The sequence below is a fragment of the Paucisalibacillus algeriensis genome (assembly GCF_000577245.1).
GTDB lineage: Bacteria > Bacillota > Bacilli > Bacillales > Amphibacillaceae > Ornithinibacillus.
In genome coordinates this window covers 57,672-173,014 of sequence record NZ_CBYO010000011.1, presented here as the reverse complement: position 1 = coordinate 173,014, position 115,343 = coordinate 57,672, and the positions used below count along the sequence as shown (strand labels likewise).

Genomic DNA, 115,343 nt, shown 5'->3' with positions numbered 1-115,343 from the left:
TGGAAGTGGGAAAAGTAATATAACTGATGCAATCCGTTGGGTGTTGGGTGAACAATCAGCAAAATCACTTCGTGGTACGAAAATGGAGGATATTATTTTCCAAGGTAGTGATAGTAGAAAAGCTCTTAATGTCGCTGAAGTCACACTTGTATTAGACAATAATGATCAAGCCCTACCATTAGACTATGATGAAGTTAGTGTAACTAGAAGGGTATATCGTTCAGGTGAAAGTGAATTTTACATTAACAAACAATCCTGCCGATTAAAAGATATAGTCGATTTGTTTCTAGATTCTGGCCTAGGAAAAGAAGCTTTTTCCATCATCAGTCAAGGTAAAGTAGAAGAAATTTTAAGTTCTAAGGCCGAAGAAAGACGTACAATATTTGAGGAAGCAGCAGGAGTTTTAAAATATAAAGGACGAAAAAAGAAAGCCGAATATAAGCTTGCGGAAACGCAAGAAAATTTAAACCGTGTAGAAGATATTATCTATGAAATCGAGACTCAACTAGAGCCTTTACAAGCACAAGCGGAAAAAGCTAAAGAATATTTAAAACAAAAAGACTTATTGAAGAATCAAGAAATATCGTTGCTTATTACCGAGATTGAGTTACTTCACAATGAATGGCAAGGGTTGTTAAGTGATATTGAGTCGGAGAAAATGGATGAAATCGCGTTAAAGACTTTGATTCATAAGAAAGAAGCCCAATTAGCTAACGAGCGTCAGGAAATCGAAAGAATTGACGAAACGATTAATGATCTACAAGAACGCTTATTGACAACAACCCAGCAACTTGAAAAATATGAGGGTAAAAAGCAAGTATTCCACGAAAGATCAAAGCATTTTACTGAGAATAAAGAAAAGCTTGAAACACAAAAACAAGAAACGGAAGAAAGAATTACCGTAATTAAATCGGAGCTTTTAGAGGAAACAAATAAATTAAATGAACTAATTGAAATAAGACGTAATACAAAAAGATTAGTAGAAGAGCTCAAAAGAAAGCTTACTATAGATCAAGATAATATAGCAGAACAAATAGAAGATCTTAAATCAGAGTACATTGAATTCTTAAATAAACAAGCTGCTAAACGTAATGAACGCCAGTCTATTTCCGGCCAAGTGCAACAAATAAATGCCAAAAAAGGAAAACAAGCAGAGAAATTTCAGGATTTGCTTGAATTACGTGAAGACTACACAAAGAAATTACAAGATGCTGAAGATTTAATGAAGTCAGCTGATAAAAAGTATCTTGAAAAAGAAGTATCTATAAGGGAAATTAAGAGAGATATTGAACAGAAGCGTCACCATTATCAAGATTCCCAAACTAAACTTTACCAAGGCTATCAATACATTGAAAAATTGAAGTCTAAAAAAGAAATGTTGGAAGAAATGAAAGAGGATTTTCAAGGATTCTTCCAAGGAGTTAAGTCAGTACTAAAAGCAAGAGAAAATGGTAAATTATTATCTATCCATGGAGCAGTTATTGAATTAATTGATGTTCCTAAATCTTATATTACTGCTATTGAGACTGTTCTTGGTGGTCAAGCACAGCATATTGTTGTGGAAAATGATGAAGCCGCGAGACTTGCAATAGCTTGGTTGAAGCAAACAAGTAGTGGACGAGCTACATTTTTACCATTAAAGTCAATCCAACCAAGATTTATTCCTCAAGATGTTTTGAACCAAGTGGAAGGTCATCCTGGTTTCATTGGAGTAGCTGGAAAGCTCGTAACTACAGATCCTTCATTTCAAAAAGCAGTTGATCATTTAATGGGGCATGTCGTAATAGCAAAGACATTAAAGGACGCTAATGATATTGCAAGACTAGTGATGCGTAAATATCGTATTGTTACACTTGATGGAGACGTGGTTAATCCTGGTGGTTCCATGTCCGGTGGGGCTCAAAAGAAGACTAATCAATCGCTTTTCACTAGAGAAAAGGATTTGCAAGAGTTATCTGAAAAACTAGAAGACTATACTGTTAAAGCACATGGTTTTGAAAAAAAGGTCCAAAAAGAGAAAAATCTATTAGCGGAATTAGAACTGAAATTACAAGAGCTTGAGTCAAGCTTTGCTAAAAATCAATTACAGCTCCAAGATGCTAAATCAAACCACAAAGAAATTGAATTAAAATTACTATCCTTACAAGAAAACTTATCTGTATATGATCAAGATAAGCAACAATTTGAACGTGATTCTAACGTTCTGGATAAGCGAGACCAAGAGCTGGAGCTTGAACTAAAGGATATTGAACATAAATTGCAAGTTTTGCAGGAGCAGATTGATAAGTTTACGAAGCAAGAACTTGAGTTTAAAGAAAACCAAGATCAGCTTCAACAGGATTATCATAACTATCAGGTTCAACTTGCAGAACAAGAAGAAAGGGTTAAAAACCAACAAGAAAAAACAAGTTCTTTACGACAAAGGTTAACCGAGCATACGAATCAGTATGAGTCGTTTGTTCAAGAATTGGATGAACTTATTGCAATAACGCATTCGGATGAAACAGAAGAAGAAATTAATGAGAAGCTTCACGAGAAAAGCGAAGAAAAAGAAACAATTACAACATCTATTCAAAAACTTCGCTCGGACAGATTGTTACGTACTCAAAATATGCAGGATGAAGAACGAGAACAGAAAGAGGAAAACAAAAAACATCAAGTTCTAATGCAAAGAATTCAACAAAAAGAAGTAAAAGCTAACCGTGTCGATGTAGAACTTGAGAATCGTCTTACTGTATTGCAGACAGAATATACCATTACATTTGAGCGAGCAAAACAAGAATATGAGAAAGTCGAAAATATAGAACAGGCTAAAAATAACGTCTCAGAAGTTAAAGCAAGTATTTCACGCCTAGGTAATGTGAACCTAGGTGCAATTGATGAATATGACCGTATTTCTGAACGTTATACATTCTTAACAGAACAAAGAAATGATCTTGTTCAAGCAAAAGAAACGCTTTTTGCTGTCATAAAAGAAATGGACGAAGAAATGGAACACTTATTTGGCACAACGTTCGCTCAAATTAAAGATGAGTTTGCTGTTGTGTTTAAGGAATTATTTGGTGGTGGTCATGCAGAGCTAAAGCTAACAGAACCAGGGAATTTGCTAGATACAGGTGTTGATATTATCGCTCAACCACCAGGTAAAAAGTTACAAAATTTAGGGCTTCTGTCAGGTGGAGAACGAGCTCTGACTGCAATTGCATTGTTATTTTCAATTTTAAGGGTAAGACCGGTTCCATTCTGTGTGTTAGACGAAGTCGAAGCTGCCCTTGATGAAGCGAATGTTGCAAGATTTGCTAAGTATGTAAAGCACTATAGTGAGGATACTCAATTTATTGTCATTACCCATCGTCAAGGTACGATGGAACAGGCAGATGTTCTATATGGAGTAACCATGCAGGAATCTGGTGTTTCACGTCTGGTTTCTGTTCGTTTGGAAGAGACGAAAGAGCTTATTCAATCATAAAGGAGTGTTTCAAGTTCATGAGCTTTATTCAAAAACTAAAGAATAAATTCAAACAAGAAAATGAAGAGGAAGTATCGGCTAAATATAAAGAAGGTATGGAAAAAACAAGAACATCCTTCTCTGGGAAAATTAATGATCTAATAGCGCGTTACCGTAAAGTGGATGAAGACTTCTTTGAGGAATTAGAAGAAGTGCTCATTTCTGCAGATGTTGGTGTGATGACTGTAATGGATTTAATTGATGAATTGAAATTTGAGGTTCAACGTCGCAAAATTAAAGAAACAAAAGAAGTTAAAGAAGTAATTTCTGAAAAACTGGTTGACATCTATTACGGTGACGATGACGAAGAAATCGAAACATTAAATGTGCTAGAAGATGGTTTAACGATTATTCTTGTGGTAGGTGTGAATGGTGTTGGAAAAACAACATCAATTGGTAAATTAGCACATCGATTAAAGGAAGAAGGTAAATCTGTTATGTTAGCCGCAGGGGATACGTTCCGTGCGGGTGCAATAGAACAATTAGAAGTATGGGGTGAACGTGCCGGTGTTGAAGTCATTAAACAAAGCGCTGGAAGTGACCCGGCAGCTGTTATCTTTGATGCAATTAAAGCTGCAAAATCTCGTGAAGTCGATGTATTGCTCTGTGATACGGCAGGAAGATTACAAAATAAAGTTAACCTTATGAATGAGTTATCAAAGGTGAAACGAGTTATTGAAAGAGAAGTTCCTGGCGCTCCACATGAAGTACTACTGGTATTAGATGCAACTACTGGTCAAAATGCCCTTAGTCAGGCAAAAACCTTCTCAGAATCTACCGATGTCACTGGAATCGTGTTAACGAAGCTAGATGGTACTGCGAAAGGTGGTATTGTCCTAGCGATTCGCCATGAATTAAATATTCCTGTAAAGTTTGTTGGTTTAGGTGAAAAAGCAGAAGATATGCAGAAATTTGACGCGAACGCGTTTGTTTATGGATTATTTGCTGATATGTTAGAAGAACCAATGGAAGAATAGGTAACTTATACTTGCAAAACAATATTTCGTTCGTTAAGATAAAATGTAAAGGATTTTCACTTAACAAGGGGTGGTATTATGCTAGATAAAACGACTAGAATGAATTATTTATTAGATTTTTACCAAGCATTATTAACCCCAAAGCAGCGTAATTATATGGAGATGTACTATCTTGAGGACTATTCTTTAGGGGAAATATCGGAAGAAGCAAATGTATCCAGGCAAGCTGTCTACGACAATATTAAAAGAACGGAAACAATGTTAGAATCCTATGAAAAGAAATTACATCTATATGATAAGTTTGAGAAACGAATGAAATTAATTCAAAAGATTGAGGAGCAAATCTCAGACTCAGAAAATCAACAGTTTACAACATATATAAACCAACTAAAAGAATTAGATTAGGGGGACACCTTTTATGGCGTTTGAGGGACTAGCTGATCGCCTGCAAAATACGATTAAAAAAATCACAGGTAAAGGGAAAGTTTCAGAACAAGATGTAAAAGAAATGACCCGGGAAATTCGTTTAGCATTACTTGAGGCTGATGTTAACTTTAAAGTGGTTAAAGATTTAATCAAGCGTATTAAAGAACGAGCAATTGGTCAAGAGGTAATGGAAAGCCTTACACCCGGTCAACAGGTAATCAAGGTTGTAAAAGAAGAACTGACAGAACTAATGGGTGGGGAGCAAAGTAAGATTGCTGTAAGTGATCGCCCCCCTACAGTTATTATGATGGTAGGATTACAAGGTGCCGGTAAAACAACTACAACTGGTAAACTGGCGAACCTTCTTAGGAAGAAGTATAATCGCTCACCTCTACTAGTTGCATGTGATGTTTATCGACCTGCTGCTATTAAACAATTAGAGACACTTGGTTCTCAATTAAATATGCCTGTATTTTCTATGGGTACGGAAGCAAATCCAGTTGATATCGCCAAGAATGCTATTGCGAAAGCAAAAGAGGAACATTATGATTATGTGCTAATTGATACTGCTGGTAGACTACATGTTGACACAGATTTAATGGAAGAATTAGCTCAGATAAAAGCAACAGTTAAACCGGACGAAATCTTCCTTGTGGTTGATGCAATGACAGGGCAAGATGCTGTTAATGTTGCGGAAAGTTTTAATGAGCAATTAGATATTTCTGGTGTTGTTTTAACGAAGCTTGACGGTGATACACGTGGCGGAGCTGCTTTATCAATTAAGGCAGTTACCGGTAAATCCATAAAGTTCGCTGGTATGGGTGAGAAACTTGACCAATTAGAGGCGTTTCACCCAGAACGTATGGCATCCCGAATATTAGGGATGGGTGATGTATTAACGCTAATTGAAAAGGCTCAGGCATCAGTCGATGAGAAGCAAGCTAAGGATTTAGAAGAGAAAATGCGAAATGCAAGCTTTACCTTCGATGACTTTTTAGAGCAAATGAGTCAAGTTAAAAAAATGGGACCTTTAGAAGATTTATTGGCTATGATACCAGGTGCTAATAAAATGAAAGGGTTAAAAAACGTTCAATTTGATGAAAAACAACTTGTTCATGTAGAAGCCATCATTCAATCAATGACCAAACAGGAACGTCAAGATCCAAGCATTATGAATGCAAATCGCAAAAAGCGAATTGCCAAAGGTTCTGGAACGTCCGTGTCTCAAGTGAATCGCTTGCTAAAACAATTTGAAGAAATGAAAAAAATGATGAAACAAATGACCAATATGCAAAAAGGCAAAAAAGGAAAAGGCTTCAAAATGCCATTCAACCCTTTTTAAGTAATAAGTAGAGGGCTTGTAAGGGAAATGAAAAGTTGGGAAAATAGAATAAGTATATTGAAAAAACAACATGTAATGTAAAAACACTTTACAGACCAAAAACTTTCTGTTAAAATCAATTCTTGTGAGAACAAAATAATGGAGGTGCAAGTAATGGCAGTAAAAATTCGTTTAAAACGTATGGGTTCTAAAAGAAATCCTTTCTATCGTATTGTTGTAGCAGATTCACGTTCTCCTCGTGACGGACGTTCTATTGAACAAATTGGAACTTATAATCCAGTAGTTGATCCAGTTGAAGTTAAAATAGATGAGGCAAAAGCACTTGATTGGATGACAAAAGGTGCTAAGCCAAGTGATACAGTACGTAACTTATTCTCAAAAGAAGGCATCATGAAGAAATTCCACGAACAAAAAACTAATAAGTAAAGTGGTGTGATATCATGAAAGCCCTAATTGAATCGATTGTAACACCATTGGTAGATTATCCTGAAGATGTCACTGTAACAGAAAGAGAAGAAGATACAAAAATTGTATACCATCTTACTGTTAATCAACAAGATGTTGGTAAGGTAATTGGAAAAAATGGACGTATTGCAAAAGCGATTCGTACAGTTGTTTATGCAGCAAAGTCAGATGCTAATAAACGAATCTATTTAGATATCATGTAAAGGGAAAGGGAAACCTTTCCCTTTTTCCACATTTACAGAGGTTGCTTTTAGATAAGAAATAAAACTTTTTAATGCTCTGAGCTACCCGGATAAACGGTAAATTCCGCGGGTTAATTAAATAATTCCATCTCACATTGAGAATGGTCCGAGAGCGAGGAATACACATGAAAATAATAAAAAAGGTTGTTATTAAGCAAGTTATTTCCGAAAAAAGTAAATCTGTATTACAAGAAAAATTTAATAAACACATAATGCGACTTGAACAAGAGTGTCAACAGCTGTTATTCGAACAACGAAAATTACAAAATAAAAAAAGTATTTCCAAACAAGAACTCCATGATCGTTTCCAACAAGAAATTAAAAATCGCAAAGAAAAAGTTAAGTTAGCAGCTTTTAAAATAGAACAATTGGAAATGCTAGAAATTGGAAGCGAAATTGTTGAAAGTGAAGTTGAAGCTCTTGTTGAGGTAAAAGAGGGAACGCATTGGAATGAGATTATGGAACAAACAGCTATCATCATTAAAGATGGAGTTGTTGTTCGGATTGATAACTAGTAGGTGAGAGAAAATGAAAGAAAAAATGTTTACTGTTGGGAAAATTATAAATACACATGGAATTCGCGGAGATGTTAAGGTTCTTCGAGTAAGTGATTTTGAAGAGCGGTTTGATCTTGGAAACACACTTTATCTTGTTACGGCTGATAAGGTTGTTACGGAACTAATTATTGATGGACATAGAATCCATAAAGGATTTGATTTAGTACATTTTAAGGGTTTAAATAATATAAATGATGTGGAGCATTTTAAGGGCTCAAGCTTGAAAATACCAGAATCACAGCTTTCAGAGCTAGGAGAAAACGAATACTATTATCATGAAATCATAGGTTGTGAAGTATTTACGAGTGATGGTAATTCTTTAGGGCTTGTAAAAGAAATACTATCACCCGGTGCTAACGATGTATGGGTAGTGAAACCATCTAAAGGTAAAGATATATTAGTTCCTTATATTGAAGATGTTGTAATTGATATTAATGTAGAAGGAAAGCGTATTATTATAGAACCTATGGAAGGGCTGCTAGAATAATGCAAATTGACATCCTAACATTGTTCCCAGAAATGATTGAAAGTGTTTTTAATACTTCTATCTTAAAAAAAGCCCAAGATAAAAATAAGTTTCAATATAATTTAATAAATTTCCGAGAATACACAGAAAATAAACATAATAAAGTGGATGACTATCCATATGGTGGGGGAGCTGGTATGGTATTATCTCCCCAACCTATATTTGATGCGGTTGAATCGATTACGAAAGAAAAAGATTCAGTACCCCGTGTTGTGTTAATGTGTCCGCAGGGTGAACGTTACACACAGAAAAAAGCAGAAGAATTAGCTAAAGAGGATCATCTTATTATTATTTGTGGTCATTATGAAGGCTATGATGAACGAATCCGTGAGCATCTTGTGACGGACGAAATCTCAATCGGTGACTATGTGTTAACTGGAGGGGAACTAGGTGCAATGGTAGTGGCTGATAGTGTTGTTAGACTATTACCTGATGTACTTGGAAACGAAGAATCTGCACCACAAGATTCATTTTCAACTGGCTTATTGGAACATCCACATTACACAAGGCCAGCTAATTTCAGAGGTATGAAAGTCCCAGAGGTTCTAACATCAGGTGACCACGCAAAAATTGAGACCTGGCGTCGCCAAGAATCTCTAAGAAGAACCTACCAACGCCGAAAAGACTTGTTAGAGTACTACCCTCTAACAGAACAAGATAAGAAGATTTTAAAAGAAATAGATAGTAAAGAAGTAAAATAATAACTATATAGGAAGAATATTTGCTAATAGTTACACTGAGCGGCTGGAATACATGGAAAGTGGAGTGTTTCCAAGCTGCGATTTGATTGAAATCCTAAAGGTGATTTTAAGGATATTTTTTTAATAACTAGTTGAAGTCTACCACTACTTATGATATATTATTTATTGTGCTAAAAGAAGATTAAGCGCATATAAACGATGTTCCGCTGTTACCATCATGTATTAAGAGCATTGGTTTGGAAGGAGTGAAGCAGGATGCAAAAATTAATCGAAGAAATCACAAAAGATCAACTTCGTACTGATCATCCTGATTTCCGCCCAGGAGATACTGTAAAAGTTCACGTTAAAGTTGTTGAAGGAACTCGTGAACGTATTCAGATATTCGAAGGTGTCGTTATTAAACGTCAAAACGGTGGAATCAGCGAGACATTTACTGTAAGAAAAATTTCTTATGGTGTAGGTGTTGAACGTACTTTCCCAGTGCATTCACCTCGTCTTGATAAAATCGAAGTAACTCGCCGTGGTATTGTTCGTCGTGCGAAATTATACTATCTTCGTAACCTACGCGGAAAAGCAGCACGTATCAAAGAACGTCGATAAGACTGTAAAACGAAATGTATTATTTGTAAGGAGCTTGGTATTTTGTTCAAGCTCCTTTTTACATAAAATAATAGGTTCAAGTATTTGAATAAGATACTTAGTAGGTTTCGGAGGTTAGAGTATGGCGAAAGGAAAGAGTGAATGGTTAGATTGGGCAAAGGCTCTTTTAATTGCATTTGGATTAGCCTTTCTAGTTAGAACCTTTCTATTTACACCAATTATTGTTGATGGTCCTTCCATGCAACCAACACTTCAAGATCGAGATCAAATGATTGTTAACAAGTTTACGTATAGGTTCGATGAGCCAGAACGATTTGATATAGTAGTGTTTCATGTAAACGATCAAAAAGATTTTATTAAACGTGTTATAGGCTTACCTGGAGAACATGTTGCATATAAGGATAATATTTTATACATAAATGGTCAGCCTATAGAAGAAAAGTTTTTTACCGAGAATCAAATGGATATTCATACGAATGATTTTACTTTAGAAGAAATTAAAGGTAATTATTCTACAGTGCCAGAAGGACATGTCTTTGTTTTAGGTGATAATAGGACAAATTCAACTGATAGCAGGTTGCTTGGGCCAATACCTATTGATCAGATTGTTGGAAAAGCAAGTGTCATCTACTGGCCATTTGACCGATTTGAGTTTATAGGAGAGTAAATGGTATGACAATACAATGGTTTCCAGGCCATATGGCAAAAGCGAGACGAGAAATTGAAGAGAAGCTTAAACTTGTTGATTTTGTGATGGAACTGGTGGATGCGCGTGCGCCTTTGTCATCCCAAAATCCCATGCTACGACAAGTACTACAAAATAAATCGAAAATGGTCTTATTAATGAAACGAGATTTAGCGGATCCAAAAGTTACAAATGAATGGATTGAATATTATAAAGAAAACGATATTCCGGCAATAGCGGTAAATGTAAATGATAAAACTGATATAAGTCGTGTCATCCAGCAAGCTAAAGAATTAGGACAAATAAAGCTAGAAAAATTAATGAAAAAGGGAATAAAACCTAGGCCTGCACGGGCAATGATTGTTGGTATTCCAAATGTTGGAAAGTCTACATTAATAAATCGATTAGCAAATAAGAAAGTAGCAAAAGTGGGAGATCGCCCTGGTGTGACAAAGCAACAACTTTGGATAAAGGTAAAGAAGGAATTTGATTTACTCGATACACCTGGTATTCTTTGGCCAAAGTTTGAGGACCAAAAGGTGGCTTACCGTTTGGCCGCAATTGGGACAATAAAGGATCAATTACTCTCCTTACAAGATATAGTTGTATTTGTCATCAATTATCTTAAAGAGTATTATCCAAATCAGCTAGAGGAACGTTATCAAATTGAATCACATGAAGAAGACATGTTGGACATTTTTGTTAAAATAGGAAAGCTAAGGGGTGCACTGGAAAGTGGTGGGACTGTTAACCTTGATAAAGTATCAGACCTTATACTCCGCGATTTGAGAACGGGTCGATTAGGAAATATTACCTTAGAAAGACCAACAGATGGACAATAAAGACATACGTCAAATACGATGGATGTCTTTTCTTTTTGGAATTTTCGCTTGTAAACAAGTAGTAATCCACATTGATTGCTACCCTGTATTTTTAGAAGTAAATAAAAAATTTACGTATTTAATATTATGCCGATATAAAAGAGAGAGATAGGTGCTTACGTGACGAAACAGTCAATTACTGAAATAAGAACGTTACTTCGTGAAGACAACTTAACAGAAACAGATATTGCCTTATTTAAACAAGATACGCGAAAAGGTGTACAACAGTTGATAGCAACTTATGAGAAAAATAAGCTTAAAAAGCAGGCGCTCGAAAAGGATTTTTACGAAATGTGTACATACGAGCGAAATTGTCGATTAGCAGGCAAGCAATTGATTGCTGGTATTGACGAAGCAGGGAGAGGCCCACTTGCTGGACCTGTAGTTGCTGCAGCAGTTATTTTACCTGATAATTTTAAGCTACTAGGTTTAAATGATTCTAAGCAGATTAGCGTATCAAAACGAAATGAATTTTTTGACATTATTAAAGAAAGTGCTATTAGTTATGGAATATCAATAATAGATAGTCGGATGATAGATAAGGTCAATATTTTTGAAGCAACTAAACTTGCAATGAAAGAAGCGTTGTTACAATTAAATCCACCAGCTGACCATGTGCTCATCGATGCGGTAAAGTTAGATAACCTTCCATGTACATCTGAACATATCATAAAGGGAGATTCTAAGAGTATTTCTATTGCTGCAGCAAGTATATTAGCAAAAGTTACCCGTGATAGGTTAATGAATGAGATCCATGAAGAGTATCCTATGTATGATTTCAAATCTAACATGGGATATGGTACAAAGTATCACATGGAAAAATTAAAAGAGTATGGTATTTCACCATATCATCGCAAATCATTTGCCCCAGTTAGAGAGAATATCTAGAAGTGAGTGATCTAGTTGAGTATTCAAAAAGTGTTAGGAAGTCAATTGCCAATGCTACAAGAAACTGGTCAAACCCTCAGGACAGGTCAAATTATTCAAGGGAGAATAGTAAAGCTATACCCAAATAATAAAGCGAATATCCAGCTTGGGACAAATAAATTAATAGCTCAGCTAGAAGCCTCACTTGCGGTTGGAGAAAATTACCATTTCCAAGTTCAATCCTCAGAAGATATGATCCATTTAAGGGTATTGGGCGATGCTTTAACTTACAAAAACCAAGCTAATCTTCTGGAATTACTTCAGCATTTAGGGATTAAAGCGACAAAAGTAAACCAGGACTTTGTGCGTTCTCTTCTAGAGAAAAAAATTCCCTTTGATAAAAGCCAATTACACCGTGCAATAGTATTGTTAGAAGGAGCTTCTGATAGAGGACAGGCCCAGAACGTTTTACATGACATGATGGTGAGACGATTTCCAATCAAAACTTCAATATTCCTGGCTCTACAGGAAAGATTATCAAGTAGCTTTTCAGAGAGAATTGGAGCATTAAATCATGATGCCATATCCTCTTCATCGTCACAGAACCATCTTCAGTCAAGATTATTAGAGCAGCTTCATAGGTTACTAAGTCCAGATAAAATTGTACCAAACCTAAAAGCTATTGCCGAAAATCAGGAGTTATTCCATTTGATGAAGTCCGTCCAAATAATTGATCAGGATTCGCGGTTTATGGATTGGGGTAATCGGGTAAAAAATGCTTTGAGTGGAAATTTATCTGAAATAAACCAGCTAGTAAATCTGGATAAGTTACAGAACCTATATACTATCGATTCAATCCGCAAAAATGTCGTATCCATCCTAAACAGATTTGGGGAGGCTCTACAATCCAGTATAGCGAAGAAGATACCTTTGGCCCCGGAAGTATTCGCCAGTTTAATAAAAGAAGTTGATCAAAAAGTCTTTCAACCGTTGCAAAATAAAAACAATCTTATCGTTAATAATCCACAGCAATTACACTACTTACTTCGGGAGTTAGAGATATTAGTTAATAGTCAAGGTCTCGATCGTTTTACACATCAATTTATTAAGGACATATTTGCTAAACAGGCAAGAAATGTATTACAAAATGTTGGATTGCAATATGAAAAAGCTATTTTGCATGACGAAAATAATCCGGCTACTTCATTAAAGGCGATACTATTGTCATTGGTTCAATCAAGTGATGGATTTATACAGGATCAAGCCAATAAGTTGTTACATTTTGTCAACGGAATGCAGTTACAATCCGTACAGGAGACGGATAAATTTATTCAAGCTAATCTACTAGTCCCTGCAATCAAATTAGGGTTAAAAAGTGATGTAGAACTGAATTTTGAAGGAAAGAAAAACGATAATGGAGTGATTGACCCCAATTTTTGTCGAGTTATATTTTATCTAGATCTTGCAACAATTAAAAAGACTGTAGTGGATATGCATGTACAAAAACGGGCAATATCATTAACCATTTTAAATGATAATCCATTAGAAAATATTATGAAACCCTTACAATCTTTGTTGAAGGAAGGATTAGAAAAAATAAATTATCATTTGTCGAGTGTCAGCCATAGACCGTTAAAAAGCCAAGAATTAGATCATTCAAAGAATAAGTTTATCTATCATAATCAGTATTCCACTTACCAGGGAGTTGACCTGCGAATATGAATGAAAATAGACAAAAAGCAGTTGCGTTAAGCTACGATCAAGAAAAAGAATTTACACCACGTGTCAGCGCAAAAGGTAAGGGACTTGTTGCTGATAATATCATAAATAAAGCAAAAGAAAATCAAATTCCAATCATAGAAGATAAGACCCTTATTGAATTGCTTTCCGAACTGGATATTAATGAGAAAATTCCAGAAGATTTGTATCAGGCAGTGGCAGAGGTGTTTGCATTTATCTATCAAACGGACAAAAAAATCGAACTAAGGAATAAGTATTAGATAAATTACGACAAAAAATTTCTCTTTTCTTGTACAATTATATGTTTTTTAATACAATGAAAATGCAGTGATTTTTGATGGGAGGACAAAGAATGAATATTCATGAGTACCAAGGGAAAGAAATTTTACGCAAATATGGTGTAAAGGTTCCTAATGGATATGTTGCATATACAGTAGATGAAGCTGTAGAGGCAGCTGATAAGTTAGGTACATCAGTAACTGTAGTTAAAGCACAAATTCATGCTGGTGGACGCGGTAAAGCTGGTGGTGTAAAAGTAGCTAAGAATTTAGATGAAGTTCGTACATATGCTAATGAAATTCTTGGTAAAACACTTGTTACACATCAAACTGGCCCAGAAGGTAAAGAAGTTAAGCGTTTACTAATTGAAGAGGGCTGTGATATTCAGAAAGAATATTACGTTGGGGTAGTCCTTGATCGTGCTACTTCTCGTGTTGTCATGATGGCATCTGAAGAAGGCGGAACTGAAATTGAAGAAGTTGCAGCAGAAACACCTGAAAAGATTTTCAAAGAAATAATTGATCCTGTTGTTGGATTATTACCTTATCAAGCTCGTAGACTAGCTTTTAATATTAATATTCCTGATGAATTAAATGGTAAAGCAGTTAAGTTCATGATGGGCTTATACCAAGCATTTGTTGATAAGGACTGTTCTATTGCTGAAATAAACCCGCTAGTAACAACTGGAGATGGTGAAGTATTAGCATTAGATGCCAAAATGAACTTTGATGATAATGCGTTATACCGTCAAAAAGATGTAATCGAATACCGTGATTTAGATGAAGAAGATGAAAAAGAAATTGAAGCTTCTAAATATGACCTAAGCTACGTAGCTCTAGATGGTAACATCGGTTGTATGGTTAATGGTGCCGGCCTTGCAATGTCTACTATGGACATCATCAAGCATTATGGCGGTGAACCCGCTAACTTCCTTGATGTTGGGGGCGGTGCTACTGCTGAAAAGGTTACAGAAGCATTCAAGATTATTTTGTCCGATAAGAATGTAAAAGGAATTTTTGTTAACATTTTCGGTGGAATTATGAAATGTGATGTTATTGCTGAAGGTGTAGTAGCAGCTACTAAAGAAGTCGGATTAAATCTACCATTAGTAGTTCGCTTAGAGGGTACTAATGTTGATTTAGGAAAGAAAATTTTAAATGAATCTGGATTAAATATAATTCCTGCTGATTCGATGGCGGATGGTGCAGAGAAGATTGTTTCCTTAGTCAAAGAGGCTTAGGTGGAATTGGCAGATAGGAAAGTAAAAAATCTTTCCCGACTGCATAAGAAAAACTAACATAGAAAGTTCTCGTCGCAAGAATCAGGTGGAGGTGTACTCCTCGCGAGAGCTACAAGAATTATTATCGAGAAGCTTCTCATGGAGTAACACCAGTAGCTGGTTTGCTAGTGGCGAGTGAATGTGAGTTTTTCTAAAAATCTTGTATATTAACAGACTAGATTTTGGAAAGGACGGACGTAAATGAGTGTATATGTTAATAAAGATACAAAAGTAATTGTCCAAGGGATTACTGGCGGAACAGCTAGATTCCATACGAAACAAATGCTTGAATATGGTACGAAGATTGTTGGCGGAGTAACACCTAAAAAAGGTGGTACAGAAGTAGAAGGAGTGCCTGTATTTAATACAGTAAAAGATGCAGTTGATACTACCGGTGCTACTGCATCTGTAATCTATGTTCCTGCACCTTTTGCAGCAGATGCGATTGTCGAAGCTGTTGATGCTGAATTAGATTTAGTTATCTGTATAACAGAACATATTCCTGTACTTGATATGGTAAAAGTTAAGCGTTATATGGAAGGTAAAAAGACACGTTTAATTGGACCAAACTGTCCTGGAGTAATTTCTCCAGATGAGTGTAAAATTGGTATCATGCCAGGATATATTCATACAAAAGGACATATTGGTGTCGTTTCACGTTCTGGAACATTAACATATGAAGCTGTACATCAACTTTCACAGGCTGGTTATGGTCAAACTTCAGCTGTTGGTATTGGTGGAGACCCAGTGAATGGCACTAACTTTATTGATGTATTAAAAGCATTTAACGAAGATCCTGAGACTTATGCAGTTGTTATGATTGGTGAGATCGGTGGAACTGCTGAAGAGGAAGCGGCTGAATGGGTTAAAGCTAATATGAAAAAACCTGTAGTAGGATTTATTGGTGGAGCTACTGCACCTCCAGGTAAACGTATGGGTCATGCTGGAGCTATTATCTCTGGTGGTAAAGGAACTGCTGAAGAAAAAATCCGTGTCATGAATGAATGTGGAATTGCTGTTGCAGAAACTCCTTCAGTTATCGGAGAGACAATGATTCGTGTTCTGGAAGAAAAAGGGTTAGCTGAAAAGTGTAAAACTCACTAAAATTAATAAAAGGCTGGGACATAACTAAATTGTTCGTTTCTTCTTGGTAACAAAAAAGTTATGTCCTAGCCATTTAACTTCAGTAGTTTGGAGAGTTATAATGCTTTCCAACTGCAGCTAAGTTTGGGCTTACTCATTCGCCAAGAGCTTTTAATTAATAGGAAGGAAGTGTTCATTTGCAGAAAAATATCAGGGACAGACTCATACATCTTCACAGATGTCGTGGATTAACAAGGAATAAACTTCGAAGACTACTCCATATAGACCCCTCTTTATCACAACTCTACTTTTTATCTTCTTCCCAAATAAGCAACTATCTATCAATAAACAAAAAAAATGCCGAAGTCCTTTATCAGGATATACATAGTCAAATGATAGTAGAAGAAATTCATAGGGACCTATTATTTTATAAGATTATCACAATCATTGACGAAAAGTACCCCGCTATGTTAAAAACAATTAAAGATGCACCACTAGTTTTATATGCTTCAGGAGATACTTCCTTATTATTTGATGCTCCCGCGATCAGTGTTATAGGAACTAGAAATCCCTCTGAAGCTGCTTTTCTGAAAACAAAATTTGTTATCGATCCTTTAATCAGAGAAAATTGGGTTGTTGTTAGTGGCATGGCCAAGGGTATTGATAGTCTTGCACATAAGTTAACATTAAATGAAAATGGCAAAACTATTGCTGTATTAGGTAATGGATTTCACCATATTTACCCAAGAGACAATAAAAGGTTATTCTATCAAATTGAACAAAATGGATTGGCTATTTCCGAATACCCACCCAATGTACCGCCTAAAAAGTATCACTTCCCAGAAAGAAACCGAATAATCAGTGGCTTAAGCTTTGCGACTTTAGTTATAGAGGCAACGGAGAAAAGTGGTACCATGATTACGGTAGACCAGGCATTAGACCAAGGAAGGGAAGTATATGCAGTACCAGGATCTCCACATGTGCCACAAACAAAAGGTTGTCTCAAACTAATTCAAGAAGGAGCTAAACTAGTCATAACCCACGAAGATATCCAAAAAGATTGGGAAACGCAAGGGTTATATTGGTATAAATGTATGTAAACTGTTAATAGGAATTATTTGTATGTTTGACAAATAAACCGTATATATTTAATATAGGTGAGGATTTAATAATCGAAATTTTATTAGAGTAGAAAATTTGGAGCTAAAATCTGAAAATGTTGACATTTTTATCATCTATTCTTACATTTAGATGTATAGTTATTTAAGGACACGAATGATTTAGGAGATAAATGTACTAGATTTTCGTTACCTCAGTTAAGGAGGAAAAGGATGGCAGACTATCTCGTAATTGTAGAATCACCTGCAAAAGCGAAAACGATTGAACGATATTTAGGTAAAAAATATAAAGTAAAAGCATCTATGGGACATGTTATTGATTTGCCAAAAAGTCAAATGGGTGTTGATGTAGAAGAAGGTTACAAGCTCAAGTATATTACAATTCGTGGTAAAGGTGATATTTTAAAGGATTTAAAAAAATCTGCAAAGAAAGCAAAAAAAATATATCTAGCAGCCGACCCTGATCGTGAAGGGGAAGCAATAGCTTGGCATTTAGCACATGCATTAAATGTAGACGAAAATTCTAAATGTCGTGTTGTATTTAATGAAATTACCAAAGATGCGATTAAAGAGTCATTTAAAAATCCACGTTCTATTGATACTGATTTAGTAGATGCACAGCAGGCTAGAAGGGTACTCGATCGATTAGTTGGTTATAACATTAGTCCATTACTTTGGAAAAAAGTAAAAAAAGGTTTAAGTGCTGGTCGTGTGCAATCAGTAGCACTAAAAATGATAATTGATCGTGAAAATGAAATTAATAGTTTTAAGCCAGAAGAGTATTGGTCAATAGAAGCGAATTTTCAAAAAGATAAAGAATTATTTGAAGGATCATTTTATGGTATTGATGGGAAGAAGTTGGAGTTATCTTCTGAGTCAGAAGTAAAAGAAGTTTTAAGTAAACTGGTAGATAAAAAGTTTACGATAGATAAAGTGACGAAAAAAGAAAGACGTCGTAACCCTGCGAAACCTTTTACTACATCATCCCTGCAACAGGAAGCAGCAAGAAAATTAAATTTCCGAGCAAGGAAAACAATGATGATTGCACAACAATTATATGAAGGTATTGATCTTGGTAAATCTGCTGGGGGTATTACTGGTCTTATAACATACATGCGTACAGATTCCACACGAATCTCTAATACAGCAAAAGACGAGTCAAAAGGGTATATTGAGGATAAATACGGAAGTGAATATTTAGGGATAAATAAAACTGAAAAGGTCAATGAAAAAGCGCAGGATGCTCATGAGGCAATTCGACCAACATCTGTACTAAGAGAACCAAATTCACTTAAATCTGTGTTATCCAGAGACCAACTAAGGTTGTATAAGCTTATATGGGAACGCTTTTTAGCGAGTCAGATGGCTCCTGCTGTGTTGGATACGATGACGGTTACACTAACTAATAACAATGTGGAATTCCGTTCTACTGGCTCTAAAGTTAAGTTCAAAGGGTTTATGAAAGTATATGTGGAGGGAACTGATGATAATAAAAAGCAAGAGGATAAATTCCTTCCAAATTTAGAAGAAGGTATGACAATTGATGCCAAAGAGATTAATCCCAATCAACACTTTACACAGCCACCACCACGTTTTACAGAAGCCAGATTAGTAAAAACAATGGAGGAATTAGGAATAGGTAGACCATCAACCTATGCCCCTACATTGGATACCATTCAACGCCGTGGTTATGTGACCTTGGATAATAAACGATTTATTCCGTCTGAACTCGGTACAATTGTTGTAGATCTATTAAAAGAGTTCTTCCCGGAAATAATTGATGTGGAATTTACAGCAAAAATGGAAAATGATTTAGATGCTATTGAAGAAGGCGAAGTTGAGTGGGTTAATATTATTGATGATTTTTACCATGGATTTCAGAAACGGTTAAGTGTAGCTGAGGAAGAAATGGATAAAGTAGAGATTAAAGATGAACCTGCCGGTATTGATTGTGAAAACTGTGGACATGAAATGGTTTACAAGATGGGACGTTATGGAAAATTCTTAGCTTGTTCTAATTTCCCTGATTGTCGCAATACCAAACCAATCTTGAAAGAAATTGGTGTTACTTGTCCGAAGTGTAAGGAAGGTAATGTTGTAGAACGTAAGTCGAAGAAACGTCGAGTTTTCTATGGGTGTGATCGTTTTCCGGAGTGTGACTTTGTGTCATGGGATAAGCCAATTTCCAGACCGTGCCCTAAATGTGATTCTTTACTAGTTGAAAAGAAAAACAAGAAGGATACCCAAATCGTTTGTACAAACTGTGATTATAAAGAGAATAGTCAAGCATAAAAGAGTCGCTCATACCCTGAGCGACTTTTATTTAGGTCTGTATGTTTTACATATATTAAAAAGGGTAAAGAATAATAATTGTTTTAGATTATAATTTTTGAACAATTGGTAAAAATGGTAGATAGGTGATTAATTCTAAATATTTATAGGTATCGAATAATGTCGAAAAATGAGGAGTTCTTTGTTGACTATTAATTCTTGAATCGCTATAATTATCCAGTGGTAAGAGAATCTACTTGACAGTATTACCTATGATTGGAAAAGGTTTGGACTTAATATGTTTAGTGTTGCGTTCAATTCAGAATTTTGTTACAATTTTGTTAAGTTCATTGCAAAAACTAATTCATATGTGATATATTATTAGGTGGCTGTTAGGTTGAGGTGAGTATTTGGAAAATTTTGTACAGTTTCAAAAGCTTTTTAGAGAATATCTGCAAATAGAAAAAAATGCTTCACCGTACACAGTTGAGTACTACAATCATGACTTGGATGAATTCTTTTCCTTTTTACATCAAGAAGGAATCGGTACATTTCAGGAAGTTGATCTCCCGTGTATTCGTTTGTTTCTAACTACTCTCTTTGATAAGAAGCTATCGAGAAGGTCTGTTTCAAGAAAAATATCAAGTCTGCGTACTTTCTTTAAGTTTTTGGAAAGAGAAGAAATTATTGAAACGAATGCCTTTTTACTCATTACTTTACCAAAAGCATCTAAGCCCATTCCGGGATTTTTGTATGAAGAAGAAATGGTAAAGCTATTTGAAAGTAATGATGCTCGGGACCCATTGGGCCAAAGAAATTTAGCACTGTTAGAAACACTCTATGGTACTGGTATTCGTGTAAGTGAATGTCAACACTTGCGTCTAAGGGATATTGACTTTTCGATAGGGACAATGCTGGTTAAAGGAAAAGGAAATAAAGAAAGATATGTCCCTTTCGGTAGTTTTGCTGAAAAAGCCCTACAATTATACATACATAATGGTAGAAATCAACTACTCGAAAAGTCGGAAACAAATTCAGAATCGGTATTCCTTAACGCTAGAGGTAATCCAATTACAACTCGAGGGATAAGATTAATACTTAAACAAATGGTAGAAAAAGCAGCACTTACAAATAATATCCATCCACATAAGTTAAGACATACCTTTGCTACCCATATGTTAAATGAAGGTGCAGATTTAAGGACCGTACAAGAACTCTTGGGACATGAAAGCTTATCGTCTACTCAAATTTATACACATGTCACAAAAGATCATTTGCGTAATATCTATTTAAATAGCCACCCTAGAGCAAAAAGTCAGGAATAACGGATGAGGTGATTTTTGTTGGCACATCAAATACATGCCACCACAATATTTGCCGTTCAGCATAACGGACAGTGTGCAATGAGTGGTGATGGTCAGGTTACTCTGGGAAATTCCGTTGTTATGAAACATAAAGCTAAAAAGGTTAGAAGATTATACAAAGGCCAAGTTTTAGCGGGATTTGCTGGTTCTGTTGCAGATGCTTTTACCCTATTTGAGAAATTTGAAGGGAAACTAGAGGCATTTAATGGTAATTTAACCAGAGCGGCAGTTGAATTAGCACAAGAATGGCGCAGTGATAAGGTTCTGCGAAAGTTAGAGGCAATGCTTATCGTGATGAATAAGGAAAGTATGTTGCTAATATCTGGAACTGGAGAGGTAATTGAGCCTGATGATGGTATCCTTGCAATTGGTTCAGGTGGGAACTATGCACTTAGTGCTGGTAGGGCTCTTGTGAACTATTCAGAAGATATGTCAGCAAAGGAAATTGCACTTGCTGCAATGAAAATTGCTGGAGAAATCTGTGTGTTTACAAATGATCAAATTACACTAGAAGTACTTGATTAAAGAGGAGGCCTTCGCAAATATGGGGATAGACTATACTCCGAGACAAATTGTTAGCCAACTTGACAATTACATCATTGGTCAACAAAATGCAAAAAAGTCGGTTGCTGTTGCCCTTAGAAATAGGTATCGTAGATCTTTGTTAGATGAAAAACTTAAGGATGAAATTGTTCCGAAAAATATTCTTATGATTGGGCCAACAGGTGTTGGTAAAACCGAAATAGCTAGACGCTTAGCAAAGCTGGTGGGTGCACCTTTTGTAAAGCTAGAAGCGACAAAGTTTACAGAGGTTGGCTATGTGGGACGCGATGTTGAATCGATGGTTCGTGATTTAGTGGAAATGTCTTTACGTATGGTAAAGGAAGAAAAAATGAACGAAGTATTGGATAAAGCAAAGGAAGAGGCAGAGAAGAAACTCGTAAAACTTCTAGTTCCACAAGTGAAAAAACAGTCAACCATTTCTAATCCTTTTGAAATGCTATTTTCAGGCCAAGGTACTCAACATGATACCGATGACGCGGAAAAAGATGAGGAAATTAAGAGTAAACGTAGTAGAGTTGCTCATCAACTTGCAATGGGTGAATTAGAAGACCATATAGTATCAATTGAGATAGAGGAAATTCCGCCATCTATGTTTGATATGCTACAAGGTTCTGGGATGGAACAGATGGGTATGAATATGCAAGATGCGTTAGGACAATTCATGCCGAAGAAAAAGAAAAAACGGAAGCTTCCTGTTTCTGAAGCTAGAAAAGTTCTTACGCAACAAGAGGCGCAAAAACTTGTTGATATGGAAGAGGTCTCTCAGGAAGCAATAAGTAGAGCTGAACAATCAGGTATTATTTTTATTGATGAAATTGATAAAATTGCAGGTAAACATGATAACTCACCCAATGTATCACGCGAAGGTGTACAACGTGATATCCTACCAATTGTAGAAGGATCTACGGTTGTAACAAAGCATGGTCCTGTTAAAACAGACCATATGCTTTTTATTGCAGCGGGGGCATTTCATATGGCAAAACCATCTGATTTAATACCTGAGTTACAAGGAAGATTTCCGATTAGGGTAGAGCTAGAGAAACTTTCTGTGGATGACTTTGTCCGAATTCTGAATGAGCCATCTAATGCCCTGTTAAAACAGTACCAAGCTCTACTTAAAACAGAAGGTATAAATGTAGTTTTTACCGACAAAGCTGTAAATAGAATTGCGGAAATCGCTTATCAAGTAAATCAAGACACAGATAACATTGGTGCTAGAAGACTTCATACCATCCTAGAAAAATTACTAGAGGATTTATCATTTGAAGCGCCAGACGTTTCCATGGAAAAGGTAGAAATAACTCCGGAATATGTCGATCAAAAACTTAGCACGATTGTTAAAAATAAAGACTTAAGTCAATTCATATTGTAAATATTAATTAAAAAAATGGAGGATTACACGAAATGGAACTATTAAATCGCGCAAGAAAAATCAACTCAATGTTGCAAAAAGCAACAGGTAAATCAGTAAACTTCAACGATATGGCTGGATCACTTACAGACGTAATCAAAGGAAATGTGTTCATCTTAAGTAGAAGAGGCAAGCTTCTTGGTTATGCTATTAATCAAGAAATCGAAAACGAGCGTATGAAATCTATGCTAGAAGAAAGACAATTCCCAGAGGAATATACAGAAGGTTTATTCCACATCCATGAAACTACAGCGAACTTAGATATTAACAGCCAATATACTGTATTCCCAGTGGAAAACAAAGACTTATTCCAAAGTGGCTTAACTACAATCGTTCCAATTATTGGTGGGGGAGAGCGTCTTGGAACGCTGATCATCGGAAGATTGAAAGAGACTTTTAATGATGATGACTTATTATTAGCTGAATATGGGGCTACAGTAGTTGGTATGGAAATTCTACATGAAAAGACAGAAGAAATTGAAATGGAAGCTAGAAGTAAAGCTGTTGTTCAAATGGCAATCAGTTCCCTTTCTTACAGCGAACTAGAAGCAATTGACCATATCTTTGAAGAACTTAATGGTAACGAAGGTCTTCTTGTAGCAAGTAAAATTGCAGACCGTGTAGGTATTACAAGATCTGTTATCGTAAATGCACTAAGAAAATTAGAGAGTGCTGGTGTAATTGAGTCACGTTCACTGGGTATGAAAGGAACATATATCAAAGTTCTAAATGACAAGTTTCTAGTGGAATTAGAAAAATTACGTTCTAGATAAATAAAAAAAGAATTCATAGAAAATCTATGAATTCTTTTTTTACTTCCAATATAAAAATAATAAGGCTAGCGTAATCCCAATGTGTTGTGGAGATGCTAGCTTTTTTGTAGAAATGATGATAATTGAAAATGAGAAAATAGATAAATAGTACTAATTATTAGTTTCAATGTCATGTTTTTTTTCCATATATCTACATTTATTTACTTCAAAAATAGTAATATGCAAAATATATTATTGTTATATAGTGAAATATACCTAGTATTAAGCTCCCGTTTTCGCGAAACCATTAGAAATCTGTCGAATTTTGATAGACTTTATCCCAGATATAAATTACAATATTCGTATAGAATTAATTATTTCTGTCCGTTTTGATTAATATTTTTTGAAAAGGAGGGCTATAAATGAATCTGTTTAGTGGAACGATTAATACTTTGCAACAGTCGCTAAATTATTCTTCTATTAAAAATCAGACGATTGCTTCGAATATTGCTAATGTAGATACTCCTAATTACAAGGCGAAGGATGTCGTTTTTAAAGACATACTTCAAAACGAGTTATCTAGCTCATTAGCTGCTAAGAAAACAAACCCCAGACATTTACCTTTTGACCAAGAACATCGATCATCCTATCAAATAGTTCAAAGGAATAATACAACATTTAATCATAATGGAAACAATGTGGATATCGATAAGGAAATGGCAGAATTAGCCCAAAACCAAATCTATTATCAAAGTTTAGTAGATCGAATAAATGGTAAGTTTAATAGTTTGCAAACGGTAATTAAAGGAGGAAGGTAAGGATGTCCATTTTTAATGCATTTAATGCAAGTAGCAGTGCTCTTACTGCACAGCGATTGCGTATGGATGTAATTTCATCTAATATCGCGAATGCTAATACAACTAGAGCGACAGTTAATGAAAATGGTGAGTACGAACCTTATCGTAGAAAAATGGTCCAAATTGAGCCAACGGACAAAAGTTTTCGGACATTCCTTCAAAAAGCAGCCAATACCACAGACAACAAAGCCTCTGGTGTCAAGGTAGCAGGAATTGTAGAAGATGAAGAGCCTTTTAAACTTGTCTATAATCCATCACACCCAGATGCGGATGAGGCAGGATATGTTCAGATGCCTAATGTAGACCCACTAAAAGAAATGGTAGATTTAATGAGCGCTACAAGGTCATACGAGGCAAATATTACAGCTCTAAATGCTAGCAAAAGCATGTTAATGAAGGCACTAGAAATTGGTAAGTAAGGAGAAGACTAATGAATCTAACTGTAAATGGTATAAATAGTCCAGTTACCTTGATAAATCCACAGAAGACTACACCTGGACAAGCACAAGCTAACTTTGCGAATGTACTTAAAAATGCAATTAGTAATGTAAATGACTTACAGGTCTTATCTGATAAGAAAACAGAAGCCCTTGCATTGGGGAAAATCGATGACTTGCATGATGTTATGATAACAGCTCAAAAAGCTAGCGTGACGTTACAGGCAACAGTTGAAGTGCAACGTAAAGCGATTGATGCTTATAACGAGATTATGAGAATGCAAGTATAGCCTTCTATTATTTATATCGGATACTTTCACTAGGGTTTAAATAGATTTATCCAAATTTATAACCTCGGTATTCAAGAAAAGTAATACGAAGGTTTTTATAATATTGTTTGGAATTTGGCGGGGGAGTACATGAATAACGATAAAATAATGAAATTAAAGGAAACAGCAAGAACTTTTTGGTCCAAACGGTCGAAAAGTCAAAAAGGTTTACTTATTGGTTCGATCGTAGCGGTTATTGCTTTAGTAGCAGTTATTTCATTATTTACGACGAATACAAAATATGTGCCATTATACAATAATTTATCCTTGCAGGAAGTTGGCCAAATAAAGGCAGAACTAGAGACGAGAGGAATTCCCTTCGAGCTAGATAAGGGTGGAACAACGATAATGGTTCCTAGTGAGCAGGCAGACGGACTACTAGTTGATTTAGCGGGACTTGGGATTCCGAACAGTGGCAATATTGATTATTCTTTTTTTAGTGAAAACTCTTCATGGGGAATCACTGATAATGAATTTAACATCATGAAGCTTGATGCAATGCAATCAGAACTTGCTAACCTTATCAAGAGTATTGAAGGAATCAATGATGCTACGGTTATGATTAATATGCCAAAGGAACCGGTTTTCGTAAATGAGGCAACTCAGCCTACTAGTGCATCGATTGTGATTGAAACCGCACCTGGATATCGATTTGAGGGTAATCAAATAAATTCACTTTATCAATTGGTATCAAAAGCAGTTCCCAATCTTCAACCAGAGAATATTACCATTATGAACCAGTATTTTGAATACTATGACCAAAATTCACAAAATTCACCAGGATTCCAAGATGCATACACTTATCAACAGACAGTGAAAAAAGATATTGAACGTGATCTTCAACGAAGAGTGCAACAAATGCTGGGAACAATGGTTGGTATGGATAATGTCATAGTTTCTGTTACTGCAGACATTGACTTCACTCAAGAAAACCGGGTAGAAGAAATTGTTGAACCGGCTGACCAGGAAAATATGGACGGTTTACCCGTTAGTATTGAAACTATTCGTGAGACCTATACTGGCGATGGTGCAAATGTAGGAGGTGTTCCATCTACTGGTGATGGTGATATAGCCAACTACCCTGGCGGTGGAGAAGGCGGAAATGGGGATTACGAGTATATAAAAGAAACGATTAATAACGAATTTAATCGAATCCACAAGGAAATTGTAGAGAGTCCTTATAAAGTACGTGACTTAGGGATACAGGTTGCTGTAGACAATGTCAAAAGCCAAACTGATGATGATACTGAGTACCTATCTCAGCAGGATATGATGGTTGTTGAAGATGGGATTACTTCTATCTTAAATTCCATTATTACAACCTCTATCGATGCAGGATATGGTGAAGTGGTACCAGAAGAAAAAACATCAATTGTATTCCAAGAGTTTAGTGGAAGCAATACTGCTATACAAGATCCTGGATTCAAGATACCTATATGGATGTATATTGTCGGCGGGGTCTTACTATTAGTAATAATTCTATTGATTATTCTATTACTAGTAAGAAAACCTAAAAATCAAGTGGAAGAGATTCGACAGGAAGCATTTGCTAAAGAAACGATCGAAAGTATAACAGAAGTTGCAGAGGAGTCCGAGTCATTACAACGTAAAAAGCAACTAGAAAAAATGGCAAAAGACAAACCAGAAGAATTTGCGAAGTTACTTCGAGGTTGGATTGGGGAAGATTAGGAGGTTTGAATAATGGCTAGGCAACAAACACAATTAACTGGTAGACAAAAAGCTGCAATTCTCTTAATCTCTCTAGGTCCTGACGTCTCGGCACAAGTTTATAAACACCTAACAGAGGAAGAAATTGAAAAGCTTAGCTTAGAAATATCATCTGTCAAGAAAGTTGATTCAACTATGAAGGAAGATGTCCTTGAACAATTCCATCAAATAGCTCTTGCCCAGGATTATATTTCCCAAGGTGGTATCGGTTATGCGAAAACCGTATTAGAAAAGGCTTTTGGCGAGCATGAAGCTAGCAATATCATTAATCGATTAACATCATCTTTACAAGTGAGACCGTTTGATTTTGCGAGAAAAGCAGATCCACAACAGGTATTAAACTTTATTCAAAATGAGCATCCACAAACGATTGCCCTCGTGTTATCGTATTTGGATCCCGAGCAGGCAGGTCAAATACTATCTGCCTTACCGCAAGAATTGCAAGCAGATATAGCTAAACGTATCGCTACTATGGATTCCACATCACCGGAAATTATTAGTCAGGTTGAAGAAGTGCTTGAAAGAAATATTTCTTCTTCATTTGCTGAGGATTATACCCAAACTGGTGGAATTCAAACAGTTGTAGAAGTATTAAATGGAGTTGATCGTAGCACAGAGAGAACAATTCTAGATGCATTGGAGATACAGGATCCGGAATTAGCGGATGAAATTAAGAAACGCATGTTTGTGTTCGAAGATATTGTGATTCTTGATAACCGTGCCATACAACGAGTTATACGTGAAGTGGAAAATGAAGACTTGCGCTTAGCGCTAAAAGTTGCTAGTGAAGAAGTTAAAGAGATTGTCTTTAAGAATATGTCTCAACGAATGGCAGAAACCTTTAAGGATGAAATGGAGTTTATGGGTCCTGTCCGACTTCGTGACGTAGAGGAAGCACAAACTCGAATTGTAGCAATTATAAGAAGGCTTGAGGATATTGGTGAGATTGTAATTGCACGTGGTGGAGGAGACGATATCATTGTCTAATACTCAACCTGAAATCAAAAGGGTTATACAAATAAAGCCAGTTCATAGACCAATAACGGAATATGAAGGAAATTATGAATCCCAATTACAACAGGAATTAATGAAGCTGCAAGAGGCAAAAGAAGAGTTTGAATTAGTTAAGAAACAGCAGGAATCGCTTCTTGTAGAAACAGAAAACCAAATTAAGTTAGCTAGAGATAATTGGGTTGAAGAAAGAAATCAATTGGTAGAAGAAGCAAAAGAAGAAGGCTACCGTGATGGTTTTTCTAAAGGTAGAAATGAAAGTGTAGATCAGTATCAGCATTTAATTGAACAAGCAAATTCCATCATTGCTGCTTCCAAAATAGATTATCAGTCAACTATTGAACGAAGTGAGGAAGCTATACTGATTCTTGGAATTCAAGTAGCAGAGAGAATAATGAAGTTGGAACTCGAAAATAGACCTGAATCATTTGTGCCAATTGTAAAAGAGGCTATTTTAAGTATAAAAGACCAAAGGGAACTGTCCATATTCCTACACCCTGACAATTATGAGTATGTATTAGCACAAAAGAATGAACTGGAAAAAGTGCTAGAATCTAAAGCTGAACTTTCAATTTATGTTAATGAAAGATTAGAAGTGGGAAGCTGTGTGATAGAACACCCATTTGGAAAAATCGATGCAAGTATAGACGCGCAACTAAACCAGATACAACAGGTTTTACACGAAATTATAATGGAGCCAAAAGAATGAATCTATCAAAGTACCTTTCCGCAATTCAAGAGGCAGATCTATATAAGCGTTATGGAAAAGTGCAACGTGTTGTTGGAATTATGATTGAATCTGTTGGACCCGCCGCTAATATTGGAGAAGTATGTTATATTCATCCAACAATAAATCAACAAAGACAACCTGTACTAGCTGAAGTAGTAGGATTCAATAATGAAAAGATTATTTTGATGCCTTACAACGAGGTCTCTGAGATTGGCCCAGGTTGTCTTGTTGAATCTACTGGAAAACCATTAACCGTTAAAGTGGGTAGAAGTTTAATTGGGAATGTGATTGATTCGCTAGGTTTACCATTAGATGGCTCTGAATTACCAAAAGGCTTATCCAATTATTTAACCGAACAATCCCCGCCCAATCCAATGGCACGTCCAACTATATCAGAACCTAATCAAGTTGGAGTTAAAGCAATTGATTCAATACTAACCGTTGGAAAAGGGCAACGTATTGGATTGTTTGCTGGAAGTGGTGTAGGGAAAAGTACATTGCTAGGGATGATTGCTAGAAATAGTAAAGCTGATATTAATGTCATTGCACTAATAGGTGAACGTGGAAGAGAGGTTCGTGAATTTATTGAAAAGGACCTTGGTCAAGAAGGATTAAAAAAATCCATTGTTGTTGTTGCAACTTCCGACCAACCAGCCCTAATGCGGATTAAAGGTGCTTATACCGCTACAGCAATATGTGAGTACTTTCGAGACTTAGGCTACAACGTTAATCTGATGATGGATTCTGTTACACGTGTTGCAATGGCTCAAAGAGAGGTTGGGTTAGCTACAGGCGAACCACCAACAACTAAAGGATATACCCCATCTGTTTTCTCGATATTGCCGAAATTATTGGAACGGACTGGTACAAATAAATACGGGGCAATTACTGCATTTTACACTGTATTGGTTGATGGAGATGATATGAACGAGCCGATTGCTGATACTGTCCGAGGGATATTAGATGGACACTTTGTAATGGACAGAAAACTTGCAGAGCAAGGTCAATATCCCGCAATTAATATATTAAAGTCCATAAGCAGGGTAATGAATCAAATCGTTACGACCGAACATCTAGACTTAGCACAACAAGCTAGATCTCTTCTTGCGAAGTATGAGGAAAATAAAGATTTAATTCAAATCGGTGCTTATAAACGTGGAACCGATCATGAAATTGATAAGGCAATTCTTTATCAACCGAAGTTACAAACCTTCTTAAAGCAAGGTGTTCTAGATAAATTTAGTTTAGAAGAAGCAATAGAACACTTAAAATTGGTACTTAATGGGGGTAGCTAATCTTGGCAGGGACTGCTGTATTAACAAAGATTCTTGATATTCGGGAAAGAGAAAAACAGGATGCACAGATTGCTTATCGTAAATCAGTGGATACATTTGAAGAAGTTGCTACTGAACTTTTCGAATTACTACGAAAAAAAGAAGCTGCTGAAGCGTCCTATGAAAAAGGACTTACATCAAGTATGCATTTGAATTTAATCCAAGATCAACTTGCATATATGGAGACATTAGAAAAAAAAATTGCTGAACTCCAAAGGAGAGTAAGTATCGCTAGAAGCAATATGGAATATAAACAACAAACATTATCAGATGCCCATGTTGAGACGAAAAAGTATGAGAAAATAATAGAGTTTCGCAGAAGTGAAGCAAGAGATAAAGTAAAAAAAGTGGAAGATTCATTTATGAATGAAATATCCATTCAACAGTATCTTAGTCACAAATAATAGGTGAGTGTAATGGCCAAACAAAGATTATTAGATGAAAAAGAGAAAATGAATCCTTTTCTATGGTTCCTTTTTGCCATCGTTATACCAGTTGTTATTGCAATAACACTAACGATAATTGTGTTTACTGTGGCTGGAGTTGATGTGGTTGATTGGGCAAAGAAAACTGGAAATAATATTCCTGTTCTTTCATCCATTATTACAACAGACGATGAAGCAAGTGAAATGGAAAAAGAAGTAAAAGTTCAAGGTAGAATAGATGCGAAAAATGCAGAGATTGAACAACTAAGCCAAGAAAAGTTAAATCTTGAAGGAACTATTGAGAGATTAGAACAACAGATATCAAAACTTGAAAGAGATTTAGATGTAGCTCGACAAAATCCAGAAGAACCAGTACCAGATAAAACCATTAAACAAATATCTAGTTCTTTCACTAAAATGAAAAGTGAGCAAGCTGCATTGATACTAGAACAGCTGGATACAGATGCTGCGTTTATAATTTTAAGTGAAATGTCAAATGATGATCGTGGTCTAGTTATGGAGAGAATGGATCCAGAAAAAGCTGCAAATATTACAAAGCGCTTTATTAATTCAAATTAGCAAAGGTTTAATATTTGAAAGGAGGTGAAAAAATGAACGCGGTAGGAATGATTGTTGCTCCTTCAGTTGTTGGAGAAGGGAATACATCCATGAAGGTAAATTTAAAAATGGGTGAGAAATCTATTCCGTTTTCTCAGATTTTACAACAACAGGGAATTGGAGTAAATGATAGTGCGTTAGGAAATTCAGATAAATTAAATAAACTGCTAGAACTACTTGCAGGGATGAACCTTGACACTGATACCATAGAGAATGCTGGTGAAGAGACGTTAGAATCCAATTTAGAGCAATTGTTTACCGAAGGAATAATGGTTAATTCAAGTATACTATCAGAATTGCAACCGGTTCAGGGTAATAGGCATTTTGATGTAGAATCCTTTGGTAACATGAAACAGCAACTAACGGAAATTTTGTCGAAGTTTGAAAGTCTTCTATCTGAAATAAACAATCAAGCTGAAATACGCAAAGTTGCACCTAGGATTTTAGAGCTTTTAAAATTGTGGACTGGATTAGAAAAGCAGATGGTTCATGCAAGTGTTCTGCAAGAAGGTAGTTTAGAAGCAACGAATGTAAAGGTTAACCAAGCTTGGAATGAGATATTATTATCCTATCAAAATCGTAGTAAATTGACTTCTAGACAACACTATCAAAGTGAATCACAAGTAACGTCTAAGGATGTTGTCAAGTGGATTGAGCATGCATTACAAAATCAACCTAAAACTGACAACACAACATCAGTTCAAGATATAAACTTCCAAAGTAATATGTCAAAGGTAGAACAATATGTTATTTATATTAATCAAAATCAAAGGGCAGGGGCTGCTGAAAGTCAGTTGATTGATCAGTTTCAACAAGTAATGAAATCAAGTAAGTTTTTATCTATGCCTAATGGGATTAACCAATTATCAATTGCTTTAAGACCTGATAATCTTGGAGAAATGATGGTTCGTTTAATTGAAGTAAATGGTGAAATGACAGTGAAAATTGTTGTTACATCACAGGCTGCAAAAGATATGCTCGAATCAAACATCAACCAACTAAGGCATATGTTTTCACCCCAGCAAGTGGTTATTGAAAGACAGGATCTAGGTACCGGTCAAGGACAAAGTCAACCTAAAGAGAGTGATGATCAATCACTACATAGCCAAGACCAAAATCAAAGTCAGTCAGATGAGTCAAGTCACCATGAAAATAAACAAAATGAAAATGATTTTGAAGCCCACTTAGACGAGTTACTTCAAAATGTGAAAGTGTAGGTGATAACAATGCCAACAATTGATCCAACCTTATATCTTAAGAATCAACCTAAAACTAGAGTGCCTAGTAATGAACTTGGGAAAGATGATTTTCTAAAAATCTTAATGACCCAAATACAGCACCAAGATCCTACAAACCCAATGGAAGATCGTGAATTTATTTCGCAGCTAGCTCAATTCTCATCATTAGAACAAATGATGAATATGTCAGACGCAATCAAGGATTTGGTTATTAATCAAAGTATGAATCCAATTATTCAATATAGCCATATGATTGGGAAAATAGTCTCCTATCAAAGTTTTGATGAAGAGACTGGAAAACCACTTGATGTACAAACGAGTGAAGTAGTCTCAGTAACTCAATACGATGGTTATGCAGTTCTTGAATTAGCAAATGGAGAAAGTGTGTATGCGGATTTTATACTAGAGGTGAAAGCGTCTGATGAGAAACAAGCTGGAGAAGATGCTGAAGAAGAGCAAGTAGAAGGAAATACCAGTGAAAATTTGGTAGAAGAAAATACAGGGTCTGAATAAAGGAAGTGAAATGTATGGATCATCGGATTCATCAGGTACCTAGACAACATGCCTTACAGTTCCCTGCAACGCAAAATCCTAAAACTAATAATCCTAGTCTTGATTTTAAAACTATATTACAAGAACAGCAGGAACTAAAGGTTAGTAAACATGCCAGTGAACGATTACAAGAAAGAAATATTCAACTAAATGACCGTCAATGGCAGCTTATTCAAGATAAGGTAACTGAGGCAAAACAAAAGGGTGTTACGGATTCACTAGTTGTAATGAATAATACTGCCTTACTTGTCAGTACAAAGAATAACACTGTTGTGACTGCAATGAATTTAGAGGAAGCATCCAACAGGATTTTTACAAATATTAATGGAACAATTTTAATTAACGAATAGGCTGGACCCTTATGGGAGGCCAAGGTTGTTGACCGATTGATACAGCCAACTTACAACCAAAAAAAGGGGAGAAATAAAACATGCTTCGTTCAATGTACGCAGGAATTTCCGGAATGAAAAACTTCCAAACAAAATTAGATGTTATCGGTAATAATATTGCTAACGTAAATACTTCTGGATTTAAAAAAGGGCGCGTGACTTTTCAGGATATGATGAGTCAAATGACTTCAGGTGCTCAAGCTCCAACTGTTGGATTAAATGGTAACCTCATTCGTGGAGGGGTCAATCCTGCACAAGTTGGTTTAGGTTCTCAGTTAGGATCTATTGATAATATTCATACGCAAGGTTTTCGTCAAACAACCAATAACCCACTTGATTTTGCACTTGAAGGAGATGGAATGTTTGTTCTTGGTAGTGACCTTGTTCCTGGTAATTTGCAAGATTCAAACGTAGCTTATACCCGTGCTGGTAACTTCTATCTAGATCAGGAAGGGAGAATTGTAAACCCACAAGGTTTGTATTTAATGGGTTTTGCTAAAGTTGAGAATAATGCAGAAGAAATCTCTGCGAAAGATGCAGATGGAAATTCGATAACAATAACAACCATTGATGGTAGAAATGCTACAATTCAATACACTAATGCTAATGGTGACCGTGCTGTTGAAAGCAACCTTGTTGCTGATACTACAGTGACTGGTGAAGTATCTTATAGTTTAGCAGATGGAACTACCATAACATTAGATACAACATCAGAACAGGTTACTATTTCTAATAACGGGTCAACAGGAATAAGTTTCACAGGTCCAGTAACCTATTCTGAAAACAACTTGGTAGTAGATGAAATAAATACTGCTGGTACAGTAGGGACAATTCAAATACCTGAAAACGCGCAAAGTTTTAGTGTGCAATCAAATGGTATCGTAAATTATGTTGATGAAAACGGAAATACACGAATCGCTGGTCAAATAGCAATTGCGAATTTTTCGAATCCAGCTGGACTTCAAAAAGCAGGTAGTAATCTATTTTTGAATAGTACCAATGCAGGATATACCGGATTAGTTATTCCTGAATCAGAAGGAGCTTCCATCGTCAGCGGTGCACTAGAAATGTCTAACGTAGACCTTGCTGAAGAATTCACAGAAATGATTACAGCACAACGTGGATTCCAAGCAAATACTAGAATCATCACAACATCAGATGAAATTCTACAGGAACTTGTGAACTTAAAACGATAATAAGGAGGTAGGTTGATGTCTCAGGGCGGTTCCTTCAAGCCATGAGACATCTTCTTCCCATTTATGATTAAACTCAAACGTTTAAATGGTGCATCATTTACTATAAACGCATTTATGATTGAGCAAATACAATCATACCCAGATACTACAATAACACTATTAAATGGTAAAAAAGTAGTTGTCCAAAATTCAGAAGTGGAAGTAGTTGAACTCATAACATCTTTTTATCAGCGAGTAGGTATTGTACATTCACTAAGTGAGGTGGAGAATACAAGTGAATAAATTTTTTAAAACCACGCTTTTATCTTTAGTAATCATAATATTAATAGGCGCTGTCGCAGCAGTAATCATTTTGAATGTTTTAGAAAAGAAGAATAATAACGGGGAACCAACAATTGATGAGATTATCGAGTATTCTTATCAAACACCTGAGGTTACTACTGATTTAAGTGATGGAAGCTTTGTTCGTATTCAGTTTCAAATCGTGACCGATAGTAAAGACGCAAAACAAGAAATTGCGAAACGAGAATTCCAAGTGAAAAATATCCTTATAAAAGAATTAGCAACAATGGATGAAGAAGCTTTTAAGTCTGGGCTTTCTAATGTTGAGGATATCCTTAAAGTAGAACTAAATAAAGTTATGACAGAGGGTTCTATTATTGATGTCTATACAATCAGTAAGATCTTACAGTAAAAAAACATTACTCCTGTTTGGAGGTGAGTAAACTTTGGCAGATGAAGTTCTTTCGCAAAATGAAATCGACGCCCTTTTGTCAGCATTAACAACTGGAGATATGAATGCAGAAGAATTAAAGAAAGAAGAAAATGAAAAAAGGGTTCGTGTTTATGATTTCAAACGAGCTCTCAGGTTTTCAAAAGATCAAATCCGAAGTATCGGTAGAATCCATGAAAATTTTGCGCGGAGTTTAACTACCTTATTTTCTTCACAACTTAGAACCTATGTAAATATTTCGGTTGCATCCGTCGACCAAATTCCATATGAAGAATTTATTAGGTCAATTCCGAAAGTAACGGTGTTAAATATATATAATGTTGCACCATTAGATGGAAAAATAATTATGGAAGTAAATCCGAATATCGCCTATGGTATGCTTGATCGATTACTTGGTGGTAAAGGGGATTCTATTAATAAAATAGATAAATTAACGGAGATAGAAACGATACTAATCTCGCAATTATTTGAAAAAACTACTATCAGTCTGAAAGAGGCCTGGTCCTCCTTGATATCAATTGAGCCAGAGCTAGATGAAATGGAAATCAATCCACAATTTTTACAAATGGTCTCCCCGAATGAGACGGTTGTTGTTGTGTCATTTAATACGGCCATTGGTGAAGTGAGCGGTATGATCAACATTTGTATTCCACATATCGTATTGGAACCTATTATCTCAAGGCTTTCTGTACAATATTGGATGCAAACCTCTGCTAAAAAACGGGATCCAGAGGCTGCTGAAAAGTTAGCAAAAAGTATTGAAAAGGTGCATGTTGATGCGAAAGCAATCCTAGGTGAAACATTCATCAGTATTGAGCAATTTTTAAATTTACATTCTAATGATGTGATTGCCTTAAATCAACCAATTGATGAGCCTTTACAATTAAAAATAAATGATGAACCTAAATTCCATGTACAGCCTGGTAAGTACAAAAATAAACTATCTGTTCAGGTGTTGGAAGAAATAAAGGGAGGAGTTGAACAATGATGAGTGATGGAATGCTTTCCCAGGATGAGATTGATGCTCTATTAAAGATAGGGGCAGATGAGGATTCCGATAACAGTCAAAGTGAAAAAGTAAACGATGCTCTTAGTATGAGTGATTACCTATCAACAATAGAAATTGATACGCTAGGTGAAATTGGAAACATTTCATTTGGAAGTTCTGCAACTACGCTTTCAACACTTCTAAATCAAAAGGTGGAAATTACAACACCAAAAGTTGCGATTATCACCAATTATCAAAAAGAAGAAGTTTTTCAATTTGAACATGTAAGTATTCAAGTGAATTATGTGGAAGGTTTTACCGGTAAAAATGTTCTAATCATCAAAAAAGATGATGCAGCGGTAATTTCGGATATTATGCTAGGTGGTACGGGACAGGGTCCATTCGATGAGTTAAATGAAATCCATCTAAGTGCTGTTCAGGAGGCAATGAATCAAATGATGGGGGCTGCCGCAACAAGCATGTCAACTGTCTTTGAAAAGAGAGTGGATATTTCACCGCCTTCTATCTCGCAATCAGATGCTGTTGATCGTCCTACCAATTCAACGGAAGATATTTTTGTTAAAGTTTCCTTTCAAATAAAAGTTGGTAATTTAATAGATTCTAATATTATGCAATTGATGCCAATTCATTTTGCAAAACAATTAGTTGAAGAGTTAATACATTTAAATCAAGGAAGTCAGATGGAATCTGCTGTAACAGTTGAGCCATTGGAAAAACCTTTCATGTATCAAGAAGAAGTTCAACCTGAGGTTAGTTTGATGGGGCAAACACAGGGTATCCATAATACTCAAAATACAAGTGAACCTCAAATGGTTGGAAGTACAACCTTTCACAATAAAACTAATATACAAGAGGTAGAGTTCTCGAGTTTTAAACCTCAAGAACCGATTACTAGTCAACATAGAAACCTTGATATATTACTTGATATACCACTGAAGGTAACAGTTGAGTTAGGTAGAACAAAGCGCAGTGTAAAAGATATTTTAGACCTGACTTCAGGTTCCATTATTGAATTGGACAAACTTGCAGGGGAACCAGTTGATATATTGGTAAATGAAAAGTTAATTGCTCAAGGTGAGGTAGTTGTAATCGATGAAAATTTTGGAGTTCGAGTGACGGATATTATCAGTCAATCCGATCGACTTTTGAAGCTGAAATAAACATACTAGGAGGAATTAGACATGAGTAAACGCATTTTAATTGTAGATGACGCCGCTTTTATGCGAATGATGATAAAAGACATATTAACAAAAAATGGATTCGAAGTAGTTGGAGAAGCACAAGATGGTATCCAAGCGGTTGAATTATATAAGGAATTGACACCAGATTTAGTAACTATGGATATTACGATGCCTGAGATGGATGGAATTTCTGCTCTTAAGAATATCAGAGGAGTAAATCCAAATGCTAAAGTTATTATGTGTTCTGCAATGGGGCAGCAAGCGATGGTTATTGATGCCATTCAAGCTGGCGCGAAGGATTTTATTGTAAAGCCATTCCAAGCAGACAGAGTAATTGAAGCTATCCAGAAAGCTTTGGATTAAGAAACGAGTGAGAAAGTTGCTTAATAAAAATGTTTTGGGGATGCTTTTTGGTTTCGTACTATTCCTCTTAGTTCCCCCTTTATATGTTCATGCCGACGGAGATACAGTTAAAGACATGTATGAAAATAGTAATAAAGAGGCTGAGCAAAAAGGAAATGTTAGCCCCGAGGATAATGACAGTTTACTACCTACTGAAGAGGTTGAACAAAACTTGTCTGAGGATAAGAATTTAAATAGTAGTTCGTTAGTTTTTAATTTAATTCAGATGGTTTTTGCTTTGTTCTTGATACTTGCACTCATTTATTTATTACTTAAGTTCTTGAATAAACGCAATAAGATATTTAATAAAGTTAGAGCATTAGAAAATCTTGGTGGTATTGCAGTTGGCCCAAGTAAATCTATACAAATTGTTCGTGTAGGAAATAAGTTATATTTAATTGGGGTAGGGGAGAATGTTCAACTTCTTGAAGAATTAGAAGATGAGGATTTGAAAGAGGAGATTATTAAAAGCTATCAAGAACAGCCTGAATTTAAACCTGAGAATATCTTTTCTATATTCCAACGTAAATCCAATCAAGAGGATAGTGAATCTGGTGTAGACTTTAAAAATCTTTTTTCGAACGAACTAGAAAAGTTAAAGCAGAACAGAAAGAATCTTATGAATAAGCATACCGAGAAGGAAGATAAACATGAATGAATTTATCGATATGTTTTCTAGTTCAGATCCTACCAATGTTTCAACATCCATAAAGTTAATATTACTGTTAACCATTTTTTCGTTGGCACCAGGAATTTTAATATTAATGACAAGTTTTACAAGAATTATTATTGTCCTGTCATTTGTTAGAACCTCTCTTGCAACTCAGCAAATGCCACCGAATCAAGTATTAATTGGATTAGCGCTTTTTTTAACGTTTTTTATAATGGCACCAACCTTTAGTGAGGTTTATGAGGAAGGATTACAGCCTTTATTTAATGAAGAGATTTCATTAGATGAAGCATATGACCGGACAAGTGCTCCGATGAAAGAATTTATGGCTGAACATACAAGGCAGAAGGATTTAGCTTTATTTTTGAGTTATGCAGAAATAGAGACACCAGAAAGTATTCAGGATATACCCCTAACTGCATTAGTACCAGCTTTCGCAATAAGTGAATTAAAGACTGCCTTTCAAATGGGATTTATGATCTTCATACCATTTTTAATTATTGATATGGCAGTAGCAAGTATTTTAATGTCGATGGGGATGATGATGTTACCACCTGTAATGATCTCATTACCATTTAAGATACTACTGTTTGTCATGGTAGATGGTTGGTACTTGATTACACACTCATTACTATCAGGTTATTAACCATTAAGAGAGCTAGATAAAAGGAGGGGGTTATGGGTTGAGTAGTGAATTTGTTTTAGCTTTAGCCGAAAAAGGAATTTATACCGTACTTCTTATCACAGGACCACTGCTAATTTTGGCTCTTGCAGTTGGGTTATTAGTAAGTATATTTCAAGCAACCACACAGATTCAGGAACAAACCCTTGCTTTTATTCCCAAAATTGTAGCTGTATTGGTTGGTGTATTATTTTTCGGCCCGTGGATGCTTTCTACTATTGTAGAGTTCACAGCAGATATATTTCAAAACTTGAATCGGTTTGCAGGGTAAACCATGTTTGAGTTAATTAATATCAATAGCTTACCAATCTTTCTGTTGATTTTAGTACGCGTACTAGGGTTCTTTGTTACGATGCCTTTATTTTCTTATCGCACCATTCCATTACCATTTCGAATTGGAATAAGTGTCTTCTTAGCTTTCATTATTTTGTATACAGTTGATTCAACTGCCATTGTCATAGATGAAATGTATTTCTTTATGATTATTAAAGAGCTTCTTGTTGGTGTATTAGTTGGACTTATAGGATATATAATTATTTCTGCTGTACAAGTTGCTGGTGGTTTTATTGATTTCCAAATGGGTTTTGCAATCGCCAATGTGATGGACCCACAGACTGGTGCACAAAGTCCACTTACTGGACAGTACTTCTATATTATTGCGCTTTTATTTTTATTATCGGTCGATGGGCATCATTTGTTAATAGATGGCATTGTTAATAGTTATACATTTATTCCAATAGATGCTTTCATACCATTTCATGATGGTAATATTGCTGAGTTTGTCATAAAAGTGTTCAATAATATGTTTCTGATCGCTTTCCAAATATCAATACCCATTGTTGGGTGCTTGTTTTTAGTTGATGTGGCTTTAGGTATTATTTCCAGGACCGTACCACAGCTTAATGTATTTGTTGTAGGGCTACCATTGAAAATCTTGGTTAGTTTTATAGCTATTTTAGTCTTTCTAAGTCTCTATATCATTCTTGCAAAAAATTTATTCACTGCGATGTTCTCAGGGATGCAAGGACTAATGAAGTTGTTTGGAGGTGCTTAAGTTTTGCAACTTAAGTTAGATTTACAATATTTCGCAGGTGAAAAAACGGAAAAAGCAACCCCCAAACGAAGAAATGATGAACGGAAAAAGGGAAGAGTAGCAAAAAGTCAGGATGTTAATACCGCATTTCTGTTGTTATTTGTATTTATATTAATGGCGGTATTTGCCGGTTTTATGAAGGATAATATGCTTGCGTTATTCCAGCATACATTTACCGAATATCTCAATTGGGAGCTTACCGAGACATCAGTATTTCAAATTTTCTCTGAAAGTATTATCCAGTTTGCGAAAATTGTCGGTCCTGTCATGTTGATAGCCATGATTGCGGGTGTTGCCTCAAACTTAATGCAGATTGGATTTTTATTTACAACAGAGCCTTTAAAATTCGATTTGAAGAAAATTGATCCAATTCAAGGTGCAAAACGTATTTTTTCTATACGAGCACTAGTGGAGTTACTCAAGTCTCTTTTGAAAATTGTTGTTATTGGAGCAGTCACCTTTTTCGTCATTTGGATATACAAAGATGAAATGTTGATGGTAGCCTTTAAAAATGTAGATAGTTCGCTAGCGTTTTTTGGAAGAGTTACACTACTTATGGGAATAGCAGCCACTATTGCCTTACTATTACTTGCAGTTTTTGACTACGCTTATCAGCGTTTTGATTTTGAAAAAAACATTCGTATGTCTAAACAAGATATTAGAGATGAATATAAAAATATCGAAGGAGATCCTTTGATTAAATCAAAAATTAAAGAAAAACAACGGCAAATAGCAATGCGTCGTATGATGAGTGAAATTCCAAATGCGGATGTTGTTATTACGAACCCGACGCACTTTGCAATAGCTATTAAATATGATGAAAATAAAGCAAGTGCACCTTATGTAATTGCAAAAGGTGTTGACCACATTGCTTTTAAAATAAGAGAAGTTGCTAAAGCAAATAATGTAATGGCGGTGGAAAATAGACCACTAGCAAGATCGCTCTACGCCTCTGTTGAAATTGGTGAGGCAATTCCTGAAGAATTCTATCAAGCAGTAGCAGAAGTACTTGCTTATGTATATCGAATGGAGAAAAAACTTTAAGCAGGTAAGGAGAGACCCCCATGAAAGCCCGTGATTTATCCGTTTTAATTGCCGTAATTTTAGTTGTTGTTATGTTAGTCATTCCACTACCAGGATGGCTATTAAGTGTATTTATTTTAATTAATATTATTATTGCATTAATAGTCCTTTTAGTATCCATGAATACACAAGAACCCTTACAATTTTCGGTTTTCCCAACGTTATTATTGTTACTAACATTGTTTAGGCTTGCACTTAATGTTTCTACAACTCGATCCATTTTAAGTGAAGCCGATGCCGGCGGTGTAGTAGACACATTTGGTTCTTTTGTTATTGGGAATAGTCCACTAGTGGGCTTTGTAGTTTTCATTATTCTAGTTATCATCAACTTTTTAGTTATAACCAAAGGTTCTGAGCGTGTATCTGAAGTAGCAGCCAGATTCTCCCTGGATGCAATGCCTGGTAAGCAAATGAGTATTGATGCAGATTTGAATGCAGGACTAATTTCTGAACAAGAAGCAAAAGAAAGACGGAAAAAGGTAGAAAATGAAGCGGATTTTCATGGTTCAATGGATGGTGCCAGTAAATTTGTTAAGGGAGATGCGATTGCTGGGATTATTATCGTTCTCATTAACATTATTTTTGGACTTATAATTGGAATGACACAAATGGGATTCTCCTTCGGGGAAGCTATTGATACGTATATGAGATTAACAGTAGGAGATGGATTGGTAAGTCAAATTCCAGCTTTGCTAATTTCAACTGCTACAGGTATTGTTGTTACTCGTAGTTCCGCAACAGGGAATAACTTAGGGACTGATGTTGCACAACAATTATTACAATATCCTAAGTTATTATTCATAGCTGCGGGTACAATATTCCTATTGGGCTTAACACCTATTAACTTTTTCTTAACAACCACTATTGCTACTGTTCTTGCCCTAAGCGCTTTTCTTATGTTGCAAAAGCAGAAGCAACCTATCGTGGAGATTGAAGAAGCAGAAGAGCAAGCTGAAGGATCAGCAATGAAGACTCAAGAAAATGTAATCAATTTACTAAGCATGGATCCAATTGAATTTGAATTTGGATATGCACTTATTCCTTTAGTTGATGCAAAACAAGGTGGAGACTTGCTTGACAGGGTAATTATGATCCGAAGACAACTGGCAATCGAACTTGGTATCGTAATTCCAGTTGTGCGAATACGTGATAATATTCAATTGAACCCAAATGAATATCGTTTAAAAGTAAAAGGTAATGAAGTCGCTACTGGTGAAATTCTTCTAGATCATTATTTAGCAATGACTCCAGATATGGATAACGACTTAATTGATGGTATAGAAACTATGGAACCCGCTTTTGGTCTCCCGGCTAAATGGATAAGTGAAGATTATAAAGATGAAGCTGAGTTATCTGGCTATACGGTTGTTGATCCACCATCTGTAGTGTCCACGCATATTACGGAGGTCATTAAACGCCATGCACATATATTATTAGGAAGACAGGAAACGAAAGAACTCGTCGATCATTTGAAAGAAAATTATCCGATTTTAGTGGAAGAAGTCACACCAGAACCACTTGTCATAGGAGATATTCAAAAAGTATTGGCAAAATTATTAAGAGAAAACATCTCTGTTCGTAATTTACCTATTATTTTTGAGACATTAGCTGATTTTAGTAAATTAACAAATGACCCTGAACTCTTAGGGGAATATGTAAGACAAGCACTCTCTTCTCAACTAACAAAACAGTATGCTAATCAAGATAATTCTATGAAGGTTATTACTGTTTCCGGAAAAGTAGAGAAGAAAATTGCTGAAAGTATTCAAACAACCGAGCATGGAAATTATTTAGCATTAGACCCAGAAACACAGCAACTGATTATTAAAGCGATCAACGATGAAGTAGAAAAATTAACGTTACAAGAAGAAAACGCAATTATTTTATGTTCTCCTGCAATTCGAATGTATTTAAAACAATTGCTAGATCGCTTCTTACCTCAAGTTATCGTTTTATCCTATAACGAGCTGGAACCGACTGTACAAGTACAAAGTGTTGGAGTGGTGAATGTAGCATGAAAGTAAAAAAATATACAGCACCGACAATGCCAGAGGCAATGAATCAAATACGTAAAGAACTCGGAGCCGACGCAGTTATTTTAAGTTCCAAGGAAATCCAAGAGGGCGGCTTCTTAGGCTTCTTTAAAAAGAGAAAGATCGAAGTGATTGCAGCTCTTGATCGCAGCCCACTGCCAAAGAAGCAGCCGCCGACAAAAATAGTAAAAAATGCTCAGACTAATGAAAAGAATCAAAAAGGGGTAATGGAGACCGAAATTATTAATGAAATGAAATATATGCGACGTATTCTCGAGCACCACTCTTTACAAGGAAATCGTTCTAAATTTTCACCAGATTATCAAGTCATTTTTCAATATTTACTTGACCAAGAAATAGCCGAGGATATTGCAATTACTATTACCAATAATGTTGTGAAAAAGCATGGAGAAAATGGTGTATCGCCAGACCAAACAACTATTTTACATGAGGTAAAACAAGAAATAGAAGCACAGTTAGATAATCTTTCTTTTCAAGGGATATCGCCTTCAGCAAAAATTGTTCATTTTGTAGGGCCAACCGGAGTTGGAAAGACAACAACACTTGCAAAGGTTGCTGCAAGGTTAATGTTACAAGATAAGAGAAAGGTTGCCTTTATTACAATGGATACGTATCGTATCGCTGCAATTGAACAACTTAAAACTTACGCGAAAATTTTGGATACTCCTGTTGAAGTAGTTTACTCGATAGAAGACTACCATAATGCAACCTTAAAGCTAAAAGAATATGACTTAATTCTAGTTGATACTGCAGGTAGGAATTATCGAGATGAGCAGTATGTCAAAGAGCTAACAAATACTATCGTTGATACAGATAATGTTGAGAATTATCTGGTGCTATCCTTAACAGCTAAACCAAGAGATATTAACGACATTTATAACAGTTTTCGTCATGTGAACATTAAGAGTCTGATATTTACAAAGATAGACGAAACTAGACAATACGGAAGTTTACTTAATCTTCCTTTAGCTCACCAAAAAGGAATTGCTTATATGACAAACGGTCAAGAAGTCCCTGATAATTTAGTTGAACCGACAAAAGAAATTATAAGTAATTATATAGTGGGTGATTTAATTGATTCATGATCAAGCGGAAAGTTTGCGAAGAAAGATCGAAACGACTAATAGTATAAAACAAGCTAAAACGATTTCTTTTGTTAGTGGAAAGGGCGGTGTTGGAAAATCTAATATTGCCGTTAACTTTTCATTAGAATTGTGCAAACAAGGGCATAAAGTCCTATTAATTGATTTAGATATTGGTATGGGGAATGTGGATATACTGCTAGGTATGCAAGCAAAAAAAACAATTGTAGATATGTTAGAGGCCGAATTGCCTATTTATGATATTATGGAACTAGGTCCTAATAACCTACATTATATTGCCGGTGGTTCAGGACTTTCTACAATGTTCTCAATCAACCAACAGAAAATGAACTATTTCTTACTGCAATATGATGAAGTCGTACAGATGTATGATTATATAATATTTGACATGGGTGCAGGAGCAACACATTCTAGTATAGATTTTGTTCTTGCATCGGATGAATGTATTGTTGTAACAACACCTGAGCCTACTTCAATAACTGATGCATATAGCATGATTAAATTTATTGTTGGATTCAAAAAAACAATGCCAATATATATTGTGCTAAACCGTTCTGATAATGTGAAGAAGGGCTTGATGACAGTTAATCGATTCCAAAAGCTCTTAGCTCAGTTTTTGGGAATTGACATGAAGTTTCTTGGAATTCTCCCAGAAGATAAGGCTGTAACATCTGCAGTAATTCGCCAAGCACCTTTTGCTATTGAAAATAATAAATCTAACATAGCAAAATCAATTAAACAACTAACTGAAAATTACCGAGATAGACAAGTATCAATTAACGTAAAAGAATCTTCTACATTTGTTGAAAGACTAAAAGGTCTTTTAGGCAATAGAGGAAGGTGAGGTCATGACACCCATTCGTGTAATTGTAATTGATGATTCAGCATTTATGCGAAAGATGATTACAGAAATATTAGAAACTGATAACCGGGTTCAAGTAATTGAAACAGCAAGGAATGGGGCAGATGGACTTAAGAAAATAAAAGAGTTAAGTCCAGATGTTGTCACATTAGATGTTGAAATGCCAGTTATGGATGGTATTTCAGCTTTGCAACAAATTATGGAAGAACATCCGGTACCAGTCGTTATGTTGTCCAGTCTGACGAAGGATGGGACAGTCAATACGATGAAAGCAATCACAAATGGTGCAGTGGACTTTATTCCAAAGCCATCTGGTTCCATTTCACTTGATATTACAACAATTGAACATGAAATCATTAATAAGGTCATAGCTGCTTCGCAAGTTAATCTATCGGAGACAACTGCCAGTGTAACTTCGCCTAAGATTGACAGGGTAAAACAAAAGCACCCCAATACGATAGTTTTTATAGGTGCTTCTACTGGTGGGCCAAGAGCATTACAGCGACTTATACTTGATTTACCAAAAGAATTTTCCTGTCCAATATTAGTGGTACAACATATGCCTGCAGGTTTTACTAAGTCTCTCGCTGACCGATTAAACAATCTTTCCGATTTACATATTAAAGAAGCAACACATGGCGAGATTATTAAAGATAGAACGGTTTATATTGCACCAGGAAACTACCATATGAAAATTAGAAGGGCTGGTACAGTTCATGCTATTGAACTTACACAGGAAAAGGTTAGAGCAGGCCATAGGCCGGCAGTAGATGTCATGTTAGAATCAGCTGCAAATCTTTCTAGGATAAATAAACTTGCAGTCATTCTCACTGGGATGGGAAGTGACGGTTCCAAAGGTATTGAGATACTAAAGAAAACTGATTCAGAAGTAATTGTATTAGCTGAGTCAGAAGAATCGGCCATTATTAATGGCATGCCAAAAGCTGCAGTGAAAACAAATGCCGTAAATTATATTGTTCATCTACATCAAATGGGCGAAATGATTCATGCACTTACCAATAGATCCGGGGGGTTTTAGAATGGATACGACACAATATTTAGATGTTTTTATAGATGAAAGTAATGAACATATTGAGATGCTCTATAGAAAATTACTAGAATTAGAGAAGAATCCTAACGAGAAAGCGATTATTGAAGAAATTTTTAGATCGGCCCACACGTTAAAAGGTATGTCAGCAACGATGGGTTACAATGATCTAGCCACATTAACCCACACACTTGAAAACGTATTTGATGCTATCCGATATGATCAGGTTCAAGTTCAATCTGAAATGATTGATTTATTAGTTGAAACAGTTGATCATCTAAACACCATGGTAGAGAATATTGCTAGTGGTGGAGACGGATCTCATAATATTACCAAAGTTGCAAATCAGTTGCAAATGATTGAACAGGGAAAATTATTGGTTGGAGCGGACACTAGATTCGAACAAGTAGAAGAGTTGGATAATACAATTAGTACATTTACTAATATTGACGAGTTTGAACTTTCCATTTTAAATGAGTCACAGGAACGAGGATTTCAAAACTATGATATTACTATACAACTTAGGGAAGATTGCTTGTTAAAAGGTGCTCGTGTATTCATGGTATTTGAAGTTCTAGAACAACTAGGTGAAGTAATTAAATCGGACCCCCCAGTAAGTGATCTTGAAGAAGAAAACTTTGATTTTACTTTTTCTGTTATTCTTATATCGAACCAAAATGCTAAGGAAATTGAAGGGAAAATTAAAAAAGTATCAGAAATTGATTCTGTAAATGTCAACCCTTTTTCAGTTAAGAAATATCGAGAATCAAAAGAAAATAATTCATCGATAAAAGAAAATACTGAAAGTAATTCTAATAATAATGAAGAGCATAAAAATAAAGAACAACAAGAACCTGCAAAAAACCAACATAAAACAATTCGAGTAAATATTGAAAAGTTAGATGTTTTAATGAATCTTTTCGAGGAACTTATTATTGATCGTGGTCGCTTAGAACAAATCTCTTCAGATTTGAAGAATGCCGATTTGCAAGATACCGTTGAACGAATGGCAAGGGTATCAAGTGATTTGCAAAATATCATTTTAACCATGCGGATGGTACCAATTGATCACGTGTTTAATAGATTCCCAAGAATGGTTCGTAAATTGGCTCGGGATTTACAGAAACAAGTGGATATTGAAATTATTGGTGCAGATACAGAACTTGACCGGACGGTAATCGACGAAATTGGAGATCCAATTGTTCATCTTCTACGTAATGCTATTGATCATGGTATTGAAACGCCAGAAGAAAGATTACAAAAAGGAAAACTAGAAAAAGGTACTATTAAATTAAAAGCCTACCATAGTGGAAATCATGTATTCATCGAAATAGAAGATGATGGAGCCGGTATTAATAAAGAAAAAGTATTATCAAAGGCAATTAAGAATGGATTATTAACTGAACGAGAAAGCGATGCATTAACTGAGCAACAAATTTATGAATTAATAATGGCAAGTGGATTTTCTACTGCGGACAAGATTTCCGATATCTCTGGTCGAGGTGTAGGTTTAGATGTGGTTAAGAACACAATCGAATCCTTAGGTGGTAGTATTTCTATTGATTCAGAACTTAATAAAGGCTCCATATTCTCTGTTCAGCTACCATTGACATTAACCATTATTTCGGTTCTGTTAGTGGAATTAAATAAAGAGAAATATGCCATTCCATTGTCATCAATAATTGAAACAGCTATTGTTTCAAGTGAACAAATCCATTCGGCTCACCATAAGAAAGTAATTGATTTCCGAGGAAAAGTCGTTCCATTAGTGAACTTAAAAGACGTTTTTGGTATTCCTAACACGAAAGTTGACGAAGAGTATACGTCTATTGTAATTGTAAAAAAAGGAGAAAAAATGGCAGCCCTTGTCGTTGATTCTTTTATTGGCCAACAAGAAATCGTCCTTAAATCATTAGGTTCGTACTTGAGTAACACTTTTGCAATATCTGGCGCAACAATTCTTGGTGATGGTCAGGTTGCACTAATTATTGATAGTAACGCAATCATTAAATAAGATAGTAATCCAAGGGGGAAGCAGTCATGAGTTTTGAAACAGCTACTGAGAAAAAGGTTATTGTATTTCAATTAAAAGATGAGGAATTTGCAGTATCAGTTCAACAAATAGGTTCAATTGAACGTATTCAAACAATTACAAGAGTTCCTAACACTGCAAAATTTGTAAAAGGCGTTATTAACTTAAGAGGAGTTGTAACCCCAATCATCGATCTTCGTTCACGTTTGGGAATTGAAGAAACAGACTACAACGAGTCTACACGTATCATCATCGTTTATCTGGAAGATATGGAAGTGGGTCTAATCGTGGATGCTGCTAATGATGTGATTGATATTCCAACTGATATCATTGAACCTGCACCTGAAGTGATTGGTGTAGTAAATCAGGATTATATTGAAGGAGTAGCAAAACTGGAGAATCGTTTACTCATTTTACTTGACCTTAGAAAGATACTAACTACCGAGGAAATTACCGAGTTAAAAACAGTAGAAGGTCAATAATATGAACTATCAACAATTCTCTACTATTCAACTTGATGCACTGAAAGAAATAGGAAATATCGGGGCAGGTAATGCAGCCACCTCCATGTCCAGGTTAATTCAAAAAAAAGTCGATATGGAAGTTCCTAGTATCGAGATCGTAGCATTCGACGATGTGATGGAGATGGTTGGTGGTCCAGAACATTTAATTGTTGGAATTCTATTTCAAATTCATGGTAAAGCACCTGGCATGGTCTATCTTTTGTTTACAATAGAAGAAGCGGAATCTCTTGTAAGACAAATGACCAATAATGACGAAATATCATTTACACAGCAGGATGAATTGGCGGTATCAGCACTTCAAGAAGCCGGAAATATATTAGCTGGTTCATACCTCACAGCTCTATCTGATTTCACTAATATTAATATGCAGCCATCTGTTCCTCATTTAAGTGTCGACATGGCAGGGGCAATTCTGACTGTTGGGTTGCTTCAAGTTTCTGAAGTATACGATTTTGCTATCATTATTAATACTAAAATTAATGATACAGAAGAAAATAATCAAGGTATTAATGGCCAGCTTTTACTACTACCTTCACCAGAATCGTTTACGAAAATATTTCAGGCTTTAGGAATTCAAAGTTATGAGTAGCAAAATACAGGATCAGTCCATAGTAAAAGTTGGGATTGCAGATTTAAATGTGGTCACTGCCCCTGATATGATTCGAACATCAGGATTAGGATCTTGTGTAGGTGTTGTCCTCTACAATATTCAGAAGGAAACTGCTGGAATGGCACACGTTATGTTACCTGACTCAAGTCTTGGAAAACAGGCATCATTAAACAAATATAAATATGCTGATACCGCAATTGACATACTAGTAGATAGGCTTTGTAGTAAAGGAATTAGAAAATCACAACTTAAAGCAAAACTAGCGGGTGGCGCACAAATGTTTCAAATCAATACTGCTAATGACATCATGCGCATTGGGAAAAGAAATGTAGAAGCGGTTTTACAAAAACTAGAAGAACATAAGATACCAGTTGAGTCATCGGATGTTGGGGGAAATTATGGTCGAACAATTGAATTCAACCCACAAACTGGAAAACTAAAAATACGAACCATTACAAAAGGCGAGCATGTTATATAAACCTTCCGTGTGTATTTAGGGTTTATGTTCCAATACGAGTGAAGAAGATTTTTAACTAAAAGGGCTAAGCGGCCCAATACACGAAGACTCCAGCGGGACGAAAGGCATAGGGGAGACCCCACAGTGCGATAACGCAAGGAAGATCACCATTCGCCCCTATACTGGCAGTGAAAACGAAGTGTATTTGGGACGAGGGCTAAGCAAGAAAGTAACATATTAGACTTTAACATCCCTAATAAAAAATAGGACAGAGAGGAGCAAGTCATTTGGGAACAAAAATCTCTCCTCTAGAGCATGAACTATGGAATAAATGGAAAAAACATCAAGACAACGAAGCAGCAAATAAACTCATTCAACAATATATGCACCTAGTAAATTATCATGTAGAACGAGCAATGAGTCATTTACCTAGTAGCGTCATAAAAGATGATATAAAAAGTCTAGGATTATTTGGACTTTATGATGCTCTTAAAAAGTTCGATTTAGATCGCGATTTGAAATTTGATACGTATGCTTCCTTCAGGATCCGAGGCGCCATTATCGATGGATTAAGAAAAGAAGACTGGTTACCGAGATCAATACGGGAAAAAACGAAAAAAATTGAAAAAGCCACACAAGAATTAATTCAGCTATATCAGCGGGAACCTAGTTCAGACGAAGTAGCCAAGGCTCTCGGAATGCATGCCCAAGAAGTAGAGACTCATGTTAGGGATGCAGTGTTTGCTAATTTGCTTTCTATAGAGGAAAAGTCAAAAGAAGGTTCCAGTCATCAACTTAAAGAAGGAATTGGGTATACCATTCCCGATGATACTAGCATACAACCAGATTCGCATATAGTTAGGAAAGAGCAATATAAGGAACTTGCTGAAAGCATAAAGGACTTAAAAGAAAATGAACAGATGATTATAAGTCTATTTTATCAAGATGGGCTAACATTTACAGAAATAGGACATGTACTCGGGCTTACTACTTCAAGGATTTCACAAATTCATAAAAAAGCGATTTTTAAATTACGTAACAAACTTCAAGAGGCCCTATAATTCAATATTAAAGGAGTAGCATGGTGATGGCCGATCTCAGTCAACTCTTCAAAATCATTACATCCAAAGATGCAATGGTCGCAGAACTCCATTTTACGGATGAATATCTGGTAAACAGAGATAAGGAAATTACGATGAATTCTTTTCAAGACTTTCTTGCAAAGAATAATATTAATTTTGGTATTATTCACGACCACATCGAACAAATAATTTCAGGAGTTTCACTTGATGATTTTCCAATAATCTTGGCGCAAGGGGAAGCTCCTACTCCAGGACATGACGGCAAAATAAATTACAAAATTAATTTTAATCCCACAGTTGAAAAAAATGATAGCTGGAATTTTCGGGAAGTGATGCGTATTCCATCCGTTAATAAGGATGAAAAGCTTGCCACAGTATCTTTGCCTACAGAAGGTATACCAGGAACTAGTGTGTCTGGAAGCATTATACCTGCAAAACCAGGGAAACCAGTTCAGATTAAAGCGGGTAAAAACGTTCGATTTTCGCAAGAGGATTTGTCCTTTTATTCTAATTCGATTGGCCAAGCCAATGTCCAAGCCAATTATATCCATGTTCATCCAGTTTATGAGGTGACATCTACTCTTACGATGAAAGAAGGTAACATTGATTTTATTGGGAATATTGTAATAAAAGGGGATGTTCCTTCTGGATACACCATAACTGCCGGTGGAGACGTGAAGATATTTGGAATGGTCGAGGCTGCAACTATTATCGCACATGGTTCTATTTATGTAGCAGAAGGGCTATCAGGATTGCAAAAAGGTTCGATTATAGCTGATGAAAGTATTCAAATAGGCTACGTTAACCAGGGTAATGTTCGAGTAGGTAAGAATTTATATGTTGAAAATTCTATTCTACATAGTGAATGCGTTGTAGGAAGTGAGTTAATATGTCAAAGAGGTAGTATCATTGGTGGTCGTGTCTCTGCAAAGAACTTAGTCCAAGTAAAGCATGTTGGAAATTACATGAATACAAAAACCGAGATAATCCTTGGACAAAGCCATTTGAAAATTCAAGAGTTGGAAAAACTTGAATTAGAAAAGAAGGAAATTCAAGATACTTTAGCGAAATTAACAATTATCGGCGAAAAACTATCTCAAGTACCAAATATCAACTCAAACCCGAAATTACTCTCTACTTTACAAAAACAAAAAGTGTCTTATAACAAAAACACAGAGTTGCTAAAAAATATAATGGAACGACTGGACTCTTTTAGTAATGATAGCCAAGAAAGACATGCAAAATTGACTATTACGGGGAATTTGTTTGGGAATACCATTATCACTTTTGGTAAATACAAACGGGTCATCACAGAATCATACAAACAAGTTGAGCTAGAGCTTCTCCGAAACGAAATATATATGCGTTCTATATGAACTGAACTGGAGGAAGTGATACAATGAGTTGGAAATCTGTTGAGATGCAGGTTGCCCTCCCAAGAACACTGGATGCCGGAAAACTTCAAGACCAAGGTTTGAAGCAAAATCAACATTTTCAAGAAGCCCTCGCTCAAAATCAATTAATTCAAGAAAACATGAAAAGAAAAAAAGTACAAGAATTTGATGATGTTCACCTACAAAAAGATAACCAGAATCAATCTTTTAATAAAGAAAAAAATTCACCGAAAAAACAAACTAATGAAATACCAGAAACTATGAATCATCCATTTCTAGGCAACAACTTTGACAGTAGGAGCTAACTACTATGACATCTTTTTTATTTATTATCAGTTTTTTATTACATATCATATCTTTCACTGCTATATTTGCACTAAATAAGCAATTAGTAGCAGCAAAATCTACTAATACATCGGAAATAGTCAGTTTAATGGAAAGCTATCTTGAAGAAATTAAGAATGAAAATCAAATTCTTCAAGAAGAGTTATCGAAAACTGGAGGTAAGTCTATTGCTAATCCAGTTATTTCGAAAGAGGCAGAGACGATAAACTCCCCATCTATTAATAAGGATTTAGATAATAGTTTTCAAATACCTGTCATAGATCAAAAAGTACATGATGAGATAGAAGTATCACTACCATCTAGAATACTTAAACTACATGGAGAGGGTAGTTCGGTAGAAGAAATAGCTAGAAAACTTGGTTGCGGTAAAACGGAAGTAGAATTAATTATAAAGTTTCATGAAAAAAGTAACATTTAGCTTGATTACAAGTATCCGTTATGATATATTTATTTCTGGTGTAAATACAATAAATTTATAACCACACACGCTTGTTGATTTGTATAATCGGTGCCTAATGGGTCTTTATACAGAAATGATGTAAGCGGAGGATAAAAACCAAGGAGGAAAAATAATGTCAGTAATTTCTATGAAGCAATTACTAGAAGCTGGTGTACATTTTGGACACCAAACTCGCCGTTGGAACCCAAAGATGAAGAAATATATCTTCACAGAGCGTAACGGTATTTATATCATCGACCTTCAAAAAACTGTTAAAAAGGTTGAAGAAGCTTATAACTATGTTAAAGAACTAGCAGCTAATGGTGGTACTGTTCTTTTCGTAGGAACTAAGAAACAAGCACAAGATTCAGTTAAAGAGGAAGCAATCCGTTCCGGTATGTACTATGTTAACCAACGTTGGTTAGGTGGTACACTTACAAACTTCCAAACAATTCGTAAACGTATTAACCGTTTAGTTCAGATTGAAAAAATGGAAGAAGATGGTACTTTTGAAGTACTTCCTAAAAAAGAAGTTGTTGGCTTGTTGAAAGAAAAAGAACGTCTTGTTAAATTCCTAGGTGGAATTAAAGAGATGAAGAAACTTCCAGATGCAATGTTTGTAATTGACCCTCGTAAAGAGCGTATTGCAATTGCTGAAGCACACAAATTAAACATTCCTATCATCGGAATCGTTGATACAAACTGTGATCCTGATGAAATTGATTATGTGATCCCAGCTAACGATGATGCTATCCGTGCTGTAAAACTTCTTACAGGTAAAATTGCTGATGCTATCCTTGAAGTTAAACAAGGTGAAGAATTAGAAGTAGTTGAGGAAGCTCAAACTGAAGCTTCAGTTGAAAAAACGGAAGAAGCTTAATTTCTGAAAAGGTCAGGTGATAAGAGGATAAGCCTTTTATCACCTTTTTTTAAGGTGTGTTATAAAAAATGATACAAATGCTAATTATGTAATAATACTAAGGAGGATTCAATATGGCTGTAACTGCACAAATGGTAAAAGAACTTCGTGAAAAAACTGGTGCTGGAATGATGGATTGTAAGAAAGCACTAACGGAAACTAATGGTGACATCGAGCAAGCAATTGACTACTTGCGTGAAAAAGGTATTGCAAAAGCTGCTAAAAAAGCTGACCGTATTGCGGCAGAAGGTTCTACATATATTACGTCTGAAGGCAATACAGCAGTACTATTAGAAGTAAATTGTGAAACTGACTTTGTTACAAAAAACGATCAATTTAAGCAATTACTAGAAGATTTAGGTAATCATTTACTAACACAAAAACCTGCAACTGTTGAAGAAGCTTTACAACAAAAGTTAAACGGTGAAGGAGAAACAGTAGAAACTTACATTAACTCTGCTGTTGCAAAAATAGGAGAAAAAATTTCATTACGTCGTTTTGAATTACTAACTAAAACTGACAATGATGCATTTGGTGAATACCTTCATATGGGTGGTCGTATCGGTGTACTAGCCTTATTAGAAGGAACAACTGATTCAACTGTTGCAAAAGATGTCTCTATGCATGTTGCAGCAGTAAATCCTAAATATGTATCTCGTGAAGAAGTTTCTGAAGATGTTATTAACCATGAACGTGAAGTTCTTAAACAACAAGCACTTAACGAAGGTAAACCAGAGAAAATTGTCGAAAAAATGGTTGACGGTCGACTAGGTAAATTCTTTGAAGATATTTGCTTACTTGAGCAAAGTTTCGTCAAAGACCCAGATCAAAAAGTTAAGAAATATGTGGAAAGCAAAGGCGCAACTGTAAAATCTTTCACTCGCTTTGAAGTTGGAGAAGGATTAGAAAAACGCTCTGAGAACTTTGCAGAAGAAGTAATGAGCCAAATTAAAAAATAATTTTCGCGATGAAATAGGGGACATATCATGTTCCCTATTTCACCATGAGCACATAAATTATTTAGTGTTTATAAATTTATCTCTATGGAGGTTATTATGACAACAGCTCGTTACAATAGAATTGTACTTAAATTAAGTGGTGAAGCTTTGAGCGGAAACCAAGGATATGGAATTGAACCAAAAGTTATACAATCGATTGCAACTCAGGTTAAAGAAGTCGTTAATCTAGGAGTTGAAGTTGCTATCGTTGTTGGTGGAGGCAACATTTGGCGTGGTAAGGTTGGTAGTGAAATGGGAATGGACCGTGCAACTGCTGATTATATGGGAATGTTAGCAACAGTAATGAACTCATTAGCATTACAAGATGCATTAGAAACTATTGATATTCCATCACGCGTTCAAACTTCAATTGAAATGCGACAAGTTGCTGAACCGTACATCAGAAGAAAAGCAATTCGCCACTTAGAAAAGAAGCGGGTTGTCATTTTTGCAGCTGGTACAGGTAATCCCTATTTCTCAACAGATACTACTGCTGCGCTTAGAGCCGCTGAAATTGAAGCAGAAGTTATTTTAATGGCAAAAAATAATGTTGATGGTGTATATTCGGATGACCCTAGAGTAAACAAAGAAGCTAAGAAATATGAAAACATCTCCTACATGGAAATGTTAAATGAAGGCCTTGGTGTGATGGACTCAACAGCTTCAACATTATGTATGGAGAATGACATACCGTTAATTGTCTTTTCAATTACGGAAGAAGGAAATATTAAAAAGGTTGTTGAAGGTGAAACAATCGGGACAATAATAAGGGGGAAATAATCATGACTGATCAAATTATGAATGAGTGCAAAGATAAGATGAAACAGGCTGTTCAAGCATTTTCTAGAAATTTGGCAACAGTTAGAGCTGGAAGAGCTAATCCTAGCCTTTTAGATAATGTATTTGTTGAATATTACGGTGCAAATACACCGTTAAATCAATTAGCTACTATTGCTGCACCTGAAGCCCGCCTACTAGTGATCACTCCTTATGATAAAACAGCAATGGGGGATATTGAAAAAGCAATTCAAAAAGCGGATTTAGGATTATCTCCTTCTAATGATGGAAATGTAATTCGTATTAATATTCCTGCATTAACAGAAGAACGTAGAAAAGATCTTGTTAAAGTTGTAGGTAAATTCTCAGAAGAATACCGTGTTCAGGTTAGAAATATCCGCCGTGATACAAATGATGCCCTTAAAAAAGCAGAAAAAAGTGGCGATCTTACTGAGGATGAATTAAGATTATCTCAGGATAGTGTTCAAAAAGAAACAGACAAGCATATTGCTGAAATTGATCAACTAGCAAAAAATAAAGAAAAAGAAATAATGGAAGTATAATAAGATTCTGAGTTGCTCACAATACATTATCATGTAACACATGTATAAGCCCTCTTGTTTAAGGGGGCTTTTGTATTCTTATTGAAAAACCGTTATAATTAAAATACATCTTGCATGATTTTGTCATAGTAATGAGTTATATTATGGTAAAATATTATAACAGGACAGGATTCACATACAGTCATATAAATCTTTTTTTTAGCATAATTATTATAGTATTTTCAAATGGTTAAACACCAGTGTTCGGAGGAAATTATGCCAATGAAACTTCCATTTTTTAAACCTAAAAAAGAAATACCCCTACAAGAAGAAATAACGAGTGTACCAGAACATGTAGCAATTATTATGGATGGAAACGGGCGCTGGGCAAAAAAACGGGGGCTACCAAGGATTGCCGGACACAAGGAAGGCATGGACGTGGTGAAAAAAACAGTTGAAACCGCTGTTAAATATAACATTAGGATTCTCACCTTATTTGCATTTTCAACCGAAAATTGGAAACGGCCAAAGTCAGAGGTGGAGTATCTGCTAAAATTACCAAAGGAATTTTTACATATTTATTTGCCCGACTTAATGAAAAATAATGTTCGAATTGAAACAATTGGAGATTTTGACTCTCTACCTGGTTTTACAAAAGAAGCTGTTCAGTATGCAAAAGAAAAAACGAAGAACAATGATGGCTTATTATTAAACTTTGCATTAAACTATGGTAGTAGAAGTGAGATTTTAAGTGCTATTAAATTGATGATGCAAGATTTGGATAATGAAAAGTTCTCACTAGAGCAGTTAGACGAAAACCTACTGTCAGAGTATTTATACACTCATGGTTTAACAGATCCGGATTTATTGATTCGAACCAGTGGGGAACAGAGATTAAGTAATTTTTTATTATGGCAATTAGCGTACACTGAATTTTGGTTTACAGATGTACTGTGGCCGGATTTCAGTGAAGAAATATTTGTCGAGGCATTAATGGACTATCAAAGAAGGTCCAGACGCTATGGAGGTATTTAAGGTGATGTATGGTATATGAAACAAAGGATTCTAACAGGAGTCATTGCAATAATCTTATTTTTACCCTTTGTAATCTATGGTGACCTTCCTTTTACGGTTGTCGTTTACCTATTGGCAACAATCGGTTTGTATGAACTCCTTAAAATGCATAAAATTACGTGGTATTCAGCTCCGGGATTAATGGCTATTCTCTTATTGTGGTTAGTATTATATCCTGCAACGAAAGGAAATTTGCCGTTTACTTCAAATACGGCTCAAATCATACTGGTGTTTTTCTTATTGTTACTAGCGTACACCGTATTATTGAAAAATAAATTTACATTTGATGATGTTGGATTTGTGCTCTTAGCTGTTTTATATATTGGAATGGGTTTTTTCTATTTTATTGTAACAAGAAACGGTTCTGATGATGGACTAGCTCAAGTATTTTTTGCCTTATTACTAATCTGGTCAACAGATACTGGTGCCTATTTTACCGGAAGATCATTTGGGAAAAATAAACTTTGGCCAGAAATAAGTCCAAATAAAACTATCGAGGGTGCAATTGGTGGTGTTGTTGTAGCTACTATGGTTGGTATTATCTTTCATTTAATTTACCAATTCCCATATAGTTTGATCACAATAATAGTTGTATCTATTTTGGTTTCTGTTTTTGGACAAATTGGTGATCTTGTCGAATCAGCCTTAAAACGTCATTATAACGTAAAGGATTCAGGAAATATCCTACCAGGACATGGTGGTATTTTAGACAGGTTTGATAGTGCTATATTTGTTTTTCCAGTTCTTCATTTGATTTTACAATTTGTCAGTTAGAAGCATTATACAACTCTTCTACTTCAGGTAAAGGAAGGTGTTAGGTTTGACAACAGTTATTGCGTTTATTTTTATGTTTGGACTTTTAGTATTTGTCCATGAACTTGGACACCTTATTTTTGCGAAACGTGCTGGGATGTTAGCGCGTGAATTTGCAATAGGTATGGGACCAAAAATATTTGCATTTACGAAAAATGATACTCTATATACTATTCGTTTATTACCGATAGGTGGTTATGTAAGAGTAGCAGGTGAAGACCCAGAAATTATTGAATTAAAGCCTGGACACCATATAGGGTTAGAATTTAATGAAAAAGGTATTGTTAATAAAATCATTGTCAATAACAAATCAAAACATCCCAATGCACGAGTAATTGAAGTAGAAAAAGTTGATTTAGATCATGAAATGTTTATCAAAGGTTATGAAATTGATGAGGATGAATTATTACATTTTGATGTAGACCGTCGTGCATTATTCGTAATGGATGAAAAGGAAACTTTAATTGCCCCATATGACCGTCAGTTTGCATCTAAATCACCTGGTAAACGTGCCATGCAATTATTTGCAGGACCAATGATGAACTTTATCTTAGCTATCGTGATTTTTATTATATTAGGTGTTGTACAAGGTGTTCCTGTTGATGAAGCAAGGATAGGTGAAGTTGTAGCCGGAGATCCTGCAGACAATGCAGGATTCCAACCCAATGATGAGATTATCCAAATCGAAAATGAGTCTGTTTCAACATGGGAAGAGTTTACAACCATTGTTAGGGCTAACCCTGCCGAGGAACTAAACATGGTCGTCTCGCGTGATGGAGAGACATTAAACTTATCCGTTGTGCCAAATGAAGTCTCAATGGAAGGGCAAGAGGAGACTATCGGTCAAATCGGTGTATATATGGGCTTTGAAAAGACATTCTGGGGCTCATTTAAATATGGTGCAGAGAAAACGTATGAAACAACTTCCATGATCCTTACAAACCTTGCTATGTTAATTACCGGACAACTAGGTATTGATATGCTTTCAGGACCAGTAGGAATATATGATGCAACCGACCAAGTAGTTCAAACAGGATTTATGAATTTTCTAATGTGGACAGCAATCTTAAGCATTAACCTTGGAGTTGTAAACTTAGTGCCATTACCTGCATTAGATGGTGGACGACTAATGTTTGTTGGAATAGAACTTCTACGAGGTAAGCCTATGGAACCAGAAAAAGAAGGAATCTTCCATTTCGTAGGATTTGCATTATTAATGCTATTAATGATTATTGTTACTTGGAATGACATTCAGCGATTGTTTTTATAATCATGGAATAGGGAAGTTATAACTAGGATTTGGTTAAATAATTTCCGTAAACAATGAAATGATTACCAGAATAAAAAGGTTGTATCTCTAAAGTAAAGAAGGTACTATATAAATAGAATATTTTAGTTTCGGGACCCTTGTCTATTATCATTTCGACAAGGGTTTCAATTGTTTTATGTTAGGAAATTATAAAATTTAGCAATGTAGTATTTCGAAGTAGTAAAAATCTTACTAAGTACAAGAAAAGCTAACGATTCGCTAAGACTAAGTGAATGATAGTTTTTCTAAACTAATAATTTCCTGATAATGTCATCCAAAGGCGAATGAGTGCAGGAGGAATATGAGAATGGATATTTCAAAAAAGGAAAAAATGAATTTACTACTACAGCAAATTGAAATGCCGAATAAGTATGTTCAAGAATATTTCCAAGAAAGTGCTTTAGAAAAACTAGAAATCTTTAAACTCCAGAAACGTTGGCATTTTAATATTATGGTAGAAAAAGTATTACCTACAACCATTTACCAAGAACTAATAACCAGACTAAAAAATGCTTTTCAACAAATAGCTACTGTAGAATTAACGTTAGAATCCTTAGATAATCAGTGCGAAGAAGAACTGGTTTGTGATTATTGGCAATTATTTTTAAAATTAACCCCAGATATTTCACCAGCTTACCGAGATTTAGCTTTTGGCCAAAAACCTCGAGTTAACGGTAATAAAATTATGTTAACTGCAAGGAATGAAGTAGAGGCAACTGCCTTGAAAAAAAGACTAGATGACAGTTTTAAATCTTTCTGTAAAAGCGTAGGTCTGTCTTATCATCCACTAGCAGTAGATGTTAAGACAGAATTGGAAGAAATCCAAAAGTTTAGAGAACAGACGGCACTAGAGGATCAGAAGTTAATATTAAAAACCATTCAAGAAAAAGAAAAACGTGATAAAGAGCGTCCGGTTGCAGATAATCAACCGTTTGCATTAGGCTACAAAATTCAAGAAGAACCAATCGAAATGCAGGAAATTCTTGAAGAAGAAAAACGTGTTACGGTTCAAGGCTATGTTTTTGATGTGGAAATACGGAAATTACGTTCTGGAAGAAGCTTATTAATTGCAAAAGCAACAGATTATACAGATTCACTGCAAATTAAAATGTTCTCCAAAAATGATGAGGATGCAGCAAAGTTTGAACAATTGAAAAAAGGAATGTGGGTTAAGGCAAGAGGGAGTATCCAAACAGATATGTACTCCAATGAACTAGCTATGATGGCAAACGACATGCATGAAGTTCACGTGGCATCTCGGCAGGATTATGCTCCTGAAGATGAGAAACGCGTTGAGTTCCATACCCATTCGACGATGAGTCAATTAGATGCAGTTGTTACACCAGCAAGGCTAGTAGAACAAGCAGCTAAGTGGGGACATAAGGCTATCGCAATCACAGATCATGCGGGTGCACAAGGTTTTCCAGATGCACATAGTGCAGGTAAGAAACACGGGATTAAAGTGCTTTATGGTGTCGAAGCAAATCTTGTAGATGATGGAGTACCCATTGCTTATAACGAAACTGATGTTGCGTTAGATGAAGCAACATATGTTGTCTTTGACGTTGAAACAACAGGCCTCTCAGCCGTTTATGACACCATTATAGAACTTGCCGCAGTTAAAATACATCAAGGTGAAATTGTGGATCGCTTTGAATCATTTGCTAATCCTCATCATCCATTATCCCAAACCACAATTGATTTAACTGGTATTACGGACGAAATGGTACGGGATGCTCCGGAAATTGGTGATGTACTACGTGATTTTCAAAAATGGAGTGGGGATGATGTATTTGTAGCCCATAATGCAAGTTTTGATATAGGATTTTTAAATCAGGGCTACCATAAAATAGGGTATGAAAAGGTTACTAATCCAGTTATTGATACCTTGGAGCTGGCTCGTTTTTTATTCCCAGAGTTAAAAAACCATCGATTAAACACGTTGTGTAAACATTTAGATATTGAACTGACACAACATCACCGTGCAATTTATGATGCCGAGGCAACAGGTTATTTACTTTGGAAACTAGTACAAGCGGTATTAAAAAAGGAAATCACTAGCCATAAGCAGTTAAATAACCATATGGGTGAAGGGAATGCTTATCAACGCTCTCGACCTTTTCATTGCACGATTTTAGCCCAAACACAAGAGGGATTGAAAAACCTTTATAAGCTTATATCGTTTGCCCATATTGATTATTTTTATCGTGTACCGAGAATTCCAAGATCTGTACTTCAAAAATATCGAACAGGGCTTCTCCTTGGTACTGCCTGTGATAAAGGAGAAGTATTTGAAACAATGATGCAAAAGTCAGCAGATGAAGCTGAAAAGGTTGCCGAATTCTATGATTATATTGAAGTACAACCACCTAGTAATTATTCCCATCTAATCGAAAAGGATCTAGTGCAAAATGAGGCTCAAATTCTAGATATTATTACCAAATTAGTTGAGCTAGGGGAAAGAATTGATAAGAAGGTAATTGCTTCGGGAAATGTTCACTATATTGATGATCATGAAAAAATGTATCGACAAATTTTAATTGCATCACAAGCTGGTAACCCTCTGAACCGTGTAACATTACCAGATACTCCATTCCGTACCACGAATGAAATGATAGATTTATTCAGTTTCTTAGGAGTAGAGAAAGCAAAAGAAATTGTCGTTCAAAATACACAAGCTTTGGCAGATGAAATAGACGAACTCTCACCAGTAAAAGATGATCTCTATACACCGCGTATTGAGGGTGCAGATGATGAAATAAGGGATCTATGCTATACGCGAGCAAAGTTGGTTTATGGTGAACCTGTTCCTAAAATTGTTACTGATCGTTTGGAAAAAGAATTAGATAGTATTATTAGCAATGGATTCTCGGTTATTTATTTAATCTCTCAAAAACTAGTAAAAAAATCACTGGATGATGGATACCTAGTTGGATCAAGGGGCTCTGTTGGTTCTTCCTTTGTAGCGACCATGACGGAGATTACAGAGGTAAATCCATTACCACCACATTATGTATGTCCAAGCTGTCACTACAATGAGTTTATTACGGATGGTTCGGTTGCAAGTGGCTTTGACTTACCAGATAAAGATTGCCCAGAATGTGCCACTTCACTTAATAAGGATGGACAGGATATCCCATTCGAGACATTCTTAGGATTTAAGGGGGATAAAGTTCCAGATATTGACTTGAACTTCTCTGGAGAATATCAACCAAAAGCTCATAACTACACGAAGGTATTGTTTGGAGAGGACTATGTATATCGTGCAGGTACAATAGGTACGATAGCTGAAAAAACAGCCTATGGCTATGTGAAAGGTTATGCTTCAGATAAAAATTTAGTATTTAAAAATGCGGAAGTAGATCGATTAGTAAAAGGGACTACAGGAGTTAAACGAACAACTGGACAGCACCCTGGTGGTATTATCGTTGTTCCAGATTATATGGATATTTATGATTTTACGCCAATCCAATATCCGGCAGATGATAGGAAGAGTGAATGGCGGACAACTCACTTTGATTTCCATTCCATTCACGACAATATATTAAAACTTGATATACTTGGACACGATGATCCGACCGTTATTCGTATGCTTCAAGATTTAAGTGGAATTGACCCAAAAACAATTCCAACAGACGATAAAGAGGTCATGAAAATCTTTTCAAGTACTGAATCATTAGGGGTTAAGTCTGAACAAATTAATTGTAAAACAGGAACATTAGGGGTTCCTGAATTTGGTACTAAATTTGTACGTCAAATGCTAGAAGATACGAAACCTAGCACTTTTGCTGAATTGGTAATTATTTCAGGGTTATCACACGGTACAGATGTTTGGCTTGGTAATGCTCAAGAGTTAATTAATGATGGTATTTGTGAATTACCAGATGTAATAGGATGTCGTGATGATATCATGGTTTATTTAATGCATAAAGGTCTAGAAGCTTCACTTGCCTTTAAAATCATGGAGTCTGTGCGTAAAGGTAAGGGATTACAAGATGAGTGGATTATAGAAATGAAAAAACATAATGTACCAGATTGGTATGTAGAATCTTGTAAAAAGATTAAGTATATGTTCCCGAAAGCACACGCTGCCGCCTATGTATTAATGGCCGTCCGAATTGCTTATTTTAAAGTTCATTATCCAATCCTATTTTATGCTGCATACTTTACAGTTCGTGCAAGTGATTTTGATCTGGATACGATGGTTAAAGGTTCAGAAGCGATACGTAAGCGTATTGAAGAAATCTCGGTAAAAGGAAACGATGCAGCTCCCAAAGAAAAAAGCTTATTAACCGTTCTAGAAATTGCACTTGAAATGTGTGAACGAGGATTTTCATTCCAAAAAGTTGATTTATATAAATCCAAAGCTTCAGAATTTGTTGTAGAAGGCAACACTTTAATACCGCCTTTTAATGCAGTTGAAGGTCTTGGTACAAATGCAGCTATTAACATTGTAAATGCAAGGGAAGAAGGAGAATTCCTTTCTAAAGAAGATTTAAGGGAACGTAGTAGGATTTCAAAAACTATCTTAGAATATTTGGATAACCATGGCTGTTTAGAAGGTATGGAAGAAAAGAATCAATTATCATTGTTCTAGGAGTTATTATACTAAGAGGTTGTTCTTTAGATGTTTTCCAGAGAACAACCTCTCCCTTTAGCTTTAATTCTTGATAGACAAAAGTATTTATATGTATAATAAATTCGAAATATTTTATAATTAAGTATGCATGTAAAATCAATAACAAGGAAGTGATTTGTCTGTGTCTGATTTCGTAATAAGTGAAGATATACATAAATTTTTAGAGGTAAATCGTAGCCTTTTTGAAGAAAAATTACTTAGTGTTGCAGTGAATGTTAGGGATAAGATAAACGAAATACATTTAATTGGAAATATAAATTTATTAGATAATGCCCACCAACTAGTTTTACTTGTAGTTGATCAAAAAGAAGAAGAAGTAAAAGCATTTGCTAAGAATGAAGGTATGGTTTGGGCAAAGTACGCCATGACACTGAGCTTTAAACTTGAATGGATACGGGCAATTCGAAAGACTTTTTGGGAATTCTTGTACCAATTTGATGTATTGACTGACAATACAGAAAAGAAAAGTAATATTTTTTACACTGAAACAAGTAATTATAATGAACTCATTGATTCATTTACAAATGGATTTTTCATTAGTTATTCAAAATATAAAGATGAGTTAATTGAGAAACAACAAAAATTAGTAAATAAACTTTCTGTACCAATAATTCCTATCACACCCGATGTAAGTATTTTACCGTTGATTGGAACTATAGATACCAATCGTGCAAACATTATTGAGGAAAAAGTGTTATTAGAAGTAGGAAGGCTTAGAATCCAAACATTAATTATGGATCTTTCCGGTATTGCCGAGATGGATAATGAAGCAATTAAACTGTTCTTAAAATTACTAGATGGTGTAACGATGATGGGGAGCAAGTTAGTCATAACCGGTTTACGTCCTGAAATTGTTCGAAATATGATCAATTTAGATGTTGAATTTGGTACAAAAGCAACCACAAAAGCCTCTTTACAAAAAGCTCTTCAAGATTACTTGAAGGTTGATACAATAAAAAATAATAATAATTCTTTAGTAGATTATTTTTAAAGGTAACTATAAGTATTATTTATTTGCTATTTTCTTGCAAGAAGAGTTTACATATGGTATATTTTAGTAGTAAGTTTTGATAGCATCGGACTAAAGAGTGGGCATTTCCCACTCTTTCTTCGTAATCTGCCTACTTTGTTTAAACTTCCCTTGCCTAGTTCTGGCAAGGGTTTTATATTGGTTTTGCCTTTAAATGAAATTCATGCAGATTGTAAATAATAAGAAATAGTATGTGCAGCTAGAGTTAAAGGAGGAAGGTAAGATTGAGCTCTCAAGTTGTAAAAACAACAGAAGAATTAGTTCAGCCAATTTTAGAAGAAAAGAAATTAGAATTAGTTGATGTCGAATATGTAAAAGAAGGTAAGAATTGGTTTTTACGGGTCTTTATTGATAAAGAAGGCGGTATAGACATTTCTGAATGTGGCGAAGTATCCGAACTATTAAGTGAAAAACTCGATGAAATTGACCCAATTAAGGAAGCATATTTCTTGGAGGTTTCCTCACCTGGAGTTGAACGTCCCATTAAAACTGTTGAAGACTTTGCTAAAAGTGTAAACAAAAATGTCTATGTGAAATTGTTCGAACCCATTGATGGTGAAAAGACTTTTGAAGGTCTCCTAGTCGATTTTAATGAAAATATAGCAACCATCGAATATAAGGTAAAGACACGTAAGAAACGAATAGAGATTCCATTTAATAAAATTGCAAAAGCGCGACTTGCTGTTGCACTATAGAGGGGGAAAATTGGAAGATGAGCAGTCAATTGTTTGACGCAATTGAAAATTTGGGTAAAGAAAAGGGTATTGACAAGGAAATCTTGATTGAAGCCCTAGAGGCTGCATTAATATCAGCATATAAAAAGAATTTCAAATCAGCGACAAATGTCCGTGTAGAATTAGACGAAGTAGTTGGATCAATGCGTGTTTTTTCTAGGAAGACAGTAGTTGAGGAAGTATTTGATAATCAACAAGAAATTTCTTTAGACGAAGCAAAAAAAATTGATCCTAATTACGAAATCGAGGACATTATTGAGGTTGAAGTTACACCTAAGGATTTTGGTAGAATTGCTGCACAAGCTGCTAAACAGGTTGTAACTCAGCGAGTTCGTGAAGCTGAACGCGGTGTAATATTTAGTGAATATGTTGATCGCGAAGAAGATGTGATGACAGGAATTATTCAACGAATAGACCCTAGATTTGTTTATGTCAATTTAGGGAAAATTGAAGCAAAACTTCCTGAGTCTGAACAAATGCCAACTGAAGATTATCAAGTGCATGACCGCATAAAGGTCTTTGTAACAAAAGTTGAAAACACTAGTAAAGGACCTCAAATCTTTATTTCTAGGTCACATCCTGGATTACTAAAAAGATTGTTCGAGATGGAAGTTCCTGAAATCTATGATGGTATCGTAGAAATTAAATCTGTCGCAAGGGAAGCAGGCGACCGTTCAAAGATTGCAGTTTTCGCAGAAAATCCAGAAATCGATCCAGTAGGGTCTTGTGTTGGCCAAAAAGGCGGTCGGGTCCAAGCCATTGTGAATGAGCTTAAAGGTGAAAAAATTGATATTGTTGAATGGTCCGAAGATCCAGTTGTATATGTTTCGAATGCACTTAGCCCATCGAAAGTTGTGGAAGTTTTAGTTAATGAAGAGGATAAATCAACTACTGTTATTGTACCTGATTATCAATTATCACTTGCAATTGGTAAACGTGGACAAAATGCAAGACTTGCCGCTAAATTAACTGGTTGGAAAATTGATATAAAGAGTGAAACAGAAGCACGAGAAGAAGGATTATTATCAGAGAAAACAGATACAGATTACGCGGATGTCGAAGAGGATTTATTCGAATAAAGGAGAGGTATTTATGGTAGGAAAACGTAAAACTCCAGAGCGTAAATGTGTTATCACGAATGAAATGAAAGCCAAAAAAGATTTGATTCGGATTGTTCGTGATAAGGAAGGCGAGGTCTCTGTAGATCCTACTGGAAAGAAAAATGGTAGGGGAGCTTATTTAACTAAGGACCTAGCAGTAATTAATCAAGCAGAAAAAACAGGTGTATTGGCAAAGCATTTAAATGCCGAGATTGATCATGAGGTTTATGAAGAACTAAGAACACTTGTACAGGATCGCCATGAAAAATAATAATTACTTAAATATTGTCGGGATAGCATTTCGGGCTGGACAGTGCTCAACAGGGGAAGAAACAATAGTTAAAGACATACAGAAAAGAAGAGCAAAATTAGTACTTATTGCAAATGATGTAGGTCCCCAAACTAAGAAAAAGCTTACGGATAAATGTCAGTCATATAATATTCCATATGTGATTGTGGCAGAAGACCGAGATAGACTATCAAATGCTATCGGAAAATCCCAAAGAGTAGCTATTGCAATTTTAGATAACGGTTTTGCAAACAAACTAAAGTCGTTACTCGGGTAAATAAATTCGGGGGTGAACATATGCGTAAAATGCGTGTATATGAGTATGCAAAAAAACAAAATATCACAAGTAAAGTTGTAATTAATTTTTTAAAAGAGAAAAATATTGAGGTTTCTAACCATATGTCAACAATTGATGCTGATACGATCGTGAAACTTGACCAAAAATTCTCTGCTAAGCAAGAAAATACAAAGCCAAATAACAATCAAGAAAAACAACAAAAGACAGAAAATAAGCCAGTTAAGCGTGATGAGAAAATCGAAAAAGGTACAAAATCGACTTCGAATCCGCATACAAAGCACGGGGAGCAACATACTAAAAAACAAATGAATAATAACAAACAAAAACCAAACAACAAACAACAGAATAAAGGTCCAAGAAATAAAAAGAATAACCAACCTAAACCACAACCAGTTGTAAAAGAAACACCGAAGCAAATTAAATACTCAGGAACTTTAACAGTTAGTGAATTAGCAAGCAAACTTAACAAAGAAGCTTCAGAAATCATTAAAAAACTCATGTTCCTTGGAGTAATGGCAACAAAAAACCAAGATCTTGATGATGATGCCATAGAGTTAATTTGTGCAGAATTCGATGTGGAAGTTGAAAAAGAAATAATTCTGGAAGATACAGATTTTGACAAGTATTTAGAGGAGGATAATGAAGCAGAGCTAGTGGAAAGACCTGCTGTAGTAACAATTATGGGTCACGTTGACCATGGTAAGACTACCCTACTTGACTCCATTCGAAATACAAAGGTAACTGCTGGAGAGGCTGGAGGTATTACGCAGCATATCGGTGCTTATCAAGTAAACAGAAGTGGTAAGAAAATTACCTTCTTAGATACGCCTGGACATGCCGCATTTACTAGTATGCGTTCCCGGGGAGCACAGGTTACGGATATTGCGATTCTAGTGGTTGCAGCTGATGATGGAGTAATGCCGCAGACAGTTGAAGCAATTAACCACGCTAAGGCTGCAGAAGTACCAATTATTATTGCAGTGAACAAAATTGATAAAGAAACTGCAAACCCGGACCGCGTTATGCAAGAATTAACAGAGTATGAGTTAGTTCCAGAGGACTGGGGTGGCGATACAATCTATGTTCCACTTTCAGCTCTAAAAGGTGAAGGTATTGATGACCTATTAGAAATGATTGTTCTTGTGTCTGAAGTTGAAGAACTAAAAGCTAATCCAAAAAGACATGCAACTGGTACTGTAATTGAGGCACAATTGGATAAAGGTCGTGGATCTGTTGCAACATTACTAGTACAAAATGGTACATTACGTGTAGGTGATCCAATTGTTGTTGGTAATACATTTGGTCGTGTCCGTGCAATGGTAAATGATCTTGGACAACGTGTGAAAGAAGCAGGACCTTCTACACCAGTTGAAATTACAGGGTTAAATGATGTGCCACAAGCCGGAGATCAATTCCTTGTATTTGAAGATGAAAAGACTGCACGTCAAATTGGTGAAGCACGTCAGCAAAAACATATTCAAGAAAATAGATCAGAAACAAATAAAGTTAGCCTTGATGATTTATTTGAACAAATAAAACAAGGTGAAATGAAGGAAATCAATGTAATTGTTAAAGCAGATGTTCAGGGTTCTGTTGAAGCCTTAGCTTCGTCACTTCAAAAAATTGAAGTGGAAGGTGTGAAAATCAAGATTATTCACACTGGTGTTGGTGCCATTACAGAATCAGATATTATTTTAGCTTCCGCTTCTAATGCAATTGTAATTGGATTCAACGTTCGTCCGGATGCTAACGCAAAACATACTGCAGAATCAGAAAAAGTTGATGTCCGCTTGCACCGGGTTATTTATAAAGCTATCGAAGAAATTGAAGCTGCAATGAAAGGGATGCTAGATCCTGAATTTCAGGAGAAAGTTATTGGTCAGGCTGAAGTTCGAGAAACGTTTAAAGTATCCAAAGTTGGGACAATTGCGGGTAGCTATGTAACGGATGGAAAAATCACTCGTGACGCAAGTATTCGTTTAATTCGTAATGGAGTTGTTTCTTTCGAAGGTGAGATTGACGCTCTAAAACGCTTTAAAGATGATGTAAAAGAAGTTGCCCAAAACTACGAATGTGGAATAACAATTAAAAATTATAATGATATCAAAGAAGGCGATATTATTGAGGCATTCGTAATGGAGGAAATTGAGCGTAAATGATAATCTCTCTTGAAGTAGAATGCATATTATATGATGGCCATTCCTTAAAGGATAAACGTTCCGTAATTAAACGGTTGCTTGCTAAGCTGCGTCGGGATTTTAATGTGGCTGTTACAGAACTGGATTACCATGACCTGTGGCAACGGACAAAGCTTGGTATAGTAACGATTACAAATGAACGTACTCATGGTGAACAAGTAATGCAGGAAGTACTTCGAGTAATTGATACGTATTCTGAATTAGAAAGAACCGTTACAAATGTAGAAATCGTCTAGCTTGCTATATTGTTTTTATGTCTAGATCCAGGCACCAGCGACTAGCGAGACTTCCTTTGACTCTTAACGATAAAGAAGACTTAGTCCAGTCCGTGAGTCGCTTAGCGGGCGCCTCCCACTTTTATATGTGTTCTTAATTAAAGAGGTGAATACTTTGAGTAATTTACGAGCTAATCGGGTAGCAGAACAAATGAAAAAAGAATTAGGTGAAATCATAACTAGAAAAATTAAAGATCCCCGTGTTGGTTTTGTTACCGTTACAGATGTTGAAGTAACTGGGGATTTACAACAAGCTACAGTGTATATTTCTGTTCTTGGCGATGACAATAAGAAGAAGGACACATTACTTGGCCTTGCTAAGGCAAAAGGGTTTATCCGTTCCGAAATTGGCAATCGAATTCGGTTAAGAAAAACACCTGAAATTAATTTTGAATTTGATGAAGCACTTGAATATGGAAATCGTATAGAAACAATTCTACGTGATATTAACAAAAATTAATCAATAGTCTTATCATGAAAATCTGACTCAGTTGGGTCAGATTTTTATTAAGACTAAACCTTTGGGGGTTATAAAATTATGGATGGTATTTTACCTCTATGGAAGCCAAAAGGTTGGACATCGCATGATTGTGTGATGAAAATTAGAAGATTATATAAAACCAAAAAAGTAGGGCATACAGGTACCCTTGATCCAGAAGTTGAGGGCGTTTTACCGATTTGTATTGGTCAAGCCACTAAGATTGTCCAGTTTCTTACTGAAACATCAAAAGTATATATTGCCGAGCTTACTTTAGGAAACTCAACGGAAACGGAAGATGCACACGGTGCTGTTATTGAAGAAGTGAAGGTGGACCATTTTCCAAGTCAACAGGAAATAGAAAACGTGTTAAAATCATTTATGGGCGAGATTACACAAGTTCCGCCAATGTATTCTGCTGTAAAGGTAGCAGGTAAAAAGCTATATGAATATGCTCGTGCTAACCAAACTGTTGAACGCCCTTCACGGACAGTGGTTATACATGATATTAATTTTGTTTCAAAAAAACAAGAAGGTAACAAAATAAAATTTAATGTTACGTGTTCAAAAGGAACCTATATCCGAACATTATGTGTTGATATTGGAAGGAAATTAGGGTATCCTGCACATATGTCTCATCTTGTTCGAGAAGAGACTGGAGCAATTAGTAGAGAACACACATTTGATTTTGATACCATTGAAGCGGCATGTGTTAATGGGAATGAACGAGAGTTATTACTTCCCGTTACAGAAGGCTTGACCCATTTAGATACGCTCCAAGTAGATGAAATAACTGAACAAAAGGTATTAAATGGACAAAAGCTATCCCGCCCAGAACAAATAATGGAAACAAAGCCATTTAAAGTAATGCATGGTGATAAATTATTAGCAATCTATCAAATTCATCCTGAGAAGAAGAGTGAAATAAAACCAATTCGCGTATTTAGCGAGTAGTCAAAGCGTAGGTGAGAAAATGGAAACAATAGAGTTGACGTATCCCCATCAGTTCCAAATCGAAGAATTACCAGAAACTATTGCTGCAATTGGATTTTTTGATGGTATACATCGAGGACATCAAGCTGTCATTCAGTATGCAATTGCTAAAGCAAAAGAAACTCAAACGAAAAATGCAGTAATAACGTTTTATCCTCATCCATCTGTCGTACTCAGAAATAATCATGACGTGAAATATATTACACCTCTTAAGGAAAAACAGAAAATACTTGAGGATCTAGGCGTTGATCGCCTTTATATAATTAATTTTAACAAGGAACTTTCTTCATTAAGCCCAGAAGATTTTGTCAATCATTTTATTGTCGGATTAAATATAAAGCATATAGTGGCGGGTTTTGATTTTACATATGGACATAAGGGTAAAGGTAATATGGAAACCATCAGCGAGCATGCTAATGGGAGATTTAATCATACAATGATTGATAAAGTGTCATCAGATAACGAAAAAATTAGTTCTACCAAAATTAGAAGTCTTCTGGATTCAGGTTATGTTGAGCAAGCTAACACCCTACTTGGAAGGTCACTTACTACAAGTGGATTAGTTATTCAAGGGGATAAAAGAGGTAGAGAATTAGGCTACCCTACAGCAAATATTAAGTATAATTCAGAAGCTCATTTGCCTAAACCTGGTATATACGCTGTTCGTATGATAATAGATGGAACTTATCATGAAGGAATGGCAAGTCTTGGGACAAACCCAACCTTTACAGAGGACCGAATTGATTTATCACTGGAAGTATATATTTTTGATTTTGAACAACAGATATATGGAAAAGAAGTAATTGTAGAATGGTATAAATTTATACGTAATGAGGAAAAATTTGATAGTGTGGAAGATTTGGTCGAACGAATGAAGTTAGATGAAGAAGAAATACGTTCTTATTTCGAGAGATAAAGTTAGGAATTATTATTCATTTTGGCTAAACCTTGCATTTTGTTGAAAAAAGATGTACACTTAAACAGTTAAAACCTTCGCTTGGCAAATCGAAACTCCGACGTTTGCTAGGGGACAGGGGTTACTATAATAATAGGAGGTGGCCTAACATGGCTATTACAAAAGAACGTAAAAATGAAATCATTAATGAATACAAAGTTCATGAAAGTGATACTGGTTCACCAGAAGTACAAATCGCTGTACTAACTGCTGAAATCAATACTTTAAATGAGCATTTACGTGTTCATAAGAAGGATCACCATTCACGTCGTGGTCTTTTAAAAATGGTTGGTAAGCGTCGTAACTTACTTAACTACCTACGTAATAAAGACGTAACACGTTACCGTGAGTTAATTAAAAAGCTTGGCTTACGTAGATAATGTAAAAAGCAGGAGTAATCCTGCTTTTTTTCTACGTTTATCCTGTTTTACATACATATAGGTAACACATATTATCAGCAGTCTCTCTTAGGACGCACAGATTTTTACAAAAATCATGAAAAGACATACTGACTTATCATTCGATAGGTAATTAACCAGTGATAAAATTTACATTAGAGTTTAATAAGTATAAAATAAATATAGAAGTGTTTTATGAAAGGAGTTTTAGTAATAATGGCGATTGAAAAACAAGTATTCTCCACAGAAATAGCCGGAAAACCATTTGTTGTTGAAATTGGAGAATTAGCAAAGCAAGCTGGTGGAGCTTGTATGGTGCAATATGGTGATTCGTCTGTTCTTAGTGTTGCCACTGCATCTAAGGAGCCAAAGGATTTGCCTTTCTTTCCATTAACAGTAAATTATGAAGAACGTCTATATGCAGTAGGTAAAATTCCTGGCGGGTTTATCAAAAGAGAAGGTAGACCAAGTGAAAAGGCTATCTTGGCATCAAGATTAATTGACAGACCAATTCGACCTTTATTCCCTGATGGCTTCCGCAATGAAGTACAAGTCATAAGTACAGTAATGAGTGTAGATCAAGACTGCTCTACTGAAATTGCTGCTATGGTTGGTTCATCCATTGCACTATCCATCTCTAATATTCCATTTGAACAACCAATTGCAGGGGTTCATGTTGGTAGAGTTAATGGCGAATTTATTATTAATCCAACTGTTGAGCAAGAGGCCCAGAGCGATATTGAACTAACTGTTGCTGGAACAAAGGATGCAATAAATATGGTTGAAGCAGGTGCAAATGAAGTACCTGAAGAAATAATGCTGGAAGCTATTATGTTTGGTCATAATGAAATTAAGCGACTTGTTGCATTCCAAGAAGAAATTGTACAAGCTATTCAACCCGAAAAATCGGAAGTTGTATTATTTGAACTTGATCAAGAGTTAAAAACAAAAGTAGAAGCTGAAGCACATGAAAAATTACTTGCTGCGATCCAAGTGAAGGAAAAGCATGCAAGAGAAACTGCTATTAGTGAAGTAAAAGCTGATATTTTAACTAGTTATCAGGAAGAAGAATCTGATGTTGTCAAACAAGTAAGTTCTATCCTTGATAAAATGGTTAAAGAAGAAGTACGTCGATTAATAACAAAAGAAAAGATTCGTCCAGATGGTCGTAAACCGGATGAAATACGCCCATTATCTTCCCGAATCGGAGTACTTCCAAGAACACACGGATCTGGTCTATTCACAAGAGGACAAACACAAGCATTAAGTGTATGTACACTGGGTGCACTAGGTGATGTGCAAATTTTAGATGGATTAGATTTAGAAGAATCTAAACGATTTATGCACCACTACAATTTCCCTCAATATAGTGTTGGGGAAACAGGACCAATGCGTGGACCTGGTCGCCGGGAAATAGGGCATGGAGCTCTCGGTGAAAGAGCACTAGAAAAAGTAATTCCTTCAGAGAAGGATTTTCCATATACAATGCGACTAGTATCAGAAGTGTTAGAATCAAATGGTTCAACGTCTCAGGCGAGTATTTGTGCAAGTACATTAGCTATGATGGATGCAGGTGTACCGATAAAAGCACCAGTTGCAGGTATCGCAATGGGACTTGTTAAATCTGGCGATGATTATACGATTCTAACAGATATTCAAGGAATGGAAGATGCATTAGGCGATATGGACTTTAAGGTTGCTGGAACTGAAAAAGGTGTTACAGCGCTACAAATGGACATCAAAATTGATGGTCTTTCAAGAGAAATCCTAGAAGAAGCCCTTACTCAAGCGAAAAAAGGACGTATGCAAATTTTAGAAAGTATGATGAAAACAATCTCTAAGCCGAAAGAGCAATTATCAGAATATGCTCCAAAGATTTTAACAATGAGTATTAATCCAGATAAGATCCGAGATGTAATAGGGCCAAGCGGTAAGCAAATCAATAAGATTATTGAAGAAACTGGCGTTAAGATTGATATTGAACAAGATGGTAGTGTCTTCATTTCATCAACAGATCCAGAAATGAATGAAAAAGCTAAAAATATTATTGAAGATATTGTACGAGAAGTAGAAGTTGGTCAAGTCTACTTAGGTACAGTGAAACGTATTGAAAAGTTTGGTGCATTTGTAGAAATCTTCAAAGGTAAAGATGGGTTAGTTCATATTTCAGAACTTGCTGAAGAGAGAACAAATAAAGTTGAAGATGTTGTTAAGATTGGTGATCAGATTATGGTAAAAGTAAAAGAAATTGATCATCAAGGAAGAGTTAACCTTTCTCGTAAAGCTGTTCTAAAAGAACAGAAAGAGAAAGCTGAAAAATCAACACTGTAATATTAATAAGAAGCTGGAAATCCAGTTTCTTTTTTTATTACATAGATATTCCTCAATATATTAGCTTATGCATTCCATCTCATGAAAAGGATACATAAAGGTACCAATACTTATGCATAATTGGATCGTGTTTCTGCTTTAGATTTTCATATCTTGTCCTCCTCACTCATATAAATGAGAGGGAGGAGTGATTATATGTATAACTATCGGAATTATATTAACTTAGTTGTTTTTGTAATTATTGTACTGCTTTCATTTAATATAAATGTTAATCCTTTCAAAATGGAAGATGAAGCTGTTTTTTCTCAACTTCCTGTCGTTAAATCTGAGGAAGATCCACTTTATAAAGAAATCCAAGAAAAAAGTACTTCCTATCATGATGAACCAAAAGATGCTTATATCGATCCTGTATGGAAAAAAACACCTGGGAGAAATGGGCGCCAAGTTGATGTAGATGCATCGTATTTGAGAATGAAAAAAGAAGGTAAATTTAATGAGAATTTACTTGTCTATAAACAAATAGCACCAAAGATTTCACTCGAGGATTTAGAAGCAGCTCCAATATACCGTGGTCATCCAGATAAGCAGATGGTATCTTTTTTAATCAATGTATCCTGGGGAACAGAGCATATCCCTGAAATCCTAAACATCCTTAATGAACATAAAATAAAAGCAACGTTTTTTCTTGAAGGGAAATGGGCTAAGGATAATGTAGATTATGTGAAAATGATTTTGGAACAAGGACATACTATTGGTAACCATGCTTACAATCACCCAGATATGGCAAGATTAAGTAGAACAGAGATTGTAAACCAAATAAAGGATACCAATGATGTAATTTATGCGATTACCGGTAAGAGGCCAAAGTGGTTTGCCCCACCTAGTGGGAGCTTCTCAGAAGAAGTGGTTGTTGTTGCGGATGAGTTAAAGATGAATACAATCTTATGGACGGTAGACACCGTAGATTGGAAGAATCCGACAGTAAATGTTATGATTAATCGAGTGATGGGAAAAATCCATCCAGGTGCAACCATATTAATGCATCCCACTCCTTCTATTGTTCAAGGACTACCATCACTAATAAAAGAAATTAAAGCGAAAGACTATAAAATAGGTACTATTGATAAATTATTATCTGAAACTCGATAGTTTTTACAGGAGGAACTAATTTGATTGAAAAACATACTAGTAATAATGGCATTCGCATTGTCTTAGAAAAAATACCAGCAGTTAGATCAGTTACAATTGGTATTTGGGTAAGGACGGGTTCAAGAAACGAAAATGAATTAAATAATGGAATCTCACACTTTTTGGAGCACATGTTTTTTAAAGGTACAGAAACACGCTCAGCGTCAGATATTGCCGAAGCTTTCGATGCAATTGGTGGACAGGTTAATGCCTTTACTTCAAAAGAATATACTTGTTTTTATGCTAGGGTCCTAGATACTCATAAAGATTATGCATTAGAAGTTTTGGCAGATATGTTCTTTAATTCGGCATTTGATCCGGAGGAAATGGAACGTGAAAAAAAAGTAGTATATGAAGAAATAAAAATGTATGAGGATACACCAGATGACATTGTACACGATTTATTAGCAAGAGCGTCCTATGGACGTCATCCATTAGGGTTTCCTATTTTAGGAACAGAAGATCATTTAAAAACATTTACTCCTGATACGTTAAGAGAATATATACATACGCAATATATACCAGAGAATGTAGTTGTCTCGGTAGCTGGGAATGTAGAAACTGATTTTATATCGAGAGTGGAGAGCTATTTTGGTCATTACGGTTCCATATTTGAGCGTTCAAAAATTCAGAAGCCTAATTTCTTAAGTGAAAAAATTGAGCGTCATAAAGATACAGAACAAGCTCATTTATGCATCGGTTACAACGGTTTACCGTTAGGAGCAAAGAATATTTACAGCTTAATTATTTTAAATAATGTTCTTGGCGGCAGCATGAGTTCAAGACTGTTCCAAGAAGTCCGGGAAAAGCGAGGACTTGCATACTCCGTATTCTCTTATCACTCTTCTTTCTTAGATCATGGTTTATTAACCATATACGCTGGAACAGGGAAGGACCAATTACCACTATTACAAGAAACTATCGAAAGTACAATCCTATCCATGAAGGAAAAAGGGTTAAACGATAAAGAGTTAAGAAATAGTAAGGAACAATTAAAAGGCAGTCTAATGCTAAGTTTGGAAAGCACGAATAGTCGAATGAGTAGAAATGGAAAAAATGAACTCCTCTTACAGCGTCATCGTTCCTTAGACGAAATGATTCAAGAAATTGATGCGGTGAGTCATGATTCTATTCGCGAGGTAATTGATTTTACATTTGGTGTTGAACCTTCAACAGCATTAATTGCACCAAAAATAGTTTAAATATCAATTAAAATAAATAGGCTTTTCCTAATAGATTTTTGCTATTCCTGGAATTTACCTATTTGTAGATATAAGCTGTGCGGTAACAACTATTGTCTTCTCCATAATTTAAATTGAGTAGTGAAGTGTTACGATACCGCTCCGGCAGAATACTCCGCTTTCACTTCCAGTAAAGGGGCGACATCTGCTCGAAAATACCTTCGCAGTGTCTGCCTTGCCGCGGGCACGGCCTCAACCAGGGTACTACTTGAACATGCATCTTTTGCGGGTCTTCGGACAAGTTCTATTCCCGCAGGACAAGGAAAGCTTCGGCAGCATTAACATCGCAAGAAGAAAATTGTTTTTTATTTTTCGAGGAGGCTCACCAGCCGCCCGCGGAAAGCTGAGTGTATTTCCATAGCGGGTATGTTGTTCTAACTAAATTCCTAGTACCGCACAGTTTCAATAAACTGTAGGAATACAGCCAATATACAACTAAAAATTTGTAATTGAGAGCATATCATTGGGTTTTCCTATTGATATGCTATTTTATTATAGATAAGGGATTTTCTATTGTAGTTTCGGTGGTCTTTTCTTAATAATTTATTACATAACTGTTTCGTGTTATAGAATATGGATAACGAAAATTAGTGTGACATTTTCTAACTTTTATTGGTAATTAACTTGAATAGTTAGTCTTGATACAGATAGAAGAGTACTAATTATAACTTCACAGACCCAAGTAGCAGATGAGGGAATACCAGGTATTCTTAAGCATATATATGAAGTAACCGTAAGATATGGAGGTGGATGAATGCGTTATAATGATATTAGCAATAAAGAAATAGTTAATATTTCCAATGGAAAACGTTTAGGAGTTCTGGGGCAAACCGATTTGGAGATTGATGAGCACACTGGTCAAATACACTCCTTTATCTTACCAAACTATAAATGGTTTGGATTGAAAAAAGAAGGTGAAGTAGCCAAGATACACTGGAATTCAATCCGTAAAATTGGTGAGGATATGATTATGATTGAAGCAGAATAATTTGGGTAAGGGCTAGTATCGGAGTAAAGATACTAGCCTTTTTTCTGTATTTTACCAACAAATATTCACTAACCGCCTATTAGAACATAAGCTATTAAGAAAAATGATTTAACTAACTATGAAAAACAATGTTGTCATGGATCTATTTATTCTGAAGTTGGAGGGTGTTCTTAGTAATGAAATTATTAATAGCTGTAATAGGCGGGGATGCGAGATATTTAGAATTAATTAGGCAGCTACAAGCTATTGAAAATATAGAACTTATTTTGGTCGGCTATGATAAGTTGGAACAAAGCTTTACCGGGTTAAACCAGACTGAATTCGAAGATCTAAATTGTGAGGAATTAGATATTGTCATATTACCAATCACAGGTACTGATGAGGAAGGAAAAGTTGAAACTGTTTTTTCTATAGAAGAAATTCGCATTACGGAAGCCTGGTTCCGTAGATTAAAAGAGAAGGCGGTAGTATTTACAGGAATAGCGAACGACCACTTAACGGAAATAACAACAAAGACTAAAACATCGTTAATCCCTTTACTAGACCGAGATGATGTGGCAATTTACAATTCAATTCCGACAGCTGAAGGAACTATTATGATGGCAATTGAGAATACGGATTATACGATTCATTCTTCAAGAGTAATTGTTACAGGGTTTGGTAGAGTTGGTAATACTGTTGCTAATAAGTTTGCTGCTTTAGGTGCAAAGGTATCTGTAGCAACAAGAAAATCAACGGATCTTGCTAGAATTACAGAAATGGGATTAACTCCAATTGAACTAAATAAATTACCAGAGTATACAAGTGAATGTGATTTGTTAATTAATACGATACCGGCAATGGTTATTACAAAGGAAGCGATACAAAATCTTCCATCAAATGCAGTGATTATTGATTTGGCATCAAAACCTGGTGGAACGGATTTTGACTACGCAAAACAAAGAGGAATAGAAGCTATTTTAGCTCGTAGTTTGCCTAGTATTGTAGCACCTAAAACAGCTGGTAAAATACTTGCAGACGTTATTATTCAAATATTAACAAAGGAAAAGGAGTTATTGGGATGGACTTAAAAGGGAAAAGAATTGGTTTTGGAGTTACTGGCTCCCACTGCACATATGAAGCGGTTTTCGGTCCAATGGAACGTTTGATGGAACTTGGTGCAGAAGTTGTTCCAGTGGTAACTTACACAGTTGCAAATATTGATACAAAGTTTGGAAAGGCTAAGGATCATATTGCAAGAATTGAAGAAATTACTGGTAAAGAGGTAATATCAACGATGCCAGGTGCTGAACCACTTGGACCCAAAAACCCTCTAGATTGTATGGTAATCGCTCCGATAACAGGTAATTCCATGAGTAAGTTTGCTAATGCCCAAACTGATTCTCCACCATTAATGGCTGCGAAAGCAACCATGAGAAACGGTAGTCCCGTAGTGTTAGGAATTTCTACAAATGATGCTTTAGGGTTGAATGGCGTTAATTTAATGCGCCTAATGTCTAGTAAATTTATATACTTTGTACCTTTTGGTCAGGATGACCCTTATAAAAAGCCGAATTCTTTAGTAGCAAAGATGGATTTATTACCAGATTCAATTAAATCTGCTTTAGAAGGTAAACAATTGCAACCAGTTTTAATTCCATTCTCAGAATAGTTTATGATAAAATAAAATCTTAAGAATTAAAGTGATTTTGAAAATTAAATTATCCGTCTGAGGAAGGAGTCATCATCATGACACAAAAAACTTATAATGTAGCGGTAGTTGGTGCAACAGGTGCAGTAGGTCAAAAAATTGTAAAACTATTAGAGGAAAAGAATTTTCCGGTCCAACAATTAAAGCTTCTCTCCTCAAAGCGTTCAGCTGGTACTACGGTTGATTTTAAGGGTAATGAAATAACTGTCGAAGAAGCAACGAATGATAGTTTTATAGATATAGATATAGCTTTGTTTTCTGCTGGAGGAGCGGTTTCAAAACAATTAGCTCCTGAAGCAGTTAAACGAGGTGTTGTTGTCGTGGATAATACAAGTGCTTATCGTATGGATGAGAATGTACCACTTGTCGTTCCGGAGGTAAATGGAGAAGATTTAGCTAATCATAAAGGCATCATAGCTAATCCAAATTGTTCTACCATTCAGATGGTAGCTGCTCTTAAACCAATACAAGATGCCTTTGGTTTAAAAAGAGTGATTGTTTCGACGTATCAGGCTGTGTCTGGTGCAGGAAATCAAGCAGTTGAAGAGTTACGATCACAAGCTGAAAATTTCTTAAATGAGGAAGAAATAAATCCAGAATTATTACCAGTAAAAGCGGATAAAAAGCATTACCCAATTGCTTTTAACGCATTACCTCAAATTGATTTGTTCCAAGATAATGGATATACATTTGAGGAAATGAAAATGATTAACGAAACAAAGAAAATCATGCATGCCCCCGAACTTCAGGTTACTGCTACTTGTGTTCGTCTTCCGTTTTTCACTTCTCATGCTGAAAGTGTATATATTGAAGTAGAGCAAGAAGGTTTAACCACGGAAGACTTATGGAGAGTATTAAGTAATGCAGATGGTATAACATTACAGGATGATCCTAGTGAGCAAGTTTATCCAACGCCACTCAGTGCTGCTGGTAAAACGGATGTGTTTGTTGGTCGAGTAAGAAAAGACTTGGATCAGGATAATGGTTTCCATATGTGGGTGGTATCTGACAACTTGCTTAAAGGTGCTGCATGGAATACAGTACAGATAGCTGAACGTGTTCTAGAAAAGGGGATGCTATTAAAATAAACTAAAGTTAGGTAGAGGTGTCAAAGTGTGCAGATATTAGTTCAAAAATTTGGTGGAACTTCTGTACAAGATAAACAATCTAGGGAACATGTAATTAACCATATAGAAAAAGCAGTAATAGATGGTTTTAAGCTTGTAGTCGTTGTATCTGCATTAGGTAGGAGGCCGAGTGCCTATGCAACTGATTCTCTTTTAGATTTAGTTGATTTTCCAGAGCATTCTATCACAAGTCGAGAACTGGATATGCTTATGGCTTGTGGAGAGATTATTTCCTCTGTTGTATTATCAAATGAATTAAAAAAGAAATCGATAAAATCTGTTGCGTTAACTGGAGCGCAAGCTGGTATTTTAACAAATGCAGATTATAATCAAGCAAAAATAAAAGAAGTTAATCCAACACGTATACAGAATGAATTTAAACAATACGATGTAGTAGTAGTGGCAGGCTTTCAAGGAAAAAATGCACTTGGAGAACTCACAACTCTAGGTCGTGGTGGAAGCGATACATCAGCCGCTGCGTTAGGTGCTGCGCTGAAAGCAAGTAGAATTGAAATATTTACAGATGTTAATGGGATCATGACAGCAGATCCAAGAGTAGTAAAAAACGCACGTGCATTAGATATTGTGTCCTATCGGGAGATATGCAACCTAGCATATCAAGGTGCTAAAGTGATACATCCAAGAGCGGTGGAAATAGCGATGCATGCAAAAGTTCCAATTCTTGTTCGCTCAACATATGAAAAAAGTGGAGGAACTTTAGTAACCACAGAAACTAGTAAAACTCTAGGAGTGGATGTGTCTGATCGCTTAGTAACAGGGATAGCTCATCTAGCAAATATTTCACAGATAAAAGTTCAAACCAAGGAAAAAGAAGCCTATCGAATGCAATCCGAAGTATTTAGAGCAATGGCAGATGCTGGAATATCAATCGATTTTATTAATATATATCCTACGGGTGTGGTTTACACTGTACCAGATGTACAAACGAAGAAGGCAACTGCAATACTAAAAGAGAACGGCTTCAAGCCGAACGTAATGAAGGACTGCACAAAGGTTTCTGTAGTTGGTGCCGGTATGACAGGTGTTCCTGGGGTTGCCTCAAGAATTGTGCAGGCATTAACTGGGCAAGGAGTTCAAATATTACAATCTGCTGATAGCCACACTACAATTTGGGTCTTGATTCCCAACAAAGATGTTTATAAAGCCGTAAACGCTTTGCACGAGGAATTCAATTTATCTAGGGAATCGACAATTTTACATGATTTTCTAACAGAAAGGTGAGTTTATATGAACTTTGGTAAAATTTTAACTGCTATGATTACACCATTCGATGAAAATGGGGAAATCAACTTTGATGAAACAACAAAATTAGTTAACTATCTGCTAGAAAATGGTACAGAAGGATTAGTAGTTGCTGGTACTACAGGTGAATCTCCTACACTCACAACAAAAGAAAAGATTGCACTATTCTCACACGTTGTTAAAATTGTCGATAAACGTGTACCGGTAATCGCAGGTACAGGTGGAAATAATACAAAAAGCTCCATTGAATTAACGAAGGAAGCAGAGAGATGTGGCGTTGATGCTATTATGCTTGTTGCCCCGTACTATAATAAACCAAACCAACGTGGATTGTATGAACACTTTAAAGCAATAGCTAATGAGACGTCACTTCCAGTAATGTTATATAATATACCCGGTCGTTCTGTAGTTAAGATGACTTCTGAAACTATCATCGAATTAAGCAAGATTGAAAACATTGTTTCTGTAAAAGAAGCAAGTGGAGATTTAGATCAAGCAGCTATCATTATTGAGAATACTAGTGAGGATTTTACAGTATACAGTGGGGATGATGGTCTTACTTTACCTATGCTGGCTATAGGTGGAGATGGGATTGTCTCAGTTGCATCCCATGTTATAGGAAATGAAATGCAAGAAATGGTTCAAGCATTTAACGATGGAAATATCAAAAGTGCAGCCTCAATTCATCGTAAGTTATTGTCGATTATGAACGGATTGTTCGAAGCACCATCACCTACACCTGTAAAAGCCGCTCTAGTTCTTAAAGGGATTAATCCTGGAGGAGTTCGCCTTCCTCTAGTTCCACTAACAGAAGTTGAGGAAAACAACGTAAGAACGCTATTAGAGAGCCTAAACAAATAAGTAGTTTAAGTACAGTGTATTAATTATTTTCCTTTCAAATGACTATCAAATTTGGTAGTCATTTTTTAATTTTTTGTTGATTTATATTGGTAAAACCCATTCCTAGTTACAAATTATTAATCCACCGGTTTGAACGACACTTTGGGGAATCACTTCAAAGTGAGAATTTATTTACAGTTTCTCGTTCATACTATATCTATAGTTATTTTTGAAAGGAGTGCATTTCATGATGAATAAAGATGCAGAAAAAAAAGAGGATCAAGAAGAACAAGAGGAACAATCAGGTCCATCATCTCTAGTACAGAAGATTCAAGCACTTGGTCAAACGAACGTTCCACAAGCACCAGATTCAAATGTACATGTTCTATCGATTATTGGACAAGTAGAAGGACATATACAATTACCACCACAAAATAAAACAACAAAATATGAACACTTATTGCCTCAATTAATTGCAATCGAGCAAAATCCTAAAATAGAAGGTGTAATAATATTATTAAATACAGTTGGAGGGGACGTAGAAGCAGGCCTGGCTCTATCGGAAATGATTGCTTCATTATCTAAGCCAACAGTATCAATTGTACTTGGTGGTGGACACTCTATTGGGGTACCTATTGCGGTTTCGACTGATTACTCCTTTATCGTGCCAACTGCTACGATGACGATTCATCCTGTTCGCCTAACAGGTCTTGTAATTGGTGTACCACAGACTTTTGAGTATCTAGATAAAATGCAAGAAAGAGTAATTAATTTTGTCGTCAAACATTCTAATATTCAAGAAGAAAAATTTAAGGATTTAATGTTTGCAAAAGGAAATTTAACTCGGGACATTGGAACAAATGTTATTGGTACAGATGCAGTTGAGTATGGCTTGATTGACGAAGTTGGTGGTGTAAAAGAGGCAATGGTAAAAATCAACGAATTTATAACTCAAGCAAAAGGGAACGGAGAACAGGAGGTTATCCAATAATGATATTGTATACACCATTATCTGAATCTGATATCTTTCCTACAGCTGAAAATGTTTACACAAACCGCCAATGTGTTACATATGACGGGAGAACTGTTTTTGTCGAAAAAAACAGTAATGGTGAGTATCAACTCGTACAATTATTGTCGACAGATCCACAAGACTACCTAAATGATAAGTATATACCTGGCTCTATATTATCCTAATATAAATCGTTAAATTTGTTTGAATATGGTATACTATTAATAATCAACAAGATGATAATACCCTTGCCAAAACTTGGCAGGGGTTTAAATTTCAGAACAGCAGTGAAGTGTAAGAGGTGAGCATATGGCGAAGAAGAGAAGAAGAAAAAAGAAGAAAAATTCACTGAAAAAACAAGTACAGTTTGAACTGCTTGGCCTATTATTCATTTTTCTAGCAATCTTTGGAAGTGGTGCTAGTGCAATAAGTGATGGAGCGATTCCTGGTGGTTTAGAACATATTTTTCGATTTTTCTTAGGGATATGGTACTTTACTGCGTCTCTATTTTTACTTGTAATTGGTGCATATTTAGTTATTAAGAGACGTTATCCAAACTTTTTACATAAGAAAATGATAGGATTTTATATTATTTTACTAGGAACCTTGCTCTATACTCATATTCAAACGTATGAGAGTTTACTAGCAACTTCAAGCGATTCTTCAATTTTAAGAGCAACTTGGGATAATTTTTTTAATTTTGTTGGAGATAACTCATCGGCAGGTCAAATAGGTGGTGGAATGATTGGAGCATTCCTGTTTGCATTTTGTTATTATTTATTTTCATCTGTTGGAGCACAGATTGTCGCTATTTTTTCTATCGTAATTGGTCTAATCTTCCTGACCGAGTTTTCAATAGGTGATTTCTTTACTAAAATTGGAAAACAAAGTAAACATAAGATAAAGAAACTAAAAGAAAGAGTGAAACCAGGTCAACATAAGAAAAAGAATAAAAACAAAGATGAAGAACTAGATGATAGACTCGTAACCATGGATCCGATAATAGAGACAAAAGCAGAAGAATTTCCTGATGTTACTTATGCTTTTGAAGAACATATTGCTCCTAAGACTAATGTAGTTGAACAGCAAGAGAGTAAAAAAGAAATTGAAGAAGATCCAGAAGATGATGTAGAAGTAATGCCCATGGCAGAAGTGGAAAATCCTGAATACATTTTGCCATCACCAAACTTACTAATTGAACCGGCACATAACTCACAATATCATGATAAGGCCCAGATACAGTCGGTAGTAAGAAAGTTAGAAAGAACCTTCCATAGTTTTGGAGTAAAAGCAAGAGTTACAAAGGTAAACGTTGGCCCCGCAGTGACAAAGTATGAAGTTTACCCAGAAGCAGGTGTGAAAGTTAGTAAGATTGTTAGTTTACATGATGATTTAGCACTTGCCCTTGCAGCGAAGGATATTCGTATTGAAGCTCCAATTCCAGGTAAATCAGCAGTTGGTATTGAAGTACCAAACCAAGAAATTGCTATGGTATCACTTCGGGAAGTATTAGATAGTACAGGAACTAACCAATCTTCTAAACTATTAGTTGGTCTCGGAAAAGATATTTCAGGTGATGCCGTATATACTGAGTTAAATAAGATGCCACATTTATTAATCGCAGGTGCAACAGGTAGTGGTAAAAGTGTCTGTGTGAATGGCATTATTACAACCATCTTAATGCGTGCTAAGCCGCATGAAGTAAAAATGATGATGATTGACCCGAAAAAGGTAGAATTAAATGTCTATAATGGCATCCCACATTTATTAGCACCAGTTGTAACGGATCCAAAAAAAGCATCCCGTGCTCTGAAAAAAGTTGTCGCGGAGATGGAAAGACGGTATGAATTATTTTCAGATACTGGGACAAGAAATATAGAGGGATATAATGAATATATTCGAAAATATAATCGGACAGTAGATGACAATGACGGACAGCCAAATCTTCCTTATATTGTCGTGATTGTTGATGAGTTGGCTGATCTAATGATGGTTGCATCTAGTGATGTAGAGGATTCAATTACTAGACTTGCACAGATGGCAAGGGCAGCTGGTATTCACTTAATTATTGCAACACAAAGACCGTCGGTGGATGTTATTACAGGGGTAATAAAAGCAAATATTCCATCACGAATTGCCTTTAGTGTATCTTCATCAACAGATTCCCGAACAATTCTAGACTCAGGGGGAGCTGAAAAACTTCTTGGTCGTGGGGATATGTTATTCTTACCTGTCGGTTCTTCTAAACCAATACGTGTTCAAGGGGCATTTTTATCGGATGAAGAAGTAGAAAGAATTGTTGATCATTGTATCGAACAACAAAAAGCTAGTTATCAAGAGGAAATGATTCCTGAGGAAACCAATGACATGGTGGAAGAAGTCGATGATGAACTGTATGATGATGCAGTACAACTCATAACAGAAATGCAAAGTGCAAGTGTCTCTATGTTACAAAGAAGATTTCGTATTGGTTATACTAGGGCCGCTCGTTTGATAGATGCAATGGAAGCAAGAGGGATTGTAGGCCCATACGAGGGAAGTAAGCCACGTACCGTATTGGTATCTCAAACCGAAGAAAAAACTTCATAGAAATGTTAGTATAGAATAAGGACTAGGTGATACTGTATAACTATATCGTGTCATCTTGTCCTTTACTAATTTGAAAAGAGAAGAGCCATATTTTTGTGACTTTTCTATACATTGGAACCGCTATATGACTGCTTTTTAACTGGTTTCGATCTATATAGTATAACATTTAAAAATAAAGTATTGATTTTTTAACAAAACTATTTATTTGTTTTGAAATTAATGATATATTATTCAAGGTATGGTTGTCAGTATTTGTCGGAAATCCTACATACTCGAGGTTATAGAGCAAATACTAGGGGGTTCTTTATGTCAATTAAGTCTGACTCTAGGCATTTATATTTACAAGTTATCGACAAAATTAAACATGATATTGAAACCGGTATATATAATGCGAATGAAAAGCTTCCTTCAGAATTCGAGCTTTCTAAAAATTTAGGTGTATCTAGAGCTACATTAAGAGAAGCCCTTCGATTGTTAGAAGAAGATAATGTTGTAACGAGAAAACATGGGGTTGGTACATTCGTTAATCCAAAGCCAATTGTTTCATCCGGTATTGAACAACTAACTAGTGTTACCTATATGATCGAACAAGCTGGTAAGAAACCTGGATCACAGTACTATTCAACAGAAATAATAGAACCAACGGAGGAAGAACGACAAAAATTTAAACCCTATGATTTAGCTAAGCTTGTAAAGATTGAGCGGATTCGTACAGCAGATGGGAAACCGGTGGTCTTTTGTATTGATAAACTACCACAGGGTTTAATTCCAAATGAAGCAGCCCATAGGGAAGATTCATTGTTTAAGATCATAGAAGAACACGCTAGTAATCGAATCAGCTATGCAATAACTTATATTGAACCTGTTGGTTACCACGAAAAAATTTTTAATATATTAAACTGCGATTTTGATCAATCCCTATTATTACTGAAACAAATGCATTATACAGAAGACGATGAACCAGTTTTATATTCTTTAAACTATTTTCGTTCTGATGTATTTAGTTTCCATGTATTAAGGAAACGTATATAAATTTCCTAACCTTTTAGGGGGTGATTTCGGGACTTTTGTAGGAAAAGTAACATAGTAGTACATTACTAAAAATACTTATTTAAATTCTTTATGGGGGTAATATTCATGAAAAAATTAAGCTTTTTGTTAGTGTTAATCCTTGGATTAGGATTACTTTTAGCTGCATGTGGTGGCGGAGACGACAACAAAGACAGCGGTAACAAAGATAACGCTGGAGATGATGCTACAAATGAAGAAGCTACAGATTTTAAAGTTGGTATGGTAACAGACCTTGGTGGAGTTGATGACAAATCATTTAACCAATCGTCTTGGGAAGGTTTAAAATCATTTGGTGAGAAGAATGGTCTAACTGAAGGTGAAGGCTTTGCTTATGAACAATCAAATAGTAAAGAAGATTACATTCCAAACTTAACGCGTCTTGTGCGTAATGATTTTGATTTAGTTTATGGAATTGGTTTTGAACTTAAAGAGGATTTAACAACGATTGCAGAACAAAATTCAGATACACACTTTGGTATTGTTGATGATGTTATCGATTTACCAAACGTTGTAAGTATTACATTTAAAGAACATCAAGGATCATTCCTTGTTGGGGTTGCTGCAGCATTAAAAACAAAAACAAATAAACTTGGGTTTGTTGGGGGAATCGATTCTCCTTTAATTAATAAATTTGAAGCTGGTTTTATTGCTGGTGCAAAGTCTGTAAATCCGGATATCGAAGTTGATGTACAATATGCTGAAAGCTTTGGGGACCCAGCAAAAGGTAAATTAATTGCTACAAATATGTATAACAATGGTGTTGATATCATTTATCATGCTTCTGGTGCAACTGGAAACGGTGTATTTAACCAAGCGAAAGACTTGAAGCAAAATGATCCTGATAGTGAAATTTGGGTAATCGGTGTTGACCGTGACCAGCATGAAGAAGGTAAGGTTGGCGATACTAACGTAACACTTACTTCTATGATTAAACGTGTAGATGTAGCTGTTGAAGATGTTGCAACAAAGTCAATGAATGGTGAGTTCCCTGGCGGTGAGCTTCTAGAATTTGGTATTGAAGAAGATGGTATTGGTTATGCAACTACAAATAAAGATGCTATGACTGAAGAAATTATTAGCACTGTTGATGAGTGGAAAGAAAAACTTCTAAACGGTGAAGTAGTAGCTCCTACTACTCGTGAAGAATTAGAAACATTCTTAGAAAGCCTTTAAAAAGCATGGAAAAGGCCTTTAATGGTCTTTTCCTATCTTTTTTTACATTAAAATCTTCAAATGAAGAAGATGTTTGGCGTCTTTTTCATTTGGTGATTTTATACTAATGAAATCCTAAATATTATATAAACTATTGATTGATAATTAAAGAGGGGTGACATTTGTGGAATACGTGATTGAAATGTTGAATATCCGTAAAGAATTTCCGGGTATAGTTGCAAACGATAACATTACAGTCCAGTTAAAAAAAGGGGAGATTCACGCGCTTTTAGGAGAGAATGGTGCTGGAAAGTCCACTTTAATGAACGTATTATTTGGGTTATACCAACCTGAGGCAGGAGAAATCCGAGTAAAAGGTGAAAAAGTTAATATCACAAACCCGAATATTGCAAATGAACTAGGGATTGGAATGGTTCACCAACATTTTATGCTTGTAGAACCTTTTACCGTTACACAAAATATTATCCTAGGAAGTGAACCAAAGGGTATCTTTGGTAGTATCAATATTAAGAAAGCGGAAAAAGAGATTCAAGAGATTTCAGACCGTTATGGATTAAAGGTAGATCCATCTGCAAAGATTAGTGATATTTCAGTTGGTATGCAGCAACGTGTAGAAATATTAAAAACTCTATATCGTGGTGCTGAGGTGCTAATTTTTGATGAACCTACCGCAGTTTTAACGCCACAAGAAATACATGAACTGATGGATATTATGAAGTCTCTAGTAAAAGAAGGTAAATCAATTATTTTAATCACACACAAGTTAAAAGAGATTATGGAAGTTTGTGATCGTTGTACCGTTATTCGTAAAGGTCAAGGAATCGGGACTGTTGAAGTGAAAGATTCGAATCCAGATGAACTTGCTTCACTAATGGTAGGACGCGAAGTTAACTTTAAAACGGAGAAAAAACCTTCAAATCCTAAAGACATAGTACTTCATATAGAAAATCTATTTGTTCAGGATGTTAGAAAAGTAGATTTAGTTAAAGGTTTAAATCTAGATGTACGTGCTGGTGAGATTGTGGGGATTGCTGGTGTTGATGGGAATGGACAATCTGAGCTCATAGAAGCCATAACAGGACTGACGAAATCCCGCTCAGGAAAGATTAAATTAAAAGAAAAAGATATTACGAATCTGAGTCCAAGAAATGTAACAAAAAGTGGATTAGGCCATATTCCGCAAGATAGACATAAATATGGATTAGTACTTGATTATCCTATTGGCGCTAATATGGTTCTGCAGACGTACTACAAAAAACCATATTCAAAAGTTTCCGTATTGAACTATAATGAAATTTACGATAAAGCAAAAGAACTTATTAAAGAATATGATGTTAGGACTCCAAGTGAGTTTACTCCTGCTCGTGCACTATCTGGAGGAAATCAGCAAAAGGCTATTATTGGACGAGAAATTGACCGTTCTCCTGACTTGTTAATTGCAGCGCAACCAACACGTGGTCTTGATGTTGGAGCAATCGAATTTATTCATAGGAAATTAATTGAAGAACGAGATAAAGGCCGAGCTGTTTTACTCGTATCCTTTGAACTGGACGAGATTATGAATGTAAGTGATCGTATCGCGGTAATGTTTGACGGGAAAATAGTTGCTAATCTGAAACCTGAAGAAACAGATGAACAAGAGCTTGGACTATTGATGGCAGGTAGCACAACAAATGAGGCAGGTGATTCAAGTGAAGTCAAATAATCGTTTGTTTGGTATTCTCGTACCCATTATTTCCGTTCTACTTGGATTAATTGTTGGTGCCATTATCATGCTTATTTCTGGACATAATCCTATAGAAGGATACATTGCCTTATGGAATGGTGCTTTTTATGATGAATTTACAATAGGTGAAACAATTAGGAGAATAACACCACTTATTTTAACTGGTCTTGCGATTGCTTTTGCATTTCGTTCGGGACTATTTAATATCGGTGCTGAAGGACAGGTTATCATTGGTTGGCTTGCGGCAGTATGGGTTGGTCTTATAGTTGACGCACCAATGATTATTCACCTACCACTTGCAGTTTTAGCAGGTGCTCTTGCAGGTGGGCTTTGGGGATTCGTTCCTGGGTTATTAAAAGCAAAACTTGGTGTTCATGAGGTTATCGTTACGATCATGATGAACTATATTGCGTTATACGTTTCCAATGAGATTGTTCGTTCTGTTTTGACAGATCATGATACATCAACTGAAAAAATTGCTGCAACAGCATCCCTAGGATCAGAATGGTTACAGGCTTTAACTTTTTATTCTCGTATGCATTATGGTATTTTAATTGCCTTATTTGCAGCATTAATCATGTGGTTTATTATCGACCGCACAACGATTGGCTATGAATTAAAAGCAGTTGGTTTTAACCGCCATGCTTCTAAATATGCTGGTATGAATGTTAGTAAAAATATTATCTTATCCATGGTAATATCTGGTGCCTTTGCTGGTCTAGCTGGTGTAATGGAAGGACTAGGAACGTATGGTAATGTTTCTGTAATATCAGGATTTACAAATCTTGGTTTTGATGGGATCGCAGTTGCATTACTTGGTGCGAATAATCCTTTAGGGGTTGTCCTAGCCGCAATCCTATTCGGAGTATTAAAAGAAGGGGCAGGAGAAATGCCTAGTGCTGGTGTACCAACTGAACTCGTTGATATTATCATTGCTATCATTATCTTCTTTGTTGCTTCAAGCTATATTATTCGCTGGGCATTAACTCGCTTTAAAAAGGAGGGGAAATAAATGCTCGATATCTTAGCATCAATTGTACCAACAGTTTTATTCTTCTCAGCACCACTTATATTTACTGCATTAGGTGGGGTTTTTAGTGAACGCTCAGGAGTTATTAACATTGGATTAGAAGGTTTAATGGTAATGGGTGCTTTTGTTGGTATCGTCTTTAACCTTGCATTTGCAGATGTTTTTGGTGGATTAACTCCTTGGATTTCTATTATTGTTGCGATGGTAGCAGGAGCTCTATTCTCTGTTATTCATGCTGTAGCTTCGGTTTCATTTAGAGCTGACCAAACAGTTAGCGGTGTTGCGATTAACATGCTAGCACTTGGGGTAGGGGTTTACTTGACAAAGGTTTGGTATGGAAAAGGGCAAACAGACATGGTTGCTGAGCCATTTAATTCTCAAACCATACCAGTTCTTTCGAAAATCCCGATTATTGGACCTATCTTTTTTGAAGGTGTTTATGTTACTTCTTACGTTGCAATTATAGTTGCTTTTATTGCATGGTTCGTCTTATACAAAACAGCTTTTGGATTACGTCTACGTGCCGTTGGGGAGCATCCTATGGCTGCAGATACAAACGGAATTAATGTTTCAAAAATGCGTTATATTGCCGTAATACTCTCTGGAGCATTAGGTGGATTAGGTGGCTCTGTGTTTGCCTTAACAATCGTGTCAAACTTCTCTCATGCAACGATTGTTGGACAAGGATTTATGTCACTAGCAGCTGTTATCTTTGGTAAATGGCATCCACTTGGTGCAATGGGAGCTGCATTATTCTTTGGTTTCGCTCAAAGTTTAAGTATTGTAAGCTCTGGAATACCAGTATTAGAAAATATTCCACAGATTTTCTTACTAATCGCACCTTATGTCTTAACAATCCTAGCATTAGCAGGATTCATTGGACGTGCAGATGCTCCACGAGCAAACGGTATTCCTTACATTAAAGGTAATAGATAATTGATAACGAAAAACTGGTTATTCGATAAAAAAACTGACTTGAATGTTTTATTTCAAGTCAGTTTTTTTTGTTACTTAACATATAAATGGTAAACTATGGTTATTAATAAAACGTTCATTGATTATGAAAAAACGTACAAACTACAGAATATGTAGGAATGCAAAAAAATGGAGGAAAAAGTATGGTAACCATTAAGGAAGAGGTAAAAAAATATAATGGACTTAATGTTCATTTTGTACCAAATGAAAAGTTTAAAACGGTTCATATCGTCGTTAAATTCCGTGCACCTTTAAGTCGTGAAACAATCACAAAGAGAGCGTTGTTACCTTATGTGCTGCAACAAGGACCTAATAAATATCCGAGTCGGAAGGAATTACAAATTGCTCTTGATAATTTATATGGTGCTGTACTTTCAATTGATGGCGGAAAAAAAGGTAATAGCCATATTCTCAGCTTTAGACTAGAAGTAGCAAATGAAAAGTTCATACCAAATGAGTCGAATATCATTGAAGAGGCGGTTGGATTACTAAATGAGGTTATTTTCCACCCTAATATTGATGGTAATAGTTTTCAGGAGCAGGTGTTTAACAGAGAAAAAGAAACGCTCAGACAAAAGATTAAATCTATTGTCGATGATAAAATGAAATATGCGAATATGAGGTTAATCGATGAGATGTGCGAGGGAGAGATCTATCAAACACATGTTAGTGGTTATGAAGAAGATCTTTCTAGTTTAACGGCCCAAGATTTATATCAATACTATAAAGATCTTTTAGAAAACGATCAAATTGATATATATGTTTTAGGAGATATTGAAGTGAATAAAATGGAACAAGTGATTTCTTCAACTTTTAAAAGGGAAGGTAATCAGAAAACCGAGAAAAAAGTGGAGACAGATAAAAGCCCTTCCTCAAAAGAGGTAAAGGAAGTTATTGAAGAGCAAAATGTTCAACAGGCTAAGCTGCACATCGGTTATCGAACAAATATTCTTTTTCAGGACTCCAAGTATCCCGCATTACAGGTGTTTAATGGGGTTTTAGGTGGTTTTCCCGGCTCAAAACTGTTTATTAATGTACGAGAAAAGAATAGCCTTGCTTATTATGCGTCTTCCAGGTTAGAAAGTCATAAGGGTCTTTTACTTGTATTTAGTGGTATCGCACCGAAAGACTACCAAAAAGCACGGGATATTATGGAAGAGCAAATGACAGCGATGAAAGATGGCGATATTACCAATGATGAACTTAAGGAAACAAAGGATTTAATTGTGAATTCTCTTCTTGAAACATTAGATCATCCACAAGGAATAATTGAGATGCTATATCAACAAGTAATTGCTGATACTCGGATTAGCCCAGATCAACTTATCGAGAATATCCAGAAAGTAACACTAGAAGAAGTAATTGAAGTTGGTAAAAGCATTGAAGAAGATACTGTATACCTATTAACTAGTAAAGGGGGAGAGTAACATGAATAAAAAAGGTTATCATCAGATTGAAGAGACTCTATTTCATGAAAAATTAAACAATGGATTAGACGTATATCTACTTCCTAGACCACAGATGTCAAAAACGTATGCTATATTCTCGACGAATTACGGTTCTATTGACCGTACGTTTATTCCAATTGGGGAAACAGAAGAAATAACGGTTCCAGATGGTATTGCTCATTTTCTTGAACATAAGCTTTTTGAAAAAGAGGACCGAGATGTTTTTGCTGATTTCGGCAAGCAAGGTGCATCAGCGAATGCATACACTTCCTTTACGAAAACCGCTTATTTATTTTCTGCTACTTCAAATGTGGAAGAGAATGTGAAGACACTTCTTGATTTCGTCCAAGACCCATATTTTTCCGAACAATCTGTTGAAAAAGAAAAAGGGATTATTGGCCAAGAAATTAAAATGTATGATGACCAGCCTGATTGGCAATCGTTTATGGGGACATTGAAAAGCTTATTTAAAGATACACCTGTAAATATTGATATTGCTGGAACAATTGAATCTATTAGTGAAATAACAAAGGATGACCTTTATACTTGCTATAATACTTTTTATCATCCTGAAAATATGACATTCTTTATCGCTGGGAATTTTGACCCTGATTCAATGATGAGTTTAATTAATGAAAATCAGAATAATAAAGAATTTGCAAAGTTAGAGGAAATAAAACGTTATTATCCTACCGAGCCTATGGAGGTTGCGGAGAAAGAAATTATACAAAATATGCCTGTTTCTGTTGCCAAGTGTACAGTAGGGATCAAAGAATCCCATGATGAACTGAAAGGTGAAAAATTCGTTAAAAAAGATTTACTTCAGGATATGATCATTACGTATTTCTTTTCAAAAAGTGGCCAATTTTATGAGCAACTTTATGAAGAAAATATTATCGATTCAAGTTTCTATTTTGAGACCAATCTAGATAAGAATTACGGATATTCGATTATTGGTGGAAACACGGATAACCCTGACCAATTCATCGATAAGATTAAGGAATTGTTATTGTCCACCAGTTCACATGAAATATCCGAGGAAGATTTCGAGCGAATGAAGCGAAAGAAAATTGGTCAACTACTGCGTTCTATGAATTCACTTGAAAATATCGCAAGTAAATTTATTCACTACAACACCGTTGCAGTTGACTATTTTGAATTAATTCCAACTATTCAAAGCTTGACGGTTGATGATGCAAATCAATTCTTAAAGGAATGGATAACGGATGACAGACTTGGAGTTAGTAAAATTGTTGCAGGGTAAGGAGTACGTATGGGGAAAAATGTCTTAATTATTGGTGCAAGTGGGGAAATCGGAAGTGCTATTGCTTCTCAATTAGGAAAAGAGGGGTACTCATTACTATTACATTATCATCAAAATGAAAAAGCAATTGAGGCCCTTCAGAGTGAACTACCAAGAGATACAATATTGGATATTATCAAAGCTGATTTAGCTAGAGCAGAGGGAATAAAGAGTTTCGTATCAGGAATCTATTATCCGATTGATTCTATTGTGTTTGCTAGTGGTGTCGCTTATTATGGGTTATTTCAGGATACGCCAGAAAATATTATGGATGAAATAATATCTATCCATGTAAAAGCACCCTTCTCAATAATAAAAGAAATTTTACCGGAAATGATCAAGAAAAAGTCCGGTAAAATAATCCTTATTTCTTCCATTTGGGGCGAAGTAGGTGCAAGCCATGAAGTATTATATTCTGCTGTTAAAGGGGCACAAAATAGTTTCGTTAAGGCGCTCGCAAAAGAAGTCGGACCGAGTGGGATAGTCGTGAATGCAGTAAGTCCAGGTTTTATTGATACTAAGATGAATCCATTAACAGCGGAAGATAAGGATATCTTAATAGATGACATACCATTAAATCGCCCTGGAACCCCTCAGGAAGTTGCAAATGCAGTTGGATTTTTATTAAGTGAAAAGGCAGCATACATTCATGGTGAGATACTTAGAATTACCGGTGGTTGGAACTAATAATCACCTCCTGCTCTAGGTCCTTTAAAGAAGTATCATAATTCCTCTATTTGAAAAATGCATAAACGCAAAATAAATTCAAATACTATGCATGTATCATGAGAAGGAGGAATGAAAATGTCTGTTCTTGATAATTTTGATTCATGGAAGCATTTTTTGGCAAATAGATTAGAGCAAGCACAATCACAAGGTATGTCACAACAAACGATCTCGCAAGTTGCTTATGAGGTTGGAGACTACCTTGCAAAAAGTGTCGATGCAAAGAACAGCGAAGAAGCTGTTCTTCGTGAGCTATGGAATGCTGCTTCTAAGGAAGAACAGCAAGCAATTGCTAATTCAATGGTGAAATTAGTACAAAACGAAGCTAACAGCTAAGCTAAACATGTTCATAAAAGAAGCTACGCCTGAATCGTAGCTTCTTTTATGTTCTAATCAAAATCATTTGGATTAATTTTCATGAAATGTCTTTAAACAATTGAGAAAATCATATATTATGTAGATATAGGAACATTTTGGTTAAATTGGCAAAGGGGAGTTCTTGAGTGGCAAAAACAGAGTGGTATTTAGAATATGAAATTCAAATTAATCGCCCTGGGTTATTGGGAGAGATATCTTCTTTGCTGGGTATGCTTTCAATAAATATTGTTACAATAAACGGTGTCGAAAACGGTCGAAGAGGCATGTTGTTGCTTGCAGATAATACGGAACAAATAACACGTTTAAAATTGATTTTACAAACGATGGAGACAATAATCGTAACGAAGATTCGAAAATCAAAATTACGTGATCGCCTTGCAGTCAGACATGGGAAATATATACATAGAGATGCAGATGATCGTAAAACTGTACGCTTTGTACGGGATGAACTTGGAATTTTAGTGGATTTTATGGCTGAATTATATAAACAAGATGGCCATAAATTAATTGGGATTAGAGGTATGCCAAGGGTTGGAAAAACTGAATCTATAGTTGCAGCTAGTGTGTGTGCGAATAAAAAATGGCTGTTTGTTTCTAGTACATTAATTAAGCAAACGGTAAGGAGCCAACTAATTGAAGGTGAATATAGTTCTGATAATATTTTTATCATCGATGGTATCGTTTCTAAACAAAGAGCTAACGAGAGGCACTGGCAGTTAATCAGAGAAATTATGCAGCTTCCTGCGATTAAAGTTGTGGAGCATCCGGATATATTTGTCCAATCTACAGAGTATAATATTGATGATTTTGACTATATTATAGAACTACGAAGTGATGAGAATGAAGAAATTACATATGATGTAGTCGAAAGTTCACAATTTAGCGGGGGCAATGGATTTTTTAGTGTAGATTAATAATTGGATGGTGTTATGTATGGGAATAGGTGCAAGACTTAAGGAAGCTAGAGTTGAAAAAGACATCTCACTTGATACTTTACAAGATACTACAAAAATACAAAAAAGATATCTTGTTGCAATTGAAGAAGAGAATTTCTCAGTTCTGCCTGGAAAATTTTACGCTAAAGCTTTTATAAAGGAATATGCGATAGCGGTCGGGTTAGATCCTAATCAGTTAATGGAGGATTTTAAAGAGGATATTCCTTCACCCGAAGAGGACACAACAACAACACAGTATACAAGAATTCATCGTTCTAGAAAAGATAATATGCCAACTAAAAGTACTGCTGTCTTTTCATTTATTCCAACCGTAATTGTTGCTATATTAATTATTGGTATTATCTTTTTAGCATGGTGGTTTATTACTAAATCAAATGAGACGGATGACCCTGAGTCTCCAACTGAACAAACGGAAGATAGAGAATTCTATAGAAATGACAATGCTGATAATAATACAGGTGCAGGTTCGGATACAGATGAAACTGAAACAGATTCTGACACAGAGGATACAACGGAAAATGAAACTACAGAAGATGAAGAATCGACTGAAGAGGAACCAGAACTTGGTATTACAGTTGTCGAACAGGGAATTGGAACGAAACCAACATCTGTACTTGAGTTATCTAATGTAGGAGAAACGTTGAACGTTGAATTTGTTGCAACTGGTCAACAGGTGTGGCTTGATGTTCAAAATGCTGATGGACAAAGCTTTTTCGGTGGAATGGTTAGTCCTGATGAACCATTAACTGTTGATCTTACAGATGAAGCAAGTATTTATCTAAATGTTGGGCATGCACCAAGCTTAACCATTACAATTAATGGGGTTGAGTTAGAATATCCTGTTGATCCGAATCAAAGGGGAGCGGACCATCAACGCTTATGGTTAAATGTTGTAGAATCAAATGAGTAGGATAAAACCCTTCTAGAAGCTATAATGCTGAAGAAGGGTTTTCTACCTTTTATTTAGGAGGAGTAAAATTTTATGAATATACCAAATAGAATTACCGTTTCAAGAATCTTATTAATTCCAATTTTTATTATTATGATGAGTATCCCATTTAATTGGGGAGAATGGGATATTGGGAATAGTGTGTTGCCAGTTTCGCATTTTATAGCGGCATTAATTTTTATCTTTGCATCTGCGACAGATTGGATAGATGGTTATTATGCGCGGAAGTATAATCTTGTAACAAATTTAGGCAAATTTTTAGATCCATTAGCAGATAAATTATTAGTTTCTTCCGCATTAATTATTTTAGTAGAGATGGGAGTTGCACCTGCATGGGTTGTTATTGTCATCATTAGTAGAGAATTTGCTGTTACTGGGTTGCGTTTAGTAGCTGCAGGTGAGGGAATTGTGCTTGCTGCCGGAAAAATGGGTAAACTGAAAACAGCCACTCAAATGATAGCAATTGCAAGTTTATTATTACATAACTTTCCATTCTCTTATATTAGCTTTCCGTTTGGTACGATAATGCTTTATCTAGCGTTATTCTTTACCGTGCTTTCTGGCTATGATTATTTCGCTAAAAATTGGCATGTCATGAGGGATTCAAAATAATGAAACAAATTAATACTGAAATTATTGCTGTTGGGACAGAACTTCTCCTTGGCCAAATTGCAAATACGAATGCACAATGGATATCAGAACAACTTGCATTACATGGTATTAATGTGATGTATCATGGAGTTGTTGGAGATAACTTAAACAGAGTAAAAGATACTTTTAGTCTTGCGGAAAAAAGGTCCGACGTTATCATTGTAACCGGTGGCTTGGGACCAACAGAAGATGATTTAACTAGAGAAGCTTTTCAATTAATAAGCGGATTGCAAATGATTGAACATAAACCATCGATGGACTATATTGAAGCATTTTTCAAAAAAATAAATTCTGTTATGACTCCAAATAATCGAAAACAAGCAAGAGTGTTCGAAGGTGCTACAGTTATTAATAATACTGTTGGAATGGCACCTGGAATGATTATTCGTCATCATGATACTACATGGGTATTCCTACCAGGAGTTCCTCGTGAGATGAAGTCCATGATGTTAAACGAGGTTTTACCATATCTAAGAAAAACATTAAAGCAAAATGAAGTCATTAAATCATATATTCTACGTTTTATTGGAATTGGTGAATCACAATTAGAGTATGAATTAAAAGACATTATTGATAAGCAACAAAATCCGACAATCGCACCTTTAGCTCAAGATAATGGGGTTATCATTCGTTTGACTGCTAAAGCAAGTTCAGAAATGAGTGCTTTTCAATTACTTGATCATGTCAAAAAAGAGATTTTAGCGAAAGTTGGCGGATATTATTATGGTATGAACGATGAAACCCTAGAACGGACAATTGTTACGAGACTTAAAGAAAAACAGCTTAAAATTGCTTCAGCCGAAAGCCTCACAGGCGGAAAGTTTATTGAAAAATTAATTTCCATTCCTGGTGCTTCCGAAGTATGTAAGGGTTCAATTGTTTGTTATGAAACTTCCGTTAAGCGAGATATATTAAACATATCGGATGAAATCATCCAAAAACAAGGTACAATTAGCAGTGAATGCGCATTGGAAATGTCAAAAAATGTTGCTAATTTGCTTAATGCATCCATTGGAATTAGTTTCACTGGGGTTGCTGGACCTGAATCAGCTGAGGGTAAACCGGTAGGTACGGTTTTTATCTCTCTATATATCAAAAACAGTGATCATATCGTTCAGAAGTACGAATTTAGTGGAAGTAGAGAAGGAATTCGTTATCGAGCAGTATTAAAGGGGTATGAACTTTTATTAAATCTCTTAAAATAAATAAATAGTAGGGTTTATTAAGCATAAAATTCGATTATAGGACTTTCATACTTCCTATAGTCGAATTTTATTTGAAAAACACCATTAAAAACATGAGAACATTTATTCGATTTTCACTTGGCAAATCGAATAAAACAATGTATGATAGATATAGTTAATTTAAGGAGGTAGTTTCGGTGAGTGATAGAAAACAAGCTTTAGATATGGCTTTGAAACAAATAGAGAAACAATTTGGTAAAGGTTCAATTATGAAATTAGGAGAACAAGCGGGTCAAAAACTAGCAACTACATCTAGTGGATCATTATCATTGGATATTGCACTAGGTATTGGTGGTTACCCGAAAGGAAGAATTATAGAAATCTACGGTCCTGAATCTTCAGGTAAGACGACTGTAGCCCTACATGCTATCGCAGAAGCACAGGCACAAGGAGGACAAGCAGCATTTATAGATGCAGAGCATGCCCTTGATCCAACTTACGCAAGAGCATTAGGTGTTAATATAGATGAACTTCTATTATCCCAACCCGATACAGGTGAACAAGCCCTTGAAATTGCAGAGGCATTAGTACGTAGTGGGGCAGTTGATATTGTTGTAGTTGACTCAGTAGCTGCATTAGTTCCAAAAGCAGAAATTGAGGGAGAAATGGGAGATTCCCACATGGGTCTTCAAGCTAGACTTATGTCACAAGCGCTTAGAAAACTTTCAGGTGCTATTAATAAATCAAAAACTACAGCCATTTTCATTAACCAAGTTCGTGAAAAAATTGGCGTAATGTTTGGAAACCCCGAGACTACTCCTGGTGGACGTGCCTTAAAATTCTATTCATCAGTAAGACTTGAAGTTCGTCGTGCAGAAACCCTAAAGCAAGGGAATGATATGGTTGGGAATAGAGCCAAAATTAAAGTTGTTAAAAATAAGGTTGCCCCTCCATTTAAAACTGCAGAGGTAGATATAATGTATGGAGAAGGTATTTCTATTGAAGGAGAAATTCTGGATATCGCTTCCGATCTTGACATTGTTCAAAAAAGTGGTGCATGGTATGCGTATGAAGGTGAAAGACTCGGACAAGGAAGAGAGAATGCCAAACAGTTCCTTAAAGAAAACAAAGAAATTATGTCTGAAATTCATCAAGCAGTTCGAGATCATTACAAATTAGATGATGAAGTTGAAGTGCGTCATGATGAAGAAGCAACACAAGAAACTCTGGATGTTTAAATTTTCAAGGGTGTATCCCCAAAATTACAGCTATGTTACAGCTGTAAAAAAGGGATATACCCTTTTATATGATAATAATTTCAGAAAACTAATATAATTTTTTTGTCGATTCCTTGACATTATTTTTACGGACAGATAAAATTAATTTGTATAATTTTATATTTTTATTATACGAAGTCTAAATTATTCATTGAATATGGTACACACCGACAATTTGAATGAATGAACGAATCAAAAAAATTCTATAGCAAGAGGAGGTGAAAACGTGGAAAACTCAAATCTACTCATCTCCATTTTGCTTATCGTAATTTCCCTTATAGTCGGTTTGTTTGTTGGTTATCTGATTCGTAAATCTATTGCCGAGGCTAAAATTTCTAGTGCGGAAAATCTAGCAAAGCAAATAGTTGAAGAGGCACATCGAAATGCAGATGCCGCCAAAAAAGAGGCGCTTCTTGAGGCGAAGGATGAAAACCATAAGCTTCGCCAGCAGACAGAGCAGGAATTACGTGAACGTCGTTCTGAAGTACAAAAGCAAGAAAATCGCCTGATGCAAAGAGAAGAAAATCTGGATAGAAAAAGTGAAACATTAGATAAGCGCGAAATCACGCTTGAAAAACGCGATCAATCGCTTACAGAGAAACAACAACAAATTGAAGAAATGGAAAGCAAAGTGGAATCAATGCTACAAGAGCAGCAAACTGAGCTTGAACGCATTTCTGGATATACTACTGATCAGGCAAGGACTATCATTTTAGAGCGGCTTGAAAAGGAATTAGCACACGAATCAGCGATAATGGTTAAAGAAGCTGAAAATCGTGCCAAGGAAGAGGCAGATAAGAAAGCAAAAAGTATTTTGTCTCTTGCTTTACAACGTTGTGCTGCGGACCACGTTGCTGAAACTACCGTATCTGTTGTAAATCTTCCAAATGATGAAATGAAGGGTCGTATTATTGGTCGTGAAGGTCGAAACATTCGTACATTAGAAACATTAACAGGAATCGATTTAATCATTGATGATACACCAGAAGCTGTAATATTATCTGGTTTTGACCCAGTTCGTAGAGAAACTGCTCGTATTGCATTAGAGAAACTAGTACAGGATGGCAGAATTCACCCAGCAAGAATTGAAGAAATGGTGGATAAAGCTCGTCGTGAGGTTGATGAATATATACGAGAAGTTGGAGAAGAAACAACATTTGAAGTTGGAGTACATGGTCTACATCCTGATCTTATCAAGATACTTGGTCGTCTAAAATATCGTACAAGCTATGGTCAAAATGTATTAAAGCACTCAACAGAAGTTGCATATTTATCAGGACTACTTGCTGCTGAATTAGGTGAAGATGAAAGATTAGCTAGAAGAGCTGGATTACTTCATGATATCGGTAAAGCAATTGATCATGAAGTTGAAGGAAGCCACGTTGAAATCGGTAAAGAGCTAGCAATGAAATACAAAGAACACGAAGTAGTCATTAATGCGATTGCTTCTCACCATGGTGATGAAGAACCTACTTCCGTCATTTCTGTTCTAGTAGCCGCTGCAGATGCATTATCTGCTGCTCGCCCTGGAGCTCGAAGTGAAACATTGGAAAATTACATCAAGCGATTAGAAAAGCTTGAAGAAATTTCCGAGTCATTTGCAGGTGTAGAAAAATCATTTGCAATTCAAGCCGGAAGAGAGATTCGTATTATGGTAAAGCCGGATGAAATAGATGATATTGATTCTGCACGTGTTGCACGTGATATTCGTAAACGTATTGAGAGCGAACTTGATTACCCAGGTCATATCAAAGTGACCGTTATTCGTGAAACAAGAGCAGTTGAATATGCGAAATAAATGACACTGCAAAAGTGGGGGATAAAAACCCCACTTTTTTGTTTTTCAATAACTTTGACTTTATATAAAGGATATGGAAAACTTAAAATAATGATATATATATAATAACGATAGGATGATTAAAAAAATGAAAATTTTATTCATAGGTGATGTATTTGGTTCACCAGGACGAGATATGGTACAGGAATATTTACCTAAATTAAAAGAAAAGTACAAACCTAATGTGGTCATTATTAATGGTGAAAATGCCGCTTCAGGAAAGGGAATTACCGAAAAGATTTATAAGCAATTTATGGAATGGGGAGCGCATATTATAACAATGGGTAACCACACCTGGGATAAAAAAGATATATTTGAATTTATTGATGATGCAAAAAATCTAATAAGACCAGCTAACTTTCCAGTTGGTACGCCTGGGAAAGGAATTACTTTTCTCAATATGAACGGTAAAGAAATCGCAATCCTAAATTTACAAGGTCGTACTTTTTTGCCTGCAATTGATGATCCATTTAGAAAAGCGGATGAATTAATTGAACAAGCAAAGAAAAGAACAAACATTATTTTTCTGGATTTTCATGCTGAAGCAACAAGTGAAAAACAAGCAATGGGTTGGTACGTTGATGGAAGGGTAAGTGCTGTTGTCGGCACACATACTCATACCCAAACAGCAGATAATCGCATTTTACCAAGTGGTACTGCATATATTACAGATGTGGGGATGACTGGTCCTTATGATGGAATTCTAGGGGTTGAACGAGATGCTGTCCTGAAAAGGTTTTTAACTAGTTTACCAGTTCGTTTTGAACCGGATGAAATAGGTCGTACCCAACTCAATGGTGTATTAATAAATATCAATGACGAAGATGGTAAAGCAAATAAGATTGAAAGAATAATGATAAATGAGGACAATCCTTTTTTCTCCTAGGTTAAGATGATATGGTAATTTAGATTTTGTGAATTCTTGATGCATAATATGGTTATAAGCTAACGTCTCCAAGAATATAGTATCAGTAGAACTATAATAGGAAATGAAGGAGGTACTAGTAGTGGATATATTAAAAGTCTCAGCAAAATCAAATCCAAATTCAGTAGCGGGAGCACTTGCGAACGTATTACGCGAACGTGGCACAGCGGAAATTCAGGCTATTGGCGCTGGAGCATTAAACCAGGCCGTAAAAGCAGTTGCAATCGCGCGAGGGTTTGTAGCACCTAGTGGAGTAGATTTAATTTGTATTCCAGCCTTTACAGATATCATGATAGACAATGAAGAAAGGACTGCAATTAAATTAATTGTAGAACCTCGATAATTGAATTAGTTTACATAGTGTTGCGTATTATAGCGCAGCACTTTTTTATATTGGCTTTTAATACAGTTTGTTTCCATTAATAGAAACTGTGCGGTAATTACTGTCAAATATCCCTTTCTTAACGAATAGAGTGCTATGGATACCGCTTCGGCAGAATACTCCACTTTAACTTCCAGTACATAGGTACGGCCCTCAGCCTCCTCGAGGAAACACCACTTTTGCGGGTCTTCGGATACGTACTATTCCCGCAAGACAAGGAAAACTTCGGCAGCATAACATCGCACGAAGAAAATTGGTTTTTAATTTCGAGGAGTCTCCTACCGGGAGGATAGTCATAGGTCAGAGCCCGCAAGAGCTTTAGCTCTGAGGAAGCTCACCAGCCGCCAAGAGGTAAAGAAGACACTGCGAGGTTCTTTCGAGCAGATGTCGCCCCTGTACTGGAAGTAAAAGCGGAGTGTATTTCCGGAGCGGGTAAGATGCTCAACCAATCATTATTGCACAGTTTCTATCTACTATGTATCAGATTCAATGCCCGGAAAATACAGTATTATTTTAGAAAACAGCCTTCTATTTTAAACAGCTTCCACTTTTTGTGATTTTATTGTGTCGTTTTTTCACATTTATTGTTAAAATCGCAGAAAGGCTTTATACTGTTATAATGAACAACTATACATATACTATTTTTCTTTTTATAGATAGAAAGGAGATCGATTCATGAACGAGAAGCAACGTCTTGAACAAGCTCAAATTAACCCAGTTCAATCTGCGGATAAACTTTCTGAGAAAGATAATATCGACCGAATTAAAAATATTTCTAGTGATGACTTGATTGCAAAGTATTTCCAAACTAGCTATCAACCACCTGATTTAAAGAAAGCTAGAAAGCGTCGTAGAGAAGAAGTTCAATTCCACTATGATTTTCAAATCCCAGAAGAGGTTCAAAGTATAGGGCAAGGGAAAAAGTTCCTAATTAGAACCTATGGATGCCAAATGAATGAGCATGATACAGAGGTAATGGCTGGTATCCTGACAGAAATGGGTTATGAATCTACAACAGAAACTACTGAAGCAGATCTTATCTTACTTAACACGTGTGCAATACGTGAGAATGCGGAAAATAAAGTGTTCGGAGAAATCGGTCACTTAAAGCCTTTAAAACTTGAGAAACCTGATTTGATTCTAGGTGTATGTGGTTGTATGTCCCAAGAAGAATCAGTCGTAGACCGTATCTTGAAGAAACATCAGCATATTGATATTGTGTTTGGTACCCATAACATTCACCGATTACCAAACCTACTACAAGAAGCAATGTTTAGTAAAGCTCAAGTAGTAGAAGTGTGGTCTAAGGAAGGCGATATTATTGAGAACCTTCCAAAAGTTCGTAAAGGCAACATAAAAGCATGGGTAAATATTATGTATGGGTGTGATAAATTCTGTACCTACTGCATTGTTCCTATGACCCGTGGTAAAGAAAGAAGTCGTCGACCAGAAGATATTATTCAAGAAGTTCGTCATTTAGCAGCACAGGGCTATCAAGAAATTACACTACTTGGACAAAATGTGAATGCCTATGGAAAAGACTTCGAGGATATGGATTATCGCTTCGGTGATTTAATGGATGATATGTATAAAATCGATATTCCAAGAGTACGTTTTACTACTTCCCACCCGAGAGACTTTGATGATCACCTAATTGAAGTTCTTGCAAAAGGTGGAAACTTACTAGACCATATTCACTTGCCAGTTCAATCTGGAAGCAGTGAAGTTTTAAAACGAATGAATCGTAAATATACTCGTGAGGATTATCTGGAATTAGTACGCAAAATTCGTAAGGCGATACCAAATGCAACCCTAACAACTGATATTATTGTTGGCTTTCCAAATGAGACAGAAGAACAATTTGAGGAAACAATGACTCTTGTTGAAGAAGTAGGTTTTGAAGCGGCATATACATTTATCTATTCACCTCGCGAAGGAACCCCTGCTGCGAAAAAGAAGGATGATGTTCCGGAAGAAGTGAAAAAGCAACGGCTTTATCGCTTAAATGAGCTTGTTAACAAGCAATCAGCAGCTTCTATGAAGTCGTATAAAAACAAAACTGTAAAGGTACTAGTAGAAGGCGAAAGTAAAAAAGATCCAAATGTTCTTGCTGGTTATACAGAAAAGAATAAACTAGTTAACTTTATAGGACCAAAATCTGCAATTGGTAAAATTGTAGATGTTGAGATTACTGAGGCAAAGACATGGTCCTTGAATGGAGTCATGGTTGAAAATACGGTAGAGGTGAAATAAATGGCAGAATATACACGTACACAAGTACTAGAAGAAGCAAGAAAACTTGCAGAGATGCTAGCTAATACAGAAGAAATAGATCGTTTTAAACAAGTAGAAGCGAAATTAAACGAAAACCAAAAAGTTACCAAATTAATTCAAAAAATTAAAACCCTGCAAAAGCAAGCAGTTAATTTTCAAGCATACGAGAAAAGAGAAGCTTTAAAACGAATTGAAGATGAAATTGATCGTCTTCAAGCAGAAATTGACGAAATCCCTATTGTTCAAGAATTCAAAGAGACGCAAATCGTCGTAAATGATGTATTACAACTTGTGTCTGGAACAATTGCAAGGGAAGTAACCAATAAAGTAATCGAATCAACAGGTGGAGACCCATTATCTGGAAAAACAGCAGCCGCTGATAAAAACAGCATTGGATGCGATCATTAATATTTGAAAAGGTAGAGCATTAATTATAAACCAAGCAATAAAAAGTTGCTTGGTTTATTTATTTTTTATAAAATCCCTCTAACTATCATTCTGTAACGGTTTTTGCCTATAAAATTCAATAATTATTTACCTTTCCTAGATTCATGATGAACATTAGGTATTTGTCTTGCATAAAATGACTATGAAAAAAGAGGAGGTAAACGTAATTATGAGTTTTCTAGATAAAGACTACCGAGAAATTATTACAAAAGCAGTTATCGGCAAAGGAAAAAAATTCACGCAAGCTACTCATTCGATTTCGCCATCACATAGACCTACAAGTATCTTAGGATGCTGGGTAATTAATCATCTATATAATGCAAAGAAAAAATCAGAAGATACTATCGAAGTTAATGGAAGCTACGACATTAACATCTGGTATTCCTATAATGATAATACAAAAACAGAGGTAGTTACGGAAAGAGTAACGTACTGCGACTATATTCCTCTGGGAGTTTTAGATGAAAATTGCCTAAATGATGATTACGATGTGATTTGTAAAGTACTACAACAACCAAATTGCTTGGAGTGCAGAATTGCAAATCAGGGTAATAAGATTCTTGTAGAGATCGAGAGAGAATTTATGGTGCAAGTAGTTGGCGAAACAAAAATTTACGTTAAGGTTAAACCAAAAGGATCCAAACATCATGATGATGATGAAAGCTGGGATTATGTTGTAACAGAGGATGAGCTAAGCGATTTAAAACCAGATTTCCTTGAGAGTAGCTCAAGTTCAAGAAGTAAAGACTAGAAAACTTACGGGGGATGTTCCTCGTAAGTTTTTTTTTGCCATACTTTCAAGGTAGTTATGACATTTTATGCTATAATAATAGAATAATATGTAGGCTTTTGGAGGATTTTGTAATGGCAAAATATACACCAATGATGGAACAATATTTAAGAATTAAAGCAGATCATAAGGATGCATTTTTATTCTTTCGACTAGGTGATTTTTATGAGATGTTCTTTGAGGATGCTATAAAAGCATCTAGGGAATTGGAGATCACCTTAACAAAACGTGATGGTGGACAAGATGAAAAAATCCCCATGTGTGGTGTACCTTACCATTCAGCAGGAAATTATATAAAGAATCTGGTGGAGAAAGGGTATAAAGTAGCCATTTGTGAACAAGTGGAGGATCCAAAAACCGCAAAAGGAGTTGTTAAGCGTGAAGTAGTACAACTTATTACTCCTGGAACGGTTATGGAAAGTACAATGCTAAATGAACGGAATAATAATTATATTGCAAGTCTATCTCATTTTCAGGATGGATCCTTTGTTGTTGTTTATTGTGATCTATCAACCGGGGAAAGTAAAATTGCTCATATTGGTTCTGAATTTGATCGTGTTATACATGAACTTTATAACCAACCAATAAAAGAGATTGTAGTTTCATCCAGTTTATCAGAGGAACTTCAACAACAATTAAAGGATAGATTACAAGTAACATTGTCATATCAAGATGAGGTAACCTTTAATGGAGAGTACCGCAATATTTGTGAAAACTTGACTGATGAACGGTTAGTAAAAGCATTTAGTCGCTTACTAAATTATGTCCAAAATACTCAAAAACGTTCTTTAGATCATTTAAAGCAAGCGGAGATACTTGAGCTTAGTACTTATCTGTCATTAGATATGTACTCTAAGCGAAATCTTGAGCTTACTGAAACGATTTTAAGAAAAGGAAGACACGGTAGTCTATTATGGGTTCTTGACAAAACGGTTACAGCAATGGGATCTAGAATGTTAAAAAAATGGTTAGAGCGACCACTTCTAGATAAAATTCAAATAGAAAATCGATTAGAAGCAGTAGAAGGCTTTTACCATGCATTTATGGAACGAGATTCATTGCGTGATAGTTTAAAATCTGTTTATGATTTAGAACGTTTAGCAGGAAGAATTGCATTTGGAAATGTAAATGCACGAGATCTTATCCAGCTTAAAAAGTCATTAAATAGAATTCCGGAAATAAAGGAAATACTGTCATCTTTTGAAAACAAACAAATTAATCAGTTAGCGGACTTACTGAATTGTCCTAGTGAAGTAGTGGATATCCTCGAAGCTAGTATAGTACAAGATCCCCCAATCTCCATTAAAGATGGAGATATTATAAAGGATGGATATGATAATCAATTAGATACCTATCGATATGCTTCACGAAATGGTAAGAAGTGGATTGCAGAGCTAGAACAAAGAGAAAAACAAGAGACGAATATTAAGTCATTAAAAATTGGCTACAATCGTGTGTTTGGTTATTATATTGAGGTCACAAAAGCAAATTTACACTTGCTACCAGAAGGTAAGTATGAGCGGAAACAAACATTAACAAATGCGGAACGATTTATTACGCCAGAATTAAAAGAAAAAGAGCAATTGATATTAGAGGCAGAAGAAAAAAGTGTAGACCTGGAATACAAACTCTTTTCAGAAATACGAGAAAGAATCAAGTCACAAATTCCTAGAATTCAATACCTAGCGGATATCATTAGTAAAATCGATGTTCTACAAGCTTTTGCAACGGTTAGTGAAGAAAATAATTACCAACGACCAAGATTCACAGATGCTAAATTGGAAGTCAAAAATGGTCGTCATCCTGTGATTGAAAAAGTGATGGATGAAGGCACTTTTGTACCAAATGATATCGTGTTAAATAATGAAAAGAATGTATTATTAATCACCGGTCCAAATATGTCTGGAAAGAGCACGTATATGAGACAATTGGCATTGATTGCTATTATGGGTCAAATAGGATGCTTTGTACCATGTGAAGAAGCAGAGCTTATCATTTTTGACCAGGTTTTCACTCGTATCGGAGCTGCAGATGATCTTGTGTCAGGTCAAAGTACTTTTATGGTAGAAATGCTTGAAGCCAATCATGCAATAGCCAATGCTACAGAAAGAAGTCTAATTCTTCTTGATGAAATTGGACGTGGAACTAGTACCTATGATGGAATGGCACTTGCACAGGCAATTGTTGAGTATATTCATGATAACATTCATGCGAAAACATTATTCTCTACCCATTATCATGAATTAACGGCATTAGAAGAAAATCTCCCGAGATTAAAGAATATACATGTTCGTGCAGAGGAGTATGATGGTAATGTCGTATTTCTCCATCAAATAAAAGAGGGTGCTGCGGATAAAAGTTATGGTATTCATGTAGCTAAGCTTGCAAACTTACCGGAAAAATTGATTAACCGGGCAAGTGTGATTTTAGAACAATTAGAAAGCTTTGACTCAGGAGAGAATCTGAAAACCATCCGTAAAGAATCTAATCAGTTATCATTCTTTGTAGATGAGACTAATCAAAAGGTGATAAATACAAAAGTGATATCTGATGGAGAAGTAAACATTCTAGAAAAATTGAATGAACTTGATCTTTTTGATATGACCCCTTTAGAGGCAATGAATGCATTACATCGTTTACAAAAGTTAAGTAAACAAAAGATTACAAAGTAGTAAATAGAAAGGGTTCTTTCTAATGAAAATAATTCAAATGCCAGAAACATTAGCAAATAAGATAGCCGCAGGTGAAGTTGTAGAAAGACCAGCATCTGTGGTAAAAGAATTAGTTGAAAATAGTATTGATGCTGGTAGTACATGGATAAAAATTGATGTTCTGGAAGCAGGATTGGAACAAATTAAAATTACAGATAATGGAGAGGGTATGGCCGAGGACGATGTAGAAAGAGCTTTTCTTCGCCACGCTACTAGTAAAATTCGCAGTGAGTCAGATTTGTTTCATGTGCATACATTAGGCTTTCGGGGAGAAGCCTTAGCGAGTATAGCATCTGTATGTAGATTAACCATAAAGACTTCACAAGGTAATTCTGCAGGAACTTATTTATCTCTCGAGGGTGGCGAAGTCCTTGAGAGGGGTAAAAGTGATGCTAGAATGGGAACAGAAATAACTGTTTCCGATTTATTTTATAACACCCCTGCACGTTTGAAATATATGAAGACCATTCATACGGAACTTGGACATATTACTGACCTATTAAACAGACTAGCTTTGTCCCATCCAGAAATCCGATTTGAAGCATCTCATAATGGAAAATCGTTATTTAAAACTCCAGGTACTGGAGATTTGCTTCAAGTTATCGCCCAAATATACGGTATGGGTGTTGCCAGAAAGATGCTTCCTATAAAAGTGGAGACTCTTGATTTTAAGATTAATGGATATATAGCAAAACCTGAGATCACTAGAGCATCAAGGTCTTACATTTCTATAATTTTAAACGGTAGGTATATAAAAAGTATCCCGATTACACAGGCTATCATCCGTGGTTATCATACATTACTACCCATTGGTCGTTCTCCAATTGTTGTCTTACAAATTAATATGGACCCAATTCTAGTTGATGTTAATGTCCATCCAACAAAACTGGAAGCTAGATTTAGTAAGGATAAAGAACTGTATACGTTAGTTGAAGAACAAATACGAACAACCTTTAGACAAACTAGATTAATTCCTGAACTAGAACAAAAACCGAAAGAGAATCATAAGCAAAGTTTTCAGCCGACTTTAAATTTTAATGAACCTGAACCAATTGTAAGAGAGTCGCATGTGGTAACTAATGATACGGATAAATCAAGATATAACCATGAAGATACAAGAGTACAATATAATCCAGTGAAACAATCTATGGCTAGTGAAACTAATCTTCAAAAAGAAGAAGTATTCATAGAGAAATTCAAACAAACGTTTGAACAACAACTGATACCTAAGAAAGAAGAGGTAATAGAACCGGAAAATCGTGTGCCACCTATGTACCCAATTGGACAATTACATGGTACGTATATCTTAGCGCAAAATGAAAATGGATTTTATATGATTGATCAGCATGCAGCGCAAGAACGTATTAAATATGAGTTCTTCAAGAAAAAGCTAGGTCAAACAGCGAAAGAGGTTCAAGAGTTACTTATCCCAATCACGTTTGAATTTTCAAAGCACGAATCTATTTTTATAGAACATTATAAAGCAGAATTAGAGAATGTGGGTTTGTTTTTTGAAAGCTTTGGCAACCAATCTTTCATTGTCAGGTCCTATCCTAATTGGTTTCCTAAGGGATTTGAAGAAGAGGTCATTAGAGAAATGATCGAGCAAATAATGCAAGATGAGCGAATTGATGTTGAATCTATTCGAGAAGATGCAGCTATCTTAATGTCATGCAAACGCTCGATTAAAGCTAACCATTATTTAAATCATGACGATATGTTCCGGTTACTAGAAGATTTAAGAAAAACAACTGATCCATTTACTTGTCCGCATGGACGACCAATTATCGTCCACTTTACAACTTATGAGTTAGAAAAAATGTTTAAACGTGTGATGTAATAGGTATATTTCCACTGTACTTCGATAATCCTAATCATAAGTGCAATTCTAGAAGGAAAAATAAGCGCTTTATGATCTTATAAAGGTGGAGTACAGGTGGAAAATCAAAATTTAATTAAATTCTTAAATCAATTATTATCGAACCAATTTGTGATGTATGTGAAATTACACCGTTATCATTGGTTCGTCCAAGGAAGGCATTTTTTCGCGCTTCATGCATTATTTGAAGAAATGTATAAAAAGATCGCAAATGATCTTGATGAAGTTGCAGAGAGGATTCTGATGATTGATGGAAAACCGCTAGCAACCATGTCAAAGTATTTAAAAGAAGCTACTGTAGTAGAAGCGAATGCAGATGATAAAGAAGACGAAATAATGGACCAGTTACATGCAGATTATATGCAGCTAATCGCTGAAATCCGAGATGTTGGATTTAAACTTGCTGACGAACGAAGTGATGAACCAACAAAAGATTTGTTAATTTCTCTTCTAGGAAGCTATGAAAAATATGTTTGGATGTTATCTGCCTATCGGGCGTATAAATAATAAAAAGATTATTTTATTAGGGGAAGTTGAATGAAACAAAAAGTTATTGCGATAGTTGGTCCCACTGCTGTTGGGAAAACTAGACTTAGTATAGAGGTTGCTAAAAAGTTTGGTGGGGAGATTATTAGTGGTGATTCCATGCAAGTTTATAAAGGGATGGATATCGGTACAGCCAAAATAAAAGAAGAAGAAATGGAAGGAATACCACATCATATGCTTGACATTAAGTCCCCAGATGAAGAATTCTCTGTTGCCGATTTTCAATACTATGTTCAGAAATATATAAAAGAAATATCAGCGAGAAACCACATTCCTATTATTGTTGGGGGAAGTGGTCTATACATACAAGCAGTTCTCCAGGATTACAATTTTTCTAAAGAAAAGAGAGATGATGCCGTAACGAAAAGATTAGAGGATGAAATGAAGCAAAATGGCATTGATTCATTATTTAACCGTTTAAAGATAATCGATCCTAACCAAGCTGAAAAAATCCATCCAAATAATTTTCGAAGAGTCCTTAGAGCGTTAGAAATCTTCGAAAAAACTGGTTTAACGATGACCGAGTATCAAAAGCAACAATCAAATATAAGCCCATACGAAAGTATGTTAGTCGGCCTTGAGATGGAACGAGTAATACTTTATAGTCGAATCAATCAACGAGTTGATGACATGGTTAAGGAAGGTTTATTGGAAGAGGTTAAAGTATTGATTGAAAAAGGCTATCAAAACTATCAATCAATGAAAGCAATAGGGTATAAAGAATTAATTCCTTATTTTTCTGGAGAAGTTTCTTTAGATGAATCACTCGAAATATTGAAACGCAATTCAAGGAGATATGCTAAAAGGCAATATACATGGTTTAAGAACAAAATGGATGTAAATTGGTATGAACTTACCCCGTCAACAATGAATGAAAAAATTAAAGACATTTTAGCCAATTTAGCAGGATTTATTGAAAGTTAAGTAGAAATATATAGTATAGATAGAAAAGAGGAGGAAAATCAGGTGGCACAATCTGTGAACATTCAGGATCATTATTTAAATCAATTACGAAAAGATCATATTTCCGTTACCGTGTTTCTCACGAATGGTTTTCAGTTAAGAGGCATAGTCAAAGCTTTTGACAATTTTACAGTTTTGTTGGAATCCGAAGGTAAACAGCAATTAATCTTCAAACACGCTATTTCCACTTTTGCACCATCTAAAAACGTAAATCTGGATAAAGAATAAACTGTAACGAACGCTTTAATAGCGTTCGTTTTTGGTTTTCACGTTACGAAATATTATCATGAAAATTTCATCGTAGTTAATATTTTTTAGTACCGACTAGAAAAACTTTCAATTCGCTTCTCGAAAAGCAAATTCGAGTTT

Annotated in this window: 114 protein-coding genes (1 of these 114 only partly in view); all 114 read left to right on the top strand. The window is 35.6% G+C overall.

The annotated features are described in order from the left end of the window. On the top strand, positions 1 to 3,469 hold the 3' portion of the coding sequence (smc, locus tag TY11_RS08120) for a chromosome segregation protein SMC (protein WP_042144887.1). It extends 98 nt beyond the left edge of the window; the window shows 3,469 of its 3,567 coding nt (coding positions 99-3,567); its start codon lies off the left edge, out of view; it ends in the stop codon at positions 3,467 to 3,469. A gap of 17 nt (positions 3,470 to 3,486) precedes the next feature. Then, positions 3,487 to 4,485: a signal recognition particle-docking protein FtsY gene (ftsY, locus tag TY11_RS08115; protein WP_042144885.1), complete on the top strand. Its 999-nt coding sequence runs from the start codon at positions 3,487 to 3,489 to the stop codon at positions 4,483 to 4,485. A gap of 78 nt (positions 4,486 to 4,563) precedes the next feature. Further along, positions 4,564 to 4,890 (top strand): putative DNA-binding protein, encoded by a 327-nt coding sequence (locus TY11_RS08110; protein WP_042144883.1) that lies wholly within the window; start codon positions 4,564 to 4,566, stop codon positions 4,888 to 4,890. Positions 4,891 to 4,903: 13 nt separating this feature from the next. Continuing rightward, positions 4,904 to 6,253 (top strand): signal recognition particle protein, encoded by a 1,350-nt coding sequence (gene ffh / locus TY11_RS08105; protein WP_042144881.1) that lies wholly within the window; start codon positions 4,904 to 4,906, stop codon positions 6,251 to 6,253. A 153-nt stretch (positions 6,254 to 6,406) separates the two neighbouring features. After that, complete coding sequence (gene rpsP / locus TY11_RS08100) at positions 6,407 to 6,679, top strand: 30S ribosomal protein S16 (protein WP_026906094.1); 273 nt, start codon at positions 6,407 to 6,409, stop codon at positions 6,677 to 6,679. Positions 6,680 to 6,693: 14 nt separating this feature from the next. Beyond that, complete coding sequence (locus TY11_RS08095; protein ID WP_042144880.1) at positions 6,694 to 6,921, top strand: KH domain-containing protein; 228 nt, start codon at positions 6,694 to 6,696, stop codon at positions 6,919 to 6,921. Positions 6,922 to 7,085: 164 nt separating this feature from the next. Beyond that, complete coding sequence (locus tag TY11_RS08090; RefSeq protein WP_042144877.1) at positions 7,086 to 7,475, top strand: YlqD family protein; 390 nt, start codon at positions 7,086 to 7,088, stop codon at positions 7,473 to 7,475. A gap of 13 nt (positions 7,476 to 7,488) precedes the next feature. Beyond that, positions 7,489 to 8,004: a ribosome maturation factor RimM gene (gene rimM / locus TY11_RS08085; RefSeq protein WP_042144875.1), complete on the top strand. Its 516-nt coding sequence runs from the start codon at positions 7,489 to 7,491 to the stop codon at positions 8,002 to 8,004. Continuing rightward, positions 8,004 to 8,744, top strand: a complete 741-nt coding sequence (gene trmD / locus TY11_RS08080) for a tRNA (guanosine(37)-N1)-methyltransferase TrmD (protein ID WP_042144872.1) — start codon at positions 8,004 to 8,006, stop codon at positions 8,742 to 8,744. The genes rimM and trmD overlap by 1 nt, the downstream gene beginning before the upstream one ends. 255 nt (positions 8,745 to 8,999) lie before the next feature. Further along, positions 9,000 to 9,344 (top strand): 50S ribosomal protein L19, encoded by a 345-nt coding sequence (gene rplS / locus TY11_RS08075; RefSeq protein ID WP_042144870.1) that lies wholly within the window; start codon positions 9,000 to 9,002, stop codon positions 9,342 to 9,344. 121 nt (positions 9,345 to 9,465) lie between these two features. After that, positions 9,466 to 10,011: a signal peptidase I gene (gene lepB / locus TY11_RS08070; protein ID WP_042144868.1), complete on the top strand. Its 546-nt coding sequence runs from the start codon at positions 9,466 to 9,468 to the stop codon at positions 10,009 to 10,011. Between the two features lie 5 nt (positions 10,012 to 10,016). Then, on the top strand, positions 10,017 to 10,871 hold the full coding sequence (gene ylqF / locus TY11_RS08065) for a ribosome biogenesis GTPase YlqF (RefSeq protein WP_042144865.1): 855 nt from the start codon (positions 10,017 to 10,019) through the stop codon (positions 10,869 to 10,871). A 159-nt stretch (positions 10,872 to 11,030) separates the two neighbouring features. Further along, the gene (gene rnhB / locus TY11_RS08060; RefSeq protein WP_042144862.1) at positions 11,031 to 11,798 is read left to right on the top strand and encodes a ribonuclease HII; all 768 of its coding nucleotides are present in this window, start codon (positions 11,031 to 11,033) and stop codon (positions 11,796 to 11,798) included. 15 nt (positions 11,799 to 11,813) lie between these two features. After that, complete coding sequence (locus tag TY11_RS08055; protein ID WP_155982684.1) at positions 11,814 to 13,499, top strand: TP0910 N-terminal domain-containing protein; 1,686 nt, start codon at positions 11,814 to 11,816, stop codon at positions 13,497 to 13,499. Continuing rightward, on the top strand, positions 13,496 to 13,777 hold the full coding sequence (locus tag TY11_RS08050) for an EscU/YscU/HrcU family type III secretion system export apparatus switch protein (RefSeq protein WP_042144859.1): 282 nt from the start codon (positions 13,496 to 13,498) through the stop codon (positions 13,775 to 13,777). Before TY11_RS08055 ends, TY11_RS08050 begins: the two co-directional genes overlap by 4 nt. 92 nt (positions 13,778 to 13,869) lie before the next feature. Further along, entirely contained in the window at positions 13,870 to 15,036 is a 1,167-nt protein-coding gene (sucC, locus tag TY11_RS08045; protein ID WP_042144857.1) for an ADP-forming succinate--CoA ligase subunit beta, read from the top strand. Between the two features lie 240 nt (positions 15,037 to 15,276). Beyond that, positions 15,277 to 16,179, top strand: a complete 903-nt coding sequence (gene sucD, locus TY11_RS08040) for a succinate--CoA ligase subunit alpha (RefSeq protein WP_042144855.1) — start codon at positions 15,277 to 15,279, stop codon at positions 16,177 to 16,179. Between the two features lie 371 nt (positions 16,180 to 16,550). Continuing rightward, on the top strand, positions 16,551 to 17,258 hold the full coding sequence (gene dprA / locus TY11_RS08035; protein ID WP_231495797.1) for a DNA-processing protein DprA: 708 nt from the start codon (positions 16,551 to 16,553) through the stop codon (positions 17,256 to 17,258). Between the two features lie 231 nt (positions 17,259 to 17,489). Continuing rightward, complete coding sequence (gene topA, locus TY11_RS08030; protein ID WP_042144852.1) at positions 17,490 to 19,568, top strand: type I DNA topoisomerase; 2,079 nt, start codon at positions 17,490 to 17,492, stop codon at positions 19,566 to 19,568. Between the two features lie 389 nt (positions 19,569 to 19,957). After that, complete coding sequence (xerC, locus tag TY11_RS08025) at positions 19,958 to 20,872, top strand: tyrosine recombinase XerC (protein WP_042144850.1); 915 nt, start codon at positions 19,958 to 19,960, stop codon at positions 20,870 to 20,872. Positions 20,873 to 20,890: 18 nt separating this feature from the next. Next, the gene (gene hslV, locus TY11_RS08020) at positions 20,891 to 21,436 is read left to right on the top strand and encodes an ATP-dependent protease subunit HslV (RefSeq protein WP_081755875.1); all 546 of its coding nucleotides are present in this window, start codon (positions 20,891 to 20,893) and stop codon (positions 21,434 to 21,436) included. Between the two features lie 19 nt (positions 21,437 to 21,455). Beyond that, entirely contained in the window at positions 21,456 to 22,847 is a 1,392-nt protein-coding gene (hslU, locus tag TY11_RS08015) for an ATP-dependent protease ATPase subunit HslU (protein ID WP_042144848.1), read from the top strand. Between the two features lie 32 nt (positions 22,848 to 22,879). After that, complete coding sequence (gene codY / locus TY11_RS08010; protein WP_042144846.1) at positions 22,880 to 23,659, top strand: GTP-sensing pleiotropic transcriptional regulator CodY; 780 nt, start codon at positions 22,880 to 22,882, stop codon at positions 23,657 to 23,659. 401 nt (positions 23,660 to 24,060) lie between these two features. Further along, positions 24,061 to 24,456 carry a flagellar basal body rod protein FlgB gene (flgB, locus tag TY11_RS08005; RefSeq protein WP_042144844.1) on the top strand — a complete coding sequence of 132 codons (396 nt, stop codon included), beginning with the start codon at positions 24,061 to 24,063 and terminating at the stop codon, positions 24,454 to 24,456. Positions 24,457 to 24,458: 2 nt separating this feature from the next. Beyond that, the gene (gene flgC, locus TY11_RS08000; RefSeq protein WP_042144841.1) at positions 24,459 to 24,914 is read left to right on the top strand and encodes a flagellar basal body rod protein FlgC; all 456 of its coding nucleotides are present in this window, start codon (positions 24,459 to 24,461) and stop codon (positions 24,912 to 24,914) included. Positions 24,915 to 24,925: 11 nt separating this feature from the next. Beyond that, positions 24,926 to 25,222: a flagellar hook-basal body complex protein FliE gene (gene fliE / locus TY11_RS07995; RefSeq protein ID WP_042144838.1), complete on the top strand. Its 297-nt coding sequence runs from the start codon at positions 24,926 to 24,928 to the stop codon at positions 25,220 to 25,222. Positions 25,223 to 25,351: 129 nt separating this feature from the next. Then, entirely contained in the window at positions 25,352 to 26,950 is a 1,599-nt protein-coding gene (gene fliF, locus TY11_RS07990; RefSeq protein ID WP_081755874.1) for a flagellar basal-body MS-ring/collar protein FliF, read from the top strand. Between the two features lie 12 nt (positions 26,951 to 26,962). After that, positions 26,963 to 27,976, top strand: coding sequence for a flagellar motor switch protein FliG (gene fliG / locus TY11_RS07985; RefSeq protein WP_042144836.1), 1,014 nt, complete (start codon positions 26,963 to 26,965; stop codon positions 27,974 to 27,976). Then, the gene (gene fliH / locus TY11_RS07980; RefSeq protein WP_052345778.1) at positions 27,969 to 28,709 is read left to right on the top strand and encodes a flagellar assembly protein FliH; all 741 of its coding nucleotides are present in this window, start codon (positions 27,969 to 27,971) and stop codon (positions 28,707 to 28,709) included. The genes fliG and fliH overlap by 8 nt, the downstream gene beginning before the upstream one ends. Continuing rightward, a complete protein-coding gene (fliI, locus tag TY11_RS07975) occupies positions 28,706 to 30,025 on the top strand; it encodes a flagellar protein export ATPase FliI (protein ID WP_042144834.1) in 1,320 nt (439 codons plus the stop codon). Before fliH ends, fliI begins: the two co-directional genes overlap by 4 nt. A 2-nt stretch (positions 30,026 to 30,027) precedes the next feature. Then, positions 30,028 to 30,468: a flagellar export protein FliJ gene (gene fliJ / locus TY11_RS07970; protein WP_042144832.1), complete on the top strand. Its 441-nt coding sequence runs from the start codon at positions 30,028 to 30,030 to the stop codon at positions 30,466 to 30,468. Positions 30,469 to 30,480: 12 nt separating this feature from the next. Continuing rightward, on the top strand, positions 30,481 to 31,068 hold the full coding sequence (locus TY11_RS07965) for a MotE family protein (protein WP_042144830.1): 588 nt from the start codon (positions 30,481 to 30,483) through the stop codon (positions 31,066 to 31,068). A 32-nt stretch (positions 31,069 to 31,100) separates the two neighbouring features. After that, the gene (locus TY11_RS07960; protein ID WP_042144827.1) at positions 31,101 to 32,324 is read left to right on the top strand and encodes a flagellar hook-length control protein FliK; all 1,224 of its coding nucleotides are present in this window, start codon (positions 31,101 to 31,103) and stop codon (positions 32,322 to 32,324) included. 9 nt (positions 32,325 to 32,333) lie between these two features. Continuing rightward, positions 32,334 to 32,858, top strand: coding sequence for a flagellar hook assembly protein FlgD (flgD, locus tag TY11_RS07955; RefSeq protein ID WP_042144825.1), 525 nt, complete (start codon positions 32,334 to 32,336; stop codon positions 32,856 to 32,858). Positions 32,859 to 32,872: 14 nt separating this feature from the next. Then, complete coding sequence (locus TY11_RS07950; protein WP_042144823.1) at positions 32,873 to 33,247, top strand: TIGR02530 family flagellar biosynthesis protein; 375 nt, start codon at positions 32,873 to 32,875, stop codon at positions 33,245 to 33,247. Between the two features lie 80 nt (positions 33,248 to 33,327). After that, entirely contained in the window at positions 33,328 to 34,482 is a 1,155-nt protein-coding gene (locus tag TY11_RS07945) for a flagellar hook-basal body complex protein (protein WP_042144820.1), read from the top strand. A gap of 63 nt (positions 34,483 to 34,545) precedes the next feature. After that, a complete protein-coding gene (locus TY11_RS07940) occupies positions 34,546 to 34,764 on the top strand; it encodes a flagellar FlbD family protein (RefSeq protein WP_042144818.1) in 219 nt (72 codons plus the stop codon). Next, entirely contained in the window at positions 34,757 to 35,176 is a 420-nt protein-coding gene (gene fliL, locus TY11_RS07935) for a flagellar basal body-associated protein FliL (protein ID WP_042144816.1), read from the top strand. The genes TY11_RS07940 and fliL overlap by 8 nt, the downstream gene beginning before the upstream one ends. Positions 35,177 to 35,210: 34 nt before the next feature. After that, entirely contained in the window at positions 35,211 to 36,203 is a 993-nt protein-coding gene (gene fliM, locus TY11_RS07930) for a flagellar motor switch protein FliM (RefSeq protein ID WP_042144814.1), read from the top strand. Beyond that, on the top strand, positions 36,200 to 37,384 hold the full coding sequence (gene fliY / locus TY11_RS07925; protein WP_042144812.1) for a flagellar motor switch phosphatase FliY: 1,185 nt from the start codon (positions 36,200 to 36,202) through the stop codon (positions 37,382 to 37,384). The genes fliM and fliY overlap by 4 nt, the downstream gene beginning before the upstream one ends. A gap of 21 nt (positions 37,385 to 37,405) precedes the next feature. Beyond that, positions 37,406 to 37,768, top strand: coding sequence for a response regulator (locus TY11_RS07920; protein ID WP_042144811.1), 363 nt, complete (start codon positions 37,406 to 37,408; stop codon positions 37,766 to 37,768). Between the two features lie 7 nt (positions 37,769 to 37,775). Continuing rightward, positions 37,776 to 38,465 (top strand): flagellar biosynthetic protein FliO, encoded by a 690-nt coding sequence (gene fliO, locus TY11_RS07915; protein WP_231495796.1) that lies wholly within the window; start codon positions 37,776 to 37,778, stop codon positions 38,463 to 38,465. Next, complete coding sequence (gene fliP / locus TY11_RS07910) at positions 38,458 to 39,123, top strand: flagellar type III secretion system pore protein FliP (RefSeq protein ID WP_042144810.1); 666 nt, start codon at positions 38,458 to 38,460, stop codon at positions 39,121 to 39,123. The genes fliO and fliP overlap by 8 nt, the downstream gene beginning before the upstream one ends. 37 nt (positions 39,124 to 39,160) lie before the next feature. Next, the gene (gene fliQ, locus TY11_RS07905; protein ID WP_042144809.1) at positions 39,161 to 39,430 is read left to right on the top strand and encodes a flagellar biosynthesis protein FliQ; all 270 of its coding nucleotides are present in this window, start codon (positions 39,161 to 39,163) and stop codon (positions 39,428 to 39,430) included. Positions 39,431 to 39,433: 3 nt separating this feature from the next. Continuing rightward, the gene (gene fliR / locus TY11_RS07900; RefSeq protein WP_042144807.1) at positions 39,434 to 40,213 is read left to right on the top strand and encodes a flagellar biosynthetic protein FliR; all 780 of its coding nucleotides are present in this window, start codon (positions 39,434 to 39,436) and stop codon (positions 40,211 to 40,213) included. Between the two features lie 3 nt (positions 40,214 to 40,216). Next, positions 40,217 to 41,296, top strand: coding sequence for a flagellar biosynthesis protein FlhB (gene flhB, locus TY11_RS07895; RefSeq protein WP_042144806.1), 1,080 nt, complete (start codon positions 40,217 to 40,219; stop codon positions 41,294 to 41,296). Positions 41,297 to 41,316: 20 nt separating this feature from the next. Beyond that, positions 41,317 to 43,353 (top strand): flagellar biosynthesis protein FlhA, encoded by a 2,037-nt coding sequence (gene flhA / locus TY11_RS07890; RefSeq protein ID WP_042144804.1) that lies wholly within the window; start codon positions 41,317 to 41,319, stop codon positions 43,351 to 43,353. After that, positions 43,350 to 44,474 carry a flagellar biosynthesis GTPase FlhF gene (gene flhF / locus TY11_RS07885; protein ID WP_042144803.1) on the top strand — a complete coding sequence of 375 codons (1,125 nt, stop codon included), beginning with the start codon at positions 43,350 to 43,352 and terminating at the stop codon, positions 44,472 to 44,474. Before flhA ends, flhF begins: the two co-directional genes overlap by 4 nt. Then, a complete protein-coding gene (locus tag TY11_RS07880; protein WP_052345777.1) occupies positions 44,464 to 45,336 on the top strand; it encodes a MinD/ParA family protein in 873 nt (290 codons plus the stop codon). The genes flhF and TY11_RS07880 overlap by 11 nt, the downstream gene beginning before the upstream one ends. A gap of 4 nt (positions 45,337 to 45,340) precedes the next feature. Further along, on the top strand, positions 45,341 to 46,393 hold the full coding sequence (locus TY11_RS07875) for a protein-glutamate methylesterase/protein-glutamine glutaminase (protein WP_042144800.1): 1,053 nt from the start codon (positions 45,341 to 45,343) through the stop codon (positions 46,391 to 46,393). A 1-nt stretch (position 46,394) separates the two neighbouring features. Next, positions 46,395 to 48,416, top strand: coding sequence for a chemotaxis protein CheA (locus TY11_RS07870; protein ID WP_042144798.1), 2,022 nt, complete (start codon positions 46,395 to 46,397; stop codon positions 48,414 to 48,416). 26 nt (positions 48,417 to 48,442) lie between these two features. Then, positions 48,443 to 48,916: a chemotaxis protein CheW gene (locus TY11_RS07865; RefSeq protein ID WP_042144796.1), complete on the top strand. Its 474-nt coding sequence runs from the start codon at positions 48,443 to 48,445 to the stop codon at positions 48,914 to 48,916. Position 48,917: 1 nt separating this feature from the next. Next, positions 48,918 to 49,547: a chemotaxis protein CheC gene (locus TY11_RS07860; protein ID WP_042144794.1), complete on the top strand. Its 630-nt coding sequence runs from the start codon at positions 48,918 to 48,920 to the stop codon at positions 49,545 to 49,547. Beyond that, positions 49,540 to 50,046 (top strand): chemotaxis protein CheD, encoded by a 507-nt coding sequence (locus tag TY11_RS07855; protein ID WP_042144791.1) that lies wholly within the window; start codon positions 49,540 to 49,542, stop codon positions 50,044 to 50,046. Before TY11_RS07860 ends, TY11_RS07855 begins: the two co-directional genes overlap by 8 nt. A 266-nt stretch (positions 50,047 to 50,312) precedes the next feature. After that, positions 50,313 to 51,086 carry a FliA/WhiG family RNA polymerase sigma factor gene (locus TY11_RS07850; protein ID WP_042144789.1) on the top strand — a complete coding sequence of 258 codons (774 nt, stop codon included), beginning with the start codon at positions 50,313 to 50,315 and terminating at the stop codon, positions 51,084 to 51,086. Positions 51,087 to 51,112: 26 nt separating this feature from the next. Further along, the gene (locus tag TY11_RS07845) at positions 51,113 to 52,483 is read left to right on the top strand and encodes a flagellar assembly protein A (protein ID WP_042144787.1); all 1,371 of its coding nucleotides are present in this window, start codon (positions 51,113 to 51,115) and stop codon (positions 52,481 to 52,483) included. A gap of 23 nt (positions 52,484 to 52,506) precedes the next feature. Then, positions 52,507 to 52,806, top strand: coding sequence for a hypothetical protein (locus TY11_RS07840; RefSeq protein WP_042144786.1), 300 nt, complete (start codon positions 52,507 to 52,509; stop codon positions 52,804 to 52,806). 5 nt (positions 52,807 to 52,811) lie between these two features. Then, positions 52,812 to 53,264 (top strand): DUF6115 domain-containing protein, encoded by a 453-nt coding sequence (locus TY11_RS07835; RefSeq protein ID WP_042144783.1) that lies wholly within the window; start codon positions 52,812 to 52,814, stop codon positions 53,262 to 53,264. Positions 53,265 to 53,418: 154 nt separating this feature from the next. Beyond that, on the top strand, positions 53,419 to 54,165 hold the full coding sequence (rpsB, locus tag TY11_RS07830) for a 30S ribosomal protein S2 (protein ID WP_042144780.1): 747 nt from the start codon (positions 53,419 to 53,421) through the stop codon (positions 54,163 to 54,165). Between the two features lie 113 nt (positions 54,166 to 54,278). Continuing rightward, entirely contained in the window at positions 54,279 to 55,163 is an 885-nt protein-coding gene (gene tsf, locus TY11_RS07825; protein ID WP_042144779.1) for a translation elongation factor Ts, read from the top strand. A 96-nt stretch (positions 55,164 to 55,259) separates the two neighbouring features. Then, positions 55,260 to 55,982, top strand: a complete 723-nt coding sequence (gene pyrH / locus TY11_RS07820) for a UMP kinase (protein ID WP_042144777.1) — start codon at positions 55,260 to 55,262, stop codon at positions 55,980 to 55,982. 2 nt (positions 55,983 to 55,984) lie between these two features. Further along, positions 55,985 to 56,542 carry a ribosome recycling factor gene (gene frr, locus TY11_RS07815; protein ID WP_042144775.1) on the top strand — a complete coding sequence of 186 codons (558 nt, stop codon included), beginning with the start codon at positions 55,985 to 55,987 and terminating at the stop codon, positions 56,540 to 56,542. 255 nt (positions 56,543 to 56,797) lie between these two features. Further along, on the top strand, positions 56,798 to 57,556 hold the full coding sequence (gene uppS / locus TY11_RS07810) for an undecaprenyl pyrophosphate synthase (RefSeq protein ID WP_042144773.1): 759 nt from the start codon (positions 56,798 to 56,800) through the stop codon (positions 57,554 to 57,556). 15 nt (positions 57,557 to 57,571) lie between these two features. Then, positions 57,572 to 58,369, top strand: coding sequence for a phosphatidate cytidylyltransferase (locus TY11_RS07805; RefSeq protein ID WP_042144771.1), 798 nt, complete (start codon positions 57,572 to 57,574; stop codon positions 58,367 to 58,369). Positions 58,370 to 58,415: 46 nt separating this feature from the next. Further along, positions 58,416 to 59,678 (top strand): RIP metalloprotease RseP, encoded by a 1,263-nt coding sequence (gene rseP / locus TY11_RS07800; RefSeq protein WP_042144769.1) that lies wholly within the window; start codon positions 58,416 to 58,418, stop codon positions 59,676 to 59,678. Between the two features lie 346 nt (positions 59,679 to 60,024). Further along, complete coding sequence (locus TY11_RS07795) at positions 60,025 to 64,314, top strand: PolC-type DNA polymerase III (RefSeq protein WP_042144767.1); 4,290 nt, start codon at positions 60,025 to 60,027, stop codon at positions 64,312 to 64,314. 163 nt (positions 64,315 to 64,477) lie between these two features. Continuing rightward, entirely contained in the window at positions 64,478 to 65,347 is an 870-nt protein-coding gene (locus TY11_RS07790; RefSeq protein WP_042144765.1) for an STAS domain-containing protein, read from the top strand. 263 nt (positions 65,348 to 65,610) lie between these two features. Further along, complete coding sequence (rimP, locus tag TY11_RS07785) at positions 65,611 to 66,081, top strand: ribosome maturation factor RimP (RefSeq protein WP_042144763.1); 471 nt, start codon at positions 65,611 to 65,613, stop codon at positions 66,079 to 66,081. A gap of 17 nt (positions 66,082 to 66,098) precedes the next feature. Further along, complete coding sequence (gene nusA, locus TY11_RS07780) at positions 66,099 to 67,199, top strand: transcription termination factor NusA (RefSeq protein ID WP_042144760.1); 1,101 nt, start codon at positions 66,099 to 66,101, stop codon at positions 67,197 to 67,199. A gap of 13 nt (positions 67,200 to 67,212) precedes the next feature. After that, positions 67,213 to 67,491: an RNase P modulator RnpM gene (gene rnpM / locus TY11_RS07775; protein WP_042144758.1), complete on the top strand. Its 279-nt coding sequence runs from the start codon at positions 67,213 to 67,215 to the stop codon at positions 67,489 to 67,491. Next, positions 67,481 to 67,786, top strand: coding sequence for a L7Ae/L30e/S12e/Gadd45 family ribosomal protein (locus TY11_RS07770; RefSeq protein WP_042144756.1), 306 nt, complete (start codon positions 67,481 to 67,483; stop codon positions 67,784 to 67,786). Before rnpM ends, TY11_RS07770 begins: the two co-directional genes overlap by 11 nt. Before the next feature lie 20 nt (positions 67,787 to 67,806). Continuing rightward, positions 67,807 to 69,966 (top strand): translation initiation factor IF-2, encoded by a 2,160-nt coding sequence (infB, locus tag TY11_RS07765; RefSeq protein WP_042144754.1) that lies wholly within the window; start codon positions 67,807 to 67,809, stop codon positions 69,964 to 69,966. Further along, entirely contained in the window at positions 69,963 to 70,241 is a 279-nt protein-coding gene (locus tag TY11_RS07760) for a DUF503 domain-containing protein (RefSeq protein WP_042144752.1), read from the top strand. Before infB ends, TY11_RS07760 begins: the two co-directional genes overlap by 4 nt. 154 nt (positions 70,242 to 70,395) lie before the next feature. After that, positions 70,396 to 70,740 (top strand): 30S ribosome-binding factor RbfA, encoded by a 345-nt coding sequence (gene rbfA / locus TY11_RS07755; protein WP_042144750.1) that lies wholly within the window; start codon positions 70,396 to 70,398, stop codon positions 70,738 to 70,740. Between the two features lie 78 nt (positions 70,741 to 70,818). Beyond that, positions 70,819 to 71,712 carry a tRNA pseudouridine(55) synthase TruB gene (gene truB, locus TY11_RS07750; RefSeq protein WP_042144748.1) on the top strand — a complete coding sequence of 298 codons (894 nt, stop codon included), beginning with the start codon at positions 70,819 to 70,821 and terminating at the stop codon, positions 71,710 to 71,712. Positions 71,713 to 71,731: 19 nt separating this feature from the next. After that, the gene (locus TY11_RS07745; protein ID WP_042144747.1) at positions 71,732 to 72,667 is read left to right on the top strand and encodes a bifunctional riboflavin kinase/FAD synthetase; all 936 of its coding nucleotides are present in this window, start codon (positions 71,732 to 71,734) and stop codon (positions 72,665 to 72,667) included. 149 nt (positions 72,668 to 72,816) lie between these two features. Next, a complete protein-coding gene (gene rpsO / locus TY11_RS07740) occupies positions 72,817 to 73,086 on the top strand; it encodes a 30S ribosomal protein S15 (protein ID WP_026906165.1) in 270 nt (89 codons plus the stop codon). Between the two features lie 234 nt (positions 73,087 to 73,320). Further along, a complete protein-coding gene (locus TY11_RS07735) occupies positions 73,321 to 75,435 on the top strand; it encodes a polyribonucleotide nucleotidyltransferase (RefSeq protein WP_042144745.1) in 2,115 nt (704 codons plus the stop codon). 195 nt (positions 75,436 to 75,630) lie between these two features. Next, complete coding sequence (locus tag TY11_RS07730; protein ID WP_042144743.1) at positions 75,631 to 76,584, top strand: polysaccharide deacetylase family protein; 954 nt, start codon at positions 75,631 to 75,633, stop codon at positions 76,582 to 76,584. 20 nt (positions 76,585 to 76,604) lie between these two features. Beyond that, positions 76,605 to 77,825: a M16 family metallopeptidase gene (locus TY11_RS07725; protein ID WP_042144741.1), complete on the top strand. Its 1,221-nt coding sequence runs from the start codon at positions 76,605 to 76,607 to the stop codon at positions 77,823 to 77,825. 793 nt (positions 77,826 to 78,618) lie between these two features. Then, positions 78,619 to 78,852: a YlmC/YmxH family sporulation protein gene (locus TY11_RS07720; RefSeq protein ID WP_042144739.1), complete on the top strand. Its 234-nt coding sequence runs from the start codon at positions 78,619 to 78,621 to the stop codon at positions 78,850 to 78,852. 176 nt (positions 78,853 to 79,028) lie between these two features. Next, positions 79,029 to 79,922, top strand: a complete 894-nt coding sequence (gene dpaA, locus TY11_RS07715) for a dipicolinic acid synthetase subunit A (RefSeq protein ID WP_042144737.1) — start codon at positions 79,029 to 79,031, stop codon at positions 79,920 to 79,922. Continuing rightward, complete coding sequence (gene dpaB / locus TY11_RS07710; protein WP_042144735.1) at positions 79,913 to 80,503, top strand: dipicolinate synthase subunit B; 591 nt, start codon at positions 79,913 to 79,915, stop codon at positions 80,501 to 80,503. The genes dpaA and dpaB overlap by 10 nt, the downstream gene beginning before the upstream one ends. A gap of 77 nt (positions 80,504 to 80,580) precedes the next feature. Continuing rightward, entirely contained in the window at positions 80,581 to 81,630 is a 1,050-nt protein-coding gene (gene asd / locus TY11_RS07705) for an aspartate-semialdehyde dehydrogenase (protein ID WP_042144733.1), read from the top strand. Positions 81,631 to 81,657: 27 nt separating this feature from the next. Beyond that, positions 81,658 to 82,911: an aspartate kinase gene (gene dapG, locus TY11_RS07700; RefSeq protein WP_042144732.1), complete on the top strand. Its 1,254-nt coding sequence runs from the start codon at positions 81,658 to 81,660 to the stop codon at positions 82,909 to 82,911. Between the two features lie 6 nt (positions 82,912 to 82,917). Continuing rightward, complete coding sequence (gene dapA, locus TY11_RS07695; protein ID WP_042144730.1) at positions 82,918 to 83,793, top strand: 4-hydroxy-tetrahydrodipicolinate synthase; 876 nt, start codon at positions 82,918 to 82,920, stop codon at positions 83,791 to 83,793. 229 nt (positions 83,794 to 84,022) lie between these two features. Further along, complete coding sequence (locus tag TY11_RS07690) at positions 84,023 to 84,763, top strand: ClpP family protease (RefSeq protein WP_042145250.1); 741 nt, start codon at positions 84,023 to 84,025, stop codon at positions 84,761 to 84,763. Beyond that, on the top strand, positions 84,763 to 84,969 hold the full coding sequence (locus tag TY11_RS07685) for a YlzJ-like family protein (protein ID WP_042144727.1): 207 nt from the start codon (positions 84,763 to 84,765) through the stop codon (positions 84,967 to 84,969). Before TY11_RS07690 ends, TY11_RS07685 begins: the two co-directional genes overlap by 1 nt. Positions 84,970 to 85,093: 124 nt before the next feature. Then, the gene (locus tag TY11_RS07680; RefSeq protein ID WP_042144724.1) at positions 85,094 to 87,373 is read left to right on the top strand and encodes an FtsK/SpoIIIE family DNA translocase; all 2,280 of its coding nucleotides are present in this window, start codon (positions 85,094 to 85,096) and stop codon (positions 87,371 to 87,373) included. Positions 87,374 to 87,679: 306 nt separating this feature from the next. Beyond that, positions 87,680 to 88,405 (top strand): GntR family transcriptional regulator, encoded by a 726-nt coding sequence (locus TY11_RS07675; RefSeq protein ID WP_042144722.1) that lies wholly within the window; start codon positions 87,680 to 87,682, stop codon positions 88,403 to 88,405. Positions 88,406 to 88,510: 105 nt separating this feature from the next. Further along, positions 88,511 to 89,617, top strand: coding sequence for a BMP family lipoprotein (locus TY11_RS07670; protein WP_042144721.1), 1,107 nt, complete (start codon positions 88,511 to 88,513; stop codon positions 89,615 to 89,617). 163 nt (positions 89,618 to 89,780) lie between these two features. Next, complete coding sequence (locus TY11_RS07665) at positions 89,781 to 91,322, top strand: ABC transporter ATP-binding protein (RefSeq protein ID WP_042144720.1); 1,542 nt, start codon at positions 89,781 to 89,783, stop codon at positions 91,320 to 91,322. Then, positions 91,291 to 92,355 (top strand): ABC transporter permease, encoded by a 1,065-nt coding sequence (locus tag TY11_RS07660; RefSeq protein WP_042144717.1) that lies wholly within the window; start codon positions 91,291 to 91,293, stop codon positions 92,353 to 92,355. The genes TY11_RS07665 and TY11_RS07660 overlap by 32 nt, the downstream gene beginning before the upstream one ends. Continuing rightward, positions 92,356 to 93,309: an ABC transporter permease gene (locus tag TY11_RS07655; protein WP_042144715.1), complete on the top strand. Its 954-nt coding sequence runs from the start codon at positions 92,356 to 92,358 to the stop codon at positions 93,307 to 93,309. A 182-nt stretch (positions 93,310 to 93,491) separates the two neighbouring features. Then, positions 93,492 to 94,775, top strand: a complete 1,284-nt coding sequence (gene yfmF / locus TY11_RS07650; RefSeq protein WP_042144713.1) for an EF-P 5-aminopentanol modification-associated protein YfmF — start codon at positions 93,492 to 93,494, stop codon at positions 94,773 to 94,775. A gap of 1 nt (position 94,776) precedes the next feature. Then, the gene (yfmH, locus tag TY11_RS07645) at positions 94,777 to 96,060 is read left to right on the top strand and encodes an EF-P 5-aminopentanol modification-associated protein YfmH (protein ID WP_042144711.1); all 1,284 of its coding nucleotides are present in this window, start codon (positions 94,777 to 94,779) and stop codon (positions 96,058 to 96,060) included. A gap of 9 nt (positions 96,061 to 96,069) precedes the next feature. After that, on the top strand, positions 96,070 to 96,786 hold the full coding sequence (ymfI, locus tag TY11_RS07640) for an elongation factor P 5-aminopentanone reductase (protein WP_042144709.1): 717 nt from the start codon (positions 96,070 to 96,072) through the stop codon (positions 96,784 to 96,786). Positions 96,787 to 96,903: 117 nt separating this feature from the next. Beyond that, entirely contained in the window at positions 96,904 to 97,161 is a 258-nt protein-coding gene (locus tag TY11_RS07635) for a DUF3243 domain-containing protein (protein ID WP_042144708.1), read from the top strand. 167 nt (positions 97,162 to 97,328) lie between these two features. Then, positions 97,329 to 98,117 (top strand): DUF3388 domain-containing protein, encoded by a 789-nt coding sequence (locus TY11_RS07630; protein ID WP_042144707.1) that lies wholly within the window; start codon positions 97,329 to 97,331, stop codon positions 98,115 to 98,117. A 19-nt stretch (positions 98,118 to 98,136) separates the two neighbouring features. Then, positions 98,137 to 99,069 (top strand): helix-turn-helix domain-containing protein, encoded by a 933-nt coding sequence (locus tag TY11_RS07625; RefSeq protein ID WP_042144705.1) that lies wholly within the window; start codon positions 98,137 to 98,139, stop codon positions 99,067 to 99,069. Positions 99,070 to 99,141: 72 nt separating this feature from the next. Beyond that, on the top strand, positions 99,142 to 99,720 hold the full coding sequence (pgsA, locus tag TY11_RS07620; RefSeq protein WP_042144702.1) for a CDP-diacylglycerol--glycerol-3-phosphate 3-phosphatidyltransferase: 579 nt from the start codon (positions 99,142 to 99,144) through the stop codon (positions 99,718 to 99,720). Further along, positions 99,720 to 100,964, top strand: a complete 1,245-nt coding sequence (locus TY11_RS07615) for a competence/damage-inducible protein A (protein WP_042144700.1) — start codon at positions 99,720 to 99,722, stop codon at positions 100,962 to 100,964. Before pgsA ends, TY11_RS07615 begins: the two co-directional genes overlap by 1 nt. A gap of 176 nt (positions 100,965 to 101,140) precedes the next feature. Then, positions 101,141 to 102,181: a recombinase RecA gene (gene recA / locus TY11_RS07610; protein ID WP_042144697.1), complete on the top strand. Its 1,041-nt coding sequence runs from the start codon at positions 101,141 to 101,143 to the stop codon at positions 102,179 to 102,181. Between the two features lie 265 nt (positions 102,182 to 102,446). Further along, complete coding sequence (rny, locus tag TY11_RS07605) at positions 102,447 to 104,018, top strand: ribonuclease Y (RefSeq protein WP_042144696.1); 1,572 nt, start codon at positions 102,447 to 102,449, stop codon at positions 104,016 to 104,018. A 127-nt stretch (positions 104,019 to 104,145) separates the two neighbouring features. Beyond that, positions 104,146 to 104,943: a TIGR00282 family metallophosphoesterase gene (locus TY11_RS07600; RefSeq protein ID WP_042144695.1), complete on the top strand. Its 798-nt coding sequence runs from the start codon at positions 104,146 to 104,148 to the stop codon at positions 104,941 to 104,943. Between the two features lie 121 nt (positions 104,944 to 105,064). Continuing rightward, complete coding sequence (locus TY11_RS07595) at positions 105,065 to 105,325, top strand: stage V sporulation protein S (RefSeq protein ID WP_026906194.1); 261 nt, start codon at positions 105,065 to 105,067, stop codon at positions 105,323 to 105,325. Positions 105,326 to 106,039: 714 nt separating this feature from the next. Next, on the top strand, positions 106,040 to 107,617 hold the full coding sequence (miaB, locus tag TY11_RS07590; RefSeq protein WP_042144693.1) for a tRNA (N6-isopentenyl adenosine(37)-C2)-methylthiotransferase MiaB: 1,578 nt from the start codon (positions 106,040 to 106,042) through the stop codon (positions 107,615 to 107,617). After that, on the top strand, positions 107,618 to 108,046 hold the full coding sequence (locus TY11_RS07585; RefSeq protein WP_042144692.1) for a YlbF/YmcA family competence regulator: 429 nt from the start codon (positions 107,618 to 107,620) through the stop codon (positions 108,044 to 108,046). Positions 108,047 to 108,254: 208 nt separating this feature from the next. After that, positions 108,255 to 108,836 carry an outer spore coat protein CotE gene (gene cotE, locus TY11_RS07580; protein ID WP_042144690.1) on the top strand — a complete coding sequence of 194 codons (582 nt, stop codon included), beginning with the start codon at positions 108,255 to 108,257 and terminating at the stop codon, positions 108,834 to 108,836. Between the two features lie 113 nt (positions 108,837 to 108,949). Beyond that, positions 108,950 to 111,547 carry a DNA mismatch repair protein MutS gene (gene mutS, locus TY11_RS07575; protein ID WP_042144688.1) on the top strand — a complete coding sequence of 866 codons (2,598 nt, stop codon included), beginning with the start codon at positions 108,950 to 108,952 and terminating at the stop codon, positions 111,545 to 111,547. Between the two features lie 22 nt (positions 111,548 to 111,569). Then, entirely contained in the window at positions 111,570 to 113,426 is a 1,857-nt protein-coding gene (mutL, locus tag TY11_RS07570; RefSeq protein ID WP_042144684.1) for a DNA mismatch repair endonuclease MutL, read from the top strand. Between the two features lie 96 nt (positions 113,427 to 113,522). Then, on the top strand, positions 113,523 to 113,972 hold the full coding sequence (locus tag TY11_RS07565; protein ID WP_042144682.1) for a Dps family protein: 450 nt from the start codon (positions 113,523 to 113,525) through the stop codon (positions 113,970 to 113,972). Between the two features lie 30 nt (positions 113,973 to 114,002). Continuing rightward, positions 114,003 to 114,935, top strand: a complete 933-nt coding sequence (gene miaA / locus TY11_RS07560) for a tRNA (adenosine(37)-N6)-dimethylallyltransferase MiaA (protein WP_042144680.1) — start codon at positions 114,003 to 114,005, stop codon at positions 114,933 to 114,935. A 42-nt stretch (positions 114,936 to 114,977) separates the two neighbouring features. After that, positions 114,978 to 115,202, top strand: a complete 225-nt coding sequence (gene hfq, locus TY11_RS07555; protein WP_042144678.1) for an RNA chaperone Hfq — start codon at positions 114,978 to 114,980, stop codon at positions 115,200 to 115,202. Positions 115,203 to 115,343 lie beyond the last annotated feature (141 nt).

What these genes read in the sequence shown, in the direction of transcription:
- dpaA (WP_042144737.1), top strand. Translation starts at nt 79,029, where the DNA reads ATGAAATTATTAATAGCTGTAATAGGCGGGGATGCGAGATATTTAGAA.
- ftsY (WP_042144885.1), top strand. Translation starts at nt 3,487, where the DNA reads ATGAGCTTTATTCAAAAACTAAAGAATAAATTCAAACAAGAAAATGAA.
- TY11_RS07960 (WP_042144827.1), top strand. Translation starts at nt 31,101, where the DNA reads ATGAACGCGGTAGGAATGATTGTTGCTCCTTCAGTTGTTGGAGAAGGG.
- fliE (WP_042144838.1), top strand. Translation starts at nt 24,926, where the DNA reads ATGAATCTAACTGTAAATGGTATAAATAGTCCAGTTACCTTGATAAAT.
- TY11_RS07870 (WP_042144798.1), top strand. Translation starts at nt 46,395, where the DNA reads ATGGATACGACACAATATTTAGATGTTTTTATAGATGAAAGTAATGAA.
- mutL (WP_042144684.1), top strand. Translation starts at nt 111,570, where the DNA reads ATGAAAATAATTCAAATGCCAGAAACATTAGCAAATAAGATAGCCGCA.
- TY11_RS07655 (WP_042144715.1), top strand. Translation starts at nt 92,356, where the DNA reads ATGCTCGATATCTTAGCATCAATTGTACCAACAGTTTTATTCTTCTCA.
- TY11_RS07920 (WP_042144811.1), top strand. Translation starts at nt 37,406, where the DNA reads ATGAGTAAACGCATTTTAATTGTAGATGACGCCGCTTTTATGCGAATG.
- miaB (WP_042144693.1), top strand. Translation starts at nt 106,040, where the DNA reads ATGAACGAGAAGCAACGTCTTGAACAAGCTCAAATTAACCCAGTTCAA.
- TY11_RS07675 (WP_042144722.1), top strand. Translation starts at nt 87,680, where the DNA reads ATGTCAATTAAGTCTGACTCTAGGCATTTATATTTACAAGTTATCGAC.
- fliG (WP_042144836.1), top strand. Translation starts at nt 26,963, where the DNA reads ATGGCTAGGCAACAAACACAATTAACTGGTAGACAAAAAGCTGCAATT.
- TY11_RS07760 (WP_042144752.1), top strand. Translation starts at nt 69,963, where the DNA reads ATGATAATCTCTCTTGAAGTAGAATGCATATTATATGATGGCCATTCC.
- TY11_RS07685 (WP_042144727.1), top strand. Translation starts at nt 84,763, where the DNA reads ATGATATTGTATACACCATTATCTGAATCTGATATCTTTCCTACAGCT.
- cotE (WP_042144690.1), top strand. Translation starts at nt 108,255, where the DNA reads ATGAGTTTTCTAGATAAAGACTACCGAGAAATTATTACAAAAGCAGTT.
- dapA (WP_042144730.1), top strand. Translation starts at nt 82,918, where the DNA reads ATGAACTTTGGTAAAATTTTAACTGCTATGATTACACCATTCGATGAA.
- TY11_RS07965 (WP_042144830.1), top strand. Translation starts at nt 30,481, where the DNA reads ATGGCCAAACAAAGATTATTAGATGAAAAAGAGAAAATGAATCCTTTT.
- trmD (WP_042144872.1), top strand. Translation starts at nt 8,004, where the DNA reads ATGCAAATTGACATCCTAACATTGTTCCCAGAAATGATTGAAAGTGTT.
- codY (WP_042144846.1), top strand. Translation starts at nt 22,880, where the DNA reads ATGGAACTATTAAATCGCGCAAGAAAAATCAACTCAATGTTGCAAAAA.
- pyrH (WP_042144777.1), top strand. Translation starts at nt 55,260, where the DNA reads ATGACAACAGCTCGTTACAATAGAATTGTACTTAAATTAAGTGGTGAA.
- TY11_RS07680 (WP_042144724.1), top strand. Translation starts at nt 85,094, where the DNA reads ATGGCGAAGAAGAGAAGAAGAAAAAAGAAGAAAAATTCACTGAAAAAA.
- rnpM (WP_042144758.1), top strand. Translation starts at nt 67,213, where the DNA reads ATGGTAGGAAAACGTAAAACTCCAGAGCGTAAATGTGTTATCACGAAT.
- nusA (WP_042144760.1), top strand. Translation starts at nt 66,099, where the DNA reads ATGAGCAGTCAATTGTTTGACGCAATTGAAAATTTGGGTAAAGAAAAG.
- asd (WP_042144733.1), top strand. Translation starts at nt 80,581, where the DNA reads ATGACACAAAAAACTTATAATGTAGCGGTAGTTGGTGCAACAGGTGCA.
- fliR (WP_042144807.1), top strand. Translation starts at nt 39,434, where the DNA reads ATGTTTGAGTTAATTAATATCAATAGCTTACCAATCTTTCTGTTGATT.
- miaA (WP_042144680.1), top strand. Translation starts at nt 114,003, where the DNA reads ATGAAACAAAAAGTTATTGCGATAGTTGGTCCCACTGCTGTTGGGAAA.
- TY11_RS08095 (WP_042144880.1), top strand. Translation starts at nt 6,694, where the DNA reads ATGAAAGCCCTAATTGAATCGATTGTAACACCATTGGTAGATTATCCT.
- fliI (WP_042144834.1), top strand. Translation starts at nt 28,706, where the DNA reads ATGAATCTATCAAAGTACCTTTCCGCAATTCAAGAGGCAGATCTATAT.
- TY11_RS07945 (WP_042144820.1), top strand. Translation starts at nt 33,328, where the DNA reads ATGCTTCGTTCAATGTACGCAGGAATTTCCGGAATGAAAAACTTCCAA.
- dpaB (WP_042144735.1), top strand. Translation starts at nt 79,913, where the DNA reads ATGGACTTAAAAGGGAAAAGAATTGGTTTTGGAGTTACTGGCTCCCAC.
- TY11_RS07770 (WP_042144756.1), top strand. Translation starts at nt 67,481, where the DNA reads ATGAAAAATAATAATTACTTAAATATTGTCGGGATAGCATTTCGGGCT.
- flgB (WP_042144844.1), top strand. Translation starts at nt 24,061, where the DNA reads ATGAATCTGTTTAGTGGAACGATTAATACTTTGCAACAGTCGCTAAAT.
- rimM (WP_042144875.1), top strand. Translation starts at nt 7,489, where the DNA reads ATGAAAGAAAAAATGTTTACTGTTGGGAAAATTATAAATACACATGGA.
- TY11_RS07735 (WP_042144745.1), top strand. Translation starts at nt 73,321, where the DNA reads ATGGCGATTGAAAAACAAGTATTCTCCACAGAAATAGCCGGAAAACCA.
- TY11_RS07950 (WP_042144823.1), top strand. Translation starts at nt 32,873, where the DNA reads ATGGATCATCGGATTCATCAGGTACCTAGACAACATGCCTTACAGTTC.
- TY11_RS07690 (WP_042145250.1), top strand. Translation starts at nt 84,023, where the DNA reads ATGAATAAAGATGCAGAAAAAAAAGAGGATCAAGAAGAACAAGAGGAA.
- fliF (WP_081755874.1), top strand. Translation starts at nt 25,352, where the DNA reads ATGAATAACGATAAAATAATGAAATTAAAGGAAACAGCAAGAACTTTT.
- TY11_RS07635 (WP_042144708.1), top strand. Translation starts at nt 96,904, where the DNA reads ATGTCTGTTCTTGATAATTTTGATTCATGGAAGCATTTTTTGGCAAAT.
- fliY (WP_042144812.1), top strand. Translation starts at nt 36,200, where the DNA reads ATGATGAGTGATGGAATGCTTTCCCAGGATGAGATTGATGCTCTATTA.
- TY11_RS07835 (WP_042144783.1), top strand. Translation starts at nt 52,812, where the DNA reads ATGACATCTTTTTTATTTATTATCAGTTTTTTATTACATATCATATCT.
- TY11_RS07720 (WP_042144739.1), top strand. Translation starts at nt 78,619, where the DNA reads ATGCGTTATAATGATATTAGCAATAAAGAAATAGTTAATATTTCCAAT.
- TY11_RS08050 (WP_042144859.1), top strand. Translation starts at nt 13,496, where the DNA reads ATGAATGAAAATAGACAAAAAGCAGTTGCGTTAAGCTACGATCAAGAA.
- TY11_RS07625 (WP_042144705.1), top strand. Translation starts at nt 98,137, where the DNA reads ATGGGAATAGGTGCAAGACTTAAGGAAGCTAGAGTTGAAAAAGACATC.
- frr (WP_042144775.1), top strand. Translation starts at nt 55,985, where the DNA reads ATGACTGATCAAATTATGAATGAGTGCAAAGATAAGATGAAACAGGCT.
- TY11_RS07845 (WP_042144787.1), top strand. Translation starts at nt 51,113, where the DNA reads ATGGCCGATCTCAGTCAACTCTTCAAAATCATTACATCCAAAGATGCA.
- flgC (WP_042144841.1), top strand. Translation starts at nt 24,459, where the DNA reads ATGTCCATTTTTAATGCATTTAATGCAAGTAGCAGTGCTCTTACTGCA.
- TY11_RS07670 (WP_042144721.1), top strand. Translation starts at nt 88,511, where the DNA reads ATGAAAAAATTAAGCTTTTTGTTAGTGTTAATCCTTGGATTAGGATTA.
- rpsO (WP_026906165.1), top strand. Translation starts at nt 72,817, where the DNA reads ATGGCTATTACAAAAGAACGTAAAAATGAAATCATTAATGAATACAAA.
- rplS (WP_042144870.1), top strand. Translation starts at nt 9,000, where the DNA reads ATGCAAAAATTAATCGAAGAAATCACAAAAGATCAACTTCGTACTGAT.
- yfmF (WP_042144713.1), top strand. Translation starts at nt 93,492, where the DNA reads ATGGTAACCATTAAGGAAGAGGTAAAAAAATATAATGGACTTAATGTT.
- tsf (WP_042144779.1), top strand. Translation starts at nt 54,279, where the DNA reads ATGGCTGTAACTGCACAAATGGTAAAAGAACTTCGTGAAAAAACTGGT.
- flgD (WP_042144825.1), top strand. Translation starts at nt 32,334, where the DNA reads ATGCCAACAATTGATCCAACCTTATATCTTAAGAATCAACCTAAAACT.
- TY11_RS07805 (WP_042144771.1), top strand. Translation starts at nt 57,572, where the DNA reads ATGAAACAAAGGATTCTAACAGGAGTCATTGCAATAATCTTATTTTTA.
- TY11_RS07860 (WP_042144794.1), top strand. Translation starts at nt 48,918, where the DNA reads ATGAACTATCAACAATTCTCTACTATTCAACTTGATGCACTGAAAGAA.
- topA (WP_042144852.1), top strand. Translation starts at nt 17,490, where the DNA reads ATGGCAGACTATCTCGTAATTGTAGAATCACCTGCAAAAGCGAAAACG.
- TY11_RS08090 (WP_042144877.1), top strand. Translation starts at nt 7,086, where the DNA reads ATGAAAATAATAAAAAAGGTTGTTATTAAGCAAGTTATTTCCGAAAAA.
- pgsA (WP_042144702.1), top strand. Translation starts at nt 99,142, where the DNA reads ATGAATATACCAAATAGAATTACCGTTTCAAGAATCTTATTAATTCCA.
- flhA (WP_042144804.1), top strand. Translation starts at nt 41,317, where the DNA reads ATGAAAGCCCGTGATTTATCCGTTTTAATTGCCGTAATTTTAGTTGTT.
- mutS (WP_042144688.1), top strand. Translation starts at nt 108,950, where the DNA reads ATGGCAAAATATACACCAATGATGGAACAATATTTAAGAATTAAAGCA.
- flhF (WP_042144803.1), top strand. Translation starts at nt 43,350, where the DNA reads ATGAAAGTAAAAAAATATACAGCACCGACAATGCCAGAGGCAATGAAT.
- infB (WP_042144754.1), top strand. Translation starts at nt 67,807, where the DNA reads ATGCGTAAAATGCGTGTATATGAGTATGCAAAAAAACAAAATATCACA.
- truB (WP_042144748.1), top strand. Translation starts at nt 70,819, where the DNA reads ATGGATGGTATTTTACCTCTATGGAAGCCAAAAGGTTGGACATCGCAT.
- TY11_RS07940 (WP_042144818.1), top strand. Translation starts at nt 34,546, where the DNA reads ATGATTAAACTCAAACGTTTAAATGGTGCATCATTTACTATAAACGCA.
- TY11_RS08110 (WP_042144883.1), top strand. Translation starts at nt 4,564, where the DNA reads ATGCTAGATAAAACGACTAGAATGAATTATTTATTAGATTTTTACCAA.
- sucC (WP_042144857.1), top strand. Translation starts at nt 13,870, where the DNA reads ATGAATATTCATGAGTACCAAGGGAAAGAAATTTTACGCAAATATGGT.
- TY11_RS07585 (WP_042144692.1), top strand. Translation starts at nt 107,618, where the DNA reads ATGGCAGAATATACACGTACACAAGTACTAGAAGAAGCAAGAAAACTT.
- ymfI (WP_042144709.1), top strand. Translation starts at nt 96,070, where the DNA reads ATGGGGAAAAATGTCTTAATTATTGGTGCAAGTGGGGAAATCGGAAGT.
- yfmH (WP_042144711.1), top strand. Translation starts at nt 94,777, where the DNA reads ATGAATAAAAAAGGTTATCATCAGATTGAAGAGACTCTATTTCATGAA.
- TY11_RS07745 (WP_042144747.1), top strand. Translation starts at nt 71,732, where the DNA reads ATGGAAACAATAGAGTTGACGTATCCCCATCAGTTCCAAATCGAAGAA.
- hslU (WP_042144848.1), top strand. Translation starts at nt 21,456, where the DNA reads ATGGGGATAGACTATACTCCGAGACAAATTGTTAGCCAACTTGACAAT.
- lepB (WP_042144868.1), top strand. Translation starts at nt 9,466, where the DNA reads ATGGCGAAAGGAAAGAGTGAATGGTTAGATTGGGCAAAGGCTCTTTTA.
- dprA (WP_231495797.1), top strand. Translation starts at nt 16,551, where the DNA reads ATGATAGTAGAAGAAATTCATAGGGACCTATTATTTTATAAGATTATC.
- uppS (WP_042144773.1), top strand. Translation starts at nt 56,798, where the DNA reads ATGCCAATGAAACTTCCATTTTTTAAACCTAAAAAAGAAATACCCCTA.
- fliP (WP_042144810.1), top strand. Translation starts at nt 38,458, where the DNA reads ATGAATGAATTTATCGATATGTTTTCTAGTTCAGATCCTACCAATGTT.
- TY11_RS07615 (WP_042144700.1), top strand. Translation starts at nt 99,720, where the DNA reads ATGAAACAAATTAATACTGAAATTATTGCTGTTGGGACAGAACTTCTC.
- TY11_RS07875 (WP_042144800.1), top strand. Translation starts at nt 45,341, where the DNA reads ATGACACCCATTCGTGTAATTGTAATTGATGATTCAGCATTTATGCGA.
- TY11_RS07730 (WP_042144743.1), top strand. Translation starts at nt 75,631, where the DNA reads ATGTATAACTATCGGAATTATATTAACTTAGTTGTTTTTGTAATTATT.
- TY11_RS07865 (WP_042144796.1), top strand. Translation starts at nt 48,443, where the DNA reads ATGAGTTTTGAAACAGCTACTGAGAAAAAGGTTATTGTATTTCAATTA.
- TY11_RS07795 (WP_042144767.1), top strand. Translation starts at nt 60,025, where the DNA reads ATGGATATTTCAAAAAAGGAAAAAATGAATTTACTACTACAGCAAATT.
- ylqF (WP_042144865.1), top strand. Translation starts at nt 10,017, where the DNA reads ATGACAATACAATGGTTTCCAGGCCATATGGCAAAAGCGAGACGAGAA.
- TY11_RS07660 (WP_042144717.1), top strand. Translation starts at nt 91,291, where the DNA reads ATGAGGCAGGTGATTCAAGTGAAGTCAAATAATCGTTTGTTTGGTATT.
- TY11_RS07600 (WP_042144695.1), top strand. Translation starts at nt 104,146, where the DNA reads ATGAAAATTTTATTCATAGGTGATGTATTTGGTTCACCAGGACGAGAT.
- sucD (WP_042144855.1), top strand. Translation starts at nt 15,277, where the DNA reads ATGAGTGTATATGTTAATAAAGATACAAAAGTAATTGTCCAAGGGATT.
- rpsP (WP_026906094.1), top strand. Translation starts at nt 6,407, where the DNA reads ATGGCAGTAAAAATTCGTTTAAAACGTATGGGTTCTAAAAGAAATCCT.
- ffh (WP_042144881.1), top strand. Translation starts at nt 4,904, where the DNA reads ATGGCGTTTGAGGGACTAGCTGATCGCCTGCAAAATACGATTAAAAAA.
- TY11_RS07840 (WP_042144786.1), top strand. Translation starts at nt 52,507, where the DNA reads ATGAGTTGGAAATCTGTTGAGATGCAGGTTGCCCTCCCAAGAACACTG.
- TY11_RS07855 (WP_042144791.1), top strand. Translation starts at nt 49,540, where the DNA reads ATGAGTAGCAAAATACAGGATCAGTCCATAGTAAAAGTTGGGATTGCA.
- rpsB (WP_042144780.1), top strand. Translation starts at nt 53,419, where the DNA reads ATGTCAGTAATTTCTATGAAGCAATTACTAGAAGCTGGTGTACATTTT.